The organism is Rhizobium sp. ERR 942, from assembly GCF_007828395.1.
GTDB classification, from domain to species: Bacteria; Pseudomonadota; Alphaproteobacteria; order Rhizobiales; family Rhizobiaceae; genus Rhizobium; species Rhizobium dioscoreae.
In genome coordinates, this window is sequence record NZ_VIUA01000001.1 from 1,289,716 (window position 1) to 1,401,649 (window position 111,934).

113 protein-coding genes, 2 tRNA genes, 1 pseudogene and 2 riboswitches (2 of these 118 running past the window's edge) are annotated in these 111,934 nt (G+C 59.4%); of the genes and pseudogenes, 66 read left to right on the forward strand and 50 right to left on the reverse strand.

Going from position 1 to position 111,934, the window contains the following annotated elements:
* The 3 genes from FBZ97_RS06400 to FBZ97_RS06410 form a co-directional block, all read right to left on the reverse strand.
* A protein-coding gene (locus tag FBZ97_RS06400; RefSeq protein WP_145317259.1) for a M23 family metallopeptidase crosses the window boundary here: on the reverse strand, positions 1–963 show its 5' portion. The gene continues 354 nt to the left of window position 1, outside the view; only the first 963 of its 1,317 coding nucleotides appear in the window; its start codon is at positions 961–963; its stop codon lies beyond the left edge, outside the window.
* 116 nt (positions 964–1,079) lie between these two features.
* Entirely contained in the window at positions 1,080–1,910 is an 831-nt protein-coding gene (locus FBZ97_RS06405; protein ID WP_145317262.1) for a ferritin-like domain-containing protein, read from the reverse strand.
* Between the two features lie 4 nt (positions 1,911–1,914).
* Complete coding sequence (locus FBZ97_RS06410) at positions 1,915–2,397, reverse strand: peroxiredoxin (RefSeq protein WP_145317266.1); 483 nt, start codon at positions 2,395–2,397, stop codon at positions 1,915–1,917.
* A gap of 128 nt (positions 2,398–2,525) precedes the next feature.
* Here FBZ97_RS06410 and FBZ97_RS06415 point away from each other — a divergent pair, with 128 nt between their 5' ends.
* Positions 2,526–5,945, forward strand: a complete 3,420-nt coding sequence (locus FBZ97_RS06415) for a DUF3971 domain-containing protein (protein WP_145317269.1) — start codon at positions 2,526–2,528, stop codon at positions 5,943–5,945.
* 50 nt (positions 5,946–5,995) lie between these two features.
* Here the strand turns inward: FBZ97_RS06415 and FBZ97_RS06420 are convergent, their stop codons facing one another.
* Together FBZ97_RS06420 and tyrS are read right to left on the reverse strand one after the other, a co-directional pair.
* Positions 5,996–6,322 (reverse strand): hypothetical protein, encoded by a 327-nt coding sequence (locus FBZ97_RS06420; protein WP_145317272.1) that lies wholly within the window; start codon positions 6,320–6,322, stop codon positions 5,996–5,998.
* Positions 6,323–6,496: 174 nt separating this feature from the next.
* A complete protein-coding gene (gene tyrS, locus FBZ97_RS06425) occupies positions 6,497–7,753 on the reverse strand; it encodes a tyrosine--tRNA ligase (protein ID WP_145317275.1) in 1,257 nt (418 codons plus the stop codon).
* 284 nt (positions 7,754–8,037) lie between these two features.
* On the opposite strand from tyrS, the gene FBZ97_RS06430 reads away from it, so the two are divergent.
* On the forward strand, positions 8,038–10,512 hold the full coding sequence (locus FBZ97_RS06430; RefSeq protein ID WP_145317278.1) for a caspase domain-containing protein: 2,475 nt from the start codon (positions 8,038–8,040) through the stop codon (positions 10,510–10,512).
* 179 nt (positions 10,513–10,691) lie between these two features.
* On the forward strand, positions 10,692–11,207 hold the full coding sequence (locus tag FBZ97_RS06435; RefSeq protein WP_145317282.1) for a GNAT family N-acetyltransferase: 516 nt from the start codon (positions 10,692–10,694) through the stop codon (positions 11,205–11,207).
* Between the two features lie 110 nt (positions 11,208–11,317).
* Here the strand turns inward: FBZ97_RS06435 and FBZ97_RS06440 are convergent, their stop codons facing one another.
* A complete protein-coding gene (locus tag FBZ97_RS06440; RefSeq protein WP_004108794.1) occupies positions 11,318–11,995 on the reverse strand; it encodes an alpha/beta hydrolase in 678 nt (225 codons plus the stop codon).
* A gap of 233 nt (positions 11,996–12,228) precedes the next feature.
* On the opposite strand from FBZ97_RS06440, the gene FBZ97_RS06445 reads away from it, so the two are divergent.
* From FBZ97_RS06445 to FBZ97_RS06480, 8 genes are all read left to right on the forward strand, one after another.
* Positions 12,229–13,395 carry a cysteine desulfurase family protein gene (locus FBZ97_RS06445; protein WP_145317285.1) on the forward strand — a complete coding sequence of 389 codons (1,167 nt, stop codon included), beginning with the start codon at positions 12,229–12,231 and terminating at the stop codon, positions 13,393–13,395.
* 146 nt (positions 13,396–13,541) lie between these two features.
* Complete coding sequence (gene sufB / locus FBZ97_RS06450; protein WP_069612982.1) at positions 13,542–15,011, forward strand: Fe-S cluster assembly protein SufB; 1,470 nt, start codon at positions 13,542–13,544, stop codon at positions 15,009–15,011.
* Between the two features lie 71 nt (positions 15,012–15,082).
* Positions 15,083–15,838, forward strand: coding sequence for a Fe-S cluster assembly ATPase SufC (gene sufC / locus FBZ97_RS06455; RefSeq protein ID WP_092716448.1), 756 nt, complete (start codon positions 15,083–15,085; stop codon positions 15,836–15,838).
* Between the two features lie 22 nt (positions 15,839–15,860).
* Positions 15,861–17,135: a Fe-S cluster assembly protein SufD gene (sufD, locus tag FBZ97_RS06460; protein WP_145317287.1), complete on the forward strand. Its 1,275-nt coding sequence runs from the start codon at positions 15,861–15,863 to the stop codon at positions 17,133–17,135.
* A 15-nt stretch (positions 17,136–17,150) separates the two neighbouring features.
* Positions 17,151–18,392, forward strand: a complete 1,242-nt coding sequence (locus FBZ97_RS06465; protein ID WP_145317290.1) for a cysteine desulfurase — start codon at positions 17,151–17,153, stop codon at positions 18,390–18,392.
* A gap of 11 nt (positions 18,393–18,403) precedes the next feature.
* Positions 18,404–18,784 carry an SUF system Fe-S cluster assembly protein gene (locus tag FBZ97_RS06470; protein WP_069612273.1) on the forward strand — a complete coding sequence of 127 codons (381 nt, stop codon included), beginning with the start codon at positions 18,404–18,406 and terminating at the stop codon, positions 18,782–18,784.
* 76 nt (positions 18,785–18,860) lie between these two features.
* The gene (gene sufA, locus FBZ97_RS06475; protein ID WP_113332554.1) at positions 18,861–19,250 is read left to right on the forward strand and encodes a Fe-S cluster assembly scaffold SufA; all 390 of its coding nucleotides are present in this window, start codon (positions 18,861–18,863) and stop codon (positions 19,248–19,250) included.
* A 129-nt stretch (positions 19,251–19,379) separates the two neighbouring features.
* Positions 19,380–20,072, forward strand: coding sequence for a transporter (locus FBZ97_RS06480; RefSeq protein WP_145317293.1), 693 nt, complete (start codon positions 19,380–19,382; stop codon positions 20,070–20,072).
* An 11-nt stretch (positions 20,073–20,083) separates the two neighbouring features.
* Here FBZ97_RS06480 and FBZ97_RS06485 read toward each other — a convergent pair whose 3' ends face one another.
* The 4 genes from FBZ97_RS06485 to gcvT form a co-directional block, all read right to left on the reverse strand.
* Complete coding sequence (locus tag FBZ97_RS06485; protein WP_145317296.1) at positions 20,084–20,359, reverse strand: addiction module antidote protein; 276 nt, start codon at positions 20,357–20,359, stop codon at positions 20,084–20,086.
* A 149-nt stretch (positions 20,360–20,508) separates the two neighbouring features.
* Entirely contained in the window at positions 20,509–23,373 is a 2,865-nt protein-coding gene (gene gcvP / locus FBZ97_RS06490; RefSeq protein WP_145317299.1) for an aminomethyl-transferring glycine dehydrogenase, read from the reverse strand.
* The gene (gcvH, locus tag FBZ97_RS06495; protein WP_112334775.1) at positions 23,373–23,735 is read right to left on the reverse strand and encodes a glycine cleavage system protein GcvH; all 363 of its coding nucleotides are present in this window, start codon (positions 23,733–23,735) and stop codon (positions 23,373–23,375) included. Before gcvH ends, gcvP begins: the two co-directional genes overlap by 1 nt.
* 25 nt (positions 23,736–23,760) lie before the next feature.
* Complete coding sequence (gcvT, locus tag FBZ97_RS06500; protein ID WP_145317302.1) at positions 23,761–24,897, reverse strand: glycine cleavage system aminomethyltransferase GcvT; 1,137 nt, start codon at positions 24,895–24,897, stop codon at positions 23,761–23,763.
* A gap of 71 nt (positions 24,898–24,968) precedes the next feature.
* Positions 24,969–25,046: riboswitch (glycine riboswitch) on the reverse strand.
* Between the two features lie 3 nt (positions 25,047–25,049).
* Positions 25,050–25,133: riboswitch (glycine riboswitch) on the reverse strand.
* A gap of 168 nt (positions 25,134–25,301) precedes the next feature.
* Between gcvT and FBZ97_RS06505 the strand changes: the two genes are divergently transcribed.
* The 8 genes from FBZ97_RS06505 (at position 25,302) to FBZ97_RS06540 (ending at position 31,638) form a co-directional block, all read left to right on the forward strand.
* On the forward strand, positions 25,302–25,835 hold the full coding sequence (locus FBZ97_RS06505) for a copper chaperone PCu(A)C (RefSeq protein WP_145317305.1): 534 nt from the start codon (positions 25,302–25,304) through the stop codon (positions 25,833–25,835).
* 183 nt (positions 25,836–26,018) lie between these two features.
* Positions 26,019–27,017 carry an RluA family pseudouridine synthase gene (locus tag FBZ97_RS06510; RefSeq protein WP_113332548.1) on the forward strand — a complete coding sequence of 333 codons (999 nt, stop codon included), beginning with the start codon at positions 26,019–26,021 and terminating at the stop codon, positions 27,015–27,017.
* Entirely contained in the window at positions 27,014–27,667 is a 654-nt protein-coding gene (locus FBZ97_RS06515; RefSeq protein ID WP_095434971.1) for an HAD-IA family hydrolase, read from the forward strand. The genes FBZ97_RS06510 and FBZ97_RS06515 overlap by 4 nt, the downstream gene beginning before the upstream one ends.
* 9 nt (positions 27,668–27,676) lie before the next feature.
* Positions 27,677–28,462, forward strand: a complete 786-nt coding sequence (locus FBZ97_RS06520; RefSeq protein ID WP_145650988.1) for an ATP12 family chaperone protein — start codon at positions 27,677–27,679, stop codon at positions 28,460–28,462.
* A gap of 69 nt (positions 28,463–28,531) precedes the next feature.
* Positions 28,532–29,002 (forward strand): hypothetical protein, encoded by a 471-nt coding sequence (locus FBZ97_RS06525; RefSeq protein ID WP_113332545.1) that lies wholly within the window; start codon positions 28,532–28,534, stop codon positions 29,000–29,002.
* Positions 29,003–29,066: 64 nt separating this feature from the next.
* Positions 29,067–30,599 carry an acyl-CoA carboxylase subunit beta gene (locus tag FBZ97_RS06530; RefSeq protein ID WP_145317312.1) on the forward strand — a complete coding sequence of 511 codons (1,533 nt, stop codon included), beginning with the start codon at positions 29,067–29,069 and terminating at the stop codon, positions 30,597–30,599.
* Positions 30,600–30,721: 122 nt separating this feature from the next.
* Entirely contained in the window at positions 30,722–31,114 is a 393-nt protein-coding gene (locus tag FBZ97_RS06535) for a DoxX family protein (RefSeq protein WP_069612260.1), read from the forward strand.
* Positions 31,115–31,251: 137 nt separating this feature from the next.
* The gene (locus FBZ97_RS06540) at positions 31,252–31,638 is read left to right on the forward strand and encodes a DoxX family protein (protein WP_145317315.1); all 387 of its coding nucleotides are present in this window, start codon (positions 31,252–31,254) and stop codon (positions 31,636–31,638) included.
* Between the two features lie 11 nt (positions 31,639–31,649).
* On the opposite strand, the gene sugE is transcribed toward FBZ97_RS06540, so the two are convergent.
* From sugE to FBZ97_RS06570, 6 genes are all read right to left on the reverse strand, one after another.
* Positions 31,650–31,964 carry a quaternary ammonium compound efflux SMR transporter SugE gene (gene sugE / locus FBZ97_RS06545; protein ID WP_113355592.1) on the reverse strand — a complete coding sequence of 105 codons (315 nt, stop codon included), beginning with the start codon at positions 31,962–31,964 and terminating at the stop codon, positions 31,650–31,652.
* 133 nt (positions 31,965–32,097) lie between these two features.
* A complete protein-coding gene (fghA, locus tag FBZ97_RS06550) occupies positions 32,098–32,934 on the reverse strand; it encodes an S-formylglutathione hydrolase (protein ID WP_145317318.1) in 837 nt (278 codons plus the stop codon).
* Positions 32,931–33,398 (reverse strand): YaiI/YqxD family protein, encoded by a 468-nt coding sequence (locus tag FBZ97_RS06555; RefSeq protein ID WP_145317321.1) that lies wholly within the window; start codon positions 33,396–33,398, stop codon positions 32,931–32,933. The genes fghA and FBZ97_RS06555 overlap by 4 nt, the downstream gene beginning before the upstream one ends.
* A 74-nt stretch (positions 33,399–33,472) precedes the next feature.
* Positions 33,473–34,600 carry an S-(hydroxymethyl)glutathione dehydrogenase/class III alcohol dehydrogenase gene (locus tag FBZ97_RS06560; RefSeq protein WP_145317324.1) on the reverse strand — a complete coding sequence of 376 codons (1,128 nt, stop codon included), beginning with the start codon at positions 34,598–34,600 and terminating at the stop codon, positions 33,473–33,475.
* A gap of 162 nt (positions 34,601–34,762) precedes the next feature.
* Positions 34,763–36,772, reverse strand: coding sequence for an acetyl/propionyl/methylcrotonyl-CoA carboxylase subunit alpha (locus tag FBZ97_RS06565; RefSeq protein ID WP_145317327.1), 2,010 nt, complete (start codon positions 36,770–36,772; stop codon positions 34,763–34,765).
* An 81-nt stretch (positions 36,773–36,853) separates the two neighbouring features.
* On the reverse strand, positions 36,854–37,789 hold the full coding sequence (locus FBZ97_RS06570) for a DMT family transporter (RefSeq protein ID WP_145317330.1): 936 nt from the start codon (positions 37,787–37,789) through the stop codon (positions 36,854–36,856).
* A gap of 218 nt (positions 37,790–38,007) precedes the next feature.
* On the opposite strand from FBZ97_RS06570, the gene FBZ97_RS06575 reads away from it, so the two are divergent.
* Entirely contained in the window at positions 38,008–38,430 is a 423-nt protein-coding gene (locus FBZ97_RS06575; RefSeq protein WP_113333832.1) for a helix-turn-helix transcriptional regulator, read from the forward strand.
* Between the two features lie 144 nt (positions 38,431–38,574).
* On the opposite strand, the gene FBZ97_RS06580 is transcribed toward FBZ97_RS06575, so the two are convergent.
* The 3 genes from FBZ97_RS06580 to FBZ97_RS06590 form a co-directional block, all read right to left on the reverse strand.
* Positions 38,575–38,769: a hypothetical protein gene (locus FBZ97_RS06580; RefSeq protein WP_145317332.1), complete on the reverse strand. Its 195-nt coding sequence runs from the start codon at positions 38,767–38,769 to the stop codon at positions 38,575–38,577.
* A gap of 76 nt (positions 38,770–38,845) precedes the next feature.
* Positions 38,846–39,061 carry a hypothetical protein gene (locus FBZ97_RS06585; RefSeq protein ID WP_015339986.1) on the reverse strand — a complete coding sequence of 72 codons (216 nt, stop codon included), beginning with the start codon at positions 39,059–39,061 and terminating at the stop codon, positions 38,846–38,848.
* 292 nt (positions 39,062–39,353) lie between these two features.
* Positions 39,354–39,438 (reverse strand) — tRNA-Leu (locus FBZ97_RS06590).
* Between the two features lie 239 nt (positions 39,439–39,677).
* Here FBZ97_RS06590 and lipB point away from each other — a divergent pair.
* Entirely contained in the window at positions 39,678–40,394 is a 717-nt protein-coding gene (gene lipB / locus FBZ97_RS06595) for a lipoyl(octanoyl) transferase LipB (protein WP_145317335.1), read from the forward strand.
* A 110-nt stretch (positions 40,395–40,504) separates the two neighbouring features.
* On the opposite strand, the gene FBZ97_RS34315 is transcribed toward lipB, so the two are convergent.
* Positions 40,505–40,666, reverse strand: a complete 162-nt coding sequence (locus FBZ97_RS34315) for a hypothetical protein (RefSeq protein ID WP_156090745.1) — start codon at positions 40,664–40,666, stop codon at positions 40,505–40,507.
* A 583-nt stretch (positions 40,667–41,249) separates the two neighbouring features.
* Between FBZ97_RS34315 and FBZ97_RS06600 the strand changes: the two genes are divergently transcribed.
* From FBZ97_RS06600 to FBZ97_RS06610, 3 genes are all read left to right on the forward strand, one after another.
* The gene (locus FBZ97_RS06600; protein ID WP_113333835.1) at positions 41,250–41,567 is read left to right on the forward strand and encodes a hypothetical protein; all 318 of its coding nucleotides are present in this window, start codon (positions 41,250–41,252) and stop codon (positions 41,565–41,567) included.
* 18 nt (positions 41,568–41,585) lie between these two features.
* Positions 41,586–41,891 carry a hypothetical protein gene (locus tag FBZ97_RS06605; protein WP_113333836.1) on the forward strand — a complete coding sequence of 102 codons (306 nt, stop codon included), beginning with the start codon at positions 41,586–41,588 and terminating at the stop codon, positions 41,889–41,891.
* Between the two features lie 262 nt (positions 41,892–42,153).
* Positions 42,154–42,690 (forward strand): hypothetical protein, encoded by a 537-nt coding sequence (locus FBZ97_RS06610; RefSeq protein ID WP_145317338.1) that lies wholly within the window; start codon positions 42,154–42,156, stop codon positions 42,688–42,690.
* Between the two features lie 60 nt (positions 42,691–42,750).
* Here FBZ97_RS06610 and FBZ97_RS06615 read toward each other — a convergent pair whose 3' ends face one another.
* Complete coding sequence (locus tag FBZ97_RS06615) at positions 42,751–43,245, reverse strand: peptide deformylase (protein WP_145317341.1); 495 nt, start codon at positions 43,243–43,245, stop codon at positions 42,751–42,753.
* A gap of 444 nt (positions 43,246–43,689) precedes the next feature.
* On the opposite strand from FBZ97_RS06615, the gene FBZ97_RS06620 reads away from it, so the two are divergent.
* Positions 43,690–44,079 (forward strand): MerR family DNA-binding transcriptional regulator, encoded by a 390-nt coding sequence (locus tag FBZ97_RS06620; RefSeq protein WP_069612249.1) that lies wholly within the window; start codon positions 43,690–43,692, stop codon positions 44,077–44,079.
* Between the two features lie 22 nt (positions 44,080–44,101).
* Here the strand turns inward: FBZ97_RS06620 and FBZ97_RS06625 are convergent, their stop codons facing one another.
* The 3 genes from FBZ97_RS06625 to FBZ97_RS06635 form a co-directional block, all read right to left on the reverse strand.
* Complete coding sequence (locus tag FBZ97_RS06625) at positions 44,102–44,575, reverse strand: isoprenylcysteine carboxylmethyltransferase family protein (protein WP_113333838.1); 474 nt, start codon at positions 44,573–44,575, stop codon at positions 44,102–44,104.
* Between the two features lie 12 nt (positions 44,576–44,587).
* A complete protein-coding gene (locus FBZ97_RS06630) occupies positions 44,588–45,577 on the reverse strand; it encodes a DUF1624 domain-containing protein (RefSeq protein WP_145317344.1) in 990 nt (329 codons plus the stop codon).
* A 61-nt stretch (positions 45,578–45,638) separates the two neighbouring features.
* Positions 45,639–46,331 carry a DUF599 family protein gene (locus FBZ97_RS06635; RefSeq protein ID WP_069612246.1) on the reverse strand — a complete coding sequence of 231 codons (693 nt, stop codon included), beginning with the start codon at positions 46,329–46,331 and terminating at the stop codon, positions 45,639–45,641.
* A 198-nt stretch (positions 46,332–46,529) separates the two neighbouring features.
* Here FBZ97_RS06635 and FBZ97_RS06640 point away from each other — a divergent pair, with 198 nt between their 5' ends.
* A complete protein-coding gene (locus tag FBZ97_RS06640) occupies positions 46,530–47,939 on the forward strand; it encodes an L-serine ammonia-lyase (RefSeq protein ID WP_069612245.1) in 1,410 nt (469 codons plus the stop codon).
* 36 nt (positions 47,940–47,975) lie between these two features.
* On the opposite strand, the gene FBZ97_RS06645 is transcribed toward FBZ97_RS06640, so the two are convergent.
* Positions 47,976–48,995: a serine hydrolase gene (locus FBZ97_RS06645; protein ID WP_145317347.1), complete on the reverse strand. Its 1,020-nt coding sequence runs from the start codon at positions 48,993–48,995 to the stop codon at positions 47,976–47,978.
* A 108-nt stretch (positions 48,996–49,103) separates the two neighbouring features.
* On the opposite strand from FBZ97_RS06645, the gene FBZ97_RS06650 reads away from it, so the two are divergent.
* Positions 49,104–49,538: a DUF1489 family protein gene (locus FBZ97_RS06650; RefSeq protein ID WP_092715857.1), complete on the forward strand. Its 435-nt coding sequence runs from the start codon at positions 49,104–49,106 to the stop codon at positions 49,536–49,538.
* On the opposite strand, the gene FBZ97_RS06655 is transcribed toward FBZ97_RS06650, so the two are convergent.
* The 7 genes from FBZ97_RS06655 to FBZ97_RS06685 form a co-directional block, all read right to left on the reverse strand.
* Positions 49,535–49,810 (reverse strand): hypothetical protein, encoded by a 276-nt coding sequence (locus tag FBZ97_RS06655; RefSeq protein ID WP_069612243.1) that lies wholly within the window; start codon positions 49,808–49,810, stop codon positions 49,535–49,537. The two genes, FBZ97_RS06650 and FBZ97_RS06655, sit on opposite strands and share 4 nt — an antisense overlap.
* A 126-nt stretch (positions 49,811–49,936) precedes the next feature.
* Positions 49,937–51,442, reverse strand: coding sequence for an SPOR domain-containing protein (locus tag FBZ97_RS06660; RefSeq protein ID WP_145317350.1), 1,506 nt, complete (start codon positions 51,440–51,442; stop codon positions 49,937–49,939).
* Between the two features lie 117 nt (positions 51,443–51,559).
* A complete protein-coding gene (locus FBZ97_RS06665; protein ID WP_145317353.1) occupies positions 51,560–52,330 on the reverse strand; it encodes a hypothetical protein in 771 nt (256 codons plus the stop codon).
* Positions 52,331–52,664: 334 nt separating this feature from the next.
* Positions 52,665–53,270 carry a transglutaminase-like cysteine peptidase gene (locus FBZ97_RS06670; RefSeq protein ID WP_145317356.1) on the reverse strand — a complete coding sequence of 202 codons (606 nt, stop codon included), beginning with the start codon at positions 53,268–53,270 and terminating at the stop codon, positions 52,665–52,667.
* A 391-nt stretch (positions 53,271–53,661) separates the two neighbouring features.
* Positions 53,662–54,624: a prolyl aminopeptidase gene (pip, locus tag FBZ97_RS06675; RefSeq protein WP_145317359.1), complete on the reverse strand. Its 963-nt coding sequence runs from the start codon at positions 54,622–54,624 to the stop codon at positions 53,662–53,664.
* Positions 54,625–54,695: 71 nt separating this feature from the next.
* Positions 54,696–55,325 carry a PilZ domain-containing protein gene (locus tag FBZ97_RS06680; protein WP_095434944.1) on the reverse strand — a complete coding sequence of 210 codons (630 nt, stop codon included), beginning with the start codon at positions 55,323–55,325 and terminating at the stop codon, positions 54,696–54,698.
* A gap of 82 nt (positions 55,326–55,407) precedes the next feature.
* Positions 55,408–56,070 (reverse strand): PAS domain-containing protein, encoded by a 663-nt coding sequence (locus tag FBZ97_RS06685; RefSeq protein ID WP_233788708.1) that lies wholly within the window; start codon positions 56,068–56,070, stop codon positions 55,408–55,410.
* Between the two features lie 317 nt (positions 56,071–56,387).
* On the opposite strand from FBZ97_RS06685, the gene FBZ97_RS06690 reads away from it, so the two are divergent.
* Entirely contained in the window at positions 56,388–57,158 is a 771-nt protein-coding gene (locus FBZ97_RS06690) for a rhomboid family intramembrane serine protease (RefSeq protein ID WP_145317363.1), read from the forward strand.
* A 165-nt stretch (positions 57,159–57,323) separates the two neighbouring features.
* The gene (locus tag FBZ97_RS06695; RefSeq protein WP_015339966.1) at positions 57,324–57,758 is read left to right on the forward strand and encodes a CBS domain-containing protein; all 435 of its coding nucleotides are present in this window, start codon (positions 57,324–57,326) and stop codon (positions 57,756–57,758) included.
* 99 nt (positions 57,759–57,857) lie between these two features.
* Here FBZ97_RS06695 and FBZ97_RS06700 read toward each other — a convergent pair whose 3' ends face one another.
* From FBZ97_RS06700 to folE, 3 genes are all read right to left on the reverse strand, one after another.
* Positions 57,858–58,817, reverse strand: a complete 960-nt coding sequence (locus FBZ97_RS06700; protein ID WP_145317366.1) for a patatin-like phospholipase family protein — start codon at positions 58,815–58,817, stop codon at positions 57,858–57,860.
* A gap of 108 nt (positions 58,818–58,925) precedes the next feature.
* Positions 58,926–59,375 (reverse strand): phosphoribosyl-AMP cyclohydrolase, encoded by a 450-nt coding sequence (hisI, locus tag FBZ97_RS06705; protein WP_112721279.1) that lies wholly within the window; start codon positions 59,373–59,375, stop codon positions 58,926–58,928.
* Between the two features lie 25 nt (positions 59,376–59,400).
* Entirely contained in the window at positions 59,401–60,012 is a 612-nt protein-coding gene (folE, locus tag FBZ97_RS06710) for a GTP cyclohydrolase I FolE (RefSeq protein ID WP_145317369.1), read from the reverse strand.
* A gap of 292 nt (positions 60,013–60,304) precedes the next feature.
* Here folE and FBZ97_RS06715 point away from each other — a divergent pair, with 292 nt between their 5' ends.
* The 6 genes from FBZ97_RS06715 to FBZ97_RS06740 all read left to right on the forward strand — a co-directional run bounded on the left by FBZ97_RS06715 (position 60,305) and on the right by FBZ97_RS06740 (position 65,591).
* Positions 60,305–60,766 (forward strand): iron-sulfur cluster assembly scaffold protein, encoded by a 462-nt coding sequence (locus FBZ97_RS06715; RefSeq protein WP_186449454.1) that lies wholly within the window; start codon positions 60,305–60,307, stop codon positions 60,764–60,766.
* Positions 60,767–60,781: 15 nt separating this feature from the next.
* On the forward strand, positions 60,782–61,204 hold the full coding sequence (gene yidD, locus FBZ97_RS06720) for a membrane protein insertion efficiency factor YidD (protein WP_145317375.1): 423 nt from the start codon (positions 60,782–60,784) through the stop codon (positions 61,202–61,204).
* 4 nt (positions 61,205–61,208) lie between these two features.
* The gene (locus tag FBZ97_RS06725) at positions 61,209–61,736 is read left to right on the forward strand and encodes a DUF1697 domain-containing protein (protein ID WP_145317378.1); all 528 of its coding nucleotides are present in this window, start codon (positions 61,209–61,211) and stop codon (positions 61,734–61,736) included.
* A 92-nt stretch (positions 61,737–61,828) separates the two neighbouring features.
* Positions 61,829–62,476, forward strand: coding sequence for a hypothetical protein (locus FBZ97_RS06730; RefSeq protein WP_145317381.1), 648 nt, complete (start codon positions 61,829–61,831; stop codon positions 62,474–62,476).
* A gap of 143 nt (positions 62,477–62,619) precedes the next feature.
* Complete coding sequence (gene thrS / locus FBZ97_RS06735) at positions 62,620–64,608, forward strand: threonine--tRNA ligase (RefSeq protein ID WP_145317384.1); 1,989 nt, start codon at positions 62,620–62,622, stop codon at positions 64,606–64,608.
* A 143-nt stretch (positions 64,609–64,751) separates the two neighbouring features.
* Entirely contained in the window at positions 64,752–65,591 is an 840-nt protein-coding gene (locus tag FBZ97_RS06740; RefSeq protein WP_069612228.1) for a lysophospholipid acyltransferase family protein, read from the forward strand.
* Between the two features lie 83 nt (positions 65,592–65,674).
* On the opposite strand, the gene FBZ97_RS06745 is transcribed toward FBZ97_RS06740, so the two are convergent.
* Positions 65,675–66,757 carry a hypothetical protein gene (locus FBZ97_RS06745; RefSeq protein ID WP_145317387.1) on the reverse strand — a complete coding sequence of 361 codons (1,083 nt, stop codon included), beginning with the start codon at positions 66,755–66,757 and terminating at the stop codon, positions 65,675–65,677.
* 153 nt (positions 66,758–66,910) lie between these two features.
* Here FBZ97_RS06745 and FBZ97_RS06750 point away from each other — a divergent pair, with 153 nt between their 5' ends.
* The 4 genes from FBZ97_RS06750 (at position 66,911) to FBZ97_RS06765 (ending at position 69,874) form a co-directional block, all read left to right on the forward strand.
* Positions 66,911–67,498: a nitroreductase gene (locus tag FBZ97_RS06750; RefSeq protein WP_145317390.1), complete on the forward strand. Its 588-nt coding sequence runs from the start codon at positions 66,911–66,913 to the stop codon at positions 67,496–67,498.
* A complete protein-coding gene (locus FBZ97_RS06755) occupies positions 67,498–68,103 on the forward strand; it encodes a flavin reductase family protein (protein ID WP_069612225.1) in 606 nt (201 codons plus the stop codon). Before FBZ97_RS06750 ends, FBZ97_RS06755 begins: the two co-directional genes overlap by 1 nt.
* A gap of 113 nt (positions 68,104–68,216) precedes the next feature.
* Positions 68,217–69,371: a DUF2336 domain-containing protein gene (locus tag FBZ97_RS06760; RefSeq protein ID WP_145317662.1), complete on the forward strand. Its 1,155-nt coding sequence runs from the start codon at positions 68,217–68,219 to the stop codon at positions 69,369–69,371.
* A gap of 35 nt (positions 69,372–69,406) precedes the next feature.
* Entirely contained in the window at positions 69,407–69,874 is a 468-nt protein-coding gene (locus FBZ97_RS06765; RefSeq protein ID WP_186449456.1) for a GNAT family N-acetyltransferase, read from the forward strand.
* A gap of 4 nt (positions 69,875–69,878) precedes the next feature.
* On the opposite strand, the gene FBZ97_RS06770 is transcribed toward FBZ97_RS06765, so the two are convergent.
* Complete coding sequence (locus tag FBZ97_RS06770) at positions 69,879–71,057, reverse strand: AI-2E family transporter (RefSeq protein WP_145317393.1); 1,179 nt, start codon at positions 71,055–71,057, stop codon at positions 69,879–69,881.
* A gap of 236 nt (positions 71,058–71,293) precedes the next feature.
* The gene (gene parE, locus FBZ97_RS06775) at positions 71,294–73,357 is read right to left on the reverse strand and encodes a DNA topoisomerase IV subunit B (RefSeq protein ID WP_145317396.1); all 2,064 of its coding nucleotides are present in this window, start codon (positions 73,355–73,357) and stop codon (positions 71,294–71,296) included.
* Positions 73,358–73,562: 205 nt separating this feature from the next.
* On the opposite strand from parE, the gene FBZ97_RS06780 reads away from it, so the two are divergent.
* The 4 genes from FBZ97_RS06780 (at position 73,563) to FBZ97_RS06795 (ending at position 77,770) form a co-directional block, all read left to right on the forward strand.
* Entirely contained in the window at positions 73,563–74,459 is an 897-nt protein-coding gene (locus FBZ97_RS06780; RefSeq protein ID WP_145317399.1) for an alpha/beta fold hydrolase, read from the forward strand.
* A gap of 136 nt (positions 74,460–74,595) precedes the next feature.
* The gene (gene tpiA, locus FBZ97_RS06785; protein ID WP_145317402.1) at positions 74,596–75,366 is read left to right on the forward strand and encodes a triose-phosphate isomerase; all 771 of its coding nucleotides are present in this window, start codon (positions 74,596–74,598) and stop codon (positions 75,364–75,366) included.
* A gap of 113 nt (positions 75,367–75,479) precedes the next feature.
* The gene (gene secG / locus FBZ97_RS06790) at positions 75,480–75,998 is read left to right on the forward strand and encodes a preprotein translocase subunit SecG (protein ID WP_113330663.1); all 519 of its coding nucleotides are present in this window, start codon (positions 75,480–75,482) and stop codon (positions 75,996–75,998) included.
* A gap of 143 nt (positions 75,999–76,141) precedes the next feature.
* Complete coding sequence (locus FBZ97_RS06795; RefSeq protein ID WP_069612218.1) at positions 76,142–77,770, forward strand: CTP synthase; 1,629 nt, start codon at positions 76,142–76,144, stop codon at positions 77,768–77,770.
* On the opposite strand, the pseudogene ftrA reads toward FBZ97_RS06795, so the two are convergent.
* Positions 77,733–78,771: pseudogene (ftrA, locus tag FBZ97_RS06800) on the reverse strand (transcriptional regulator FtrA). The gene FBZ97_RS06795 and the pseudogene ftrA sit on opposite strands and share 38 nt — an antisense overlap.
* A 65-nt stretch (positions 78,772–78,836) precedes the next feature.
* Between ftrA and FBZ97_RS06805 the strand changes: the two are divergent.
* The 4 genes from FBZ97_RS06805 (at position 78,837) to FBZ97_RS06820 (ending at position 82,909) form a co-directional block, all read left to right on the forward strand.
* A complete protein-coding gene (locus FBZ97_RS06805) occupies positions 78,837–79,229 on the forward strand; it encodes a rhodanese-like domain-containing protein (RefSeq protein ID WP_145317405.1) in 393 nt (130 codons plus the stop codon).
* Positions 79,230–79,368: 139 nt separating this feature from the next.
* Entirely contained in the window at positions 79,369–80,418 is a 1,050-nt protein-coding gene (locus FBZ97_RS06810; protein WP_145317408.1) for a HoxN/HupN/NixA family nickel/cobalt transporter, read from the forward strand.
* An 85-nt stretch (positions 80,419–80,503) separates the two neighbouring features.
* Entirely contained in the window at positions 80,504–81,037 is a 534-nt protein-coding gene (locus FBZ97_RS06815; protein ID WP_145317411.1) for a FecR domain-containing protein, read from the forward strand.
* Positions 81,038–81,049: 12 nt separating this feature from the next.
* The gene (locus FBZ97_RS06820; RefSeq protein ID WP_145317414.1) at positions 81,050–82,909 is read left to right on the forward strand and encodes an adenylate/guanylate cyclase domain-containing protein; all 1,860 of its coding nucleotides are present in this window, start codon (positions 81,050–81,052) and stop codon (positions 82,907–82,909) included.
* A 26-nt stretch (positions 82,910–82,935) separates the two neighbouring features.
* Here FBZ97_RS06820 and FBZ97_RS06825 read toward each other — a convergent pair whose 3' ends face one another.
* Positions 82,936–83,535: a LysE family translocator gene (locus FBZ97_RS06825; RefSeq protein WP_145317416.1), complete on the reverse strand. Its 600-nt coding sequence runs from the start codon at positions 83,533–83,535 to the stop codon at positions 82,936–82,938.
* 97 nt (positions 83,536–83,632) lie between these two features.
* Here FBZ97_RS06825 and FBZ97_RS06830 point away from each other — a divergent pair, with 97 nt between their 5' ends.
* Complete coding sequence (locus FBZ97_RS06830) at positions 83,633–84,508, forward strand: LysR family transcriptional regulator (RefSeq protein WP_186449457.1); 876 nt, start codon at positions 83,633–83,635, stop codon at positions 84,506–84,508.
* Positions 84,509–84,532: 24 nt separating this feature from the next.
* On the opposite strand, the gene FBZ97_RS06835 is transcribed toward FBZ97_RS06830, so the two are convergent.
* Positions 84,533–85,621 carry a citrate synthase/methylcitrate synthase gene (locus tag FBZ97_RS06835; protein ID WP_145317422.1) on the reverse strand — a complete coding sequence of 363 codons (1,089 nt, stop codon included), beginning with the start codon at positions 85,619–85,621 and terminating at the stop codon, positions 84,533–84,535.
* Positions 85,622–85,705: 84 nt separating this feature from the next.
* On the opposite strand from FBZ97_RS06835, the gene FBZ97_RS06840 reads away from it, so the two are divergent.
* Complete coding sequence (locus FBZ97_RS06840) at positions 85,706–86,839, forward strand: citrate synthase (protein ID WP_145317425.1); 1,134 nt, start codon at positions 85,706–85,708, stop codon at positions 86,837–86,839.
* Positions 86,840–86,872: 33 nt separating this feature from the next.
* Here FBZ97_RS06840 and FBZ97_RS06845 read toward each other — a convergent pair whose 3' ends face one another.
* Positions 86,873–87,244, reverse strand: coding sequence for a VOC family protein (locus tag FBZ97_RS06845; protein ID WP_113330673.1), 372 nt, complete (start codon positions 87,242–87,244; stop codon positions 86,873–86,875).
* Between the two features lie 30 nt (positions 87,245–87,274).
* A complete protein-coding gene (gene tehA / locus FBZ97_RS06850; RefSeq protein ID WP_145317428.1) occupies positions 87,275–88,276 on the reverse strand; it encodes a dicarboxylate transporter/tellurite-resistance protein TehA in 1,002 nt (333 codons plus the stop codon).
* A gap of 304 nt (positions 88,277–88,580) precedes the next feature.
* Between tehA and gnd the strand changes: the two genes are divergently transcribed.
* Positions 88,581–89,606, forward strand: a complete 1,026-nt coding sequence (gnd, locus tag FBZ97_RS06855; protein ID WP_069612206.1) for a phosphogluconate dehydrogenase (NAD(+)-dependent, decarboxylating) — start codon at positions 88,581–88,583, stop codon at positions 89,604–89,606.
* A 124-nt stretch (positions 89,607–89,730) separates the two neighbouring features.
* Here the strand turns inward: gnd and glp are convergent, their stop codons facing one another.
* The 5 genes from glp to FBZ97_RS06880 are packed head-to-tail and all read right to left on the reverse strand — an operon-like array spanning position 89,731 to position 95,219.
* On the reverse strand, positions 89,731–90,957 hold the full coding sequence (glp, locus tag FBZ97_RS06860) for a gephyrin-like molybdotransferase Glp (protein WP_145317431.1): 1,227 nt from the start codon (positions 90,955–90,957) through the stop codon (positions 89,731–89,733).
* Positions 90,958–90,960: 3 nt separating this feature from the next.
* Positions 90,961–91,455, reverse strand: a complete 495-nt coding sequence (gene moaC, locus FBZ97_RS06865) for a cyclic pyranopterin monophosphate synthase MoaC (protein WP_145317434.1) — start codon at positions 91,453–91,455, stop codon at positions 90,961–90,963.
* A 1-nt stretch (position 91,456) separates the two neighbouring features.
* Entirely contained in the window at positions 91,457–92,272 is an 816-nt protein-coding gene (trpC, locus tag FBZ97_RS06870) for an indole-3-glycerol phosphate synthase TrpC (RefSeq protein WP_145317437.1), read from the reverse strand.
* Positions 92,273–92,278: 6 nt separating this feature from the next.
* On the reverse strand, positions 92,279–93,301 hold the full coding sequence (gene trpD, locus FBZ97_RS06875; protein ID WP_145317440.1) for an anthranilate phosphoribosyltransferase: 1,023 nt from the start codon (positions 93,299–93,301) through the stop codon (positions 92,279–92,281).
* A gap of 25 nt (positions 93,302–93,326) precedes the next feature.
* On the reverse strand, positions 93,327–95,219 hold the full coding sequence (locus tag FBZ97_RS06880) for a peptidylprolyl isomerase (protein WP_145317443.1): 1,893 nt from the start codon (positions 95,217–95,219) through the stop codon (positions 93,327–93,329).
* A gap of 180 nt (positions 95,220–95,399) precedes the next feature.
* Between FBZ97_RS06880 and FBZ97_RS06885 the strand changes: the two genes are divergently transcribed.
* From FBZ97_RS06885 to FBZ97_RS06900, 4 genes are all read left to right on the forward strand, one after another.
* Entirely contained in the window at positions 95,400–95,681 is a 282-nt protein-coding gene (locus FBZ97_RS06885) for a hypothetical protein (RefSeq protein ID WP_069612302.1), read from the forward strand.
* A gap of 303 nt (positions 95,682–95,984) precedes the next feature.
* Positions 95,985–96,449, forward strand: a complete 465-nt coding sequence (locus FBZ97_RS06890; RefSeq protein WP_069612200.1) for a MarR family transcriptional regulator — start codon at positions 95,985–95,987, stop codon at positions 96,447–96,449.
* On the forward strand, positions 96,442–97,668 hold the full coding sequence (locus FBZ97_RS06895; RefSeq protein ID WP_145317446.1) for an HlyD family secretion protein: 1,227 nt from the start codon (positions 96,442–96,444) through the stop codon (positions 97,666–97,668). Before FBZ97_RS06890 ends, FBZ97_RS06895 begins: the two co-directional genes overlap by 8 nt.
* Positions 97,661–99,205 (forward strand): DHA2 family efflux MFS transporter permease subunit, encoded by a 1,545-nt coding sequence (locus FBZ97_RS06900; RefSeq protein WP_145317449.1) that lies wholly within the window; start codon positions 97,661–97,663, stop codon positions 99,203–99,205. The genes FBZ97_RS06895 and FBZ97_RS06900 overlap by 8 nt, the downstream gene beginning before the upstream one ends.
* Before the next feature lie 74 nt (positions 99,206–99,279).
* On the opposite strand, the gene FBZ97_RS06905 is transcribed toward FBZ97_RS06900, so the two are convergent.
* The gene (locus FBZ97_RS06905) at positions 99,280–99,876 is read right to left on the reverse strand and encodes a DNA-3-methyladenine glycosylase (protein WP_145317452.1); all 597 of its coding nucleotides are present in this window, start codon (positions 99,874–99,876) and stop codon (positions 99,280–99,282) included.
* A gap of 413 nt (positions 99,877–100,289) precedes the next feature.
* Here FBZ97_RS06905 and FBZ97_RS06910 point away from each other — a divergent pair.
* The 8 genes from FBZ97_RS06910 (at position 100,290) to FBZ97_RS06945 (ending at position 107,280) form a co-directional block, all read left to right on the forward strand.
* A tRNA-Ser gene (locus FBZ97_RS06910) sits at positions 100,290–100,379 on the forward strand.
* Between the two features lie 181 nt (positions 100,380–100,560).
* On the forward strand, positions 100,561–101,184 hold the full coding sequence (locus tag FBZ97_RS06915; RefSeq protein WP_145317455.1) for a flavodoxin family protein: 624 nt from the start codon (positions 100,561–100,563) through the stop codon (positions 101,182–101,184).
* Positions 101,177–102,049 carry a sigma-70 family RNA polymerase sigma factor gene (locus FBZ97_RS06920; protein ID WP_145317458.1) on the forward strand — a complete coding sequence of 291 codons (873 nt, stop codon included), beginning with the start codon at positions 101,177–101,179 and terminating at the stop codon, positions 102,047–102,049. The genes FBZ97_RS06915 and FBZ97_RS06920 overlap by 8 nt, the downstream gene beginning before the upstream one ends.
* 79 nt (positions 102,050–102,128) lie before the next feature.
* Positions 102,129–102,632: a GNAT family N-acetyltransferase gene (locus tag FBZ97_RS06925; RefSeq protein ID WP_145317461.1), complete on the forward strand. Its 504-nt coding sequence runs from the start codon at positions 102,129–102,131 to the stop codon at positions 102,630–102,632.
* Between the two features lie 370 nt (positions 102,633–103,002).
* A complete protein-coding gene (locus FBZ97_RS06930; RefSeq protein ID WP_246661699.1) occupies positions 103,003–104,139 on the forward strand; it encodes a septal ring lytic transglycosylase RlpA family protein in 1,137 nt (378 codons plus the stop codon).
* A 70-nt stretch (positions 104,140–104,209) separates the two neighbouring features.
* On the forward strand, positions 104,210–105,421 hold the full coding sequence (locus FBZ97_RS06935) for a D-alanyl-D-alanine carboxypeptidase family protein (RefSeq protein WP_145317466.1): 1,212 nt from the start codon (positions 104,210–104,212) through the stop codon (positions 105,419–105,421).
* 153 nt (positions 105,422–105,574) lie between these two features.
* Complete coding sequence (gene tmk, locus FBZ97_RS06940) at positions 105,575–106,252, forward strand: dTMP kinase (protein WP_145317469.1); 678 nt, start codon at positions 105,575–105,577, stop codon at positions 106,250–106,252.
* Complete coding sequence (locus tag FBZ97_RS06945) at positions 106,249–107,280, forward strand: DNA polymerase III subunit delta' (protein ID WP_145317472.1); 1,032 nt, start codon at positions 106,249–106,251, stop codon at positions 107,278–107,280. Before tmk ends, FBZ97_RS06945 begins: the two co-directional genes overlap by 4 nt.
* Positions 107,281–107,331: 51 nt before the next feature.
* Here the strand turns inward: FBZ97_RS06945 and FBZ97_RS06950 are convergent, their stop codons facing one another.
* The gene (locus FBZ97_RS06950) at positions 107,332–108,132 is read right to left on the reverse strand and encodes a sulfite exporter TauE/SafE family protein (RefSeq protein WP_145317475.1); all 801 of its coding nucleotides are present in this window, start codon (positions 108,130–108,132) and stop codon (positions 107,332–107,334) included.
* A 249-nt stretch (positions 108,133–108,381) separates the two neighbouring features.
* On the opposite strand from FBZ97_RS06950, the gene metG reads away from it, so the two are divergent.
* The 4 genes in view from metG to FBZ97_RS06970 are tightly spaced (at most 8 nt apart) and all read left to right on the forward strand, a layout consistent with a single transcriptional unit that may run on beyond the window.
* Positions 108,382–109,935 (forward strand): methionine--tRNA ligase, encoded by a 1,554-nt coding sequence (metG, locus tag FBZ97_RS06955; RefSeq protein WP_145317478.1) that lies wholly within the window; start codon positions 108,382–108,384, stop codon positions 109,933–109,935.
* An 8-nt stretch (positions 109,936–109,943) separates the two neighbouring features.
* Positions 109,944–110,726 carry a TatD family hydrolase gene (locus FBZ97_RS06960; RefSeq protein ID WP_145317480.1) on the forward strand — a complete coding sequence of 261 codons (783 nt, stop codon included), beginning with the start codon at positions 109,944–109,946 and terminating at the stop codon, positions 110,724–110,726.
* A gap of 4 nt (positions 110,727–110,730) precedes the next feature.
* Positions 110,731–111,558, forward strand: coding sequence for an MBL fold metallo-hydrolase (locus FBZ97_RS06965; protein ID WP_145317483.1), 828 nt, complete (start codon positions 110,731–110,733; stop codon positions 111,556–111,558).
* On the forward strand, positions 111,555–111,934 hold the 5' portion of the coding sequence (locus FBZ97_RS06970; protein ID WP_113330692.1) for a YbaK/EbsC family protein. It continues 112 nt past the right edge of the window; only the first 380 of its 492 coding nucleotides appear in the window; its start codon is at positions 111,555–111,557; its stop codon lies beyond the right edge, outside the window. Before FBZ97_RS06965 ends, FBZ97_RS06970 begins: the two co-directional genes overlap by 4 nt.

A 111,934-nucleotide genomic window follows, 5' to 3' on the forward strand; every position in this document is an offset into this window, starting at 1 on the left:
CGTACCGAAGAAGGGATCCTTGCGATTGCCAAACGGGCTGGTGACGAGCTTGCCCGGCGCCGGGTTGCGGAAGGGTAGGCTTTCGGCCGCCCCCCGAACGGTTTCCAGATGTGTCAGGGCGGTGTCGAGTTCCGCCATGGATCGTTCGAACTGGTCGACATTTTCCGGAGGTGCGTATGGACCGCCCACACCGTCATCCGCATCGTCACGCGCAATGCCGGCGACCTCGTTCGGCACTTTGATACCGACATTCTGCATGATCGATTGGATCGAAGTGGCAGTTTCCGACGCATCGGCGGTGAGATTGTGGATGCGGGACAACTGATCCTGCTCGATATGCTTCAGCGACAGCGTCACTTTGGAGAAGACCCGATCGGCACGGTCGGCAACGGTTTCGGGGGCAGGGACGTAGGCAAGCGTGGAGTTGTCGGGTGTCGCGTCAGCCGGCTTGCCGCTCACGAGAAGCTTTTCGATTGCCTTGGGTGACGTCAGCTGCGCATGTTCGTTCTTTGGCGCGGCAGCGTCGGCATCGGAATGCGCGCCCTTGCCGGTCAGGCCGGAGTTCTCTGCCCGGTCGAGCAGGGTGCTGAGCTTACCGTTGCGTGATGAGAGTTGCTGCTGCTGTTCGATCAGCTTGTCGACCTTTTCCTCCACCACCTGCTGGTCCAGGAGCTGGCGAGAGGTGACGCGATCGACCTGGGCGCGCAGGGCGGCGATACGGTCCTCATAATCATATTGCATGCGTGCCTGGCGGGCCATCGTCGCACCGATCAGATCATCGCGCAGGACCAGGTAAGACGTGGCAAGGAGATAGCCGATCGAAAAAATCCCGACCATGCAGACGGCAATAGCCGCCATCCATGGGCGCACGGTCATATGGCGCACCGTATCGCCGCTGGCGAGGATGATAGTGTGATGTCGCCTTTGCTTGCCGAAAACCCGGTTCTGAGGCTTTGCTGTCACCGAGACTCTCCCAATCGGTGCCCTTTGGCACCTGATGGAAGTACACGGCATTATGGTTAATGAATGCTTTCTATGGCAGTATTAAATACTGGAAAAAGCCATTTTACGTCAGTATATCAAGCATTGCTTGTAGATGTCAGTGAACGGTAGAAAGAGGGTGTCAGTCCGGCTTCCGCCCGGGCGATATCGTTGAACGGTGCCTTCAGCGAGCCCCGAAAATTAGCGCGCACCAGCTCCTGGAAGGTTCGGGCCGGATCGCGCTTTTCCCGCGCGCACAGGAAGCGAAACCATTTCGCACCGACGGCAACATGGCCCTTCTCGTCATTATAGATGACGTCGAGTATGGCGGCGCTTTCGAGATCGCCGGTTTCGCGCATCTTTGCCTGAAGGGCCGGCGTCACGTCCAAACCTCTCGCTTCGAGGATCAAGGGCACGACTGCCAGGCGCGCGGTCAGATCGGTGCGGGTAGCATGGGCAGCCTGCCAGAGGCCATCATGGGCGGGCAGATCGCCGTAATCTGCGCCGAGTTCCCGCAAACGCGCCCGCACCATGCGAAAATGCTTGGCCTCTTCGAAGGCGACCTGCATCCAGCCGTCGAAGAAGGAATTGGGAACCGGGCCGGTTGCAAAGCGCGCGACAATGTCCAATGCGAGATCGACGGCATTCAGCTCAATATGGGCGATGGCATGCAGGAGCGCGATGCGGCCTTTCAGCGTATGCAGCGAGCGCTTCTCCATGTTTTTCGGCGGCACAAGCTCCGGCTTTTCGGGCCGACCGGGCCGATCGGCGAGCGGCGGGTCGAGCGGCGAACGCAGCGACAGGGTGCGGGCAAACCAGCGTGTCGCCGATTCCTGGGCGAGCTCGGTCTTTATATCGAGATCGGCCGAACGGATGGCGGCGATGGCGCCGCCGCGCAGCGACGTGATGGTTTCGGGCCTGCCGGACATGCCTTCAAAGTTCCTTGGCCGCAGCGAGAACGGCTTCGGCGTGTCCGGCGACCTTGACCTTGTCCCATATTGCAGCGATGCGCCCATCGGCGTCGATCAGGAAGGTCGAGCGCACCACACCCATATAGGTGCGGCCATACATGCTTTTTTCCCGCCAGACGCCATAGGCCATCGCCATGGTCTTTTCCTCGTCGGAGGCGAGCGGAACGGAAAGCGCGTGCTTCTTGACGAATTTGTCATGGCTTTTCACAGAATCCGGAGAGACGCCGAGGAGGGCGACACCGAGCTTTGCGAAATCGGCTGACAGTGCCGTGAAGGTAATCGATTCCGTCGTGCAGGCGGTGGTGTCATCCTTGGGATAGAAATAGATCACCAACGGCTTGCCGGCAAAATCGGCAAGGTGAACGCGATCGCCGCCATCGCGCGGAAGATCGAAATCCGGCGCCTTGTCACCGATGTTCAGTTGAATCGGAAAAACTTCCGCCACGGGAAAACCTTTCTTTTGCCGGTTTTTTAGATGACACTTGAGGTAAGGCATATATACTGCTCGCGTGTGCCGTCCAATGGGACGCAGCGTCACCAACAAAATTGTATAAGTGAAAGGCACGCGCAGGAGTGATCCGAGGCGAAAAGGTAACATTCCGCAAAAAGGATCTCGTGTCGCTCGACCATCTGCCGTCCGCTCAGGTCGAAGATCCGTTGATCGTGCACGTGCCGGAGCGCCGTCGACGCAGGCGATCGCATGTTTGGCATGTCTGCCGCATAACGCTGGTTTTCTTTGCGTTTCTCGCCATCATTCTCGGTGCCGTCATCGCGACCATCGAAGGCGGTATCTTCGATGCGCCGCTGTCACAGAAAGCGCAGACGGCTCTCGATCAGGCCATCGGCCCGCGTTACAAAGCAGAGGTCGGCGCGACCGTGATCCGATTTACCTCCGACCTGCGCCTGGCACTGGAGGCACGCGACGTCAATGTCGTCGATCAGGAGAGCGGCAAGCATCTGTCGACGATGTCAGCCGTCAATATGGAGCTGGACCCCTTGGCCCTCATCGAGGGCAGGGTGGAAGTGGCAAGTGTAGCGGCAGAGGGGATCGCGCTCGATACCTCACTGCTGCCGCAAGGCGACCCGGTGGATTTGACCGCCTTGCGCGTCGATGCTTTACCCAAGGCCTTGAATGCGGCCTTCGACAATCTCGATTTTCTCGAACACTTCGTCCAGCGCGGCGGCACGAATTCCGTGCGCATTTCCGGCTTCTCGATGAAGCTGGCGCGACAGGAGGGGGATCCGATCTCCCTCGTCGTCGACAACCTCACATTTGAGCGGGCGGCACCGAATTCTTTGCATTTATATGGCCAAGTCGCGCTCAACGGGTCCGTGGCGCTTCTGGATGTGAGGGCGGATCAAAACGAGACCGGTCACAGCTCGTCGCTGACGGCGAGGATATCGAATCTCGATCTCAAGCCACTCACGATGACCTATGACCCGAACGGGACGCCGCGACAGGGTCTGATGACCTTCGGAGACATCACGCTTTCGGCGGTCAAGGGCGAGGCAGGCATCGATCCGAAGCTGAGCGCCACCATCAATGTCCAGCCCGGCGTCCTCTATATGGACCATGATATGCAGGAGTTGACGCAGGCCAATATCAACCTCGCCTACAACTTCGATCACCAGACTTTGGAGATTGCGCCGTCAAAAGCGCAGTTCCTCCGGACGATCGCGCCCTTTTCCGGCGCGGTCATCGATCTCGATCGTGTCGACGCCAGTGCAGGCAAGGGTTTCGGCATCGATTTCGTGATCAAGGACGGTGTTGCCGCTTCGTCCCTCTCGGGGGAAAAGCCTGTCAGCTTCGATGGCCGCGCCACAGGGCGGTTTTTTTCCGCAACGAAGGAATTCCAGTTCGACAATCTCGGCATATCGACGCCGCAAGGCGCCCTTTTCGGCTCTCTGCATATGAAACTCGGCGACAGCTCGCCGGAAATCAGTTTCGGCGGCCGGGCGGACAAACTCGACACAACTGTTGTCAAGCAGCTTTGGCCTTTCTGGATGGCTTCGAAACCCCGGGTCTGGGTCGAGGGCAATCTTTTCGGTGGCTCGGTGACCAATGCTGCCATATCGGTCTTCATTCCGGCCGGACGACTGCGAGAGGCATCGCAGACCGGCAAGCTGCAGCTTGGCAAAAACGAGCTGCATATCGCCTTCGACATAGATGGCGCACGGATGAACGTTCCCGGCGAAATTCCGCCGTTGCGCGATACCAAGGCCCATTTCGATCTGACCGGTCCGAATATGGTCGTCGATATCGCCACGGCCACCTCCTATTTTCCAACGGGGCGTACGATCACGCTGAGTGACAGCAGCTTCTCGATCCCGGCGACCTACGACAAGCCGCTGATGGCCGATCTTGATTTGACGATTTCAGGCTCCGGCGATGCGATCGGCGAACTTCTGACCTACAAACCTCTGGAGGTGCTGCAGCGGACCGAGTTCAAGCCGGAGGATTTCAACGGCAAGATCGTCGCCAAGGTCGATGCCAGGATAGGGCTCATCAAGGACCAGCAGCCGCCCCCGCCGGAGTGGCAGGCGAAGCTCAATCTCGACAATGTCGATCTGCTGAAGCCGATGAACAATCGCAAGATCGACAATCTGACCGGGGTGATCTCGGCCGATCCGCAATCCGTGCATCTGCAAGCCCAGGCCCAGATCGACAATATTCCGGCCCAGATCGACATGGTGGAGCCGACCGACAGCAAATCGCCGGTCAAGCGCGCCCGCGTGGTCACGGCAACGCTGACCGATGCGCAGCGCAACACCGTTCTACCCGGACTACGGGATATAGTTGATGGGCCTGTCAAAGTGGAGTTGACGCGCATCGACGACGACCGCCAGGGTGTCAAGGTCGATCTCGGCAAAGCGGCTCTGACCGTGCCGTGGATCGGCTGGTCGAAGGGCAGCGGCATTGCGGCGACCGCGCAGTTCGAGGCTTCCGGTCCGGACAGCCAGACGACGCTCAAGAATTTCACGCTCAAGGGCGATGGGTTCGGCGCCAGCGGCGATCTTCTGATCAGCAAGGGGAGCCTTACCTCGGCAAGCTTCGACAGCGTGAAGCTCTCGGCGCTCGATGATTTTGCACTCTCGCTGAAGCGGGGCAAGGGTGGCGGCTACGACGTGGCGATATCGGGCAGTTCCGCCGACATACGTCCGATCCTCGCGCGCCTGAAGGCGTCCACATCGGGCGGCCAGCAGAGTTCGGACGGAGACGCTTCGGCGAGCGCGACCGTTCGTGCCAATCTCGACAAGGTCATCGGCTTCAACGATGAGACCATCGGCAATGTCAAGGGCGTCTATTCGATCGCCGGCGGCAAGACGACGGCTGCGGACTTTTCCGGTGTGACCCGTAGCGGCGAAGCGCTCGTTACCCAGATGAGCAAAGGCGCCAACGGCGTCATCCGTATCACGAGCGGCGATGCCGGTGCCGTTGCGCGTTTCACCGATCTCTACAGGCATCTGCAAGGTGGATTGCTCAATCTATCGCTGCGCTCGATCGGGCAGGATGATTGGGACGGTTCGCTCGACATCCGCAACTTCTCCATCATCGACGACAAGAAACTCTCGACCATCGTATCGACGCCGAGCGGAAAGAACGGCAAGAGCCTGAATTCGGCCGTGAAGCAGAATATCGATACGCGTTCGCAGAATTTCGAGCGCGGCTTTGCGCGGCTGGTGATGCGCGATGGTGTGCTCTCCGTCGAAAATGGCGTGGTGCGCGGCGTACAGGTCGGAGCGACGTTCCAGGGCGTGCTGAAGGACGCCGATGGCAAGATGGACATGACGGGGACCTTCATGCCCGCCTATGGCCTGAACCGGCTGTTCGCGGAAGTTCCGATCGTCGGCTTCATCCTGGGCAATGGCAGCGATCGCGGCCTGATCGGCATTACCTTCAGATTGACTGGTACGATCGAGAAATCGAACCTGCAGATCAACCCTCTCTCGATCATCGCGCCAGGTGTTTTCAGGCAGATATTTGAGTACTGAAGCGGCGCGAAGCTGAGGCTGCCGCCTTTTGATAGCAGAGGCAGGGCAGATTATTTCTCTTCCGCCAGTCGCTCTCGTATGCGTTCCGGCCCGCCGTTCATGCGCCGTGCGAATGGTCGATCGGGGTCCACGATGCGCCAAAACGGAGCCGTGCCGTTTTGACTGATCTGCACCAAATGTCGCTGAACGGTGACAGGGCAGCAGGCATCGGCACCATATTGCCTGGCAAGCGCCTGTCTTACTCCCGCAATATCGGACAACCGACCCGGTGGCGCTGCCCAGAGGGCGCGGGCGAGCATCTCCTCGCTCGGAATCAACATGCTTTGCGTAAGGTTTCGGCCTTTGCGCCTCGTTTTGATCACCGGCACTTCATCCATAAGTCACCTCCGAGCGTGCGATCTGGACTGAGGACGAATAGGCGGGCCGTAATCCGACATCGGGATGAAAAAATCATCCGGCCAGCGGTGATAATGTTCTGCATCTGCACCGGCACAAATGATAAAGCCGGCGCGAGGGCGCCGGCTCTCTTTGTTCTCTTTCTATTCGGACGCTCAAGCGGCCGGACGGATCAGGATGTGCTTCTTCTTGCCCAGAGAGAGCTTGATGACACCATCGGCTGTGACTTCGCCGGTGCCAATCACCTTGCGCTCGTCGCTGATGGCCTGATCGTTGATGCGTACTGCGCCGCCCTGAACATGGCGGCGAGCTTCGCCATTCGAACTGGCAAGACCGGCGCGCACGATCAGAGCCAGCAGGCCGATGCCAGCTTCGAGTTCGGAGGAGGGAACATCGATCGACGGAAGGTTTTCGGACAGGCCGCCTTCCTCGAAGGTCTTGCGTGCCGTTTCGGCTGCCTGTTCGGCTGCCGCGCGGCCGTGAAGGATCGCCGTGACTTCGGTCGCGAGGATCTTCTTGACCTCGTTGAGTTCGGAGCCTGCGATGGCTGAAAGCCGTGCGATTTCATCCATCGGCAACGTCGTGAACAGCTTGAGGAACCGCGGAACATCGGCATCCTCGGTGTTGCGCCAATACTGCCAGAAATCGTAGACCGGCAGCAGGTCGGCATTCAGCCAGACAGCGCCGGAAGCCGATTTGCCCATCTTGGCACCCGAAGAAGTGGTCAGCAGCGGCGAGGTCAGAGCAAAAAGCTGCTTCGTCCCCATGCGGTGACCGAGATCGATGCCGTTGACGATATTGCCCCACTGATCCGAGCCACCCATCTGCAGGCGGCAATCATAACGCTTGGCCAGTTCGACGAAGTCGTAGGCCTGCAGGATCATGTAGTTGAATTCGAGGAACGACAGCGACTGTTCGCGGTCAAGTCTCGTCTTCACGCTGTCGAAGGACAGCATGCGGTTGACCGAGAAATGACGGCCGACATCGCGCAGGAATTCAAGATAGTTCAGCGAGCGCAGCCATTCGGCATTGTTGATCATCAAGGCTGCGTTACTCGGCTTGTTGTAGTCGAGGTAGTTCGAGAAGCAGCGCTTGATCGAAGCGATATTGTCTTCGATCATGTCGATGGTCATCAATTTGCGGGCTTCCTCCTTGAAGGAGGGATCACCGACCATGCCGGTGCCGCCGCCCATCAAGGAGATCGGCCGATGGCCGGTCGCCTGCAGCCAGTGCAGCATCATGATCTGGGTGAGGTGGCCGACATGCAGGCTCGATGCCGTCGGATCATAGCCGATATAGGCCGTCACGGTTTCCTTGGCGAAGAGGTCGTCGAGGCCGGCTTCATCGGAAATCTGATGAATGAAGCCGCGCTCTTGCAGGGTTCGCAGGAAATCGGATTTGAACTCAGCCATGATCTTGGTCTCTCGATGCCGCAACTCTGGAAGGCGCGGCGAAGTCGCTATTGTTTGATGTCGCGGGGCGCGTTTATCACCGATTTACCGGCGCGTCACCATTTTGGTGGGGAGGACGACAAGTTTCGGCGCCAGCGGGATGTGTAAACGAGCGTTTCTGAACGTCAATAGATCGTAACATCGCCGCGATGCCGCCGGGAATAAGTCGCGCATTCGCCCGAATCAAATCCTAATGATTTCCTGTTGATCCCGTACGCACCTCATGTTTCGTGAAAGAAACCGGTATGTCGCCTCTGCTTTCGAAGATGGGATTGTCATCCAAAAAGACGATCTGGGCTTTTTTTGCCATGATGTTGGTTTTGGCCGGTATCGCTGCTGCGAATCCGGCCGAAGCTCAAGGTTCCCCTGAAAAGAGAATAGCGCTTGTCGTGGGTAACGCCGCCTACACGGTGGGTGCGCTTCCGACGCCGGCCAACGATGCCGGCCTGATCGCGCAGACGCTGCAGGCTGCGGGCTTCGATGTGATCGGCGCGCGCGACCTCGACCAGAACGGGTTGCGCGACGCGATGCGCGACTTTCTGACGAAAGCCAACGCGTCAGGTCCTAATACCGTCGTCTTCGTCTATCTGGCGGGCTATGGTGTGCAATATCAGGGCGACAATTATTTCGTGCCTGTCGATGCACAGATCGCCAATGCCACGGATGTCCCCGTCCAGGCAGTCCGCGTGAGCGACTTCACCAAATCGCTGTCCGCCATTAACAATCGTGGCAGCATCGTCGTGCTGGATGCGGCGAGGGCCAATCCGTTCGTGCAGTCCAATCAGCCGCTGGCCGGCGGTCTGGCGCTGGTCGATCCCGACGTCAACCAGCTGATTGCCTTCAATGCGGCGCCTGGCACGGTCGCACCGCAGGAGGCCGGTCCGTATGGTTCCTATGCGCATGCGCTGGCGGAGATGATCCGTGTTGGCGGCCTTTCGCTTGATGACGTCTTCGATCGCACACGGTTGCGGGTCGGCGACTTGACCAAGGGCGCCGAGATTTCCTGGGACGCCTCCAAGTTCAAGAATGCCTTTACCTTCTTCGATCGTGGTCCGAATGCACCGGCTGCTGCGGTGTCGAGCACCGAGGATGTGGCAAACCGGACGAAGCCCATTCGCGATTTCGACGAGCGTGATGCCTATTTCGCCGCGCTCGATCGCGACACGCTGCAGGGCTATGAGGATTTTCTGGCCGCCTATCCGAACGACTCCATGGCAAGGCGTGTCCGCGCCATTGTCGCCGCCCGCCGCGAGGCTATCACCTGGCGCGAGACCTGGATTGCCGATACGCCTGAGGCCTATTGGTCTTATCTGAGGCGTTATCCGCGCGGTCCCCATGTGTGGGATGCCCGCCGCCGTCTCGAGCATTTCGAGGCAGCACTCGAGCCGCCGCCATCCTTCACCGTCATCGAGTATGATGTGCCGCCACCGCCACCGCCGGAAGTGGTCTATGTCGACCGTCCCGTGCTTTATTTTGATGATGCCGATTTCGGTTATGCCCCGCCGCCGCCCGTCGTTTTCCTTGCGCCACCGCCGCCGGATTTCGTCGTGCTGCCGCCGCCTCAGCCCGCAGTCGATCTCTACGTGTTGCCGGCGCCGGTCTTCGTTCCGGTCCCTCAATGGGTCGAGCAGCCACGCGATATCGCACCGCCGGAAAACAACATCATCTTCAACAACATCCACAATACGGTCGTGAACAATACGACCGTCATCAACAACAATACCACCGTTAACGAGAATGGTGCGGCACCTGCCACATCGGGGCTGACGACGGGACAGAAACTCGCCGGTGCGGCTGTCATCGCCGGAGCTGGGGCTGCAGCACTGCATGTTGCCCTGCCGCCATCGGTACAGAAGAAGGCGGCAGTTCTGCAAAAGCAGAATCCTGCCGCGGCTGCCAAGACGGTGCCTGGAGCCGCTCCGGCGGTCACGCCTTCAGCCCAGCCACAAGGCGGAAATGCTGCTGCCCATGTGCTTCCCGGCGCCAATGGCCAGCCGCTGCCGGCTGGTGGCAAGCTGCCTGTCAATCCGGGAGCCGCTCAGACGAAGCCGGGGCAATCGCCACAAGCTGCGCCGAATGCGGTGCATAATCCGGCTGTTGCGACTCAACCTGCCCAGCAAGGCACAAATGCCAATGCGCACACGCTTCCCGGCGCGAATGGTCAGCCTTTGCCAGCCACGGGCAAGCCAGCCAACCCTGGCGCGGCTCAGACGAAACAGGCTCAACAGCCTCAGGCTACGCCGAACGCCAAAGCCCATGCGCTTCCCGGAGCGAAGGGACAACCGCTGCCGGCGGTTGGCAATGCACCTGCCGTGAAGGGGCAAAACCAGATTGCCAAGACCCCGGCACCCCAAGCAGCGCCGAGCGGCAAACCAAATCCGGTTGCCGCTGCACCGAAGCCCAATGCGCATGCCCCGGCAGCGCCGGCCGTCGCCGCCAGAACGCCGGCGAAGCCCAAGGCGCTCCCCAGCAACCAAGCTCGGGTCAACAGTCAGCCTCATGTCGCTGCCGCCCCGCCCCGGCAGGCCAATCCGGCTCCTGCACAGCCCAAACCCGCGCCGCATGTGGTGGCACAGGCACCCAAGCCACAGGCTCAACCGAAGCCGCAACCGCAGCCGAAGGTCGTGCAGCAGCAGGTGAAGAGACCACCTCCGCCTCCGCCGCAGAAGCCTCCGGAAAAGAAGAAGTGCGGCGCACCCGGCCTGCCGGCATGTCACTGACCGATAATACCAAGCGGTAATCTGGAGGCCCGCTTCGGCAGGCCTTCGCATTCAATATCGCCGCTTGATCGGCTTGTTGAAATCAGACCGAGCGGTTAGCACTGAGCCGCCGGTTGTCAATCGGCGCTGGCATGCACGTTATGGCAGGCTGCAGATCCATCACGAAAACAGGCAGGCAGATGAGTGACACCATCATACTCGAAACCCCGCGCCTCGTTCTGACGATGTGGGACAAGGGTGATGCCGAAGTGATTCGGCAATTGCATTCGACCATCGAGACCACGCGCTATCTCTCGGGTGCCGCGCCTTGGACGCTGGAAAAGGCCGAGGAACGGCTGAAAAGCTGGTTCGATGAACAAGCGCGAGATGGCACGACCAAATACAAGATGCTGCGGCGTGAAGACGGCCGCTTTATTGGCCGCGCCGGCTTTTCGCGCTTCCAGGAGAGAGGGCGAGGCGAGTTCGAACTCGGCTATTCGCTTCGGCAGGACGCGTGGGGCAATGGCTATGCCACCGAAATGGCCGGCGCACTCGCGCAGTGGTTTTTCCGCCGCGGCTTTGCCGACCGCTTCATCGCATTCACACATCCTGAAAACGTTGCTTCGCAGCGAGTTCTCCAGAAAATCGGCATGCAGTACGAAGCGCCGATCGTTGTCAGCGGCACTCCAGGCCTTTGCTTCAGGATGTCACGCTAGGAGCAGTTCCGGCAAAATGCGCGGCGGATTTTCGACCGGAATGCGTAAAAGAGCGAAATTGAGCGTTTCCGTGTTTCAAAAAACCGCGGAAACGCTCTGAGAGGGGCTTCTTAGCGGATACGCTTGGCGGCCGGTTCCGGCACCAGTTCGCCGTTCAGGCGACGGTCGAGATAGTCCTCGCATTCGCCGAGCAGCGTTTCGACCTGGCCGTTGAAGAAGTGGTTGGCGCCCGGCACGACCTTGTGCGTGATCAGGATGCCCTTCTGTGTCTTCAGCTTCTCGACGAGGCCGTTGACGTCCTTTTCCGGGGCAACCTTGTCCGCATCGCCGTTGATGATCAGGCCGGACGACGGGCAGGGTGCGAGGAAGGAGAAATCGTAGATATTCGGCTGCGGCGCGATGGACATGAAGCCTTCGATTTCCGGACGGCGCATCAGCAACTGCATGCCGATCCACGCACCGAATGAGTAACCGGCAACCCAACAGCTCTTCGAATCGGGATGGAGGCTCTGCACCCAGTCGAGTGCAGAGGCTGCATCGGAAAGCTCACCGGCGCCGTGGTCGAATTCGCCCTGGCTGCGGCCGATGCCGCGGAAATTGAAGCGGAGCGTGGTGAAGCCGCGCTTCTGGAACATATAGAAGAGCTGGTAGACCACCTGATTGTTCATCGTGCCGCCGAACTGCGGATGGGGATGAAGGATAATCGCGATCGGGGCGCTCTTTTCCTTGGAGGGCTGATAGCGGCCTTCAAGGCGACCAGCGGGGCCGTTGAAAATTACTTCGGGCATCGATACTCCGGCTCTTCTTTTTCTGCGTTCAAACCTTACGGCACGCAGCAAGTTGACTTGACGAATGCGCTCATCTTTTCTAGAACGCAGTTTAGAACAATTCGAAACTTGATGCGGTGGTCCGCGCGTTGTTTGCGCAACGGTTTGTGGAACGTGTCATAAGGCATGCCCGGCTGAAATTTCAAGGAAAATGAACCGGGCGCAGCAAAGCAAAGTCGCGCAGGAAGAAGATTATGGCGGCAACACGCCTCTATCTCGACTGGAATGCTACCGCACCGCTCCATCCGGCGGCGCGCGATGCGATGTTGCGTGCGATGGATATTCAAGGCAACCCCAATTCCGTTCACGGTGAAGGTAGGGCAGCTCGTGCAGCTGTCGAGACTGCACGTCGCCAGGTTGCAAGATTGACGGGCGCCGAATTCACCCATGTCGTTTTTACGAGCGGCGCCACCGAGGCGGCCAATATGGTGCTGACTCCGGAATTCCGCATGGGGCGCACGCCGCTTCTCGTCAGCCATCTTTATATATCGGCCGTCGAGCATCCAGCCGTGCGCGAAGGCGGGCGATTTACCAGGGATAATGTCAGCGAAATACCGGTGACATCGGACGGTACGGTCGATCTTTTCGCGCTGGAGGCCATGCTCGCTGCCCACGACAAGGCCAGCGGCTTGCCGATGGTTGCCATCATGATCGCGAATAACGAGACCGGGATTCTCCAGCCTGTCGGCGAAGCGGCCAAGCTCGTTCAGGCCGCGGGCGGCCTCTTCGTGGTGGATGCTGTCCAGGCAGCCGGCCGGGTGCCGCTCGATATCAATGCGATCGGCGCGGATTTCCTGATCGTCTCCTCGCACAAGATCGGCGGCCCCAAGGGTGCCGGCGCGCTCGTCTCTCGCGGCGAGGTGCTGATGCCGAAGCCGTTGATCCATGGCGGCGGACAGGAAAAGGGCCATCGCTCGGGTACGGAAAACACGCTTGCCATCATCGGCTTCGGTGCCGCTGCCGAGGCTGCTGCTGCAGACTTCGAGGTTCGCAATGCCGCGATCGGTTCCTTGCGCAACCGGCTGGAAGCGGGCATGGAACTGGCGGCACCCGATGTCATCATTCATGGCAAAGGCGGTGCCCGCGTTCCGAACACCAGCTTCTTCACACTGCCGGGACTGAAATCCGAAACCGGCCAGATCGCCTTCGACCTCGAAGGTGTGGCGATTTCTGCCGGGTCCGCTTGTTCGTCCGGCAAGGTCGGAGAGAGCCATGTGCTCGTGGCGATGGGATGCGATCCCAAGCTCGGCGCGCTCCGTATTTCGCTGGGTCCGACCACGACCGAAGCGGATATCGATCGCGCTATCGCCGCGTTTGCCCGCATCGCGGGAAGGCGGAAGCTGGCGGGTGCGGCGGCCTAACGGCCACAATTTTGCGGAAACCGAAATTTCCGCTTGCCAAGCGGGGTGAAAAGTCCCTTTTGGCCGACTACATAGAGGGCAGACATAAGTCTGCCGCAACGTTGACAAGCTGCCGGACCTTGGATCCGGCGAGATTGGAGAACGAAATGCCTGCAGTCCAGGAAACGGTCGATCAGGTCCGCCAGATCGACGTGGACCAGTATAAGTATGGTTTCGAGACCACCATCGAAGTGGAAAAGGCTCCCAAGGGTCTTTCCGAAGATATCATCCGCTTCATCTCCGCCAAGAAGCAGGAGCCGGATTGGATGCTGGAATGGCGCCTCGAGGCCTATCGCCGCTGGTTGACGCTTGAAGAGCCCACATGGGCCCGCGTCGATTATCCGAAGATCGACTTCAACGACATTCATTATTATGCCGCCCCGAAGAAATTCGCCGGTCCGAAGTCGCTCGATGATGTCGACCCGGAACTGTTGAAGACCTATGAGAAGCTCGGCATTCCGCTGCGCGAGCAGGAGATTCTTGCCGGCGTCGAGAAGTCGAAGATTGCCGTTGACGCGGTGTTCGATTCCGTCTCGGTCGTCACCACCTTCAAGGAAGAGCTGAAGAAGGCCGGCGTGATCTTCATGTCGATTTCGGAAGCTATCCGAGAGCATCCGGATCTGGTGCGCAAGTACCTTGGCTCCGTCGTGCCGACCTCGGACAACTTCTATGCGACGCTGAATTCCGCGGTCTTTACTGACGGCTCGTTCGTCTTCGTGCCGAAGGGCGTTCGTTGCCCGATGGAACTGTCGACCTACTTCCGCATCAACGAGAAGAACACCGGCCAGTTCGAGCGCACGCTGATCATCGCCGAGGAGGGAGCCTATGTCTCCTATCTCGAAGGCTGCACGGCGCCGCAGCGCGACGAAAACCAGCTGCACGCCGCCGTCGTCGAACTGGTTGCGCTCGATGACGCTGAAATCAAATATTCGACGGTGCAGAACTGGTATCCGGGCGACAAGCACGGCAAGGGCGGCATCTACAACTTCGTCACCAAGCGTGGCGATTGCCGCGGCCACCGCTCCAAGATCTCCTGGACGCAGGTCGAGACCGGCTCTGCAATCACCTGGAAATATCCGTCCTGCATCCTGCGCGGCGACGACAGCCGTGGCGAGTTCTATTCGATCGCGGTTTCGAACGGCCATCAGCAGGTCGACAGCGGCACCAAGATGATCCATCTCGGCAAGAACACGTCGAGCCGCATCATCTCGAAGGGTATTGCCGCCGGCGTCTCGCAGAACACCTATCGCGGCCAGGTCTCGGCGCATCGCCGCGCGACCAATGCCCGCAACTTCACGCAGTGCGACTCGCTGCTGATCGGCGACAAGTGCGGCGCGCACACTGTGCCCTACATCGAGGCGAAGAACTCGTCCGCGCAGTTCGAGCATGAAGCCACAACCTCGAAGATTTCCGAAGATCAGCTGTTCTACTGCCTGCAGCGCGGCATTCCCGAGGAAGCGGCGATCGCACTGATCGTCAACGGCTTCGTCAAGGAAGTGCTGCAGGAACTGCCGATGGAATTTGCCGTCGAAGCGCAGAAGCTGATCGGCATTTCGCTTGAGGGCAGCGTCGGCTGATGTCTACGAACCAGAATTAGCTTTGGCGCGCTGCGCGCGCCGCACCTTCATTCCTGCGATAGGATACTCAAATGCTTGAAATCAAGAACCTGCACGCCCGTATCGCCGAAGACGGCACCGAGATCATCCGTGGCCTGAACCTGACCGTGAAGGCCGGTGAAGTTGCCGCCATCATGGGCCCGAACGGCTCCGGCAAGTCGACGCTCTCCTATATCCTCGCCGGTCGCGAGGACTATGAAGTCACCGAGGGTGACATCCTTTATAACGGCGAGAGCATTCTGGAACTCGACGCCGCCGAGCGTGCCGCCAAGGGCATCTTCCTGGCGTTTCAGTATCCGGTCGAAATCCCCGGCGTTGCCACCATGCAGTTCCTCAAGGTTGCCCTGAACGAACAGCGCAAGGCACGCGGCGAAGACGAGCTGACGACGCCGGATTTCCTGCGCCGCGTCAAGGATGCTGCCGCCAAGCTGCAGATCAACATGGACATGCTGAAGCGGCCGCTGAACGTCGGCTTTTCCGGGGGTGAAAAGAAGCGCGCCGAAATCCTGCAAATGGCGCTCTTGGAGCCGCAGCTTTGCGTGCTCGACGAAACCGATTCCGGCCTCGACATCGACGCACTGAAGATCGTCGCCGACGGCGTCAATGCACTGCGCTCTCCCGACCGCGCCGTGATCGTCATCACCCACTACCAGCGCCTGCTCGACTATATCGTTCCGGACACCGTTCACGTCCTCTACAAGGGCCAGGTGATCAAGTCCGGCGACAAGACGCTGGCGCATGAGCTGGAAGCCAACGGCTACGCCGACATCATCGGAGCTGCAGCCTGATCGAGGCGGAAAGGACACGTCGATGAACATTCAGACGACGAATCGCCTCACCGCCGCGGAGACGGCGCTGATCGAGGCGTATAACGACCAGATGGGCGATCTGCCTGGCGATGGCGAAGTTTTCGCCGTTCGCGATCGCCTTCTGGACGAGCTGAAGACCGCCGGTCTGCCGACGCGCCGGATCGAGGCATGGCACTATACCGATTTCAAGAACCTGCTGCGCCTGGTTCCGAGCGATATCGGCAAGGGCCTCGTCGAGGCGCTGCCGCCGACGGTCGAAGGATCGCCTGTCATTGCCGTCCTTCAGGGCAAGGCAAGCGAGAAGGCATCGGTCAAGAACCTGACCGTTGCGCGCTACGCCGATAGCCTGATCAACGGCACGGCTGCTGCCGGTCTCGAAGCGCTCGGCAGGGATGACGCCATCGGGCGTATCAATGCGAGCTTCGTGCGCGATGGCTATGTCATCGATTTCCCCGATGGCGCAGAACTCGATGCGCCGCTCGAAGTGCAGTTCATCCATGCTGGCGGCCAGATCCACAGCCGTCTGCCGGTTACTTTCGGTGCCGACGTCAAGGCGACCTTTATCGAGCGTCATCAGGCGGTCGAAGGCGCTGCCGCGCTGGTTTCTTCGGTCAGCGAAGTCAGGATCGGCAAGGGATCTGAGATCACCTGGATCATCCTGCAGGAGCAGGGTAGCGAAGACACCCATCTCGGCCAGCTTCGCATCGAGCTCGGAGAAGATGCCAAGCTGAAGCTGTTTGTCATCAACGCTGGCGGCAAGCTGGTGCGTCAGGAGCTGTATATCAAGGTCGTGGGCGAGGGCGCCGATCTGACGCTGCGCGGCATCAACCTGCTCGGCGGCGATACGCATACCGATGTGACGATGGTGCTTGGCCATGACGTTCCGAACACAGGTTCCACGGAAGTTATCCGTAATGTGGTGTTCGACCGCGCCCGCGGCGTCTTCCAGGGCATGATCCGGGTCGCACCGGATGCGCAGAAGACCGACGCCAAGATGGCCTGCAACACGCTGCTGATGTCCGACGATGCCGAGTTCTCGGTAAAGCCGGAGCTTGAAATCTTCGCCGATGACGTACAGTGCGGCCATGGTGCCACTGTCGCCGATATCGACGGCAACCATCTCTATTACCTGATGGCGCGCGGCATCCCGGAGAAGAAGGCACGGGCCATGCTGGTCAACGCCTTCGTGGCCGAGATCGTCGAGGAACTGGAAGACGAAGCCCTGGTCGAGGCGCTGGAAGGCGTCATCTCCGGCTGGCTGGAAAAGCACGCCTGATTGGAGGCAAAGCTCGTGGACAAGATCGTGCCGGCAACGGCCTATGACGTCGAAGCCATTCGCCGGGATTTTCCCATCCTGGCGAAGACGGTGCATGGCAAGCCGCTGGTCTATCTCGACAACGGCGCTTCCGCGCAGAAGCCGCAGGTCGTCATCGATGCCATCTCGCACGCCTATTCCAGCGAATATGCGAATGTGCATCGCGGCCTGCACTTCCTGTCCAATGCCGCCACGGAAGCCTATGAAGCGGCTCGCGAAAAGGTGCGCCGCTTCCTGAATGCGCCATCGGTCGACGACATCGTCTTCACCAAGAACTCGACGGAGGCGATCAACACGGTCGCTTACGGCTGGGGCATGCCCAAGATCGGTGAGGGCGACGAGATCGTCGTTTCCATCATGGAGCATCACTCCAATATTGTCCCCTGGCATTTCATTCGCGAGCGCCAGGGCGCCAAACTCGTTTGGGTGCCTGTCGATGACGAGGGCGCATTCCATATCGAGGATTTCGAAAAGAGCCTGACGGAGCGCACCAAGCTCGTGGCTATCACCCACATGTCGAATGCGCTTGGAACCGTCGTTCCGGTGAAGGAAGTGTGCCGCATCGCGCATGAGCGCGGTATTCCGGTCCTGATCGACGGCTCGCAGGGTGCCGTGCATATGCCTGTCGACGTGCAGGATATCGATTGCGACTGGTATGTCATGACCGGCCACAAGCTCTATGGCCCTTCGGGCATCGGCGTTCTCTACGGCAAGAAGGAACGGCTTGCCGAGATGCGGCCGTTCCAGGGCGGCGGCGAGATGATTTTCGATGTCACCGAGGAAAACGTCACCTACAACGATCCGCCGCATCGTTTCGAAGCGGGTACGCCGCCGATCGTTCAGGCGATCGGCCTTGGCTATGCGCTCGACTATATGGACAGCATCGGCCGGGAAGCGATTGCGCGCCACGAAGCCGATCTTGCCGCCTATGCGGCGGAAAGGCTGCGCGATATCAATTCGCTGCGTATCATCGGTACGGCGCCGGGCAAGGGCGGCATCTTCTCCTTCGAGCTGGCGGGTATCCATTCCCACGACGTCTCGATGGTGATCGACCGGCAGGGTGTTGCCGTTCGTGCCGGCACGCATTGCGCCCAGCCGCTCTTGAAACGCTTCGGCGTCACCTCCACATGCCGTGCATCGTTCGGCATGTACAATACCCGCGCCGAGGTGGACGCCTTGGCCGATGCACTGGAATATGCACGGAAATTCTTTGCCTGAGGAGGCAAGCGATGTCACTCGACGAAAGCGAACAGAAGATCGACGCGCGCGAAGGGATCGTGCATTCCAGCATCCCCGCAGATGAGCTGGCGCGCCTCAGCGACGATATTATTTCTGCGCTGAAAACGGTCTATGATCCGGAAATTCCCGCCGATATCTTCGAGCTGGGTCTGGTCTACAAGATCGACATCGAAGACGATCGCATGGTGAAGATCGTCATGACGCTGACAGCGCCAGGTTGCCCGGTTGCCGGTGAAATGCCGGGCTGGGTGGAAAATGCCGTCGGCGCCGTTGAGGGCGTTTCTGGCGTCGACGTCTCGATGACGTTCGATCCCCCTTGGACGCCGGATCGCATGTCCGAAGAAGCGCAGGTTGCCGTGGGCTGGTATTGAAGCTTTAAGCCGCCGGCTTTACATTAAAACTCGAAGCACCGGATCTTGACCCCGGATGTGGAAGGAGAATGAGCCCATGGGCTTTGCAGTCATGAGCATGACGGATGCGGCAGCAGCTCGCGTCAAGGCGATCGTCGAGAATTCCGGCCCTGATGCCAAGGGCGTTCGCGTCGGCATCAAAAAGGGCGGCTGCGCCGGCATGGAATATACCATCGACCTAGTAACCGAGCCGAACGCGAAGGACGATCTGATCGAGCGCGATGGCGCCAAGGTCTGGGTCGAGCCGTCGGCCGTGCTTTATCTGCTCGGTACGGAAATGGGCTTCGAGACGACAACATTGCGCTCAGGCTTCATTTTCACCAATCCGAACCAGACGTCGGCTTGCGGCTGCGGCGAGTCCGTCGAATTGAAGCCCGCCGATCTCGCTGCCCTTGCGGCGCAGCGACAGGCCGCGCAACCCGCTTAAAGCGCATCTCACCACATTTCGCCTCGCTGCGTTTCATGCTTTGATCGACGGAGGCCGAGGGTTTTTCCGTTGCCCCTTGGCTGACCGGCTGAGCCCGATAAAGTCGACATGGCGCGCGAGGGGGAACATATGGTGGCTGCGGCATGGGTTTACACATTGATCCCGGCAGGCGCTGCGATCGCGGGCGCCACGGTTGCCGTGAATACGCGGCCAGGCCCCAATCTTGTCAGCGCTATCCAGCACTTTGCCGCCGGCGTGGTGTTTGCGGCCGCCGCCGGCGAAATTCTGCCTGATGTCATGCATCGCGGCTATCCCTTTGCAACAGTCATTGGCGGCGCGATTGGTGTCGGCGTAATGCTGCTGGTCAAGCAGTTGGAAAACTGGGCCAAAGGACCGGTTGGCCTGCTGGCCGCCATCGGCATCGACATCCTGATCGATGGCCTCGTGCTTGGCATTGGGTTTGCCGCCGGCCCGAAAGTTGGCTTGCTGCTGACGATTGCCCTGACGATCGAGGTACTATTTCTTGGCTTGACGGTTGCGAACGAGCTTGGCGAGAGCGTCCGCTCCCGCGCGAGGATCGTCGCGGTCACGGCGGCGCTTGCACTCCTTCTGCCAATCGGCGCTTTGCTGGGGACGCCAATCGCTTTGTTGCCCAACCCAATCCTGACCGGATTCTTTGCGTTCGGTTTGATCGCACTTCTCTATCTCGTCACCGAAGAGCTTTTGGTCGAAGCTCACGAAACACCTGACCGTCCTTGGGTCACGGCCATGTTCTTTGCGGGCTTTCTGGTGCTGCTTCTGCTCGAAGAAGCGATCGGCTAGCGACGCTCGGCCTAGAATTGGCAATCTTTGGTAAGCGCCGGAACCGGCGTCAACTTGAGGCCGAGTGCCCTGACAACCTTCAGGATCGTCGCGAATTCCGGATTTCCGTCTCCGCTCAGCGCGCGGTAGAGGGCCGAGCGGTTCATGCCGACATCCTTGGCCAGCTTGCTCATGTTGCGCGTGCGGGCGACTTCGCCCAAAGCCTTGGCGATCGAAGCAGGATCGTCCGTGGCGAATGCGGCGGCGATGTAGTTGTCGGGATTGTCCACGTCGAATCGTTCCGGCATAAATCTGAATTCCAGGGCCCCACTGTGGCGTCATCAAAAACGCCGCGCATCCTTTCGGACACGCGGCGTTTTCATAGACAAGTTTCACGATAGATTTATGTCTGTTTCCAGCGAAGCGACTGAACTGCTTCGCTTTTTTGCAAAAAATCCTATTCTGCGGCCTCGGCGTAGGATTCCAGCGGCGGGCAGGTGCAGATCAGGTTGCGGTCGCCATAGACGTTGTCGATGCGATTGACCGGAGACCAGTATTTGTCCACGCGGAAGGCACCGGGCGGGAAGCAGGCCTGTTCGCGGGAATAGGGTCGATCCCATTCGCCGACGAGATCCTCCACCGTGTGCGGTGCGTTCTTCAACGGATTGTTGGTCTTGTCCATCCGGCCGTTTTCGATGGCGCGGGCTTCCTCGCGGATGGCCAACATCGCCTCGCAGAATCGGTCGAGCTCTGCCTTCGTTTCCGATTCGGTCGGCTCGATCATCAGCGTGCCGGCAACCGGCCAGCTCATGGTGGGCGCATGGAAGCCGCAATCGATCAGACGCTTGGCGACATCATCGACCGTCACGCCGGCGCTTGCGGCCAGCGGGCGGGTGTCGATGATGCATTCGTGTGCCACGCGTCCGGCCTTGGACTTGTAGAGCACGTCATAGGCACCCTTGAGGCGGGCAGCGATGTAGTTGGCGTTGAGGATCGCCACCTTGGTCGCCTGGGTCAGGCCTTCGCCGCCCATCATCAGGCAATAGCTCCAGGAGATCGGCAGGATCGAGGCCGAACCGAAGGCTGCTGCCGAAACCGCACCGCTGCGGCCATCTGTTTCCGGATGGCCGGGCAGGTGAGGCGCCAGATGCGCCTTTACGCCGATCGGGCCCATGCCGGGACCGCCGCCGCCATGCGGGATGCAGAAGGTTTTGTGCAGGTTCAAGTGGCTGACATCGGAGCCGATATCGCCGGGACGCGAGAGGCCGACCATGGCGTTCATATTGGCGCCATCGAGATAGACCTGACCGCCATGCTTGTGCACGAGATCGCAGATCTCCTTCACCGTCTCCTCGAACACGCCATGCGTCGAAGGGTAGGTGATCATGCAGCAGGAGAGATTGTCGGCATATTGCTCGGTCTTGGCGCGGAAATCGGCCATGTCGATATCGCCATCGTCGCTGACCTTGACAACCACGACCTTCATGCCCGCCATCTGCGCCGAGGCGGGGTTGGTGCCGTGGGCGGAGGTCGGGATGAGGCAGATGTCGCGATGACCCTGACCATTGGCAATGTGGTAGTTGCGGATGGTCAGTAGGCCGGCGTATTCGCCCTGCGCGCCGGAATTCGGCTGCATGGAGAAGGCGTCGTAGCCGGTGACGGCGCAGAGCTTGTCCGTCAGGTCGTCGATCATCTCGCGGTAGCCGAGTGCCTGATCGGCCGGGACGAACGGATGGATATCCGAAAATTCCGGCCAGGTGATCGGCAGCATTTCCGCAGTCGCGTTCAGCTTCATGGTGCAGGAGCCGAGCGGAATCATCGAACGGTCGAGCGCCAGGTCGCGGTCGGAGAGACGGCGGATGTAGCGCGTCATCTCGCTTTCGGCGCGGTTCATGTGGAAGATCGGATGCGTGAGATATTCGCTGGTGCGCAGCAGGCTCTTCGGCAGGCGATAGGACGGCTCGAAATCGGCGATGCGGAAATCACCGCCGAATGCGCGCCAGACGGCTTCGACCGTGGCCGGGCGCGTACGCTCGTCCAGGCTGATGCCAATCTTGGTTTCACCGACCTTGCGCAGGTTGACGCCCTCGGCGACGGCTGCGCGCAGGATGAGGCCTTGCATGTGGCCGACTTCGACAGTGATCGTATCGAAGAAGGTCTCCGGCTCGACTGAGTAGCCTAGCTTTTCCAGCCCCTTGGCCATCAGCACGGCCTTCTGGTGGACCTGTTGTGCAATCGCTTTCAGGCCCTGCGGACCGTGGAAGACCGCATACATGGAGGCCATGACGGCGAGCAGCACCTGCGCGGTGCAGATGTTCGACGTCGCTTTTTCGCGGCGAATGTGCTGTTCGCGGGTCTGCAGCGACAGGCGATAGGCGCGATTGCCGCGCGCATCGATGGAAACGCCGACGAGACGGCCCGGCATAGAGCGCTTGTAATCGTCCTTCACGGCCATAAATGCGGCGTGCGGCCCGCCATAGCCGACGGGAACGCCGAAGCGCTGCGAAGAGCCGATGGCGATATCTGCGCCCATTTCACCCGGGGATTTCAGCAGGGTCAATGCCAGAAGATCGGTCGCCATGATAGCGATAGCGCCGGTCTGATGCAGGCGAGCAATCAGGCCGGAGAAATCGTTGATGTGGCCGTGCGTGCCCGGATACTGGAAAATCGCGCCGAAAACATCGACCGGATCGAGGTCGGTGAAGGGATTGCCGACGATAACGGTCCAGCCGAGTGGCTCGGCGCGCGTCCTGATCAGCGCCATGGTCTGGGGATGGCATTCGGCATCGACGAAGAAGGCTTTTGCCTTCGATTTTGCGACGCGTTCCGCCATCGCCATGCCTTCGGCCGCGGCCGTCGCTTCATCGAGCAGCGAGGCGTTGGCGACATCAAGACCGGTGAGATCGCTGATCATCGTCTGGTAGTTCAGCAGCGCCTCAAGGCGGCCCTGGCTAATCTCGGGCTGATAGGGCGTGTAGGCCGTGTACCATGCAGGGTTTTCCAGAATGTTGCGCTGGATGACCGGTGGCGTGATCGTGCCGTAATAGCCCTGACCGATAAGCGAGACGAGAACCTTGTTCTTGTTGGCGGTCTCGCGCAGCCTGTCGAGCGCCTCGCGCTCCGTCATGGCCGCACCCCAGGCGAGCGGCGCCTTCTGGCGGATGGTCGGTGGCAGCGTCGCGTCGATCAGGCCGTCGAGGCTCTTATAGCCGATCACCTTGAGCATATCGGCCATCTCAGAGGGAGACGGGCCGATATGGCGGCGATTGGCGAAATCGTATGGCTGGTAATCGGTGAAGGTGAACTCAGTCGGCGTCGTCATTATCCGATCAGCTCCTTGTAACCGGATTCATCAAGAAGACCATCGAGATCGCCGACGTTCTTCAGCTTCAGCTTGAAGAACCAGCCAGCGCCCATCGGGTCGGAATTGACGAGGGCCGGATCGGCGGTGATGGCTTCGTTGATTTCGGTGATTTCTCCGTCGAGCGGACAATAGACTTCGGAAGCCGCCTTGACGGATTCGACGGTTGCCGCGTCCGCGCCCTTGGAGAAGCTGGCGCCTACCTCGGGCAACTCAACGAAAACGAGATCGCCGAGCTGCTCGGCGGCATGGGCCGTAATGCCCACGATTGCGACATCGCCCTCGACCTTCAGCCACTCATGTTCTTCGGTGAATTTCAGCATGGATAATCCTCTCTGGAAAAGACGTTCAACGTTTGTAGGTAGGTTTGATGAAAGGCAGCGTGCTGACGGCAACAGGCAGATATTTGCCGCGAACCTCAGCATAGACGGTGGTGCCGGGGCCGGTGAATTCGGTCGGCACATAACCCATGGCAACCGGGGATTCGACACTCGGACCAAAACCACCCGAGGTGACTTCGCCGATCTCCGTCTTGCCTTCGGCGTCGGCGTAGAGCTTGGCGTGACCACGCACCGGCGCCTTGCCCTCCGGCTTCAGGCCGACGCGGCGGCGCGAGGTGCCGTGATCGAGTTCACCGAGAATGCGGGATGCTCCCGGAAAGCCGCCGGTGCGGGCGCCGCCGGTCTTGCGGGCCTTCTGGATAGCCCATTCGAGTGCGCCTTCAACCGGCGTTGTCGTCTGGTCGATATCGTTGCCGTAGAGGCAGAGGCCCGCCTCGAGACGCAGGGAGTCACGCGCGCCGAGGCCGATCGGCTGGACGTCCGGATGCTCCAGCAGCCGCTTGGCGATATCCTCGGCCTTGTCGACCGGGACCGAAATTTCGAAACCGTCTTCGCCGCTATAGCCGGAGCGCGATACGAGGCAGGAGACATCGTGGAGGCGACAATGGCGCACATCCATGAATTTCATATGGGCGATGTCGGCCCAGAGCTCGGCAAGCACGTCGACCGCGCGCGGTCCCTGCAGAGCAATGAGGGCGCGATCGAGTAATGTAACTTCGCAGCTATCGCCGATATGATCTTGAAGATGCTTGAAATCTTGCTCTTTGCAGGCAGCGTTGACGACGACGAAAAGATAGTCGTCCATATGGGTGATCATCAGATCATCGAGGATGCCGCCCTTGTCGTCGGTGAAGAAACCATAGCGCTGGCGATTTTCAGCAAGGCCGAGAATATCGACCGGCACCAGGCTTTCCAATGCCAATGCCGCATCCTCATATTTGCCGGAACGGGCGCGGATCGTCACCTGACCCATATGCGACACATCGAACAGGCCAGCGGAGGATCGAGTCCAAAGATGTTCCTTCAGCACGCCGGGCGCATATTGTACGGGCATATCGTAGCCTGCAAATGGCACCATGCGGGCACCGAGGGACACATGCAGGGCATGAAGTGGGGTGGTCTTGAGGGCAGCGGTCTCGTCCAAATGACGCCTCCGGGTTTTGCGCTCGTTTAGAAGCGCAGAGCTCACACTTTCGGCGCGGTAGCGCCTGACGATGAGCCCCCTCTGTCTGTTTGCCTGAGATTGTTATCCCTTCGGCGAACGCTTGCGCGCTTCTCTCCAGAGTTCCGTCTGCCCCTTGCTGGTCCTTTGGCCTGAGAGTTTCCGGGGCGGTTGCTCCTTCGGCACCGGCTTGCGCCGGATTCTCCCAACAGGGTTGAAAGCCATTATCCGGTCCCGGACAGAGATGGCAAGGGGCAAATGTCGCCGCTGAACAAATTTTTGTCGCGCCGATCAATCCTGCGTTTCGCAATGATTACGGGCCTTTGCAACAGGGATGGGAGAGGCTATCCCTTTTTATCGATTGAGGAGCCGGGCAGGAGACAGAGATGAATCGCAACCACGCCGCCGCATTGCTGATTTCGATTGGCACATTTTCGCTTCCCCTCGGTGGAGCGATGGCCGAGGATAGCGGCGCGATGAAATCCATGGCCGGGATGCACATGGATGCAGGTGCAGCGCCTTCCGGCTCGGCGACTGCCAAGCTTGGCGATCTCGATATCAGTGGCGGTTATGTTCGCGCCATGCTTCCCGGCCAGCCGGTCGGTGGCGGCTATATTACCATCCACAATACCGGCAAGACCGACGACAAGCTCACCTCCGTGACCTCTTCATCCGCCGGCAAGGTGGAGCTTCACGAGATGAAGATGGAAGGCGAGATCATGAAGATGCGCGAGGTGAAAGGCGGCATCGCCATTCCCGCCGGCGCGACCGTGACGCTCGCGCCGAATACGATGCACATGATGTTCAAGCAGGTGAAGACGCCTTTCAAGCAGGGTGGCACGGTGCCTGTGATGCTAATGTTCGACAAAGCAGGCATGGTCGACATCAATCTGCCGGTCGTCTCGGCCAAGGGAAGCTGAGCCAGAAAATTATCCTGCCATATAATTCCGGTTTCCACTTTTCCTCGAAATGCTCTAAAGCCACGTCAAAAGGCCGGAAATCTCCGGCTGCGGGGCAGATCGTCCCGTTGTTTGAATTTGCATGATCCCGCCGAACGCGGTTTGGCAATGTCCGGAACATGCTGCGTATTTGAAAGAAGAAGAATGGCCGGGATTGAGCATATTAAGGTCGAGCCTGACGAGGCCGGCATGCGCCTCGACCGCTGGTTCAAGGTGCATTTTCCAGGGCTCGGATTCGGGCAATTGCAGAAACTGATGCGCTCGGGCCAGGTGCGTGTCGATGGCGGTCGCGTCAAGACCGATGCCCGCGTGCAGCCGGGGCAAATGGTGCGGGTGCCGCCACTCGACGTCGACGCCAAGGCCACCAAGAGCGGACCGATCGCCGGCAAGGAATTGAAGCATTCCGGCGACGCCGAGCTTTTGGCGCGTATGCTGCTGCATGAAGACGACAAGGTCTATGTGCTGAACAAGCCGGCGGGCCTGGCCGTGCAGGGCGGCTCCGGCGTCAGCCGCCACATCGACAAGATGCTGGAGGCGTGGACGAACCAGAAGGGCGAAAAACCGCGCCTGGTGCACCGCCTCGATCGCGATACCTCAGGCGTTCTCGTCATCGCCCGCACGCGCGGCGCGGCGCAGAAGCTGACGGCAGCCTTCCGCGAACGCGATACCAAGAAGACCTATTGGTCGCTGGTCAAGGGTGTGCCGCGCAAGCATGAGGACAAGATCTCCACCTGGCTGGTGAAGGAAGCGACGCCGGATGGCGATCGCATGCGCATCGCCAAGCACGGAGAGGAAGGCGCCGATCACGCCGTGTCCTACTATCGCGTCGTCGAAACGGCGGCCCAGCGGCTCGCTTGGCTTGAAATGGAACCCTACACCGGGCGTACTCACCAGCTGCGCGTCCATGCGCTGCATATCGGCCATCCGATCATCGGCGATCCGAAATATTTCGAGGACGATCCGAACTGGGATTTTCCGGGCGGTGTCCAGAAGCGCCTGCATCTGCACGCGCGCCACATCGATATCCCGCATCCGAGCGGTGGACGCCTGCGCATCACCGCTCCTCTGCCGCCGCATATGGTGCAGACATGGAATCTCCTCGGTTTCGACGAGGCATCGGCAGGGGAGCCGGACGACGAATGAAGCTGGTACTTTTCGATTGCGACGGCACGCTGGTCGACAGCGCGCGGCTGATCCATGAGGTCATGGCGCGCACCTTCGTGGCCTTCGGCTATAAGCGGCCCGATGTTTCCGCGACGAAATCGATCATCGGCCTGACGCTCGATATCGCCATTGCCCGCCTGCAGGGCAAGCCCCATGTCGACGACGAAGCGATTGCCATGACGGCGCATTATAAGTCGATCTTTCCGGAGGTGCGAGACGAGGCGGACATGCAGACACCGCTTTTCGACGGCATTAAGCCGCTCATTGAGACGCTTGCCGCCCGCGACGAACTGCTGATCGGCGCGGTGACGGGTAAATCCCGCCGCGGTTTGACCCATATTCTTGAGGTCAACGAGTTCACGCCCTATTTTATTGTCTCGCGCACTGCTGATGATTGCCCGTCGAAGCCGCATCCGGCGATGGTGACGGAGTGCTGCGATGAGACTGGCATGGATCCCCACGACACAATCGTGATCGGCGATGCCATCTACGACATGCAGATGGCGAAGGCGGCAGGTGCGACCGCCATCGGCGTTGCATGGGGCTACGCCTCCGTCGAGGAATTGCTGGCGGCTGGGGCAGATGCCATAGCCCACCATCCGAACGACTTGTTGAGCCATATTCTCTGAGGTGACGCCATGCGCGACCTGTTGAACGATCTTTCCGAAGGTCTCAGCCATCCCGATCCGATCCGCCGTGCGCAGCTCCAGATGAAGAAGCCGTTGCCAAAACGCTTCTACAAGGATGTGACAATCAGCAAGGATGAGAGCGGACACGCCATCGCCCTCGATGGCAAGGTGGTGAAGACGCCGGCGCGGCACTCCCTGGCCCTGCCGACGGAAGCGCTTGCCAGACTGGTGGCTGCCGAATGGGCACGCCAAGTCGACGTGATCGATCCCGCCACCATGCCGGTAACGCGTCTCGTCAACACGGCCATCGACGGCGTTGCGACGGAAAGCCAGGCTGTATTCGACGAAATTGTCCGTTTCTCGGGCAGCGATCTGCTCTGCTATCGCGCCGAGGGGCCGGAACGGCTCGTCGAGCGCCAGTCGGAACGCTGGAACCCGGTGATCGAATGGGCAGCGCGCGATCTAGGCGCCCGCTTTATCCTAGCCGAAGGAGTCATGCATCAGGAACAGCCCGAAGAAGCTATCGCGGCCTTTTCCGCCGCACTCCGCAAGTATGACACGCCGATGGAACTTGCGAGCCTGCACACGATCACGACGCTAACCGGTTCGGCGATCCTGGCGCTGGCCTTTGCGGAAGGTTTCCTGCCGCTGGCCGACGTCTGGTCGCTCGCACATCTCGACGAGGATTGGACGATCGAGCATTGGGGCAGTGACGAAGAGGCCGAACAGCGTCGTGCACAACGTTTTGAAGAGTTTCAGGCCGCAACTGACGTTTTTTCTGCGCTGCGCAGTTGAATATTGTTGATTTCCAGTCCTTTATATCGATCTGCATATCTTGCAAATTCGAAGGTCGGGGCAGGGATCATGTTGTTGTTGAGGACGAGAGCCGTACCGGCGCTCGTGGGATGTCTGGCACTGGCCGCATGTTCGAGCTGGTCCGTCGATCCTCCGCCTCCAACCTATGCCGTGCGCAGCGCAACCGTTATAGCCGATCAAGCTTTGCCACCGGTGTCGCCAGCGCTGGTTGCAGCCGTCAATGATCGCGTCAACGCCGCGATCGCTGCAACAAGCTTCAGCCCGCAATTGCCACAGGTTGCCATCACCGTCCGACTGAGCGACGTCCGCAAAGCGCGCGGCTTCAATCGGGACCGCAGCAGCGCCAAGATCAATATCGATGCCGCGGCGGCCGATGGTGGCTCTGTGGTTGCCATGGCATCGTTCGAGATCAGAACAGTCGCACCTGATCCTGCCACCGCAGATGAGCTGATGGCGGAAGATATCGCCGCGCGGGTTCGTTCCATCTTTTCGCTGAACACGCCACGGCTCGCAAACTGAGCCAACCAGCTTCAAACAAGGCTCGCGCCATGCTAAGCCCGAGCGATGAGGGAGAGAGGGCCGCATGAAGGAAATCCTGCAGGAGCTGGAACGCCGTCGTGAGATCGCGAGGCTTGGCGGTGGGCAGGTGCGCATCGACGCGCAGCATGCCCGCGGCAAGCTGACGGCGCGTGAGCGTATCGATATCTTCCTTGACGAGGGCTCCTTCGAAGAGTTCGACATGTTCGTCGAGCATCGCTCGACCGATTTCGGCATGGACAAGAGCAAGATTGCCGGCGATGGCGTGGTGACCGGCTGGGGCACGGTCAACGGCCGCACCGTCTTCATTTTTGCCAAGGATTTCACAGTCTTCGGTGGGTCTCTTTCAGAAGCACATGCAGAAAAGATCACCAAGGTACAGGATATGGCGCTGAAGAACCGGGCGCCGATCATCGGGATCTATGACGCCGGCGGCGCCCGCATTCAGGAAGGCGTGGCCGCGCTTGGCGGTTATGCCGAGGTATTCCAGCGCAATGTGCTGGCCTCCGGCGTCATCCCGCAAATCTCGATTATCATGGGGCCTTGTGCCGGCGGCGATGTCTATTCTCCGGCCATGACCGATTTCATCTTCATGGTGCGGGACACCTCCTACATGTTCGTCACCGGGCCGGATGTGGTGAAGACCGTCACCAACGAGACGGTGACCTCGGAACAGCTCGGCGGCGCTTCGGTGCACACGACGAAATCCTCGATCGCCGACGCAGCCTACGACAATGATGTCGATACGCTCTTGCAGGTGCGCCGTCTCATCGATTTCCTGCCGCAGTCTAATACCGCTGACGTGCCCGAGATCGAGTGCTATCAGTCGGTAACCGAGCCGGATAACTCGCTCGATACGCTGATTCCGGCCAACGCCAACAAGCCCTACGACATCAAGGAGCTGATCCTGAAGGTAGCGGACGAGGGCGACTTCTTCGAAATCCAGGAGAGCTTCGCCAAGAACATCGTCTGCGGTTTCGGCCGCATTGAGGGTGCCACCGTCGGCTTCGTCGCCAATCAGCCGATGGTGCTTGCCGGCGTTCTCGACAGCGACGCCTCACGCAAGGCGGCGCGCTTCGTGCGCTTCTGCGATTGCTTCAATATCCCGATCGTCACCTTCGTCGACGTGCCGGGCTTTCTGCCGGGTACAGCCCAAGAATATGGCGGGCTGATCAAGCACGGCGCCAAGCTGCTCTTTGCTTATGCCGAAGCGACTGTGCCGAAACTGACGGTCATCACCCGCAAGGCTTTCGGCGGCGCCTATGACGTCATGGCCTCGAAACATCTGCGCGGCGATCTCAACTATGCCTGGCCGACGGCGCAAATCGCCGTCATGGGCGCCAAGGGCGCTGTCGAGATCATCTTCCGCAAGGATATCGCCGATCCTGAGAAGATCGCGGCTCACACCAAGATGTATGAGGACCGCTTTCTGTCGCCCTTCGTTGCCGCAGAGCGCGGCTACATCGACGAAGTGATCATGCCGCGCTCGACGCGGCGCCGGCTGGCGCAGGGGCTTAGAATGTTGCGCAACAAGGACCTGACCAATCCCTGGAAGAAGCACGACAACATCCCGTTGTGAGCATGTGACAACAAGTCACGGATTTGACACGGAAAATTGATTGAGCGTCAGAATCCGTGTTTTCACGTTCGCGCCCGTGCGCTCTATTGCTTCCTCGTGGGGGATTAAAACTGGAGTTTAACATGGCGCTTTCCGATCGGCTGAATCAATATCAGCCCTATGCTCTTACCGTGCTGCGTATCGTCACCGGTGTGTTGTTCATCGAACATGGTCTGCAGAAGCTTGTTGGCTTTCCGGCCGGCGGTCAATTTCCAAGCCCGCTGCCGACCCTGCTTCTGGTTCAGGGCATCATCGAAATCGTTGGCGGATTGGCGACGATCGTCGGCTTCTTTACCCGTCCGGTCGCGTTCATTCTGTGCGGCAACATGGCTGTCGCCTATTTCATGGCGCATTATCCGAAGAATTTCTTCCCGGCCAACAACGGCGGTGACGCAGCGATTCTCTATTGCTTCATCTTCCTGTTCCTGATCTTCGCAGGTCCGGGCCTGCTGGCCATCGACAACAGCAAGAAGTAACCAGCCTTTTCGTCGGGCTCGGCTGATCGTCGGGTCCGGCGAATAAATTCGTCTCTCGCGTGTTCATTCCGTTGTCAGCGAAGCGAGAGCACTTTTGACGGGATCTCCTTCGCATCCCCTATCGAACGGAGATCCTCATGTCATTTTCCGAGCGCTTGTTGCGCTATCAGCCTGCTGCCCTTGCTATTTTGCGAATCGTGACCGCGTTGCTGTTCATCGAGCACGGCACGCAAAAGGTCTTCGGCTTTCCGCCGGCGCCTTACGAGATCACGACGCTGTTCTTCGTGGCTGGGATCATAGAGCTCATAGGCAGTGTCTTGATCCTGCTCGGGCTTTTCACCCGACCGATCGCCTTTCTCCTGAGCGGCGAAATGGCAATCGCCTATTTCATGGTCCACATGCCGATCGATTTCTTTCCGGCCAATAATCAGGGAGACGGAGCGATCCTGTTCTGCTTCATCTTCCTGTTTCTGGTGTTTGCCGGACCGGGAAGCTGGGCGCTGGACAATCGCCAGCGCCGATGACCGCCGCCGTCTCAAGCAGCAAGCTTCAGTCCGGCGATGCCTGCCACGATCAAGCCGATGCAGAATAGCCGAATCAAGGTCGCGGGATCACCGAGCAGCCATATGCCGAGCAGAACCGTGCCGACGGTGCCGATGCCGGTCCAGACCGCATAGGCCGTACCCATCGGCAAGGTTTTTACGGCCAAGCCAAGCAGCACGACGCTGATGACCATGGAGATGACGGTGAGAACTGTCGGCATCGGCCGCGTGAACCCATCGGTATATTTCAGCCCGACGGCCCAGCCAATTTCGAACAAGCCTGCGAGGAAAAGCAGGAACCAAGCCATGTTACGCTCCTTTGTTAAGAGCGAGGCCGTCCCCGGGATGTCTACGACCGGTTTGGTTGCCGGCCGCCGCAGTCGTCTGCGCATTTCCTATATGCATTTGTTGATTGCCTATTTCAAGGTGATGGTACTACCTTTAATTTTCCAATCGTTCTGCATGCCACTTTAGGTGATCGTCCATGAAGGTTGAGATGAAGTAGTAGGAGTGATCGTAACGCTCGTGCAGGCGCAGCGTCAGGCCGATACCGGTTCCCTTGATCGCATCTTCGAACAGCCAGGGGCGCAGTCCGTTTTCGAGGAAGCTGTCGGCCTTGCCTTGATCAATCAGGAATTCGGGGAAGCGGGCGCCGTCTTCGACGAGCGCGCAGGCGTCATAGCGGCGCCATGCAGCCTTGTCCCTTCCCAAATATTTCTCCAACGCGGGTGCGGACCAATCGGCCGTCGACGGCTGCACGATCGGCGCGAAGGCGGAGCAGCTCTTGAAGCGCTCCGGATTCTTCAATGCGATCGTCATGGCGCCGTGGCCGCCCATGGAATGGCCGAAGATGCCCTGGCGGCTCATATCGGCGCGGAATTGCTTCGATATGATCGCAGGCAGTTCCTCGGTGATGTAGCTGTACATCTGATAGTTTTCGGCCCAGGGCGTCTCGGTGGCATCGAGATAGAAGCCGGCGCCTTTGCCCATCTGCCAATTGGTCAATTCGTCCGGCACGTCGTTGCCGCGCGGGCTGGTGTCCGGGCAGACGATGATCAGGCCGAGCTCGGCGGCCATGCGTCGATATTCACCCTTGTCCATGACGTTGGCATGGGTACAGGTGAGACCGGAAAGATACCAGAGGACCGGGCAGGGCTCCTTGATCGCCTGCGGCGGCACGAAAACGGCAAAGGTCATGTCGCATTTGCAGGCGTCCGACTCGTGCGAAAAGACACCCTGCATGCCGCCGAAGGCCGTATTCTGGGAAATGATGTTCAAGACTGGTCTCCAGGCGATGATTGATGTGCTTTGGCACGCCGGCAAAGCCGGTCGAAGGTTTCGAGGAAGGCGGAGCGGTCGCGCGGCGAGAAGGCGGCATTATAGCCCTTGCTTTCGCCGGTTTCGCGAAGATGTGCGCCGAGATCGCGCATGGCCGTTGCCATGCCGATATTGGTCTTGTCGAAGATACGGCCGGTTGGTCCCGTCACGAGTGCTCCGGTCGCAACGCAGCGGCCGGCAAGCGGTACATCCGCAGTGACGACGATATCGCCGGCGCCAGCATGCTCAGCGATCCAATTGTCGGCAGCGTCAAAGGCGTTGGAGACGATGACATTGTGCACCATCGGGTCCCGCGACGGCCGCAATCCCGAATTGGCGACAAAGGTCACCTCCATGCCGTGGCGTTCGGCAACCTTCAGGATCTCCGGCTTGACCGGGCAGGCGTCGGCATCGACATAGATCATGATATCAAATCTTTTCAGCTATATGCGGCGCATTTCTCATGCGCCGCATACGTTCAGTCGAGTGGCTTTCTGCCTCAGTAGAGCACGACGCTGCGGATGCTTTCACCCGAATGCATGAGCTCAAAACCCTTGTTGATGTCGTCGAGCGGCATGGTGTGGGTGATCATCGGATCAATCTGGATCTTGCCCTCCATGTACCAGTCGACGATTTTCGGCACATCGGTGCGGCCACGCGCGCCGCCGAAGGCCGTGCCCATCCAGGTGCGGCCCGTCACCAGCTGGAACGGACGCGTCGAGATCTCCTGGCCGGCGCCGGCAACGCCGATGACAACCGATTTGCCCCAGCCGCGATGGGAAGCTTCCAGCGCCTGGCGCATGACCTTCGTGTTGCCGGTGCAGTCGAAGGTATAGTCGGCGCCGCCGATCTGGTCGGCCCCGCGCTTCGTCATGTTGACGAGGTAGGGCACGATGTCGTCGCCGACCTCCTTCGGATTGACGAAATGCGTCATGCCGAAGCGCTCGCCCCAGGCCTTCTTGTCATTGTTGAGATCGACGCCGATGATCATGTCGGCACCGGCAAGCCGCAAGCCCTGGATGACATTGAGGCCGATGCCGCCGAGACCGAAGACGATTGCCGTTGCACCCATCTCCACCTTGGCGGTGTTGATGACCGCACCGATGCCGGTCGTCACACCGCAGCCGATGTAGCAGATCTTGTCGAAGGGAGCGTCGGGATTGACCTTGGCGACGGCAATCTCCGGCAGCACGGTATAATTGGCGAAGGTCGAGCAGCCCATATAGTGATGGATCTTGTCCTTGCCGATCGAGAAGCGCGAGGTGCCGTCCGGCATCAGGCCCTGGCCCTGGGTCGAGCGGATCGCGGTGCAAAGATTGGTCTTGCGCGAGAGACACGAGGGGCATTCGCGGCATTCGGGCGTATAGAGCGGAATGACGTGATCGCCCTTCTTCACCGAAGTCACCCCCGGACCGACATCGACGACGATGCCGGCACCCTCATGGCCGAGGATTGCCGGGAAGAGGCCTTCCGGATCGGCACCGGACAGGGTGAAATCATCGGTATGGCAGATGCCAGTCGCCTTGACCTCGATCAGCACTTCGCCGGCCTTCGGCCCTTCCAGCTGAACCGTCATCACCTCAAGCGGCTTGCCAGCCGCAACCGCGACCGCTGCTCTTACGTCCATGATCTCATCCCTTCCTGCTATGATTTGGTCCGCGCGACATTGGCATGGGCGCACGGGGCGGCTCAAGCCAAAATCAGACACTTAGCGTCGCAATTATCATGTTTTGGCCGAGCAATCGCCACGCAAGCTTTTCCATATGGCCGCGATGGCGAAGCTTCTCGATCAGGCGAATTCCATGATCACGGCGTCGACGGCGAGGCTTTCGCCCGGCTTGGCGTTGATCTTGCCGATGACCAGATCGCGTTCAGCGCGCAGGACATTTTCCATCTTCATTGCTTCGACGATGGCCAGCGTTTCGCCCGCCTTGACTTCCTGTCCCTCGGCAACGGCAATCGCCACGACCAGGCCCGGCATGGGGCAGAGCAGCAGCTTCGACGTATCCGGGGGCAATTTGACGGGCATCAGCTTGTCGAGCTCGGCCTGGCGCGGTGTGAACACCCTGGCCCGGACGGAAATGCCTTGCCAATCGATGCGCAGAGCATTGAGCACGGTGCGGATCTGGGCCGTCAGCTTGCGGCCGTCGATGGTGCCGACCCATACCGAGTCGCCGGGACGCCAGTCGGTTGCGACAGTTACGGTTTGGGCGCCGATCTGCATGTCCATCTCGAAGGGAATGGTCACCACGCCTTCAAGCAATGTCACAGGCAGATAGTCGGCACCGAGCTTGACGACCCAGCTCTCCCGCAGCGGCGCGGCGGTCGGACGCAGCCGGTCGCCATAGCGTTCACGGCGGTTGGATTCGATGAGGCTGCAGGAAAGGGCGATTGCCGACAGCAAAGCGGTTTGGTCCTCGTCCGGCGTCGCCGGCGCGAAGCCATCGGGATATTCCTCGGCAATGAAGCCCGTGGAGAGGCGGCCTTCGCGCCAACGCGGATGTTTCATCAATGCGGATAGGAACGGCATATTGTGCTCGATGCCATCGACGACAAACCCATCCAGGGCTTCACCCATCGCTTCGATCGCCTCTAGCCGCGTCGGAGCCCAGGTGCAGAGCTTGGCGATCATCGGATCGTAATACATGGAGATTTCGGCGCCTTCGAAGACGCCGGTATCGTTGCGCACGACCGATTTCTCCGTCTTACCCTCGCGCGGCGGACGATAGCGCGTCAGACGGCCAATCGAGGGCAGGAAGTTGCGATAAGGATCTTCCGCATACAAGCGGCTTTCGATCGCCCATCCATCGAGCTTGATATCCGATTGCTTGAACGGCAATTTTTCGCCGGCCGCAACGCGGATCATCTGCTCGACGAGATCGATGCCGGTCACCAGCTCCGTCACCGGATGTTCGACTTGCAGGCGGGTATTCATTTCGAGGAAATAGAAGTTCCTATCGCGATCGACGATGAATTCGACCGTGCCGGCGCTCTGATAATCGACGGCCTTGGCAAGCGCCACGGACTGCTCGCCCATGGCCTTGCGCGTCGCTTCATCCAGGAAAGGTGAGGGCGCTTCTTCGACGACCTTCTGGTTCCGGCGCTGGATGGAGCATTCGCGCTCGCCAAGATAAACGACGTTGCCATGGGCATCGGCCAGCACCTGGATCTCGATGTGCCTGGGATCGACGACGAATTTCTCGATGAAGACGCGGTCGTCGCCGAACGAGCTTTTCGCCTCCGAACGGGCGCGCTCGAAACCATCGCGCACCTCGTCCTTGCTCCAGGCGATGCGCATGCCCTTACCGCCGCCGCCGGCGGACGCCTTGATCATCACGGGATAGCCGATCTCGGCAGCGATCCTTTCTGCGTGATCGGCATCATCAATGATGCCGAGATAGCCCGGAACCGTGGAGACCTTGGCGGCATTGGCGAATTTCTTCGATTCGATCTTGTCGCCCATGGCTTCGATCGCCTTTGGCTTCGGGCCGATGAAGACGATGCCTTCCTTCTCCAGCGCCGCGCAGAAGGAGGCGCGCTCGGAGAGAAAACCGTAGCCTGGATGAACCGCCTCGGCGCCTGTCTGCTTGCAGGCAGCAATGATCTTCTCAGCGACGAGATAGCTTTCGGCTGCGGGAGCTGGGCCGATATGCACGGATTCATCGGCCATTTCGACATGCAGAGCATCCCGATCGGCATCGGAATAGACGGCGACCGTGAGGATGCCCATTCGTCGCGCGGTCTTGATGACGCGGCAGGCGATCTCGCCACGATTGGCGATCAGGATTTTCTTGAACATGCAATCTCCGCCCAAATACCCTATTCAGTCAGTGTTTTAGCCATAAATTGCGCGCCCGGTCCATGCGCAACATGTTTGCGCTTACGTCGTTTTTTCCAATCTCGATTGCATACGCTCCCGCCAGATGATGAAGAGGCCGGAGCCGACGATAATCGCAATGCCGATCCATTTGGAAAGATTGGGGAAATCGCCGAAGATCGCGTAGCCGAGGACGGTGGCGGAGATGATCTCGAAATATTGAAATGGAGCGAGTAGGGACAAGGGCGCCAGCCGGAAGGCTCTGACGACAAGCATATGCGCGTAGCCCGATATCGACCCGAGAATCAGCAGGAGCGCCAGTCCAAGCGTCGAGCCGGGCAGGGACGGCTCAAAATCTGCAATACCGGCTGAGGAGCCGGCAAGCAGAGCCAGGGCCATGAAGACGGTGCCGCCGAGACCCGCCATGATCTGCATCGTCAGCGGCGAATCCGCCTCACCGACGGCGCGGTTCATGAAAAGATACAGCGCATAGAGAAATGCACAGGCGACCGGCAGCAGCGCCTTAAATCCGAAGATCGCAAAACTCGGCTGAATCACGATCATTGCGCCGCCGAAGCCGATAATGATCGCCAGCCATCGCCGCCAGCCGACCTTATCGCCCAGAAACAGGGCAGAAAGCGCCGTCAGCATGAACGGCTCGACGAAATAGATCGCGAAGACATCGGCAAGCGGCATGTATTTGACCGCGGCGAAGAAGAGCAGGCTCGCAGCGCCATGAAGCGCGCCGCGCAGCAGATTCATCCAGGGGCGTTTTGCCGAAAAGGCTGACCGTCCGGTTGCGGTCGCGAGCAGCGGCAGCATGCACACAAGCTGAAAGAAGAAGCGATAGAAGGTCACCTGGCCCGGCGACATGCCTTCGAAGCTCGCCATGTATTTGGCGATCGCATCCATCGTCGGCAACAGGATCATGGCGCTTGCCATGATCGCCATGCCTCTAAGCGGATTTTGCTGTGTGGAAACGGCGGGAGAGATGGACATGCACGAACATCAAACACAGGAAAAGCATGCAATCAAGGCGCGATCAGGAGCGAGCTGCAAGTCTCGCCGACAGCCAGCGAAAAGTGTCAGACTTTTCCAATTGGGACAGATCGCCATGGCGAGATGACGCCCTTAGACCTATCTGGAGCTTTGGAAACAGCTAAAACATGAATGCGCGGCACAAAACTGCCGGCGCAACCAGGAAAGGGATCGCACCGATGTTCAAACCAGAACAAGAGACGACCGTTTTTTCGGATGAAGGCGGTGATACGCTTGGAGGGCGCTTGTCCATGGCGCGCGATGCAGCGGGAATCAGTCTCAAGACGCTCGCTGGGCAGCTTGGCGTCAGCGAGGAGACGATGCTCGCCTGGGAATCCGATCGGGCTGAACCCAATCCCTCCGCTCTGGCGAAAATGTCGGCGCTTTTCGATGTTTCTCCGGCATGGTTGATGACGGGATCTGGTGATGGGCCGGGAGAAGACAGCGACGAGCGCGCGCTGGAAGCTGTCAGGAACGAGCTTTCGCGGCTTCGGACGGCCTATCAGGAGATCGGCCGGCTGATCGAGGCGACGACAAACCAGCTTGAACGCCTCGACCATCAGATCAGGCTACGCAATCTCAGCAAGGATGTGGCGCATTGAGCGTGGCGACCTTTAACATTCATGGCGCTGCGCTGAATTTCTCTTGAGAGGCTCAGCTTTTCATGGAATCCCCGAACCGCTCTATCTTTTTGTTTTCTTTCAATTCGGGACGGAAAAACGCTACGCACTTTTCCTGGAATTGCTCTAACTGAGACGGGCAATCGTATCGTCGAGATTATCGATCGCGAGCTGTTCGCGGGCGATCATGCCGTCGAGATCGATATCCTGGCCAGCCCCTTTGGTATTTGCACCCTGCATCTTCATCGCCAGTAGTTCGTTGCGATGGGCGATCTTTTCGCCTCTGATTTTAATAAGCCTCAAGCGAAAATCATCATTCATCTCCAATCCCTCCGTTGGAATGAGTTATCCGCTGTTTCGAGCTGTCATTCGTTCTCCGGGCTCGTATCCCTCAATCTCAGTCGTGTCCGCGGCCGCGATAAGTGGTTGGAACGCCGGCTTTCTCATGGCATTGCGCTAGAGTTTCCAGCCATTCCGCCAACCCTTCCGGGACTTTGGCATTTCCAGCTTCCAGCGCCTCCACCCATGACAGGTCGCATTGCAGAGCGCTCGCCAGATTGATGGGCGTCCAGCGTATATGCAAAAGGCATTCTGAAAAGCGTTCCGGCGTCATTCATCTTCCCCATATCTGAAGAAGTTCACGGTGCCAGAGAGGAGCGCGAAGTCAAGTGACCATGGAAATACGACGGCTGTTCCGGCCCATCAGGGTAGGTGAATTACCTCTTGGCATAAATTTCGTGAGCAACTTGTTTGGATAACGGGGCGGCACCGCAATATTCCCGACGCTTTGATCGGTTCGCGTGTCGTCCGCGGGCGGACGATGGCATGTCAGATAATGTCACGCTGAAACAAGAGCTGGCTAGGTATTGTTTCAAAAACAAAAAACCCGGCCAAAGCCGGGTTCTTGGTGCGGTCGAGAAGACTCGAACTTCCACGGGTTGCCCCACAGCGACCTCAACGCTGCGCGTCTACCAATTCCGCCACGACCGCATCGTGGTAGGCCAGATTGCTCCGGCGCGGCTGCATGTAGCAAAAGCATTCGGGGGGCACAAGAGCGATATGTCAGTTTTTTTAAATTCCTTCACAGCTCGCCCGATCGAGCTGGTCCGGATGCGGCGGAAACGCCTTACATGTTTGAATTCCCGCCCGAATAGCGCCATATGTGGACAACCCGTCGGCACGCAAGTTTTCCACATATGCGGCCGGCGCGGCGCGCAAAGGACTGCCATATGCTTCGCACCGAACTTTCTCACCAAATGTTTCCCGTTCAAGGCACGCCACCCGTCCGCTGGCGGATCAGCGACGGCCTCGTGCCATATGAGGAGGCCGTAGCCACGATGGAGGCGGAAGTGGCCGCGATTGCTGAGGGGCGGGCGCCGGAACTCGTCTGGCTGGTCGAGCATCCGCCACTCTATACGGCAGGCACCAGCGCCAATGCCGCCGATCTGATCGAGCCGGATCGATTCCCGGTCTTTGCGACCGGACGCGGCGGCGAATATACCTATCACGGGCCAGGTCAGCGCGTGGCCTATGTCATGCTGGACCTGAAGTGTCGGCGACAGGATATCCGCGCCTTCGTCGGCGCGCTCGAGGAGGTCATCATTCGCACGCTTGATTCGATGAATGTACGTGGCGAGCGGCGAGAAGATCGGGTCGGCGTATGGGTCAGGCGCCCGGAGAAGCCGATTCTTGCAGACGGTACCGTGGCGGAGGACAAAATTGCAGCCCTCGGCATCCGTGTGCGCAAATGGGTGACATTTCACGGCCTTTCGCTGAACGTCGACCCCGATCTCGGGCACTTCACCGGCATCATTCCTTGCGGAATCTCGGCTTATGGCGTCACCAGCCTCGTCGATCTTGGCCTGCCGGTCATGATGGCGGATGTCGATATCCGTCTCCGCGAGGCGTTCGAACAAGTCTTCGGCGAAACGATCAATGACGCTTGAAGCCAATCGGTGATCGCCGGAAGGCGATCCAGGATGCTGCGCGGAATTCCAGCGCTAAGCAGGACAGGTCAAACGACCTGTCCGATCTACTGCGAAAAAGCCGCCATCCCTCACAGGGAAAACTGTTCGGCATCTTCTGGCACGGGCACTTCCCATTCATCCAAAGCGCGCCGTTTCGATTTTTCCAAAAGATCTATTTTGTCTTCTGCCCTGAGAAGATCATGCAGTTTCTGATCGCTCAAGATATTGTCGTGATTATCATGCGAGGTCATGCGGGTAACTCCTTGACCTCTGCAGGCGAGAGCGCGTCGTCTCTCTCAGCCGATGGCGCCTACGGGTTCGGTAGCCAACGGTGAGGACAGCTTACGCCCATTTGGGAGCCGTTGCGAATCATTTGGTGCGATGGTCCGTTTTCACCGCATGCCCGGCTCGACAAGAAAAGTGCCACAAAAGAAAAATGCCCTGGAAGGGAGAGCATCCAGGGCACAGAGAGGGGAACTGCACTAATGAAATTAGGGCGATGCGTCTGCACTTCAAGGTCCAAGTTTCAGGATAGGTTGTATCCCTCCCACAATCGCTCCTATTCCTCGCGAAACCGTGATCGCCGTCGGCCTTTGATAGGGTCCTAACGACTTTTTCCCTCCGCGCGGTGGTGATATCGTCGGCAAGGGGGTTGGACGTAAGCCACAGGGGTTTTCCCAACCATTGTGCCGAGACGCGGCACCGGCGACGTTCCGTTCATCTCATGGCTGAAAATTGCGGACAGGAAAGGTTTAGCAACAGACGGAGAAACGGAAGAAACATTCCGAAATTAGAGTTCATTCCCAAGCAAAACTGCAGAATGGAGTAAGGACAATGAGAGCCGTTTTTGGCGTGACCCGTTATTGGAAGACAGGCTTCAAGGCGCTACTCCTCCTTACCGTGTCCGTCTTGCCGGTCATGGCTCAGACCGCCGGCGGCAACCAGAATGCCCAGAATTCGGCTTCAAGCTTCAGCTATCGGCGCGCGGATCTTGGCAGCGGCTATTCCACCTCGAGCATTCTGAAGATGCCGAACAATTCATCCTATTTCGTAACGTGCAATTGCGACGACCGGACATTGCAGGACATGACGTGCCCGACCCAATCTTACGCATGCACCTGCGTTCCGCACGCTTATCTGATGTGCCAGTAGGAAAGGTGGGCGCGAGATATGGCCAAATCGTCTTCCAGGCTATTGCTTGCCATCTTCGGTGTGCTCTGTCTTCCATTGATGGCGTGGGGTCAGCAGGATAACTCGCCGCCGCAAAGCGCAACTTCGACCTATTCCTTCAGCGTCGGGTCTCGTCCGGCCGATATCGGCACCGGCTTTTCGATCTACAGCGCGACATCCGCAACGGCAGATCAACAGTTTCACGTCCAATGCAATTGCCAGGATTTCAGCCTCGCGACCGCAACCTGCCCGGCTCCTCGTTATGAGTGCTATTGCAGCCCAAGCGCATCGCTGACCTGCGAATAGCAGAATCATGCCGATCAATATGCCAGATCGGGGTTGCGGTCTCTTTCTACCTCCGGCTGCACTCGGCGCGCCGGCGAACCGCCATCAAGGATTGTCAGCCCAGCCAAGCCACTCTTTTTGATGGCTATTTTTGTACAGTTTGCGTTCATGTTCGTCCGCATATGGTGTCTTCCGTCGCCCCCAGATCGCGCGTCGATTGACAATCGATATGGACGATACGATTAATAGTTTCGACATTCGTCATAGAGCGGAGGATATGCCAATGACAAGTCGTGCCATCCTGTTGATGTCTCTTGCGTCTCTCACAGTTGTAGGCTCGATGGGCCTCGCTTCTTCGGCTTCTGCGCTAACCATGAAAGAGTGCAGCGCCAAATACCAGGCGGCCAAGACCGCTGGTACCTTGAATGGCCAGAAGTGGAATGACTTCCGCGCAACGCAGTGCAGTGCGGACGCCAGCACCACTACGACTACCGCTCCCGCAGCCACCGTACCAGCGGCTACGACGCCTGCCAAGCCGGCGAAGACCACTGCGGCTGCCAAGGTCGATGCCAGCGAGCCCGACGCGACGAAGCCGCCAGCAGCCGAACCGGCAAAGCCGACGACGGCTGCGCCGGCTGGCGTAACCTTCCCGGCAAAGGTCGACCCCAAATATGCTACCGAGACGCCCGGCAAAGCCCGCTTCCACACCTGCGTCGATGCATACAACGCCGCCAAGACCAGCAATTCGCTCGGCGGTCTGAAGTGGATTCAGAAGGGCGGCGGCTACTACAGCCTCTGCAATTCCAAGCTCAAGGGCTGATTGAGAAGCCAAGCGATTACGGAGCGGGCGCCTTTGGGCGCCCGTTTCCTTTTATGGAGATCAAGCCCGCATCTTTTCCCATTTTTTGACAAGCCGGTCGCGCTTGAGCTTGGAAAGCTGCTGCAGCCAGAAAATGCCGTCCAGCTGGTCGATCTCGTGCTGGAGGCAGATGGCCAGAAAGTCATGCGCCTCCGCTTCATGGGCCTCGCCAGCGACATCCCGATAGCGAAAGCGGATCGATTTCGGTCTGACGATCTCTTCCGTCACTCCGGGCATGGAAACGCTGCCCTCCGTATGCCGCATGGTTTCCGGCGACGACCATAGGATTTCCGGATTGATATAGGTGCGCACGCCATCCTCGCGGCTGAGTTCAATCACGACGACTCGCTTGAGGACGCCGATATGCGGGCCGGTGATGCCAACGCCGGGCGCAGCCCGCATCGTATCCAGCAGGTCGGTGACGAGCGCTTGCAGATCGTCGTCGAAGGCGGTGACAGCAGCGCAGGCGGTTCGTAGTAGCGGATCGGGAAAGCGGATGATGGGGCGAACCGGCATGGGACCCTCTATGGATGGAAGACATAGGTAGGAGGCTGCCAGAATAAGGGGAAGGTGGTTGCAATGCCACCGTCCCGATGGCTGCGCTTTCCCTATGAGCCTTTTCCATCATCCACTTGTTTTACATCGATTTCAATCGAGCCCCATAAGGGACGTCGGGCGAGCCGGAGGCCTTCTAGCCGAATGACGTCTGCCATTGCTGAAGATGCAATCACCGCATTCCGCCATTCGAACCTCCATCGCATGATTCGTGCATCGAATGGCTGAGGCGTCCTCTGCTTTTATGACCGTTCCCATCGAATTTACGAGGAATTTTGCCCTCTCGGGGCTTGCGAGCCTGTGATTTTGGGCGGCACTGGTGGGTCGGGAGCTGACTGCAACCCGCGAAAATTGACTATTACGTAAAAGTCAATATTATCATGGACAGCAGATAGGGGCGGATTCTTGGTCGACGGATACTATAGCATAACGGAGCTTACTCGGGAATTCGGGGTTTCGACTCGGACCTTGAGGTTCTATGAGGACGAGGGTCTCATCCACCCTGAGCGCAGGGGCCGTACGCGCCTGTTCCGTCCGGCTGACCGGCGTCTGATCATGGAAATCCTGCGCGGCCGCCGCATCGGCTTCACCATTGCCGAGATTCGCGAGATCATTCAGGTCTATAAAGAGCCTCCGGGCGAAATCGGTCAGCTCAAGCTGCTGATGAAGCGCGTCGATGAGAAGCGCGATGAGCTGCGCCAGAAGCGCAAGGATATCGACGATACGCTGAGCGAACTCGACAATGTCGAAGAGGCTTGCCTTGGACGTCTCGCCGAAATTGGCGTCGGGACGTGATCGCGACCAGGCCTTCAGCTTGTCAGAGCCAGCGGCGCGTCCGCTTGCAATAGAATTCGAATTCACAGCCGAATCGCGAGAGGAGATGCATCTCTTCGCAACGGATGACGAGCAATGTCGTCAAGGCAGCCGCCACGGCTGCCATCGCCAGGAACCAGAGATTGCCGATCAGCAGGCCGAGGCCCGCGGTAAGCAAGGTATAGCCGAGATAGGTCGGGTTGCGGGTGAAGCGAAAGGGGCCAGTCGTAACCAGATGCGCCGTACAGCGCTGTGTCAGAACGGTCGTGCGGCGCTCTAGGAGCGTCTTGACGGCCCAGACGTTCAGCGTCACGGCGAAGGCGGTCAGAAGCGCGCCAAACACCCAAGAAACAAGCGCCCAGACAAAGGGCAACGGCAAGGGATACACCCGCTGCAGATACAGCGCCGCCATGACGGCGAGGCTATAGAGCAGCGGCGGCCACGGAAAACTCAGCGACTTCGAACGATAGGCATTCATAGAATAACCCTGTCATTGCGCTTCATCCGTACATTGTATCGCGATTCGGCTTACACGTTCATCGCTATCTGCTTTGATCGCCCCGGATTCCAATGATTTGAAAAGATTCTGGGCTTGTAATTTATCGAGTGTGCATTGGCAGAAGCTGCGGCACATGGATTCGCTGCCCGACCGGATGCAGGAGGCCACGCATTGCCTGATATAGCCGACGGTCGCGTCCTGAGGCGGAGCCGGTGCGACCAGTGACAAAAGGTAGACGAGGCCGAACAGCACCGGCTGGTGCAGCAGATAGAAGATCAGACTGTGCCGACCGGCCCGGGCAATGAGATTGCGGCCGGGGCCGAATTTTGCCAACCATTTAAGCCAGCCAAGAGATGTCGCCAATTGCGCCACGCCGAGGCCGAACAGGAATGGCGTCAGCCATGGGAAAAGCGGCACATAGTCATTCGAGCGCTGGATGTTTTCCGAAAGCCCCACCCACCAGAGCCAGGGCACGTCGAAAAATGTCGAATGCAGCGATAGAGGCGCAATGACATTGTCGACGACAATGCCGACGGCAAGCACGATTGCGACGAGAAGCGTGGCAAGTGCCGGCAGACGCAAGAATAGGAGCCCAATGAGACTTGCCGCCGCGATGCTGTGCAGGATGCCGAAGAATATCCACTCCTCGCGCATGCCGATGAAGGTGACGAGAGAGATCGCAGCGGCCGCCGCGACAATCATGCCCAGCCGCCGCCAATAAGACCGCCAGCGAATCTCCGGCGTATTGGCAAGCACGAGGCTGGATCCTGCCAGAAACAGGAAGGTGCTGGCGATCGCGCGGGCGTAAAGCTTCAGCCAGCCTGTTTCCGCCGTGCCGGAATCGAGATAGCCGAAGAACTCGAAATCCCAGGTGCAGTGATAGCTTGCCATGGCCAGGAGTGCGACGCCGCGCGCCGTGTCCAGAATGCCGATGCGGGGCGTCTTTTGCGGTGCATCGGCACTCTCGGCGATAGCGACCATTGGCGGGTCCTTCCAGGCATGAACTCAGATCACGAGCGCCGCTTGAGACGGCGCGAGCATGTCATGGCACATCGCTATCCATAATGGCCAGACGGGCATCGGAAAAAAACTGCCGGCGGACCAGCACGATGATGATGAACATGGTCGTGACCATGAAAACGTAAGGGCTCAGAAACCAGCCGAGATAGCCAATCGACAGGAAAATGGCTCGCAGGCCCGAGTTGAAATTCCGGGCCGCGATGATGTTCATGCGGATGACCCGCTCTGCGGCGCGTTCGGCACGCACGGGATCACGAATGGCATCTTCCAGCATCGGCAGGGAGCCGAAGAGAATGGTGCAGTAATTGAATAGGCGATAGGCCCAACCGAACTTGAAAAAGGCATAGCCAAAGAGACAGGCAAGCCCGGCCACCTTGATTTCGAAAGCTGTCCGGCCGCCGTTGAAGATGAAGGGCATGTCGGAGAAGAAGGCATTGATCTTGTCGGTGGCGCCGAGCAACGCAAAGCAGCTGCCGATGGCGAAGATCGAGGTGGAGGCGAAGAAGCCGGTGCCGTTCTGCAGGCCTGAGAGGATCTGTGTGTCGATCATCTTCAGGTCGCGGCGAAGGGAGTTGTAGATCCATTCGCGGCGACGCTCGTTCATTGCCAGCGTCAGGCTTGTACGATTGAAGAAGCTGGCGCTGCTGACGATCCAGTTCAGCGCGACCCAGAGAAGGATGAAGAGGGCGAGGGCGACATAGTCGGCAGTCGTCATAAAGGGAGATTCTCCAGATCAATCCGATGTGGACTGTAGCGCAGCGCGGGCCGCGTGCAATGGCCTTCTGTTTGCTTCCCCGAATGCCTATATGTAATGTCGCTGCCATGAAATCCGATGTCGGCCAATCGCCGTGCAAGCTTGCCCCGATAGCGTAGCCTTGCCGGAAATCGATTTGCCTGGAGGCACCAAAGGTCCATGTTTCTCTCAGTTTTCGATGTGTTCAAGATCGGTGTGGGACCGTCCAGCTCGCACACGATGGGGCCGATGTCGGCCGCGAATCGCTTCCTCGACCTCGTTCTTTCGAACGAATGGCCGCGTCCGTCTTCGAATGTGCATGTCGAGTCGATCAAGGTCAGCCTGCATGGCTCGCTCGCCCACACGGGCATTGGCCACGGCACGGGCAGGGCGGTTATTCTCGGCCTGATGGGCGAGAAGCCTGATAGTGTCGATCCCGATCATATGGATGCCATTATCGACGAAGTGGAGCGCAGCGGGCGCATCACGCCGCCAGGCCATCCGGCCTATCGATTCCAGCCCAAGACAGATCTCATCTTCGACAAGAAGGTGCCGCTGCCCGGTCATGCCAACGGCATGAGCTTCTCCGCCTTCGACAAGGACGAGCGCCTACTGGTCAAGCGCATTTATTATTCCGTCGGCGGCGGCTTCGTCGTCACCGATACAGAATTGGAGCAGATGAAGGCCGACCGGAAAAAGCCTGCCCCAGCCGGCGAGCGTGTTCCGTTCCCCTTCGCCAGTGCCAAGCAGATGCTCGAAATGTCCGAGCGTTCCGGCCTTTCGATTGCGCAGATGAAGCGCGCCAATGAAGAGACGCATATGAGCGCCGAAGAGCTGGATGCCGGCCTCGACCGCATCTGGGCGGCCATGAGCAGCTGCATCGATCGTGGCCTCAAGGTCGATGGCATCATGCCTGGTGGCCTGAAGGTGCGCCGGCGTGCGCGTGCCATCCATGATAAATTGCAGGAAGAATGGCGCAGCAACCGCATCAATCCGCTGCTCGCCAATGACTGGCTCAGCGTCTACGCCATGGCCGTCAATGAAGAGAATGCGGCCGGCGGCCGCGTGGTCACCGCGCCGACCAATGGAGCGGCAGGCGTCATTCCGGCAACGATCCGCTATTATCAGCATTTCCACGAGGATTGGGATCAGGACGGCATTCGCAACTATCTTCTGACCGCCGCCGCCGTCGGCGGCATCATCAAGCACAACGCCTCGATCTCAGGCGCCGAAGTCGGCTGTCAGGGCGAGGTGGGCTCGGCGGCCGCGATGGCGGCTGCGGGACTTGCCGCTGTCATGGGGGCGACGCCGGAGCAGATCGAGAATGCCGCGGAAATCGCGCTTGAACACCATCTCGGCATGACCTGCGACCCAATCGCCGGCCTGGTGCAGGTGCCTTGCATCGAGCGTAACGCACTTGGTGCAGTCAAGGCGGTCACTGCCGCTTCGCTTGCGATCAAGGGCGACGGCCAGCATTTCGTACCACTCGACGCCTGCATCGAAACCATGCGCCAGACGGGTCACGACATGAGCGAGAAATACAAGGAAACCTCGACTGGCGGCCTCGCCGTCAATGTCGTGGAATGCTGATGTGGCCCAAGGTCGAAACGCGATCTTGGGAGCAGATCATTTGCTTATAGGCGTGGTGAGGGGGATGCCGGCCACGCGGCTGCCCAAAAGCATGGCTTGCAATTGCTCGATTTGAGCGCTGCTCGGCCCATTATTGGTGTCGTTTACTCTGTGAACCAGGACCGTCGCTAAGTCCGGAAACACCATGAGATATTGGTTTCCCATGCCGGATGCCCAGTAGAATGGCTTGTCTTTGACAACTTCGCCGTCGAATGCGGTTAGCGGCTGCAATGTGTATCGCCCGATCCACCAGCTATAGCCGAAACCTGCACCTCGCCCGAGATCCGTATAAGGCGCGATGCTTCTGCTGATCCATTCCGCCGGAATGATTTGCGCATCGCGCCATCGGCCGTCATTCGCCAGAAGCACGCCCAGGCGTGCCAGGTCACGCGCGGACATTCTGATCTTATAGGCAGGATGTATCGATTGAGGAATCGTCTTGAAATAGAAGTGTTCCGGCCGGAAATCCTGCATCTGAAGCGGGATTGCAATGCGACGGAAAAAATCCTCGGCAATTGGAACGCCGCTCAGTTGCTGGAGGATGCCGCCCAGGACATTGAAGCTCCAATTGTTGTAAAACCATTGCTCTCCGGCAGCATGGATACCTCGTGGAGGCAAAAGGGCCGGGTCCTGGTCGGCGGCGGCATGATAAACACCCGACCTCGACATCAGAAGATCAGCGATCGTCGCCTGCTTCTCTTTCGGTGTCAGCGCTGGTTCGCAATCATCGATATCCAGTTCGGCCAGAGTCATTGCCAAATCGATCGTGCCCTCGATCTCATGCGTGCCAATCAATGCGCTCAACAGGCTTTTGCGCATGGAGGCGATGCCGGTCACGTCGGCAATCTTACCCCATGAGCTCATAATCAAGCCATCTTGCACGATCATGATCGCGGACGATCCGATCGACTGCGCATAACGGTAGGCGTTCGCGAGAGCAGTGCTGGACCAGCCGAACCGGCCGGGATCATCCACTGTTGTCCACTCATTGGCCGGGTAATCCGATGCACCGCTCATAATCGCCTCCGAGAATCACCTCTTGCGCTTTCAGGTGATGTTACCCACTCTGTGGATGTCCGCAGTGAAAAGCTTGACGCTGCCGGTCAAAAGGACTTCAACGGCATTATGGCTTTGCATCTCATTAAATTGTGCGTGGGCGCGGATTCGCTGGATGATCTGCGCGAATGGGTTTCCGAGCGGGCAATGAACGCCATTGCTGCTGGGCTCGAGCCGCATACAACCCACACGACGCGCATGGTGCCGAAACGGGTAGACGAGCTGTTGGACGGCGGTTCGCTTTATTGGGTGATCAAAGGGCAGGTGCAGGCGCGGCAGAAATTGCTTGGCATCGAAACCTTCACCGACGCGGACGGCATTCAGCGCTGCCGGCTTATTCTCGACCCGAGCGTTGTCGAGACGACAGGGCAGCCGAAGCGGCCATTTCAGGGCTGGCGGTACCTGCCGCAGGACGACGTGCCGCGCGATCTCGACAGTCTCGGCGCGGCAGCCGAATTGCCCGCCGATCTGCGGCGGGAACTTTCCGAACTCGGATTGCTTTAACGCAGTCGCATCATGATCGGCGCACGGCCGGTCGGGGCGGTGATGTGCAGATGAATATGTGCTTCCGGCTGCGAATAACGCCAGGCGCGTGCGCCATGGCAAAGCAGGATGCCGATCAGGTCTTTCGTCTTGTTGCGCGAACGCGAACGGCTGAGACCTAGGTCCGCTAGCCGCATCGCCGCCTCATGCAGCGGATGAAGAGCAAAGCCCTTCGGTTTCATCTTGCCCCCGCCGTCGAGCGAGAAACCGGGAAAGTTCTCGTTCATTGCCATTTCAAAACCCCGTACACGTTACAAACTCAGGGCCGGCCCGTTTGACATTCGGAACCGGAGGATCGGGCGCAACAGAAGGCCCGACCAATCTTCAGATCATGCGGCGCGAAAACACCGGCCACATTGCTATTCCGTGCTCGCCCAGCACTTGACGCCAGCTCGCTTGAGCGCCTTGCAGGCATTCACCGCTTCGCTCTGATCTTCGAAACCACCAAAACGGGCGCGGTAACCGCCATCGAAGGCGACTGTATAGGGCTTTGCCGAACGCAGCGCCTTGCCACCCTTGGTCTTAGCCGTATCAAGCAGGTCGGTTGCGCCATCCTTACTGGAGGAAATGCCGATCTGCACGACCCAGCCAGTCGGCCCGCGCTCGCCTTTGGCTGCTTTTGCAACCTTCTCTGTCTTTTCGGTCCGCTGCAGCTTCGCGAGATTCGTATCGCTCTTGGAGGTTGATGCAGTCGTTACGGTATCGATCTCATCCTCATCGGCATCGTCCGACGATCCGGCGGAGGCCGTTTCGTCATAGGCTGGCCGCTTCACGGACTCCGGTTTCGCCGAAAGCAGTGGATTGGAGGAGGAAGACTGCGGCGTTACCGCTGCGAAGGCCGCCGCACTGGAAGGGTTGGAATCGGCGACTTCGGTCGTTCCGCCATTCTTGATCTTTGCGCGGCTGATATCCGCCATGCGTGCGCTGGCTGCCTGCACATTGGGCGTTGCGGCCGGGACCTGTGCGATCACATTGGAATCAATATGCTTTGTCGATGCTTTAGGCAGATAGTCAGCGATCAGCTTGCGCATCTGGTTGTCACGAGCCGGCGTCGAAGCGCCGCCAAGGACGACACCAACGATGGAGCGACCATCGACTTTCACGGAGGTTGCGAGATTATAGCCGGCGGCACGCGTGTAACCAGTCTTGATGCCGTCGACGCCGCGCACGGAGCCAACCAGGCGATTGTGACCGAGGATCGTGCGATTGCCCAGCCGGAAGCTCGTTTCGGAGAAGAAACCGTAATATTCCGGGAAATGCTCGCGCAAGGCGATGCCAAGGCGGGCCTGATCGCGCGCTGTCGTCATCTGCGCCGTGTTCGGCAGGCCGTTCGGGTTGCGATAGGTCGTGCGCGTCATGCCGAGCGCTCGCGCCTTATCGTTCATCATCCGGGCAAAGCCTTCCTCCGAACCGCCAAGCATTTCGCCAAGCGCCATTGCGGCATCATTGGCAGATTTGGTGACGATGCCGAGAATCGCCTCACGAACAGTCACGGAGCGGCCGGCTCCAATACCGAGCTTGGTCGGCGCCTGTGCTGCAGCGTTCTTCGAAAACACGACGGGGGTGTCGAGGGTGATGCGGCCGGCTTCGAGCGCTTCGAAGGTTAGATAGACCGTCATCATCTTGGTCAGCGAGGCCGGATAGTGCAGCGTGTCGGCGTTTTCACTGTAGAGAACGTTGCCGGTATTGGCATCGATGACGATACCGGCATATTTCGGACCGGCCGCGCTCGCGTCAATGACAGTCACCGTGACTGTCGCCGTTGCGATCGAAAAACCAACAAGCGCTCTCGCCAGAATCTTACCGGTTTGAGACGACGAAACGGAAAGAATGGATCTGGACACTAAATCACTCTCTGCTTGCATTTACATTCTCGATTATCCGGCCGCCGCCTCCATGAACGGCCATTCCGTTCGACAGTAGAGGCTTAGCGTTACCAATCGGTTTATGATGAACAGTTGGTTTCAGGTTTCTGCGCCATTTTAGCGGCCGCCCACAGCTGTCGTCGCAGGTACGGCATTATCCACAAGACGCGTTTTGACGAAGTTCTGGACCGCGGCATCCATGGCGCGCCAGTCACCCAGCTGATTGCTGGAAAAGCGGTAGAGAACGCTCAAATCCTTACCGACCTTGATGTCCCTCTGGCAATCGCCGCTGGTTGCCAGCGTGGGCGAGGAGGGCAGGAGACAGCGCACGACATAATCGGTCTCGTCAGGCCGCGGCGCCGTCAGAAGGATTTCGTCGTTGTAGCCGGCATCCGCACGAAGCCGATGTGCGGTCAGGCCGAAGGGGCCGGCATAGGCCGCCCCATCCATTAGTTGCGAATAGATCGGACCGAGCCGGCCGGACATGTCATGGGACATTGTGCTCTGGCTGATTTGCAGGAAGATCAGTGAGGACGATTGCGAGATATCGTCGAAACGCATGCGATCGGCTTCGCTATAGCCCTGCATCTGCGGCCAGGTCAGATAGAGATCGACACGTTCGGCCATACCGTCCGAACGTTCGCTCGGAAAGCGAATGGTGTTTGCAGCCAGACGCATTGTGTCGTCGCCGATCGTGACAGAGATGGGCTTGCTATCCGTCGTATGCCCTGCCAGCGAAATTTTCTCACCAAGCCAGTGTCCACCAACGGATATGGCTACGGTCAAGGCTGCCAGAACGGCGACACCGGCCGTGAACCGATAGACAAAGCCGCTCGATATCAGCGGTCTTTCTTCGATCATTGCGGCGGATGACAGAGGAGGAGCCATACTCTTGCCTTCATTTCCTTCCGCTCAGGTCGCCATCATCGACGGCAAAGCCTCGCGGCGCCTGACTTTTTTGAGTCTCGTTGGAAATGATGATTGGCGCCACGATGGTTAACCGACGGTTAAATATGTGTCGCAAGCCATGCTAATGGCGCACTTAAATTCTTCGGGTATTTTCAGCCTTAGCTTTAGGCCCACTCATTAAACGAAAAAGAGCCGTTCCCTGGGACAGTGGGAACGGCTCAGAGGCACCGGCCTGGACAGAAATCAGGGGACGAGACCGGGCCTCTGACTTTGACCATCGACGCTAGGTCGCCGATGATCCTGTGAAGAACGCTTATTTCAAGCTGCCGACTGCGACGGCGCGGCCATCCTGGATCTTGACCCAGCGAGCCGGGTGGTCGGCGGACTGGCGCTTGAGGAAGGTATACTCGGTTTCGGACCAGAGCTTCACCTTGTTGCGCATGTTATCGAGAATGAAATCGCCGCGATCCGTGCGGACGGTTAAAACGGCATGGCCTTCACCGTTCGGCTGCAGCACGACGGTCATGAGCAGATCGGAAGGCGAGAAGCCGGCATCGATGAGCTGCTTGCGCTTCAGGAGCGCGAAATCCTCGCAGTCACCGGCGGTGGTCGGGATCGCCCACTTTTCCTCAACGCCGTAAAGCTCCATATCGGTCATCGGCTTGATGGTGGTATTGACCGTGTAATTGACCTTCAGGATAGTCTTCCAGCTATCCTCATTGAGGATCATCGGCCCTGCATCGCCACCGGAATAGGTGCATTCCCGCGGATTTTCCTTGCAGAATTCGTAATGGCCGATCGGAGGAGCAGCGTCGCCTGTTATCGTCATGTTGGCGGGTGCCGCCTGGGCCGCACCGAAGAAGCCAAGAGCGGAAAGCGCCAGAGCGGCAAGGCCGCGAAGTGCGATTTGAAAGTTCATGTCCCTGTCCCTGTTTTATTGGGATCAGAATGACACGCGTGATTTTATCTGACGCAAAATTGCGCAGTTAAATTAATGGCTTAGTTGAATCAAATCTGGAGAAAATTCTCATAAAACACGCAGAAAACTTGATTCAAGTTTGCGGCAAATTCGATTAAAATTTGAGGAATTTTGGTATGAAGTGCAGCAAAGCGAGAGTTTGATATCCGGCTGTTTCGGAACGGTTTTCAACAATGAGGATCGTTAACGTCCGGGTGCAGATTTGGGCAGCAACCGTGTTGTATTGATACAGAGCCCACCTCGCGATAGGCCTGCCGAGTGCCGGAAATGACCGCAAGAACCTCGATCTGTCCCATTTTGGGAAAGCCGGCTCAAAAAATATTTTTGATTTTTATTGTCGGCCGTTGGGGCGAAGCCCGTCGGTTGTGCGAATGATCGCGGCAGCCATCTCCGCGACGGCCGGCGAGTGGGCCGCGTTCGCAACGATCACCAGTTCCGCCTCTGGCCATGCTTGCGACAATTCCCAGGCGGTTACCAGCGGCGCCTCGAGATCCATACGGCCCTGAATCATCGTGCAGGGGATACCGGCGAGCCGATGGATGTCGCGCAGGATCTGCCGTTCCTCGAGCCAGCCCAGATGGTGGAAGTAGTGGGTGATGATCCGGGCACGGGCCGTCAGATAGCGAGCATCGGACCACCGAGATGGGAGGGTCTCGCGCGGATCGATCAGGATCGAGGCGCCCTCCCATTCGTGCCAGTCTCTTGCAGCTCTCACGTGGATTGCGGGATCTGGGTTAAGCAGGAGGCGATAATAGGCAGCGACGAGATCATCGTCGCGATCCTCTTCGGGCACGGCAGCGCGAAAGCGTGCCCATTGCTCCGGAAAGAACCGGCCAAGACCTTGATAGAGCCAATCGATTTCCGATTGTCTCGTCATGGTAATGCCGACGAGGAGCAAGCTTTCCACCCGTTGCGCATGGGTTTCGGCATAGACGAGCGCAAGCGTGCAGCCCCAGGAATTGCCGAATAGGATCCAGCTTTCAACGCGGAGACGCAACCGCAATTGCTCGATATCGGCAATCGTATGCCATGTCGTGTTGGCCGAGAGATCGATCGCCGGTTCCGACGCATGCGGAAGGCTGTCACCGCAGCCGCGCTGGTCGAACTGAATGATTCGATAGTAATGCGGGTCAAAATAACGTCGCGTTCCGGCCGAACTTCCTGAACCCGGACCGCCGTGCAGGATAAGGACAGGCCTTCCTTGCCGGTTGCCTGATTGCGTCCAATGAATCCGCTGGCCGTCACCGACCTCAAGCAGGCCTTCGTCAAAAGGAATTGTATCCGGGTAAAGCATTTGCCGTCACGCGTTGAGAAGAAGACAGGCATCGCTGTTTCGCGACGCCGCGTGACAGGAGGATGACAATATCAGAGAAATTCGCGCAAGGTCTCGCGCGACTGCAGCGAAAGGAATTCGATCGCCACGCCCTCCATGAAATGGCGAACGACGCGGCCACGCATATTGCCGAGGCGCACCGGCGTCCCGATCGTGGGGCGTATCTCGACATCGACCGCGGCACCCGAGAGCGAGAGGTCCATGATGCGGCAGACATATTGCGTACCGTCGTCGAGCGTAAGCTCGCAGCGGGTGTTGCGCGGCGTCAGGCGATCATGGCGGCGATCTTCCGGCAGGCCAAGTTCGTGCTTGTTGGCAAGCCAGGTCAATTGGGCGGCAAGCTTTTCGCGTTTCCGCTCGGTCGCATTGATCGACATGGTGAAACCGCGGCCATCGACGGCAACGACATTGCCTTCAACGCGGCCAAGGTGATCGATATAGGCGACAACGCGCTCGTCGGCGCGCGGACGTCCCAGGCAGGTGACATGAAGGTCGCCCGGCGACATCTCGGTGACCAGGCACTCGAACTCCTCGTAATTAGCCAGCATCAGGCGACCCTGCATATTGATCGGAACCCGTTGAAAGGTCCGCTGATCATTGCGAACAGCATTGCCTGTCATTTGGTTGGGCCGCGTCGCATGGGCCGGTTGGAATGAGTGCATGAAGCGTCTTGAACCCTATTGCGTCTCTTCCAACTATTAGCCGCAACTCCTTAAAGTAAGGTTGTCTTTCCCAAGGCATGGCTTAGAGATGATCGTCGATTTTGTTCCGAGCTGGGTCAATTCCAGCTCTCTCGCGCCCATTTTTTGCTTGAATTAACTTTCGGCGCATCCATTCGCCCAGGCTGGTGCTTCGCTGATGCGGCAGAAGATCTGTCGGATCGGGATGCGGCGGCGCATTCACGAGCCGGACGGGGCGGTCGCGAAGCAGGCGGCTGCGGTCCAGCGCCAGAAATTCCAGGCGCTCATTGCCGAGCCATGTCGTGTAAACGGTGGGCGTGAGGCAGCCGAGCAGTCTGTCGCAAGTGTCGCTCGATGTTCGAACCGGCAGCAATATCAGCTCGAAGGTCATGCTGCGGCCACTGATGCAATATCCCGTTGCATGGATCGATGCGGGAACCACGTGCCTCATCACGCCGGCGGCGATGTGCACCGGATCGTCCTGCTGGCTGCCAGCCCAGAGCGCCGCGAAATTCTCGCCGCGAATCTCGCGCCCCATGAGGTTGCAGATCGCCGTACCGGCCAGACGGAAGCGGGGATTGTCGTCGGCGGTGTTTTCCAGGATGAACAGCTCGGGAAGAATATGTCCGATCGCCGATGGCTGTATCAAATTGCGCAAGGGGGCATCAGCGTTGCCGCGTATATGCTCCCAATAGGTAAATATATCGATGCTCGTCTTCTGGCGCATAATGCGTCCGTGTCCCATTTCATTTCAAATACAAAGGCATTCATTGCCCTCGACTCCACCGTTGCGAATTCCATGCCAGAACCGGGCCATTAGGGTTAACAAGGGGTTTCGCTTGCTCCGCCCGATGGTCGGTGTAAGGCTTTGTTCATCACTTCACCAAGTGACCTTCAGCACGAATTTCCCGGGCGCCGGACGGACCAGCGTGGTCCAATCCGGAGAGGAGCATCCCGGCGCGCCGCCCCATACTGCGGGCGGCTTTTTTTTTGATTTTTGCTGCGGTATGTGTCGAAGACCTCTATTGATAAGCTGAGCAAGACATGGACGATGAACAGCTGCCGCGCCCAGAGCCGGAAAATCCGCGGCCGCAGCAGCATGTGCCCGCCTTCAATCTGCCTCCCGCGATTCTGGCGAGTCTTGCTGTTCTGATCGTCATCTTCGCGGTCATGAACCTGCCCTCGTGGTCGGACGATACGTTGAACTGGATTTATTTCACCTTCAGCTTCATCCCGGCCCGTTATGCCTTCCCCTTGTCGCAGCAGGGGCTGGAATGGCTTTGGACGCCGGTCACCTATTCGCTGCTGCATGGCGGGATCGAGCATATCGTCTTCAACAGTCTCTGGCTGATGGTCTTTGCTGCGCCCGTGGCGCGACGCATCGGCGCGCTGCGCTATGTGAATTTCTGGATTTTTTCCTCCGCCGCTTCCGCCTTCCTGCATGCAGCGCTTTATTGGGGAGACCAGACGCTTTTGATCGGTGCATCCGGAGTCGTCTCGGCGCTGATGGGGGCAGCTTGCCGCTTTGCGTTTCCGGCCATGGACGGTCGCAGAGTTTCCATGCGGCAGGCGCATCTCAATCCGCGCCTCAGCATCTTGGAGTCGCTTCGAAGCCGTACCGTCGTCGCCTATATCGTCATGTGGGTCGCCGGTAATGCACTCGTCGCCTTCGGCATCAATCTTGCGGGCGACAGCTCGCAGCCGGTGGCCTGGGATGCTCATATTGGCGGATTCCTGTTCGGATTCCTGCTTTTTGCACCCTTCGACCGGCAGCCGCCCGTGGAAGCTCAGGAAGCTTTACCACTCGATGAATGAGCTGTTGCTTTCTTACTGACACAGGCGCACCATTGCTATCCGTCGGTCGTGGGATGAGGAGATCGACCGACCGACGGGCGAGGCGCCGGTTTGAGCTCCGGGGGTAATTTCGGAACATATCGGACGCTTCAGGTGTTCATCATGCTTTCGAGATGGGAGGATCGAATGTCAGTTTCCGTAAAGGCCATACTTGAAGCCAAGGGCCGCGACGTCGTGACGACGGGCGGTAATACGACCGTTGCCGAGGCCGCGAAGATTCTCAATGAGAATCGCATCGGCGCCATCGTGGTCGTCGGACCGGGCGGCAAGATTTCCGGCATCTTCACCGAGCGGGATGTGGTCAATGCCGTTGCCAAGCAGGGGCAGGAATGCCTCGACAAGCCGATCGCATCGATGATGACGGCCAAGGTGCATCGCTGTAAGGAAGATACGACGACCGACGAATTGATGGAACTGATGACGATGCGCCGCTTCCGTCACGTTCCCGTTGAGGAGAAAGGCAAGCTTTCCGGCATCATCTCCATCGGCGACGTCGTCAAATGGCGCATCCGTGAGATCGAACTCGAGGCCGAGCAGATCAAGGCCTATATCGCCGGGTAAGAAGCGGTTCGGCGTGACCGAAGCAATCGGCGCGGTGGATCGCCTGCGGTAAGCAACGGCCTGAATTCCCAGCAAAGCGCCGATTGCGTTTTTCAAGGCTTAACGCGCGTAGGCTTCTTGCATGCGCCGGATCTCGGTCAATCTTGCCGATGCTTCCTCATAGCCGCGTTCTATTGCTTCGCCAGCACGATGAAATTCCGAAAGGCCGATATCGCTGAGGCGCGGATGCAACGCCAGATCGGGCGGGTCGCCGGCAAGGCGCGCACGCGCAATTCTGTCCTGTATTATGTTGAAAGCCTGCACCATGACACCCGTCATGCCAAGTTTCATGGCGGGCGCATCCTCGCGGCGCAGCAGATCGCCGTTGGGCGAGCCGACATTGTGCTTGACCACCGCGGACCGGCCATAGAGATCGTAGTGCAGGTTTACCGCAACCACCAACGTCTGTTCATAAGTTCGGCAGACCGAAACCGGCACCGGATTGACCAGGGCGCCATCGACCAGCGTACGGCCGTTGGAGCGCACCGGCTCGAAGATGCCAGGCAGGGCATATGATGCCCTGAGCGCAGTGATGAGAGAGCCGTTGGCAATCCAGACTTCATGGCCTGTGTTCAACTCCGACGCGACGGCGACGAAGGGACGGTCGAGATCTTCGATGGAAAATCCTTCCAGATGTTCCTGCATGCGCTTGGTGAGCCGCATGCCACCGAACAATCCGCTTCCGCCGATGGTGAGGTCGAGCAGGCTGGCGATGCGCCGCATGGTCAGCGAACGCGCGAAGGCCTCAAGTTCGTCAAGCTTGCCCGCAAGATAACAGCCACCGACGAGGGCGCCGATCGATGTGCCGGCAATCATGCCGACTGCAATGCCGGCTTCGTCGAGTGCACGCAAAACACCGATATGCGCCCAGCCACGCGCAGCACCACCGCCAAGCGCCAAGGCAATCTTTACTTTTTTTGGAGGGGCGGGAGGGAGAAGCGGGGTAGACGTATCCTGCGTAAGGCCTGAACCGGTCGAGCTCTGTCCGCCGATGTGACGATTCAACCCCCAATTCAGCATTTTTACGCCTCCTCCGAGGCTCCGTTTGCCTCGGCTAAAATACTGTCCCTTTTTCGTTTCCAAATCGTATACTGGTTGTGGCTTGTTGAAACACCATCACCGATAGGTCTACTGCTTGTAGACTTCTTCCGGATTGAAATGCAGGTGATCGTCGACCACGCTCAGCACCGGCTTCCCATCTTCGAGCTCAACTGTTCGGTAGAAGCAGGAACGGCGGCCAGTATGGCACGTCGCATCATGTCCGGCGACCTCCACTTTCAGCCAGATTGCATCCTGATCGCAATCCGTTCGGATTTCCTTCACCGTCTGAAGGTTTCCGGAGGTTTCACCTTTTTTCCAGATCTTACCGCGCGAGCGGCTGAAATAATGCGCCGTGCCGGTCTTGATCGTCAGCGCGAGCGCCTCGGCATTCATGTGCGCGACCATCAGCAATTCGCCATCATGCGCATCCGTCACGATCGCGGTGATCAGGCCGCGATCGTCGAAACGGGGCGTGAAATCGCCTGCATCCTCCAACTCGGATTTATCTTCGGAAGGAGCATTGAAAATCAGGTTCATTTCCGGCTCTTTCGTTGAAGCCCGGTCAGCGACCCCGGACCAAGGACATGAAACGAGCCTGCTCGGCCGGATCGGCCTTGAAGGCACCCGTGAAGGTCATCGTCAGCGTCGAGGAACCCTGCTTCTTTATGCCGCGCATGGACATGCACATATGTTCGGCGTCGATCATCACGGCGACGCCGCGCGGACGCAGGGACTCGTCGATCGCATTGGCGATCTGGGCCGTCATGGCTTCCTGCGTCTGCAGGCGACGCGCAAAAATATCGACGACACGGGCGATTTTCGACAGGCCGAGGACACGACCGCTCGGCAGATAGGCGACGTGCGCCTTGCCGATGATCGGCACCATATGATGTTCGCAATGCGAATAGAACGGGATGTCCCGCTCAAGAACGATATCGTCGTAGCCCGAGACTTCTTCAAAAGTGCGGCCGAGCACATCCTCGGGATTCAGCTCGTAGCCGCCGAACAGCTCGCGATAGGCCTTGGCAACGCGCGCAGGCGTATCGAGCAGGCCTTCGCGACGCGGATCATCACCGGCCCAGCGAAGGAGAACGCGGATTGCGTCTTCAGCTTCCTGCTGCGACGGGCGTTCGGAATCAGTGACTTGCGGAAAATTCTTTACAATGGCGTCCATTACCTGTGGTTCTCCTGATCCGCTGTGCGGATATCATCTTGTCGGACTCGCCACTGGCATTCCCCGAGGTACGGAGATTTTGTACCTTTGGCGGGCTCCGGGGCGTTCTGGCTGGCGGACAAGCCTGCCGTCCTGCACGGTTTCCCATCAAACTTACAGAAGACCATTGCATTTCGATGGTCTTCGAACGACATACATATAGTATGGCATTGTCCCTGTGAAAGTGTCCTAAACGGACACGCTGTGTTTTTTGTTACGAAACACGAACAGGTGCATCGGAGCAAAATCTGTGATGGACGACATCTACAACAGCAAAATCCTAGAGTTTGCCGGCAATATCGGCCGCATCGGCAGTCTTCCTGACGCCGATGCCAGCGCCCAGGCCCATTCCAGACTGTGCGGTTCTCGCGTAAAAATCTGGCTGAAAATGGACGGCGATGTGGTGACCGATTTTGCCCATGACGTCAAGGCCTGTGCGCTCGGCCAGGCGTCATCTTCGATCATGGCGCGCCATGTGGTCGGCGCTACTGCAGACGAAGTACGCAAGGCCCGCGAGGATATGCTCGCCATGCTCAAGGCCGACGGCGAGGGGCCTGAGGGGCGTTTCGAAGACATGCGCTATCTAAAGCCGGTCAGGGATTACAAGGCCCGTCACGCTTCGACCATGCTGACATTCGATGCCGTCGTGGATGCGATCGGCCAGATCGAAGCGGCGCGGGCGGGCGGTATCGCCAAGGCTGCAGAAGCTGTTTGATAGGGGCTTCGTGCGATGTGCCAATTCTGTCTCATGCAGGATGACGATGAAGATGAGGGCGGTGCCGCTCCTTCGAGGTCTGCGCGACCTCACGTATCACCGTCCGGCGACAAGCCGGTCAAGTCGCGCAACTATTCCAGCCCGTTCCGGAAGACGCCGGACCGGCTGTTGGGCATGGGTTTTATTCGCCTCTACCAGCTGACACTTTCCGGCTTTATCGGCAATTCCTGCCGCCACATTCCGACCTGTTCGGAATATGGCTATGAGGCGGTTGCCCGCCACGGGCTCTGGGCGGGCGGCTGGATGGCCCTATTTCGCGTCGCGCGTTGCGGGCCTGGCGGAACGAGCGGGCTCGACCCGGTGCCGACCGAGCTCAATAGTCGCTATCACTGGTGGACTCCCTGGCGCTATTTCCGCCTCGGACAGAAGGTCGCCTGACCGCATGAGCGTTTACGTGGCGTTGCTATACAGCATCGGGCTCGGCGCCCGTCGCCGGATCGTGATGAACGATCTGAAGGCGATGGCGGAAGGGCTTGGCTTTCGCAATCCCCGCACGCTCGTTGCGACCGGCAATCTTGTTTTCGAAGCGGAGTCTCAGCCGATCGCTGCGATCGAGTCGAAACTCGAAGCCGGCTTCGCCGCAGCCTTCGGCAAGCATGTCGACATCATTGTGCGAGATGCCGAGACATGGCTGAGGCTCGCCGAGAGCAATCCGTTCCTCGATGGCATCGGCAGCGAGGTCATCATTCGTGTGATGCGTCAACCGCTCGACCCCGAAATTCTCGATATGCTAGCGAAGTACCGACAGGGCGAACGTATGGCCATTGTCCATGGTGATCTCTGGATCGATTTTGGGCTCAAGGCCAGCGAGACGAAGATGTTGCCGGCTCTGACGACTAAGCGGCTTGGCGTTGGAACGATGCGAAACTGGAACACGGTACGTGGTCTGGCGGAGATGATCGGACGCTAAGGAAGAGCCAATATTTAGAAGCCCTAGAGGTATGATTTTGCTATCGTACCGATCTTGTGATCTGGTGTTCAAACATAGTCACGGCGACAGATATGGATGGGAACGCGTTGGGTGAGGATATCTCAAAAGATCCCAAAGAGGAGTTGCAGGCAAAAATCGCCGCTGCGAACAAACGCGGCCAAGTGCTTATGTCTGTGTGGGGTGTCTCGCTTCTTGTGACGATCGTGGCTTGGGCACTGTTCCGCTACCAGCTGCAATCCGCTGCTTGCTATTTCCGCGACAATCCATTTTTACGTGATCTCTGGCCGCCAAACGTTACCGTTCTCTCGGAAATGCCGAGCTTATTCTATACCGAGCGGGATCAATGTATTTTCTTCGGAGTGAGATCGATAGCGAGCCTGACATTATTTTTAGGTCTTGCCGCTCTTTTAATTTGGTCAGCCAAAGGTTTGCGAAATTACAAACTCAAGAAAGTATCCCTAACACTTCCGGTTTTGCTTGTAGGTTTCGCCGTATTTTTTATGTGGCTAGACAAGTTCGACAATTACAACGGCCGGTTCGCTTGGATTGGCTTTCACCCGAATGATTCTGTCAGCGCCGCAATCATCAAAAGCCTCTTTAGAATACATTTTTACTATTTTTTGCTTTTCTTTTGGGTTCTCAGCCTCATTATCTATTTTTTACAGAAGCCTGCTCCGAGTTCCCCTCATCCAACGGACAAAGGGCCGCTCGATTTGTAGGGCTCCCAAACTCTCTGTCCTTTGACTAACAGGTGAAAAGCCTTTATCAGGCACGCGGTCATTTGTCCGCAACGATGCGGATACGTGATCGTTTCCACTAAACCACCCGCATTCGTTGGCGGGACTGGACAAGGAGAATATCGATGTCCCAATCCGTTTCCCTGACATTTCCCGATGGTTCCGTGCGCAGCTTTGCTGCCGGCACGACCGGTCGCGATGTCGCCGAATCCATTTCCAAGTCGCTGGCCAAGAAGGCTGTCGCCATTGCGCTCGACGGCACGGTCCGCGACCTTTCCGATCCGGTGACCGACGGCAGGATCGAGATCATTACCCGCTCGGACGACCGCGCGCTGGAACTGATCCGCCATGACACTGCTCACGTTCTCGCCGAAGCCGTTCAGGAGCTCTGGCCGGGAACGCAGGTGACGATCGGTCCGGTCATCGAAAACGGCTTTTACTACGATTTCGCCAAGAACGAGCCTTTCACACCCGATGACCTCCCGGTCATCGAGAAGCGGATGCGCGAGATCATCCAGCGCAACAAGCCGTTCACCAAGGAAATATGGTCGCGCGAGAAGGCGAGGGAAGTCTTTGCCGCCAAGGGCGAGCGCTACAAGGTGGAACTGGTCGATGCCATCCCCGAAGGTCAGGATCTGAAGATCTATTACCAGGGTGATTGGTTCGATCTTTGCCGCGGTCCGCACATGGCCTCGACCGGCCAGATCGGCAATGCCTTCAAGCTGATGAAGGTTGCCGGCGCCTATTGGCGTGGCGACAGCAACAATCCGATGCTGACCCGCATTTACGGCACGGCGTTTGCCGAGCAGGCGGATCTTGACAACTATCTGCACATTCTTGCCGAAGCCGAAAAGCGCGACCATCGCCGTCTCGGCCGCGAAATGGACCTGTTCCATTTCCAGGAAGAAGGCCCTGGGGTCGTCTTCTGGCACGGCAAGGGCTGGCGCATGTTCCAGACGCTGGTGTCCTATATGCGCCGGCGGCTGCAGGGCGATTATCAGGAAGTCAACGCGCCGCAGGTGCTCGACAAGTCGCTTTGGGAGACCTCGGGTCACTGGGGCTGGTACCGTGACAACATGTTCAAGGTCACCGTCGCCGGCGACGATACCGATGACGATCGCGTCTTTGCGTTGAAGCCGATGAACTGCCCCGGCCATATCCAGATCTTCAAGCATGGCTTGAAGTCTTATCGCGAACTGCCGATCCGCCTTGCGGAATTCGGTGCGGTCCATCGCTACGAACCCTCGGGTGCGCTGCATGGTTTGATGCGCGTGCGCGGCTTCACGCAGGACGATGCGCATATCTTCTGCACTGACGAGCAGATGGCGGCCGAGTGCCTGAAGATCAACGATCTCATCCTGTCGGTCTATGAGGACTTCGGCTTCAAGGAGATCGTCGTCAAGCTTTCGACTCGCCCCGACAAGCGCGTCGGTTCGGACGAGCTCTGGGATCGCGCCGAAAGCGTGATGATGGACGTGCTGAAGACGATCGAGGCGCAGTCCGAAGGCCGCATCAAGACCGGCATTCTGCCGGGCGAGGGCGCTTTCTACGGCCCGAAGTTCGAATATACGCTCAAGGATGCCATCGGCCGTGAATGGCAATGCGGCACGACGCAGGTCGACTTCAACCTGCCGGAGCGTTTCGGTGCCTTTTACATCGACCAGCACTCCGAAAAGACGCAGCCGGTCATGATCCATCGTGCCATCTGCGGCTCGATGGAGCGCTTCCTGGGCATCTTGATCGAGAACTTTGCCGGCCATATGCCGCTGTGGGTTTCGCCGCTGCAGGTCGTCGTGGCGACGATTACCTCGGAAGCCGATGCCTACGGCGAAGAAGTAGCGGAAGCGTTGCGCGACGCCGGCCTCGATGTCGAGACCGACTTCCGCAACGAGAAGATCAACTACAAGATCCGCGAGCATTCGGTGACGAAGGTTCCGGTGATCATCGTCTGCGGCAAGAAGGAAGCCGAGGAACGTTCGGTCAACATCCGCCGCCTCGGCAGCCAATCGCAGACCTCGATGTCACTGGACGAAGCGATCGCGTCGCTTGCTCTCGAAGCAACGCCGCCGGACATTCTGCGCAAGCGCGAAGCACGGCGCGTCAAGGCGGCTTGACGCTTCTGTATCTGGCGGCACCTTCAGGGTGCCGTCAGAGAACTGACATACGACTTTCATATAATTGATGAATCAACGCGTTGCTGTGGCTGCAGCATGTGACGCAACTGAGACCATAGGAGCGGGGCAGCCCCGTCGCGCACTTGGAATTCAAAGAATTATCCTACGCCAACGAACGGGACACGCGGATCAAGCGCTGGTTCATCCGCTCCATCGAAGGCCTTTCCGGCCGAGACCGTTATGCCCGGCTCTATGATATCTGGCGCACCGATATCGTCGGCAAGAGCGAGCGGGTTTTCGGCAAGATGCTCGATCTCATCGATGTGCGCCTGCTCATCAAAGGCGAATGGCCGCCGAACCAGATCCCCGAGGCGCCGATCGTCATCGTCGCCAATCACCCCTACGGCATCGGCGACGGCATTGCGGTGCTGGCGCTTGCCGAGCAATTGGGGCGCCCCTTCAAGGTCCTGATCAATAACGAATTGTTGAAAGTGCCTGAGATGCACGACTATTCGCTGCCGGTCTCCTTCGAGGAAACCAAGGAAGCGATGGCGATCAACATGAAGACGCGGCACGAGGCCGTTCGCCTGCTCAAGGAAGGCACGACGATCATCGTCTTTCCGGCCGGCGGCGTCGCAACCGCCAAGAAAGGTTTCGGCCGGGCAGAGGATCTGCCTTGGAAGATATTCCCGGCAAAACTCATCCAGGCCGCGCGTGCGAGCGTCATTCCCATTTATTTCGAAGGGCAGAACGGCCGGCTGTTCCATCTGGCGAGCCGCATCTCGATGACTTTGCGCATCTCGCTGCTGATCCGTGAATTCCGGCGTCTCTCCGGCAGCACCATAACAGCGCATATCGGTGCTCCCAGGAGCTGGGAGGCCCTCAGCGAGGGCAGTGACCGCAAGGACCTGCTGACGAAGCTCTATGGAGCGGTCTTCTCCATGGCACCCCCTAGAAAGATGCTGCGGCGTAAGGCCGGGTGAGCGGAAAGGGTTTCGAGCTTTTCATCACCGAACGGTGACTGCACTGATAGCGCTAGCCGGCGACCAAACGCGGGGCTTCGCTGTCAATCCATGCTATCGCCGTCGTCGCCACCAGCGGCAGGCGCCAATTGTTCATAGGTGGGCAGCGGTTGCTGGTTGGTCGTGGCCGGCGGCGTCTGGCTCTGGCGCATCGGCGGCATCTGGATCGGCAGCTGGATCGGCAGCTGTCGGGCCGACTGTTCGGTATCGGCATCCTGCGGCTGCTGCTGCTTCATCAGCACTTCCACATCCGTATTCATGCCGGCGGCGACCGTGAAATCGCGCTGATAGATCTTGTCCTTGTTGCGGGCGACTGCGGTATAGCGGCCTTCCGCAAGCACCATGGTCGGAAACGCACTGACACTTTCGCCAACGATATCGCCCGCAGATGTGAGGATCGACCAGGCCGTATCGGCGATCGCCTCGCCGCCGGCATCCGAAACCAGCTTGAACGTGAGCTTTGCCGCCCTGTGTTGAATGGTCGCCTCGGTCACCTTGCCGGCTTCCACCTGGATGTCGGCACGGATGACGGCATTGACCTCGCCATATTCGGAAACGACGTGATAGGTGCCGGCACTGAGGCCGACCAGCGTATTCGGCTTGACGTCGTCCATGACAAGACCGCGTTCGCCGTCTTCCTTGGTCTCGCTCGAATAGATCGAGAAACTCAGCTCGTTTGGAGGGATACGGACATCGGGGCCGGATACGGCATTCAAGACCATGCCGCCGGCGTCGAGAACCATCGTCTGCTTCTGGGTCTCGCCGCTTTCAGGCACGCTCAACCGCTTGGTGACACCGGCGCGGCCGAAAGAGACATTGACGAAGTAATCGCCCGGCAAAAGGTGAAAGGAGGCCGAGCCTCCGCGCGAGCTGGCAACCAGCGGCAGTTTGCCGTCTGCTCCCGCTATCGGGCTGAAGACGTACCAGGCAAGGCCCTGCTGCTGCGGGCCGCTCTGGGGCGTGAGTTTGGCTTCGAGGGAAACGTCGCGCAATGTGCGCGCAGACGAATTCTCGCCATTCGGGGCCACGAAAGCATTGAGCTTCGGCATCTTGACGCTGCCGTCGAGCTGCTTGAATTCCTTGAAGGCATCCTGTGCCGAGGCGGCGGTACTCATGCTCGCAAGCATTGCGAAAGCCGCGCTCAATCGGCGAGCGGATGAAATGCCTGACATGGATACCAACCGATTGACTTCCGATAAAACACACGCCACTTCAAAACCAATGCGGTGGCAAATTCAAGACCTCATCATACCACAAGCCAAAATGAAGGCAGTTCCTCAATGAAAACCGATATCAAGCTGGTCGACTATCTCGCGGTGCGCCGATCCATCCCTGCGTTCCAGATGTCGGAGCCGGGACCGGACAAGGCTGAGATCGAGGAGATTCTCCGGTTGGCCTCGCGTGTGCCGGATCACGGCAAGCTCGCGCCCTGGCGCTTTATCGTCTATCGCGGCGAGGAACGCGCTCGCATCGGTGAAGAGCTATTGAAGCTTGCACTGGAAGCTAAGCCTGACCTGTCTGAGGAAATGATTCAGGTCGAACGCACTCGTTTCACCCGTGCCCCGGTGGTCATCGCCGTCGTCAGCAAGGCGGCGCCGCATTTCAAGATCCCGGAATGGGAACAGCTGATGTCGGCCGGCGCGCTTTGCATGAACCTGCTGATTGCGGCCAATGCCCATGGTTGGGTCTCCAATTGGCTGACCGAATGGTTTGCCTTCGACCAGCGCGCCTATCCGTTGCTCGGCGTCCAGCCTGGCGAAAAGGTCGCCGGCTTCATCCATATCGGCTCGACAAGCTTTCCTCCGGTCGAACGCCCACGCCCGGAACTTGCCGAAACGGTAACATGGGTCGGCGGCGAGGACGCGTGATGTTCTATACGACGGATACCAATCGTCATGGGCTGGCGCATGATCCGTTCAAGGCGATCGTGGCGCCGCGGCCGATCGGCTGGATCGGCAGCAAGGGCAGGGATGGTTCGCTGAACCTCTCGCCCTATTCCTTCTTCAACGCCGTCAGCGATCGGCCGAAGTTGGTGATGTTCTCCTCTGCCGGCAGAAAGGACAGCGTGCGCAATGTCGAGGAAACCGGCGTCTTTACGGCCAACCTCGTCAGTCGCCATATCGTTGAGAAGATGAACCATTCTTCCGTTGCCGTTCCCTATGGCGTCAATGAATTCGAACTTGCCGGACTAACCGCAAAACCTGGCGAGCTGATCGATGCGCCCTATGTTGCCGAGGCCTTTGCCGTGCTCGAATGCCGGGTAACTGAAATCCTGCAGCCCAAGGGTCTCAATGGCGAGGTATCGGAAAATATCATGGTCATCGGCCAGGTGGTCGGCATCCATATCGACGAGACGATCATTCGCGACGGCAGGCTGGACATGGCGCTGGCACGTCCCGTCGCGCGCATGGGCTACATGGATTATAGCGAGGGCAGTGACGTCTTCGAGATGATCAGGCCAAAGGCGCCCTGATGGGCGCCACTCGTGCCGGTAGGCGAAAGGTTAATAAGCAAGGTAAACGTCCCGTAAACCTTTGCCCGATAACGTGAAGCATATGAATTTGCGGGGCAAGAATCGCCTCGTTGATATCGGGGCGTTACGTGATCATAGAAGCATTCCTTCGCTGGGCTGAGACCGCCAAGGCAGAAAGCAGGACCCGGGCGGCCAATGCACTAGGCAGGGCCTATCTGCAGTCGGAGATGCCGAAGGACGAGCGCGCGGCTGCCGAGATGGCGATGACCTATCTGCTCGACGACCCGTCTCCCCGCGTGCGGCTGGCGCTTGCTGAGGCGGTCGCGCATTCGGCCACCGCCCCGCGGAACGTCATCCTGTCTTTAGCCGAGGATCAGCCTGAAATCGCCGGGCAGATCATCCTATTTTCGCCCGTGTTCACCGATGCCGACCTCGTCGATCTCGCATTGCGGGGTAGCGATGTGACGCGGGTGTTGATCGCGTCTCGCGGCGAGGTGCCACGTGCGGTCTGCGCTGCACTTGCCGAGATCGGGGGCGAGGCTGAAATTCTGTGTCTGCTCGAGAACGATGGTGCCTTGCTTTCGCAGGCCTCGCTCAAACGCATCGCCGAGCGAATGGGTGACTGCGCCGACATACGCGGACTGCTTCTTTCACGAGACATCTTGTCCTCAGATATCAGGCACCTGCTGATGCGCCAGGTCAGCGACGCGCTTTCGGAATCGGCGCTCGTCCAGAGCTTCGTCGGCAGCTCCAGGCTGCAACAGGTAACGCGTGAAGCGACCGAATCCGCAACTGTCACGATCGCGGGAACGGCACAGCACGAGCAATTGCCCGATTTGGTCGAGCATCTCAGGCAGAGCGGCTGGCTGACGCCGGCGTTCCTGATGCATGCGCTATGTTCCGGCAAGGTCGATTTCTTTGCCTGCGCGATCACCAATCTTTCCGGATGCGATGAACGGCGCGTGCGCTCGATCGTTTCCAGGGGGCGCGCTCACGCCTTGCGGGCGCTTTACGAAAGCGCCGGACTGCCTCGGGATATCAGCACGATCTTCGTCGAGGCGACGATGATATGGCGCGAATCCTCCCGCAAGAACGGCAGTGCGATGCTGGAAGATGTGTCTTCGCGATTGATGCGCAAGTTCCGCCTTGCGAAGCCAGTCCCCGCCGCGGCAACGCAGTTGCTCGACATCGTCGAGAAGCTTGCCAATGTCGAGAAGCGGCAGACCGCGCGGAGCTTTGCCGCACTGGCGACGCTCGCCGCCGCGTGATATCCAGCGGGCATTCTATCCCTCAGAGGTTCATCTTGTCACTGACGATTGCTATCGAATCCCCGCGTCAGGAGGGGGTTATCCGCCTTCTCGACATGTCGATCGCCTATGCGGAATCGCTCTATCCGGCGGAGAGCAACCACATGCTCGATCTCTCTTCCCTGGAGAAGGCCGAGGTGACCTTCTGGGTTGCCAGGGTAGAGGGCGCGATCGTCGGATGTTGCGCCTTGGTGGAAGCCGGCGACGGTACAGCGGAGATCAAGCGCATGTTCGTCGATCCGATCGCCAGAGGCCGCAGTGTCGCGCGCAAGCTCATGGAGACGCTCGAAGCGGCAGCGCTCGAAAAAGGCCTTTCCGCGGTGCGGCTTGAAACCGGCATATATCAGCCGGAAGCGATCGGCCTATACCGGAAATTCGGATATCTCGAAATTCCCGCATTCGGCAGCTATCAGCCCGACCCGCTCAGCCTGTTCATGGAGAAGCGGCTGGAACAAACCAGCTGAGCAATCAGCCTTCGGCAGCGTCCCGAACATGCAATTGCAGTTCGGGTTCCTGCGCGTGCTGTTCCTCGGTCAATTCAGCCTCACGAATCCATTCGCGCCAGATGGCAACGATGATGGCCATTAGGACCGGGCCGATGAACAGCCCGAGGAAACCCATGGTCTTCACCCCGCCCACCAGACCGAAGAAGGTGGGGAGGAACGGCAGCTTGATCGGACCGCCGACAAGCTTGGGACGGAGCGTTTTATCGACAATGAAAAGCTCGATCGTGCCCCAGAGAAAGAGGGCGATACCCGCCCAAAGCGAGCCGCTGGCGACGAGATAGATCGACACAAGCGACATGGAAAGCGGTGCGCCGCCCGGCACGAGAGCCATCACGCCCGTCAGTACGCCGAGCGTGATTGCGGACGGAGCGCCGGCGATCCAGTAGGCCACGCCGAGGACGATGCCTTCGCCGATGGCGATCAGTGTCATGCCCATGACCGTCGAACTGATGGTCGCGGGTACGACCCGAGAAATCCGTTCCCAGCGATTTGGGAGAATCTTCTCGCCAAGCAAGTCGACCTGACGAACGAAGGTCGCGCCGTCGCGATAGATGAAGAACAGCGCAATCAGCATGAAGAGCAAGGTCAGCACGACGTGGAATGCGCCACCACCGGCTGCAAGAACCGCTCTGTAGATATTGCCGATATGGGCACCGCTCACCAACTGCGCCAGCTCACCGAGCGAGCCCGGGCTTCCGACATATTGCGTCCACTGCTCGCCGAGCCAGGAGCCGACGACCGGCAAAGCGAGAATCCATTGCGGTGGCGGCGCACCCTCGCGATTCACATGGATCGCCCAGCTGAACCACTCGCGCACCTCACCAGCCATATAGATGGCGGATAGGACGATGGGCAGGACAAGGAAGGTGACGATGAATGCGATGGCGATAGTGGCGGCAACTGTCGTATTCCCGCCCGTTCGCCGCACGATATCGCTATAGAGCGGCCAAGTGGCGAAGCCGATCACCGCTGCGGCCAGAACCGGAACGAGAAAGCCATAAAAGAAATAAATGCCGGCAATGGCAATCAGAATCAGCAACCAGCGTGCCGCGGAAATGGATGGGATCAAAGGCATGCGCGCATGCGCGCTCGGCCCCAGCCACCGGTGTTCCTTTGGCTTATGACGTTCAAATACACCCACCGGTCTTACTTCGCCCCTATTTACTAGATCATCCGGTTATGGGGTATGATCTAGGCCGTTTCAAGAGCAACGGCTTCAAGCTTCTTATTCAGCCGTCATGACAATAGCACGACTGTTCTACACGCCGTAAGTAAGGCCACGGAGCATCTTGAACGCAAAACACCGAGTTTTCTGCGTCGAATTGAAACCGTTATCGGTGGGCAGATCAACAAATCCGCTCTGCGGTTGGTTCACCGTCAGATATCGAGATCCTCGGCGAAGGCGGCCCGCTCCTGAATGAAGCGGAAGCGAGCATCGGCCTTGGTTCCCATCAGATTGTCGACGGCGTCGCGCGTTCCCTCGAAATCGACTTCATCGATCTCGACGCGCAGCAGCGTGCGCTTAGCCGGATCCATCGTGGTCTCCTTGAGTTGGGCCGGCAACATTTCGCCCAGACCTTTGAAGCGGCTGATCTCAACCTTGCCTTTGCCCTTGAACTCCGTCGCCATCAGCTCCTGCCGGTGGGCGTCGTCGCGGGCATAGATGGATTTCGAGCCCTGCGTGATCTTGTAGAGCGGCGGGACGGCCAGGAAGAGGTGGCCCTGACGGATCAGCTCCGGCATCTCCTGATAGAAGAAGGTGATCAGCAGCGAAGCGATGTGGGCGCCGTCGACGTCGGCATCGGTCATCACGACGATGCGCTGATAGCGAAGGTCTTCCTCACGGTATTTCGTGCGCGTGCCGCAACCGAGCGCCTGCACGAGGTCGGTAATCTGCTGATTGGCAGAAAGCTTCTCCCGGCCGGCGCTGGCGACGTTCAGAATCTTGCCGCGTAGCGGCAGGATTGCCTGGTTGGTGCGGTTTCGTGCCTGCTTGGCCGAGCCGCCTGCCGAATCGCCCTCCACGAGGAAAAGTTCGGCACCTTCCGCCGCGCTCTGCGAGCAATCCGCCAGCTTGCCCGGAAGGCGCAGCTTGCGCACGGCCGTCTTGCGGTTGACTTCCTTTTCCTTGCGCCGCCGCAGGCGCTCCTCGGAGCGCTCGATCACCCATTCCAGCAGCTTCTCGGCTTCGGCCGGATTGTCGGCAAGATAGTGATCGAAAGGGTCGCGCAGTGCGTTTTCGACGATGCGCTGGGCTTCGACCGTCGCGAGCTTGTCCTTCGTCTGGCCGACGAATTCCGGCTCGCGGATGAAGATCGACAGCATGCCGACGCCGGAAATCATCACGTCATCCGTCGTGATATTGGCCGCACGCTTGTTTTGGGTGAGATCGGCGTAGCTCTTCAGGCCCTTGGTCAAGGCAATGCGGAGGCCCGCCTCGTGCGTGCCGCCTTCAGGGGTCGGAATCGTATTGCAATAGGAATGGATCTGCGGGTCGCCGCCATACCATGTGATCGCCCATTCAAGCGAGCCGTGGCCGCTTTCCTTTTCCGACTTGCCGGCAAAGATCTCGCGGGTGACAGTGAACTCGTTGCCCATCGTCGCCTTAAGATAATCCTTAAGGCCGCCCGGGAAATGGAAGACCGCCTTTTCCGGAACATCGGCGCCTTCCGGCGCCAGCTCGGGATCGCAGCCCCAGCGGATTTCGACGCCGCCGAACAGATAGGCCTTGGAACGGGCCATGCGGAAAACGCGGGCCGGATCGAAACGGGCGTGATCGCCGAAGATCTGCGGATCGGGATGGAAGCGGACGCGCGTGCCGCGGCGATTATGCACGTCACCCAGTTCTTCCAAACCGCCAATCGGCAGGCCGCGCGAGAAGCGCTGGCGATAGAGCTTGCGGTTGCGGGCGACTTCGACTTCCAGATCATCCGACAGCGCATTGACGACGGACACGCCGACGCCATGCAGACCGCCCGAGGTCTCATAGGCCTTGCCGTCGAATTTGCCGCCGGCATGCAGCTTGGTCATGATGACTTCGAGCGTCGACTTGCCAGGCACCTGCGGATGGTTTTCCACGGGGATACCACGCCCGTTATCCGTGACGGTCAGATAACCTTCCCGATCGAGATAGACCTCGATGAAATTGGCGTGGCCGGCCACCGCCTCGTCCATGGAATTGTCGATGACTTCGGCGAAAAGGTGGTGCAATGCCTTCTCGTCCGTGCCGCCGATATACATGCCGGGACGCATGCGGACGGGCTCGAGCCCCTCGAGAACACGGATTGAGCTTGCGCCATATTCCTCTGACGACGAAGTCGTCGGAGCCGGGCGCTGTGCTGGCGCGGCGGCTGACTTTTCCGGCTTTGCGGCCGGCTTTTCCGCTGCTTCCGGTTTCGGCGAGCGGGGGAGGCCGGAGAAGAGATCGTTGCTGTTATCCATAGAACTTCGAGCTACTAGATTTGTCCTGGAGGGGCCAAACCCCTTTAATATCGCATTTGTCGCCGCTATTCGCGAATCATCGTGATTCTGCCAGAAACGGCGCACAAGAGCGATGGCGCCCCGTGACGGGGAAGATTCATGAATGAGATTTGCGTTGCCGAGTGACGAATGGCAACCCCGATGGCTGATTTGAGGAAGTATCCGCATGCGAATGTCCACAGCTCATTTGCCTATCCTGCCCGCAATCTCGGCCATTTTGCTTCTGGCGACGGGGCAGACCGCCTCTGCAGATATGTTGAAGCCGTTCAAGGACGAGCTGTTTTCCAATCAGACGGTCATCGAAAGCCACGACAACGGCGCGTTCCAGACGATCGATTACCAGGAAATGCGAGATATCAACGGCCGCGACCAAATTCCGGAAAAGCGCGTCAAGCCGGCCTATGTCGATACCGGCGTGCGCTGGAAAGCCCAGGAAGACGAAACGCTTGCGATCGGCGGCCGCAAGGTTGATGTCACCCGCATAGGTCCCGCATCGCAACAGGCATTTACCGTGATCTTTATCCATGGCCGCGGCGGCGACCGCCGGCTCGGCTCCAACGACTATACGTTCGGCGGCAATTTCAACCGGCTGAAGAACCTGGCCTATCGCAACGGCGGCACGTATTACGCACCGAGCGTCAGAGGTTTCGACAGCAACGGAGTTGCCGATATCGCCGAGCTCATCCGCTATTCCTACGAGCAATCCGCCGGCAAGCCCGTCATCCTCACCTGCGCTTCCATGGGCAGCTTCATTTGCTGGGGCATTACGCGCGATTCCGAAAGCGTCAAGCGCCTGAGGGGCATGGCGATCCTGAGCGGCGTCACCGATCCTGATTTTACCAAGAGCGCCTTCTACAAGGCAAAGCTGCCGCTCTGGTTTACGCATGGCAGCAAGGATCCGGTCTATGCGGCTGCGGACCAGCAGGCCCTGTTTGAGAAGCTTTTCAAAGCGCATTATCCGACACGTTTCACGCTTTTCGAGACCGGCAATCACGGGACGCCCGTCCGCATGACCGATTGGCGCAAAGTTCTCAATTGGATCGTTGATCCGAAAGCGTCATAAACGCTCGCGCAATCCGACTTATTTTCCGGATAAGCATTTTTCAAACGATTTGAGCTGGTTCCGGCGGCATTCGATAACTTTCCTTTCCCTTTCCTTTTTGTTAGTCCGAAGCTGGATCAAGGGGGAGAATATCGGAATGACGAAGACCATACGGCCGCTCCTGGCCGGAAACTGGAAGATGAACGGCACACGCGCGAGCCTGGATCAGATCAAGGCGATCGCGGACGGCGTCAAGGCGCCGCTGTCGGAGAAGATCGATACGCTGCTCTGCCCCCCGACCACCTTGCTCTATGTCGCGACCGCGCTTTGCGACGACAGCCCGCTCGCCATCGGCGCTCAGGATTGCCATCAGCAGGTCAGTGGCGCCCATACGGGCGATATTTCGGCCGAAATGATCGCCGACTGCTTCGGGACCCACGTCATCGTCGGCCATTCAGAGCGCCGCAGGAATCATGCCGAAAGCGACATGCTGGTGCGCGCAAAGGCGCAGGCAGCGCATGATGCCGGGCTGATCGCCATCATCTGCATCGGCGAAACGGCTTACGAGCGCAATAGTGGCCAAACGCTCGAGGTGCTGAAGCGGGAGCTCGTGGGCTCCATTCCGGATGGCTCCACGGCACAGACGACCGTGATCGCTTACGAGCCAGTCTGGGCGATCGGCACCGGCGTGGTTCCAACCCAGGAAAACGTCGAGGAGGCACATGCCTTCATCCGCGCCGAACTCATCGAGCGCTTCGGCAAGGAGGGGGCGAATATGCGAATCCTCTATGGCGGATCGGTCAGCGGCGCCAATGCGCGCGACCTTCTGGATGTTCCGCATGTCAACGGTGTGCTGGTCGGCGGACAGAGCTTGAAAGCGGTCGACTTCCTCGCCATTTATGCCGCATTCGAACGGCAGTTCGCCTGAAGCAACCACTTGCCCGGAATTCCAGCCTTAAAAGGGCTTGGAATAGGCGAGAGCCTCATGTAAAGAGCCGCGAGCTTTTATTTTTGATGCCCGCACCGGGCAGGACTGGATCTATGCAAACCGTACTGCTTGTCATCTATCTCATGGTTGTCGTCGCCCTTATCGGCGTGGTGCTGATTCAGCGCTCCGAAGGTGGCGGCCTTGGCATCGGGGGCGGCTCGGGCTTCATGTCTGCGCGCGGTACGGCCAATGCGCTGACGCGCACAACGGCCATTCTGGCAACGCTGTTCTTCGCGCTTGCCCTCGGCATGAATGTGCTGTCCCGCTTCGAGGCTCGCCCGACCGACATTCTCAACCGCATTCCGAGCACGGCGGGTCAGGGCAACGGCATTCTCGATTCGCTTGGCGGTCAGAAGGGTGCTGCTCCGGCAAACACCCAGCCGAAGCCCGCCGATAATAGCGGCGTTCCGAATAGCGGTGCCGTCGCTCCGCAGTCGCAGGCAACACCGCCTGCCACGACGAATCAGGCAGCTCCTGCCCAGCAGGCTCCGGCCGCGACCGGTCAACAGACCGCGCCGGCAACGACCACTCCCGCGCCAGCCGACAACGGCGGCGTCCCGACCGGTAAGTAATTCCGGTCGTCGAAGATCATCCCCGGCAGGTCCTCGGATCTGCCGGTTTTGTTTTGTCCATATTCCGCGTTCTGTAGCCAAAATTCCGGAAACGAATTTTAGGGCTAGCGGAATCATTTGTGAAAAGGTATCCGGTGACTCCCATGGCGCGATATGTATTCATCACTGGCGGCGTGGTTTCTTCCCTCGGAAAAGGAATTGCGGCTGCGGCTCTAGGAGCGTTGTTGCAGGCTCGTGGTTATCGAGTCCGCCTGCGCAAACTCGACCCCTATCTGAACGTGGATCCGGGCACTATGAGCCCGACCCAGCACGGCGAGGTCTTCGTCACCGACGACGGTGCGGAAACCGACCTCGATCTCGGCCACTACGAGCGCTTCACCGGCCGCTCGGCCACCAAGACCGACAACATCACCACCGGTCGCATCTACAAGAACATCATCGACAAGGAACGCCGCGGCGACTATCTCGGCGCGACTGTTCAGGTCATTCCGCACGTTACCAACGAGATCAAGGATTTCGTCACCGAAGGCAATGACGACTATGATTTCGTCATTTGCGAGATCGGCGGCACGGTCGGCGATATCGAAGCCATGCCTTTCATGGAAGCGATCCGCCAGCTCGGCAACGATCTGCCGCGCGGTACGGCTGTTTACGTCCATCTGACGCTGATGCCCTATATCCCGGCTGCCGGCGAGCTGAAGACCAAGCCGACGCAGCATTCGGTCAAGGAATTGCAGGCACTCGGCATTCATCCTGACATTCTGCTTGTACGCGCCGATCGGGAAATCCCCGAAGCCGAGCGTCGGAAGCTTTCGCTGTTCTGCAACGTGCGGGAATCTGCCGTCATTCAGGCGCTCGATGTCGCCAACATCTATGACGTGCCGATGGCCTACCACAAGGAAGGCCTCGACAACGAAGTTCTGGCTGCTTTCGGCATCGAGCCGGCCCCGAAGCCGCGCCTGGAGCAGTGGGAAGAGGTCTGCAATCGCATCCGCACGCCGGAAGGCGAGGTGACGATTGCCATCGTCGGCAAATATACGGGGCTCAAGGATGCGTATAAGTCGCTGATCGAAGCACTGCATCACGGCGGCATCGCCAATCGGGTCAAGGTCAAGCTCGAATGGATCGAATCCGAGGTCTTCGAAAAGGAAGATCCGGCGCCGTATCTTGAGAAAGTTCACGGCATTCTCGTCCCCGGCGGCTTTGGCGAGCGCGGTTCGGAGGGCAAGATCCTGGCAGCGCGCTTCGCACGCGAACGCAAGGTGCCGTATTTCGGCATCTGCTTCGGCATGCAGATGGCCGTCATCGAAGCGGCCCGCAATCTGGCCGGTGTCGAACATGCCTCGTCGACCGAGTTCGGCCCGACCAAGGAACCTGTCGTTGGCCTGATGACCGAATGGCTGAAGGGCAATGAGCTGCAGAAGCGCACGGCATCCGGCGATCTCGGCGGCACGATGCGCCTCGGCGCCTACAAGGCGGCCCTGAAGAAGGGCACGAAGATTTCCGAGATCTACGGCTCCACAGATATTTCGGAGCGTCATCGCCATCGCTATGAGGTCAATGTCGACTACAAGGACAGGCTGGAAGATTGCGGCTTGACCTTCTCCGGCATGTCACCGGACGGCGTTCTGCCTGAAACGATCGAATATGCGGATCATCCGTGGTTCATCGGCGTCCAGTATCACCCGGAACTGAAGTCCCGTCCGCTGGAGCCGCATCCGCTGTTCTCGAGCTTTATCGAAGCGGCGACGGAACAGAGCCGGCTGGTTTAAGATTTGCAAATCGCTTGCGGTAGTCGCTCGGGCTCACCGCAAGCCTCTCCCGAAAATGATGGCGCATGGTGGCGAGCGATCCAAACCCGCTCGCCGCGGCTACATCGTCCAATGAAATGGCCGTTTGCTTTTCAAGCAGATCGCGGGCGCGCCGCAGCCGCTCGCTGAGCAGCCATTCCCCCGGCGTCATGCCGGTGGTCGCCTCGAAACGGCGCTGGAAGGTCCGCACACTCATGCCGGCCCGCGCTGCAAGTGCCGCAATGGGCTGATCTTCCTGCAAACGCTCGCGCATCCATTCAAGCAGCGGGCCTAAACGAGCTCCCTCACGCTGTCTCAAAACCGGCGTTTCGGATATATTGCGCCTGGCCGCCCTCGCGATGGGGTGGAACCACAAGACGGCGGGCGACGCTGTTGGCAATATCCGGTCCGTAATCGCGGCGCACGACATGCAGACAGAGATCGATGGCGGCGGCACTGCCGGCGGCGGTCAGCACCTTGTCTTCATCGACATAGAGAACATCGGCATCGACTAATATATCCGGATAGCGCGTAGCAATGGAATCGACGTAGCGCCAATGTGTGGTCGCCTTGCGGCCGGCGAGTAGACCGGCCGCGGCAAGGACTGCGACGCCAGAGCAGAGGGACATGATGCGGACACCGCGGCGGCTGGCCGCTTGGAGTTCGGCAATCAGCAGGGCAGGGACCGGCGTTCCGATACCGCGCCAGCCGGGCACGATGATGAGGTCGGCATCGGCAAGGACTTCAAGACCGTGGTCGACCTGTATCGTCAGCCCGCCTGCGGCGCGCAGAGGGCCATGCTCGATAGCGCAGGCGGAAAAGCGATACCAGTCCTCGCCCATTTCCGGACGCGACAGGCCAAAGATCTCATAGGCGACCCCGAATTCGAAGGTGCACAGCCCGTCATAGACAAGGGTGACGACATGGGGGCCGCGGAGATTGGGGTGATCTGAGTTTGGCATGATTTTGACGTTATATGGCATTTCGGCCAATTTCAATCATGGGATCGCTCAGGCATGAATGCACCGAACCAAATAAGGAGCGTTCCATGTCCCTCGTCAGTGAAATCCCCGTTGCAGACCCTAGTCTCGTCGCTGAGCACTATGCCAAGAGGCTTGGCTTCGAAACCGATTGCTCCGACGTCTACCAATCCATGACATCGGGCAATGTCGATTTCGTCCTGTTCGATGTCCGCGGCCCGGCCATGTTCCAGGAGAAGCATATCCCGGGTGCGATCAACCTGCCGCATGGCAAGATGACCGCGAGGAAGATGGCGGAATGGCCAGACGATACACTCTTCGTCGTCTATTGCGCCGGACCGCATTGCAACGGCACCGACAAGGCGGCCTGGCGTCTGGGCACACTCGGTAAGCGCGTGAAGGTCATGATCGGCGGCATGACCGGCTGGGCCGATGAGGGGTATCCGTTCGAGAAGGACTGAGCGCCAGGGGCAGAACCGGCATAGACGGGTCTGCCCATTTTTACGACACTGCGAAAAACTTCGGCATCTACGTCATTTGACTGTCGCGCTGCTTTCGTTTCCGTGACATTGTGCGAGTAAGCATAACGGGAACAAAAGTATGATTCTCAATCCATTTGATGATCGCACGGAAAGACCGCGGGCGAAGATCGCCTTCACCTTCGCGCTGCTGATCGTTTTCAATATTGCCGCCTGGATCTGGGCTTGGGTCGCTTTTGCAGACCGTCCGTCTTTGCTTGGTATTGCGCTTCTTGCCTATATGTTCGGCCTGCGCCACGCCTTCGATGCCGATCACATCGCCGCGATCGACAACGTCGTGCGCAAGCTCATTCAGGAAAAGAAACAGCCTTATGCCGTCGGCTTCTTCTTTTCGCTCGGTCATTCCTCGATCGTCGTGATCGCCTCGATCCTGATTGCCGCGACCGCGGCTGCCATGCAGAGCCAGCTCGATTCCTTCCACGATATCGGCGGCGTCATAGGTACGACGGTTTCGGCGGTCTTTCTGCTGCTGATCGGCGTCGCCAATCTCTTCGTCCTTAAAGGCGTCTGGTCCGCTTTCAGAAGGGCGCAGAGGGGTGAGCGGATCGCAGAGGAAGACCTCGACACGCTGCTTGCCGGCGGCGGTTTTCTGGCACGCATCTTCCGTCCGATGTTCAAGGTCGTCACCCGCTCCTGGCACATGTATCCGATCGGCTTCCTTTTCGGCCTCGGCTTCGATACCGCAACGGAGATCGGGCTTCTCGGCATTTCGGCCGCTCAAGCCGCACAGGGCATGTCCTTCTGGACCATCCTCGTCTTCCCGGCGCTGTTCACCGCCGGCATGTCGCTGATGGATACGCTGGACAGTACGCTGATGACGGGAGCCTATGGCTGGGCCTTCGTCAAGCCGGTGCGCAAGCTCTGGTACAATCTGACCATCACTGCGGCTTCAGTTGTCGTCGCCGTCTTCATCGGTGGTATCGAGGCTTTGGGGCTCATCGCCGACAAACTCGGCCTCGAAGGCAGCTTCTGGAGCTTCGTCGGCGAACTCAACGACAACCTTGCCAATTTCGGCTTCGCCGTCGTCGGCATCTTCTTGCTGAGCTGGCTGGTTTCGACCGTGCTCTACAAAGCCAGAGGCTACGACAACTTGCAGATCAATCGCTCATGACGCATCATCGCCCCAGGGATCGGGCATACCGTGACTGGAAATCGCCGTCCGCGGCTCCAGTCGCATGCGATGAGGGGCCACAATCATGATCCACGCAAGCAATGTTCGCAGCCTAGTGCTGGCAGCAGGCAGTCTATGCATCGTCAGCGCCGGCACGGCTTCTGCACAAGCCGTCGCAAATTGCCCATTGCAGCCTGCCGTCAGCACGACGCGCCAGGTCTTGAATTGCGAAGCTGGGCTTAGCGTCACCGTCGAGCGTGGCGCTCACTACCGGTTTGCAGACCGAAACCATGATGGTCGGGCGGATGCTCTCGTACTCGACAGCAAGGCAGCACTGGTTGATGTCGATCGCAACCGTGTTAAGGGCGGATTCGAAGTGGTGACGCCGCAGGCGATCGCCGCCGTGCGCGGCACGCGCTGGGCCGTCGACGTGAAACGGGGCAATACCTCCGTGCTTGTCCTGCGCGGCCGGGTCGCGGTCAATAAGGTATCGACCGGGCAGGGGGTTACGCTAGGCCAAGGACAAGGCGTCGACGCCGACCGGGGGCGCGCCGCATTGCGTGTCACCCAATGGGGACAGCCGCGCATAAATGCTTTGATGGCGCGCCTCGGCCAGTGAGATTCCGACATCATGCGCAGACCGCCGCTGCAGACGCTGATTGCGCTTTTCTTGACTGCCGTCTGGGGGATGGGCCTGGGCGTCGCGCATCTGCGCGGTGACATTCCCTTTGTCGACGGCGCCGAAGCGACGCTCACGAACCTCCGCAATACGCTCGGCGGCAGCTTCCAGCCACCCGATCTCGTCACGATCATTGCCATAGACGATGAGACGTCGCGTATGGCGGGACACTATCCTTTGCCGCGCGCCACGCTCGCCAAAGTGATCGATGCCATCGCCGCATTGGGGCCGAAAGCCGTCGCGCTCGATCTGCTTCTGGTCGATGCCGGCGACGAGGCCAACGATGCAGCATTGGAACAATCGCTCAAACGGACCAAGGTTGTGCTGGCCGCAGCCGGCATCTTTCCCGAAAGCCGCCAGCGCGTCACAGAAGATAGCAAGGAACCTCTCGCTCGCGTGCCCAGTGCGCTGCAATTCCTCGAACCGCAGCAGCGGTTCGCCGACGTCGCAAGCTATGGCATCGTCAATGTGCAGACCGACAAGGCGGGCACGCCGCGTTTCGTGCCTTTGCTGTTTCGCAGCGGCGAGCGGATCGAACCATCCTTTTCGCTGCGTGTCGTTTCCACCGCAACCAACGAGCAGACAACCGTCATCTCCGATCATATCAAGATCGGTGACAGGTCTATCCAGACCGATACCGGCTATCTCATGCCGCTCTCGTTCTACGGTCCGCGCGGAACAATCCGCACCGTCAGCGCCAGTGCTGCGCTCAATGGGCACTTGCCGGAGGCTGCGATAAGGGATCATATCGTCGTTATCGGCGCGACCGTTACCGGCGGCGGCGATGTCTTTCCAACACCCTTCGATCCCGTTCTGCCTGGGGTCGAGGTTATCGCGACCTCGATCACGCATCTGATTGCCGGAGACGGGCTGGTACGCGACCGCAACGTCCGTTTTATCGACCTTTATTTCGCCGTCGGCCTGCCGCTGCTCGTCATTGCCCTTCTCTCCTGGCGGCGCAGTGCCATCGGCCCGATAACAGTACTCGGCGTCATGCTTGTCTGGTTCGCAGTCAACGTCAGCGCATTCAAGCATGGAATATGGCTGAGCGCAGCACTGCCGATTGCTGCGACCGTACCACCGATGCTGCTATATGGCGCCACGCAACTTTGGCTCGACCGCAGGCGAGCGACGCGATTTGCCGAGCAAAGCGAGCTCCTGCAGCGCATCGAGGCGCCCGGTCTTGCCGAGCATCTTGCACGCGATCCCGATTTTCTCGCAAGCCCCGTGCAACAGGAAGCAGCCGTCGTCTTCATCGACATCAACGGCTTCACAGGTCTTAGCGAGGCCATTGGCCCAGCAGCGGTTCGGGAACTGCTGAACGGCTTCTACAATCTCGTCGATGAAGAGGTAACCGCATCCGGCGGCGCCATCACCAGCTTCATGGGTGACGGAGCTATGATCCTTTTCGGCCTGCCGCAGCCGAAGCCGAGCGATCCCGCCAATGCGGCGCGCTGCTGCATTCGTCTCGCCGCGCGGATGAAGGGCTGGCTCTCAGCACTGCCGGAGACGGTCGCTTCCCGCATCGGCTTCAAGATCGGTGCGCATTGCGGCACCATCGTCGCCTCCCGGCTGGGTGGTGGAGGACGACAGCAGATCACCGCAACCGGCGACACCGTTAACGTCGCAAGCCGGCTGATGGAGGTCGCCGCCAGCAATCGCGCCGAAATCGCCATCAGCCATGAGCTATTGCTTTCCGCCGGTCGGGACAGCGCGCCTTTCAATGAGGGGAGCCTCGATGGCCCGATCGAAACAGGCTTGCGTGGTCGCGCCGGGACCTTGACCATATGGCTTTGGCACAGCCGGCCGTGATCAAACCAGCCTCCATCTGCCTGGTTTCATTCTCCCCACATCGGAATGATTGAAATCACCAGGAGGCACGCAAGAGAGATATTGACCGCGCGCCACTGCCATGCCGCTTTCAGCAGACGTCCGAGCATCTGCCCGAGAAGGCACCATACGGCGAGCGAGAAGGCTGCGATAAGGCAGAAAGTCACACCGAGCAATATACCAAGTCTGACGGGACTTTCTGCCAACGCAGCGAAAGAAGCAGCAGCCCCCATCGTCATGGCCCAGCCCTTGGGATTGTGCCAGAGCATCCATACGCCGGCAAGGAAGCCCGTCGGCCTCGCCATCTGCCCCACCTCGTGCGGCTGGCCGCTTCTGCCGATCCGAACGGCGAGCCAGAGCAAATAGAGGGAGCCCAGCGTCTTCATGGCAATCTGCAGCATCGGCAGGGCCATCAAAACGCTGCCCAGCCCGGCAGCCGCCGCGCAGGCCATGAAGCCCAAGCCGAAGGCAAAACCGCCCATGACGGGTATGGAGCGACGGAAGCCGAAATGCGCGCCGGACGCAGTTGCGAGCGTGGTCGCACCGCCCGGCGTTATGGTGGAAACCAATGCGAAGAGTATTAGCGGCAACAGAGATTCGATTGTCATATCCAGCCCTTCTCTAATCGAAAAAGGCATAGGCGCAGCTCCCGCATTATGAAATCGAATATTGAAGGATCAAGGCATTAGCAATTATAATGCCCAGATGATCCGAAACTTCGATATTACCCTCATCAGAACCTTCGCCACCGTTGCCGACCAAGGCAGCATGACGATATCAGCCAATATGCTGCATATGACCCAAGGCGCCGTCAGCCAACAGATTAAGCGATTGGAGGATATGCTCGGCTGCGCTCTGTTCGAAAGGGACAGGCGCAGATTGCGGCTGACGGAGGCCGGTGAACGCCTGCGCGGCAATGCTCGCCGCCTATTGGCGTTGAATGACGAGATCTGGGACGATATGACGGAAAGCACCGTTCGCGGCGGCGTCCGGCTCGGCGTTCCCTATGATCTTGTGGGCGCGACGCTAGCGCCCGTGCTGAAATCCTATGCCGAACGCCATCCGCAGGTGGAGATTTCGCTGGTCTGCGCATCGTCGCCGGAACTGCTGGAAGAGTTGGGGAAGGGAACCGTCGACCTCTGTGTGGTGGAGGAACCATACGGCACGTCGCAGGGCGAATGCCTTGCTGTGGAGCGGCTCGTCTGGGTCGGAGCGAAGGGCGGCAATGCCTATCGCAAGGTGCCGCTGCCGATTTCGATGGTTGCCGATACCTGTGCCTTCCGATCGTCGGTCTTTGCTGCACTCAGCAAGGATGGGTTGCGCTGGCGGACGGTCTTTGAGAACGGCAATATCGAAGCGACCACGGCGACGGTGCGCACGGATCTGGCTATCACCGCCTGGCTCGCTTCGACCGTTCCCACCGATCTCGATATCCTCACCGGCGAACAGGGTCTGCCCGAGCTGCCGGTCTTCTCAATCAACCTGCATTTGCCGAAGGGCGGCGCAACACCGCAGGCGCTGGAGCTTGCCCGCCATATCCGCGAGGGCATGATGCGGCCGCGCCAATCCGCGGCCGCCTAAATTCCATCTCCTTGATAAAACCGCCTATGCCGCCTTCGGCAGCGGACCGACATAGCGCGACTGCGGACGGATCAGACGCCCATCGAACGTCTGCTCGCGGGCATGGGCGATCCAGCCGACCGTGCGGCCGATCGCGAAGACGCCAGTGAACGAACTGCGAGGAAAGCCGAGGGCGTCGAGCAGCAAGGCGGTGTAATATTCGACGTTGACGTCCAAGGGCCGATCCGGTTTGCGCTCCTTCAGCAACGCCAGCGCCGCCGCCTCAATGGCTTCCGCCAGCGCGATACGTCCAGCATCTGCCTGGCCGCTCGCAAAGATCGGCTTTAATGCAGTCTTCAGCGCATCGGCGCGCGGATCGCGGACGCGATAGATGCGGTGACCGAAACCCATCAGCCGCTCGCCACGATCGAGCGCGTCAGACAACCATGCCCGGGCATTTTCCGGTTTGCCGACGCCGTCAAACATGTCGAGGACAGGGCCGGGGGCGCCGCCATGCAACGGACCTTTAAGGGCGCTGATTGCGGCGAGCACCGAGGAGGTCAGACCGGCATGAGTCGAGGCGATGACACGGGAGGCGAATGTGGACGCATTCAAGCCGTGATCGGAAATCGTCACCAGATAGGCATCGAGGCCTGCGGTCTGCTCTGCGGTCGGGCTTCGACCCGTCAGCATGCGCAGGATATCACCGGATTGGGACAAGGATGCATCCGGCTTTATCGGTGCTTCGCCTTTCTGCAATCGCAAGATGGCCGGCAGGAAAACGGCCGGTGCCGCCATCAGGCGGATCGCGGTGGCGAAATCCTCACCGTCGGCCACGCGCGCCAGCAAGGCCCGCACGGCATCCACGGGTGGTAGCGCGAGCAGAGCGGCATCGGCGGCCTTCACATGCGGGAAAAGCGCAACACGAGCCGCGCCGAGTTGAGTTCGGATGGAAGCTGCGTCGATATCTTCGTCAAACAGGCCATCCAGCAGCAGCGCCGCAACATCCTCGAAGCGGCTGGTTGCCACCAGATCATCGAGCGACACGCCGCGGATGATCAGGCGACCGGCAGCGCCGTCGACATCGGACAGCTTGGTTTCTGCGGCAATGACATCTTCAAGACCACTTTTCATTACGGTTCTCCTTTGACTATCCGATTAGATCGGATCTATTCCTATTGACGTCAATCTTGACGCAATTGATCAATATGAGGACCGATGAGCTGGCTGACGGCAGAGCAGGCGCTGAACCTGCTGGGAACGAAATCACAGACGCTCTACGCCAATGTCAGCCGCGGGCGCATTCGTGCGAAAGCCGATCCCGCGGATACGCGGCGCAGCCTCTATTTTGCCGATGACGTCAAGCGATTGGCCACCCGCCACGCCGGACGGCGCAAGACCGAGACGGTGGCCGCCGAGGCCATTCAATGGGGCGATCCGGTATTGCCATCGGCACTGTCGACGGTTTCGAACGGAAGGCTTTTCTATCGCGGCAAGGACGTGGCGATGCTTGCCGAAAGCGCAAGCCTCGAAGATATCGCGCGGCTGCTTTGGGACATGAAGCGGCCGTTGCGATTCGATCCAAGCGAGGCGTGGCGGAAGCCGCCTTCCTTGGATAGTGCTTTCTCCGCGCTTGCCGAGCGCATAACAAGCGATCTGCCATCACTCGGGCGTTCGCTTCCGGCACTGCAAAATGAAGCCGAAAGCGTGTTTGGTACGGTGGCTGAGGCCCTGGCCCCGGGCGCGTGGGATCAACCACTGCATCGCCGTCTCGCGACTGCCTGGGACCGCCCTGATGCCGCCGATATGATCCGCCGCAGTTTCGTCTTGCTTGCCGATCACGAGCTGAACGCTTCGACCTTCACCGCAAGGATCACGGCATCCGCAGGCGCCACGCTATCCGCCGCCACTCTATCCGGCCTCTCCACACTGACAGGTCCGCTGCATGGCGGTGCATGGCAGAGCGTGTGTACGCTGATCGCGCGGGCAGCCACGACGGGGGTGGATGAGGCGGTCCGCAGCTATCTCGCGGAAGGACGGCCATTGCCGGCTTTTGGCCATCAGCTTTATCCTGATGCCGATATCCGGGGAGAGGCGTTGCTTGGCTGCTTCACGCTGCCGCCGCTCTTCGCCAGAGTTCGCGATGTCGGCGAGCAACTGGTCGGAGAACGCGTCAATGTTGACTTCGCCCTGACAGCGATGACCCACGCCTATCATCTCCCGGAGAATGCGCCGCTAATCATCTTCGCGCTGGCACGGACGGTCGGATGGCTTGCGCATGCCATGGAGCAGGCGACCAGCGGTAGGCTCATTCGGCCGCGCGCGCGTTATGTCGGTCTGCCGGTACCATGATCTCATCCTTACCGGACGTAGGGCGCTTTTTGCTCAACTCACCGGCAGGTGACAAACAGCTTCGATATTGTGGCCATCAGGATCGAGAATGAAAGCGCCATAGTAGTTCGGATGATAATGAGGGCGCAGACCTGGGGCACCGTTATCGGTGCCGCCGGCGATGATCCCGACCCGATGGAAGTCATCAACGAGCTCCCTGTTTCGGGCGGCAAAGGCGATATGGGTGCCTGTTTGCAAAGCATCGCGCTGACCGATCCAGAAGAAAGCCTTCTGGCCAATACCGTAACCCGCAAATCTTTCGCCTTCGGCATAAAGGCGTTCTATGCCTATGGAGCGCAGTAGTGTGTCGTAGAAGATCTTCGATCGCTCGATATCGCGAACCCCGATCGTCACATGATCCAGCACATCACCCTCCAAAAGTGAGATTGAACTCTATTAACGCTGACCAACGGCGCCAGCGTCGCGGTCGGCAAGCTCGACCCAACCAATGACAAGTTTGCGGTTGGCAATCAGCCAGATAGTTGCCAGCGCGACCAAACCGACGACGATATTGGCAGCGACGAAGAGAATGGGAGCAAGTTGCGTGACCGGTCCGGCATCGCCACGTTCGACAAGGCGCATGGGGGCGGTTGCCAGTGCGGTCGCGCCGAAGGTGAAGGCCCAATAAGCGGGGCTGAAGCCTTCTTTCATGATCCAGGGCAGGAGGCGCAACATGATCAGGGCCTGCAGCAAGCCGTAGCCGATCATTGCGTGGACGAGCATGTCGGGAGGGCTTTGTGTGGCGCTGATATAGGCTAACGCACCGACAGCCGGCGGAGCCAGTTGAATTCCGAGGGTTGGTCGCAGCGGCGCGGCCAACGCCGGCCCCGTCAGCAGGCGATGCAGCAGGGCGGATTCGATAGCAAGCCAGGCGAAGAAGCCGGCGCCGAAGAAAAGCTGCGCCCATTGCGGAAAGCCGAGTGCGGCGCCGACAATAGCAGTCACGAAACTGCCGGCGACGCTTGGCAGATAGAGCACGGCTGTCGTCGTGGCAATATCGCGTTCGCCCTGCCAGAGCCCTCCGGTTCGCCAGACGGAGAACGCCAGGGTATAGACGGCGCCGATCAGGAATATTGTTTCGGCGCCGATACGCGAATAGGGCAGCAGGCCACCGGCCACCAGCATGGTTGCGACACCGACAAGGCCGATAAAGCAGCATTGGACAGGGTGCGCCACTTCCTTGAATGCCTCCTCGCGCGCCACCATCCACTTCAAAGCGTAGAGCACGATCAGCACCAGCCAGACGGCCAGCGTAATAAAGGTCAGAAATTCACCGATCAGTACTGGCAGATGCCAGATGCGGGCACCCACGCGCCAGGCATTGGCGAGACCGGAAAGCCCAAGAACCATGCCGAAAAACGAAGCTGGAACCAGCGGTAGTTTCAAAGACGCAGCCATATGCCCCCTTTGACGCTCTATGTGAGCGCCACCCTAAAGAGAATGATGCAAAGAACCCGAGATCGATGCTAAATCCATCAACATGAATGAAGCGCAAAATACAGCTTTCCTCGAAACCGGCAAAGCGCGATCATGGCGAAAAGCGGGAGGTCAGACCAGGCGACATCACAGATGCGTGAACGGGCGAATTTTCCTTCGCTGACCGGCTTATGCATAGCTCGCCCGTCATTTGTTCATTGGAAAATGCTGCGAAATGTCTCTATTGAACATTCAAACGATTAAAACCGTCCTAGGAGACTGACATATGCAAATCGGAATGATTGGCCTTGGCCGTATGGGCAACAACATGGTGCAGCGCCTGATGAGAGGCGGTCACAGTGCGGTTGTTTTCGATGCGCGTCCGGAAAGCATCGCCGGGCTTGAGCAGCTCGGCGCCACCGGCAGCAAGTCTCTCGCGGATTTCGTATCGAAGCTCGCTAAGCCGCGCGTTGTCTGGCTGATGTTGCCGGCGGCAATCGTCGATCAGGAATTGGCGGCGATCGTCCCGCTGCTGGAAGAGGGCGACATCGTCATCGATGGCGGCAATTCCTATTATCACGACGATATCCGCCGTGCCGAAGAGCTGAAGCCGAAGGGCATCCATTACGTCGACGTCGGCACCAGCGGTGGCGTTTTCGGTCTGGAGCGCGGCTATTGCCTGATGATCGGCGGCGAAAAGGAAACCGTCCAGCATCTATCGCCGATCTTCGCGACACTTGCCCCCGGTGTCGGTGACGTCGCTCCGTCGGCAATGCGCTCGGAAGAGGCTGCCAAGAACAGCACGGCAGAGCAGGGCTATCTGCATTGCGGCCCATCCGGCGCCGGCCATTTCGTCAAGATGGTCCATAACGGCATCGAATATGGCCTGATGGCTGCTTATGCCGAAGGCTTCAACGTTCTGCGCCATGCCAATATCGGCAAGCAGGACGCGGAGAAGGACGCCGAAACCGCGCCGCTCTCCCATCCGCAGTATTACCAGTATGATCTCGACATCGCCGAAATCTCGGAAGTTTGGCGCCGCGGCAGCGTGATCACCTCCTGGCTGCTCGACCTCACGGCCGACGCGCTGCATGGCGATGCAGCCCTTTCGCAATATGCCGGCCGCGTTTCCGACTCCGGCGAAGGCCGCTGGACGATCTCGGCCGCGATCGACGAAGGCGTTCCGACGCCGGTACTGAGCGCTGCGCTTTACGGCCGTTTCGCTTCGCGCGGCAATGACGATTACGCCAACAAAGTTCTCTCTGCCATGCGCGCCGGTTTCGGCGGCCACCATGAGAAGCCGGCGAAATAATTGGTTGGTCTATCGATCTGATGATAGCGAGCCGGGTGGGTCAAACCTCCCGGCTTTTTCTTGCCCGCTTTTATTATCCCGATACGTCGAGCCGGAAACCGCCATGCACTTTTCCTGGGGACCTTCAGCCCAGCAGATCGGGCCGCAGGAATATGACTGGAGTCGGTGAACCGATTTCCAGCTGCGGTGCATGTGGCGGGCGGACGACCAGGCAGTCGGCGCGCGAAAAGACCTTCATCATCGACGAATCCTGCTTCGAGAAGGGCTCGGCGAGCCAGCCGCCGTCGGCAGCTTTCGTCAGCGTTGCGCGGACGTAATCCTGTCGCTGATCGTTCACTGCAAAGGACACGGCGGCGCGTGCAAAGCCTTCGCGCTTTATCGGCGGCAGGGATGCGAGCTTTCTTATCAATGGCTCGAGAAAGAGCAGGCCGCAGACAAGGCTGGAGACGGGATTGCCGGGGAGGCCGAGGACATGCATCTCGCCGAGGCTGCCGACCATCAGCGGCTTGCCGGGGCGCATGGCAATGCGCCAGAAATCCAGCTTCATTCCTGCAGCCACCATTGTCGCCTGCACCAGATCGTGATCACCGACAGAAGCGCCGCCGAGCGTGACGATGATGTCGGCCTTGGCCACCTGCGCACGGCCGATGGCGGCGGTGATGTCGTCGCTGTCGTCGGCGACGATGCCGAGATCAAGCACATGCGCGCCTGCATTGCGGGCCAGTGCAGCGATGCCGAACGTGTTGGACGCGATGATCTGCGAGGGACCCGGTTCATTGCCGGGAGCCACGAGTTCATCGCCGGTCGCGAGAATCGCCACCAGCGGCCTCCGGTAGACATCCAAGGCCGGATGGTTCATGGCCGCGGCGACGGTAAGCCTCGAAAAGTCCATCACCGTGCCGGCGGGAAGCACGGCTTCGCCTTCCAGGAAATCCTGTCCGCGCGGGCGAATATGCTGCCCCTTGCGCAAGGGATAGGTCGTGCGGATGCGATCGCCCTCCAAGCGCTCCGCGTCCTCCTGCAAAAGCACCGAATCGGCACCGGCCGGAACGGGCGCGCCGGTGAAAATGCGAACCGCTTCGCCCTTGCTGACGGTTCCTTCGAAAGCATGGCCGGCAGCCGAGGCGCCGATGACCTGCAGCTCAGAACCCGGCAGTGCCGCATCATCGAAGCGCAGCGCGTAACCGTCCATCGCCGAGACATCGAAAGGCGGTTGGGTCAGGCGGGCGGCAAGATCCTTGGCCAGAACCCTGCCTTCGGCCATATCGAGCGGAACGCCTTCAACACGGTGGATCGGCGCGGCACTATCCAACAAGCGCGCTTGCGCTTCGACAACGGGTAGCAGGCTCATATATCAGGCCCTCGGATGGCGGAAATCCCCCGATTTGCCGCCGGATTTCTCCAATAGAGTGATTCCGCCGATTTCCATGCCGCGATCGGCGGCCTTGGCCATGTCGTAGATCGTCAGGCAGGCGACGGAAACCGCCGTCAGCGCTTCCATCTCGACGCCGGTGCGGCCGGTCAGCTTTGTCGTCGCGGTGACCCGGAGACCGGGTAGGGCGGCATCTTCTGCGATATCGACGGAAACCTTCGTCAACATGAGGGGATGGCAGAGCGGGATGAGATTGCTGGTCTGCTTGGCAGCCATGATGCCGGCAAGCCGCGCCGTGCCGATCACATCGCCCTTCTTAGCGTTGCCGTCGCGAATCAGCGCCAAAGTCTCGGGTTTCATCTTGACGTAACCGGCCGCGGTGGCGCTGCGCGCCGTCTCGGCCTTATCGCCGACGTCGACCATATGGGCTTCGCCCGAAGCGTCGATATGCGTAAGACCGGCCTTCTCGCTGCTCATCTCACTCGGCCGCCAGAATACCGGTTTCGCCGTTCAGCAGCAGTTTGGTTGCCGCCGTCACATCATCCTTGCGCATGAGGCTTTCGCCGACGAGGAAGGTGCTGATACCGACGGCCTCGAGACGCTTGCAGTCGGCGTGTGTGAAGACGCCGCTTTCGCCGACCAGCAGCCGATCCTTCGGTACCATGGGCGCCAGATTCTCGCTGACCGTCAAGCTTACTTCGAACGTGCGCAGATTGCGGTTGTTGATGCCGACCAGCGGCGAGGACAGTTTTAGTGCACGATCCATCTCTTCGGCGTCGTGGACCTCCACCAGCACATCCATGCCGAGGCCGAAGGCCTCGTCCTGAAGACGCTCGGCGTCATCGTCCGAAAGCGATGCCATGATCAGCAAGATGCAGTCTGCACCCCAGGCACGGGCTTCCTGGACCTGGTACGTGTCGAACATGAAATCCTTGCGCAGTGCCGGCAGCGAGCAGGCCGCGCGGGCAGCCGTCAGGAATTCCGGAGCACCCTGGAAACTCGGTGTATCCGTCAGCACCGAAAGGCAAGCCGCACCGCCGGCCTCGTAGGCCTTGGCGAGGGCAGGCGGGTCGAAATCGGGGCGTATCAGGCCCTTGGACGGGCTTGCCTTCTTGATTTCGGCAATCAGGCCGAAAACACTGGATTCCTGCCTGGCAAGCAGCGCCTTGTGAAAGCCGCGCGGCGCGGACTGGTCAGCCTGCATGGCCTTGAGATCGGCAAGGGAAAGCTTGGCCTTGGCAGCGGCGATTTCCTCGCGCTTGTAGGCCTCGATCTTTCTAAGGATATCGCTCATGATGTCCTAGTCCTGTCCTTCTTCATTGGAAACGGCAATGAGCTTTTCCAGTGCAACGGCGGTGGCGCCGCTATCGAGCGAATGAGCCGCGAGCTTCATGCCATCATGCAGCGTTTCAGCCTTGCCGGCAATGACCAGCGAGGCCGCCGCATTGGCAAGAGCGATATCGCGATAGGCGTTCTTTTCGCCGGCGAGCACTGCGCGAAGGGCTGCGGCATTGGCAACGCCGTCACCACCCTTGAGATCGGCAAGGTCGGCATGTTGCAGGCCGAAATCGGCCGGTGTCAGTTCGAAGCTACGAATCCTGCCGTTTTCCAGGGCCGCGACGGAGGTCTTGCCGGTCGTGGTGATCTCGTCCAGGCCGTCGCCGTGCACGACCCAGACGCTCTCTGCGTTGAGATCCTTCAGCACCTCGGCCAGCGGCAATACCCATTGTGGCGCGAAGACGCCCAGCAGCTGGCGACGAGCGCCGGCAGGATTGGACAGCGGACCAAGGAGATTGAAAATCGTGCGCGTGCCGAGTTCGACACGCGAGGGGCCGACATGGCGCATGGAAGAATGATGCAGCTGCGCGAACATGAAGCCGATGCCGGCTTCCCGAATGCAGCGGGCAATCGTCTCTGGTCCGATATCGAGCTTGATACCCAATACGGATTGCGTGTCGGCGGTGCCGGCCTTGGAGCTTTGGGCACGATTGCCGTGCTTGGCGACGGGCACACCCGCGCCGGCGACGATGAATGCCGCCAGCGTCGAGATATTGTATGTGCCAAAGCCATCGCCGCCGGTGCCGACGATATCGATCGCATCGGCAGGCGCTTCCACCGGCAGCATCTTGGCGCGCATGGTCGTCACGGCGCCGACGATTTCATCCACCGTCTCGCCGCGAACGCGCAGCGCCATGAGAAATGCACCGATCTGCGACGGCGTGGCCTCGCCCGACATCAGGATTTCGAATGCCTGTCGGGCTTCGTCCCGCGTCAGCGCCTCACGATTGGCCACCTTGGCGAGGAAAGGCTTCAATTCTGTCATTGATGATCCATCCTCCCGTATGGGTCTAGCGGGACATCGCCTGTTCGGCGAGGCTCTGGTTGACCGTTACGGCGTATTTGGACTGCAGCTGGCCGACTATCTGGTCGAGGATGTCGTCGCCGGCAGCATTGGCGATCTGGGCCACTTGCTGATCGTCATTGCTCAGCGCATCGGTCGTCGGATTGTCGTTGACATCGGTAACCTTGAGCAGGATCTGCGTCGTGTCATCGGCGCCGATGGCGTTGGCGGCCGTATCGACCGGACCGGAGAAGGCGGCAGCGATACCGCCGCGACCCAGAACCGGATCATCCGTCGAGCGCGTGATGCCGGTCTTGCTTTCAACAGCGATGCCAAGCGGAGCGGCGATATCGGCGAGCGACTTGCCTTTCTGCGCCTCCTGCTTCAGCTCGGCGGCCTTGGCGGCAAGCGCGACCTTCTGCTGCTCGGCGGTCCAGTCGGCAACTGCCTTTTCACGGACTTCGGAAAGCGGGCGATCATGATCGGGCGTGACGTTCATGACATCATACCAGATGTAGCCATCATTGCCGACCGTCAGGGGAGCAGGGTTGCCACCCTGATCGGCCTTGAAGACCTCCGAGATCAGCTGCTGGCGGGCCGGCAGATCCTTGATCTCATTGCCGTTCTGATCGAGGCCGGTCTGATCGATCGCATCGATGGTAACGAGCTTCAGCTTGAGTTGCGATGCCGCATCCTGCAGCGATGCGCCGGAGCCGCGCAGGTCTTCGAACTTGTCGTGGACGCTGGTGATTTCATTGGCGGCATTGCTGAGCGCAATCTGCTTGCGGATATCTTCCTTGACCTCGTCGAAATTCTTGGCCGTTTCGTTCTTCACATTGGTCACACGCAGGATGACCGGACCGAATGAACCGTCCACGACGGGCGTAGTGCCGCCTTCCTTGGAGACGGCGAAGGCCGCTTCGGCAACGGTCTTGTCCGGAACCTGATCCTTGGTGAAGGTGCCGAGCAGCACGTCGGACGGCTTCTTGCCCTGATCGGAGACGAGCTGATCGAAGGTGGTTCCCGTCTTCAGCGCATCGGCTGCGGCATTGGCGAGATCCTTGTTGGCGAAGGTCAGCTGCTCGATGGTGCGCGTTGCCGGCGTGGTGAAGCTGTCCTTGCGCTTGTCGAACTGCGCCCGCACTTCGTCATCCGTGACACTTGCCACATCGGCAATATCCTCGGCCTGCAACTTCACATAGGCGAACTTGCGGTATTCAGGCGCACGATATTTCGACTTCACGCCATCGAACCATTTCTGCAACACGTCGTCGGCCGGCGCCTTGACGGGATCGATATTGGCATTGGTCAGCAACAGATAATCGATGCTGCGGGTCTCGTCGTGATACTGCTTGACCGCATCGGCAAGAACCGCCGGTGCGACAAAGCCGTTGGACACAGCTTCGACGATTTGGCTGCGGATCGCGACTTTGCTGCGCTCCTTGATATAATCATCGGGCGATATGTTGCTGTTGCGCAGAAGCATATCGAACTTTTGGCGGTCAAAGGCACCGTTCGCAGCCTTGAAGGCCGGATCGTCGCCGATGAGCTTGGCAAGGCGGTCTTGCGAGAGGCCGAGGTTCATGTCAGCGGCGAGCTGATCGAGCGAAGCGCCGGCGACGAGCTGCGCCACCGTCTGTTGCCCGATGCCGAAGGCGCGAGCCTGCTCCGGTGTGATCTGCATGCGCAGCTGCTGGCTGATCGCCTGGATCTGGCGGCGATAGGCAAGGCGGAACTCGTTGGTGTCGATGTGCTGATCGCCGACTGTGACAACTGTATTGCTGCCGCCGCCCGTGATAAGGGACCGCTCGACGCCCCACACGCCGAAGGCCGCCGCAAGAAGAAGCAACAAACCTTTGGCAACCCAGGTCTGGGCGATTTTTCTCAGCACGTCGAACATCGGAAAGCAAACCTCGTCATCATCAAGTCTTCGCCCGCAGGCGAAACAATCGGAGTTCCTTAGAACAATCCGAACCGGAATTGAAGAGCCAGTGGGGAAATCGCCTGATGAGGTGCAGCCATGCCGGAACCTTTGAGAAGCGACAGCGTTCTAGCAATGCGGAAACATAAGGAGCACACGATGGCAGAGACCAAATCAGCCTCTACTCAGTCGTCTTCGGCGCGAGCACAAACGGAAACGGCAATGGAGGATCTTGCCGCCCAGGTCGCAGCCTTACGCGAAGATCTGGCAAAGCTGTCACAAAGCGTGGCGGCTGTGGGGCAGGGAGCGAAATCTGTCGTCGCGGAGGAAGCCCAGGAGATCACGGAGCAGTTGCGCGAGAGAGTTCGAGAAGAGCCGATTTTCATGGTCGCTGCTGCAGCAGGCATCGGTTATCTGATCGGCCTTCTGAGCCGACGCTAGTCAGGACGAGCTCTCGACGGGTGGACGAGCCACTCCGAGCGACCGCAGCTGCGAAACCGCCGAAAAAGGCGCGGACGATTCGTCCGCGCCTTTTCAATTGGCAACCGCAAACGCCCGTATGCAAGAATTGCAGAATATATGCATTGCACCACAACCGAAGCCTGCTGCGACATCTTTGTGACACTCCCTGCGGCATGTTGACCATCGCCATTTGTTGAACGCGCACCCTCTTGTATCACGTGGGCGCTTACTATACGTAACAACAATTATAAGGTTGCTTATGAATAGCAGGCTCCCCATACAATGATTTCGACCCCCACCGTTGGTTTTCTCCTCCATGATGTTGCGCGACTGCTTCGGAAGAGATTCGAGCAGCGCGCGAAGGATTTGGGCCTGACGCGCTCGCAGTGGCAAACCCTTGCCTACCTTGCAAACAATGAAGGTATCCATCAGGCCGGACTGGCCGAAATTCTCGAAATCGAGCCGATCACGCTGGTGCGTATTCTGGACAAGCTCAGCGAACGGGGGCTGGTGGAGCGCCGGCAGCATCCGAATGATCGGCGCAGCTGGCTCCTCTATATGCGCGAAGAGGCCCGGCCGTTGATGGACGCCATGCGCAGCATTGGCGAACAATCGCGCAAGGAAGCGCTCGAAGGCGCCTCTCAGGAAGATCAAGAGCGCCTCTATGAATTGCTTACCCTTATGAAATCGAACCTGGTTAGCGCCTGCCGTTCAAAAGCAGTCGATAAAGAGTTACAACATGGCTGAAGCATCCTCCCCACTTCGCGTACCCGCGAACGCAAACTCCTCCGAACAAAATCAAGCTCCCGTCGCCGAGGCTCCATCCTCCAACCCGGCGCCCCAGCCTTCCACGACCGCGCCGGCCGCACCGGCAGCGCCCCCGGAGGCGCCGCGCAAACGCCGTGGCATGACGCGACCAGTCCTGTTTGCGCTGCTTCCGGTCGCGCTTGTCATCGGTGGCTACTACTACGTCACCGGCGGGCAGATCATGTCCACGGACAATGCCTACATTCAGGCCGATATGGTCGGTGTTTCCACCGACGTTTCCGGCACGGTAATCTCTGTCGACGTGCATGAAAACGAGGTGGTGAAGAAAGGGCAGGTGCTCTTCCGCTTGAAGCCCGATTCGTTCCGGATCGCACTCGACGGCGCGAAAGCGCAGCTCGGCAATGCCAGGAACCAGATCCTGAACCTGCAGGCGAGCTACAAACAGTCGCTAGCGGAAATTGCCCAGGCACAGGCCGACATCCCGTACTATCAGACGGAATTGGACCGCCAGCAGAACCTGATCACCAATTCGGTCGCTTCCAAGGCGGCTCTCGACCAGGCCAGACACAATCTCGAAGCCGCGCAGCAGAAGGTATTGGTCGCAAAGGCCACAGCCGCCGCGACTCTCGCCCAGTTGGGCGGCGAAGGCACTGCCGATCTGCCTCCGGAGCAGAACCCGCTCTATCTGCAGGCGAAGGCTGCGGTTGACAATGCGCAACGCGAACTTGACGACACCGTCGTCAAAGCCCCCTTCGACGGCGTGACCGCAAACGTACCCTCGCTGCAGGTCGGCGCCTATCTGACGGCTTCCCAGCCAGGATTCTCGCTGGTTTCCACCACGCATCTATGGATCAACGCCAGCCCGAAGGAAACCGAGCTCACCTATGTCCGGCCCGGCCAGAAGGTCGATATTTCGGTCGACGCCTATCCGGGTGTGACCTGGAAAGGCACCGTCGCAAGCATAGCGCCGGCATCCGGTTCCAGCTTCTCGCTTCTGCCGGCGCAGAACACGACCGGCAACTGGGTGAAGGTCGTCCAACGCATACCGATGATCATCAATATCGACGACACGGCGGGCAAGCCTCCGCTGCGCGTCGGAATGAGCGTCGTTGCCGATGTCGACACCGGCCATGCCCGCGGCCTGCCTGATTTCATTACCAACCTGCTGGGTCATTCCCGCGGTCAGGATCATGAGTAATACCGCCACCGCTTCTCCCGCGGCGCCCGTTGCCAATCGTGGCGCGATCACCGCCTGCGTCATCCTTTCCGTCATCATGCAGGCGCTGGATACCACCATCGCCAATGTCGCCCTGCCGCATATCCAGGGCGACGTTTCCGCCAGCGCCGACCAGATCAACTGGGTCCTGACGTCCTATATCGTCGCCGCGGCGATCATGACGCCGCCCTCCGGCTTCCTCTCGGCAAAATTCGGCCGCAAGCGGGTCTTGCTGGTGGCAATCGCCGGCTTTGTCGTTGCCTCGGTGCTGTGCGGCCTGTCGGAATCGTTGATACAGATTGTCGGCTTCCGCCTGCTGCAGGGCCTGTTCGGCGCTTCGCTCGTACCGCTGTCACAGGGCATCCTGCTCGATATCTACAATGTCGAGGAGCGCGGCCGTGCCATGGCGCTGTTCGGGGTCTCGGTCATGGTCGGGCCGGTTCTGGGTCCCGTCATCGGCGGCTGGCTGACCGACAATATCAGCTGGCGCTGGGTGTTCTATATCAACGTGCCGATCGGTGCGCTCGCCTTCTTCGGCATCGTCGTCTACGTGACGGAAACGAAGCTCGATGCGCTTGCCAAGCTCGACTGGTTCGGCTTCGGCATGCTTTCGATCGCGATCGCCGGCTTGCAGCTGTTCCTCGATCGCGGCGAGCAGCTCGACTGGTTCTATTCGAGCGAGATCATCGTCGAGGCGCTCGTCTGCGTCAGCGCCTTCTATCTCTTCCTGGTGCACGTGTTCACGGCCGAGCGAAGCTTCGTCAATCCGCGGCTCTTCATGGACCAGAACTTTGCCGTCAGCATCCTGTTCATCTTCATCGTCGGCGTAACCTATCTGGCTTCGCTGGCGCTGATGACGCCTTATCTGCAGACGCTGATGGGCTATCCGGTCGTCACAGCCGGTATCGTCATGGGGCCGCGCGGCCTCGGCACCATGTTCTGCATGTTTCTGGTTGGGCGGCTGATCGGCAAGGTCGACACGCGCTGGCTATTGTTCATCGGCCTCGCGCTGACGGCCTGGGCCATGTACGACATGACAGGCTGGACGCCGGATGTTTCGCAATGGACGCTGATTTCGGTCGGCTTCGTCCAGGGTGCTGGCCTCGGCTTCCTCTTCGTGCCGCTGACAACCATTGCCTTCGCGACGCTGCCGGCGCAGATGCGCGGCGAAGGGACCGGCCTCTACAACCTCTCGCGTAATATCGGCTCCAGTGTCGGCATTTCGGTCGTCTCGATGCTGATTACCGAGAATACGCAGGTCAACCATGCCAATATCGCCGCCTATGTCACGCCATTCAATCGGTATTTCGACCTCACGGCCGCGCAAGGGGTGAGCCCGATGACGGTAGTCGGTCGTGCGACGCTCGATGGGATGATCACGACGCAGGCGACCATCATCGCCTATATGGACGATTTCAAGCTGCTGATGCTGATGTCGATCTTCGCCATGCCGCTGCTGGTGCTCTTGCGCAAGCCGAAGGCACCGCCGGCGGTCGATCACAGCGTCGCGATGGAATAGCTACGCAGCCTTTCCAGTTTCACTGCGTGGCTCAACGGCTGCCGGGCACCACCCCGGCGGCCGTTTTTGTTCGATCATGGAAAACGGCGGCTGACAAAGCGTGAGCCGGCAGCACCGAAACGCCAAAGGGGATCGATGTTCTTCGTGATGCCGATGCGCTTGCCGGAAACGACCGGCACCGGTTCGGCAAGCGAAAGCGAAAACGGCGCCGCATCCAATGAACGGCCATTGAGATGGATATCGACGGCCAGGGCTTGCGAGAGCTTACCCGGCCCGTTGCAAAGCGAGACGATGTCGGCCAGCCCCCGCCGCTGGATCATGTGCGCGATGCCGTTTTCCGGCTCGATCGCCCGGATGAGCACGGCGCTCCCCTTGGTGCAAACGAAATTCAGACACCAGTGAATGCCGTAGGAGCGGTAGACATAAACATGGCCGGCCGGTCCGAACATGGCCGCATTGCGCTGTGTCGGACCGTTATAGGCGTGAGATGCCGCATCATCCGGTCGATAGGCCTCCGTTTCGACGATTCGGCCGCCCACCTCCGCAACAGTGAAGCGCATCCCGATCAGATCGGACGCGACCACGACGGCGTCCCGACTAAAAAAAGCGGTAAGGGCAGGGCCGGCGAGGGGGCTGATACCAAGAGACAGGGAATGATCGTCAGAAGCCATGGAAGGAAATTATCCCGGATAGCCGAAGCCATCAACACGGCGCCGACCATCAAGTGCTTGGTCCGGCGTACTGATAATTGACAAAAACTAAGTATCTCTTATTAATAGCTTGCTTCAGTCAGATTTGACCCCTGACCTGGCGAAGGTGGCCCGGCCATTTCAGCGGCCGGGCCACCTTATTTTTAGCGCGCTGACGACATGAAGTTCCCGCAGCGCCACCCGGCTCGATGAATATTCCTCAATCGCCGTTCCAGCCGACATCGAGAATGCGAAGGAGCTAGGCGGAACAAGTTGACGCGGCGACCAAAGCTGCTAAAAAGCCAGCCGTCGAGTGATTGGGCAGAAAACCGGTAGCCACACCCGGTTTCGAAAAATCAGCACTATGTGGATTTTTCAGGCCTTTTCAGTTGCTTGGAAGAGTGTCCGAGTGGTTTAAGGAACCGGTCTTGAAAACCGGCGTGCGGGAAACCGTACCGTGGGTTCGAATCCCACCTCTTCCGCCATATTTATATGAAATCATTAGATTTTATGGCCGGCGGCCCTCTTCATTCTATACACACTATATTAGCTATGCTTGATATTCTTGGTCACGCAGATTGCCATCGAAAATGAAGCGCGACGTGTCACATTAAGAATCCCTGCCTTGTCATGCCCTTCACAACACCAATTTCGAAGGAGATGACAATGATCCGGCAGAGCATCGCAATCGTGTATCATAGCGGCTACGGACATACCGGCCGACAAGCCGAGGCCGTCAGAGCGGGGGTCGAAGAGGTTGATGGCGCGGAGCCTATGCTGTTGACCGTAGATGCGGTGGAGCGCCACTGGAGTGATCTCAATGCGGCGCATGCGATCATCTTCGGCTCGCCGACTTACATGGGCGCAGTTTCTGCACCATTCAAAACATTCCAGGAGGCGACGTCGAAGACAGTTCTTGCGAAGGGCTATTTGTGGAGGGACAAGATTGCAGCCGGTTTCACCACCTCCGAGTCACGATCCGGTGACAAGCTTTCGACGCTGATGCAGATGGTGATCTTCGCAGCCCAGCACGGAATGCATTGGGTCGGTCTCGATCTGCCGCCGGCCAACTGCTCATCGACGGGCTCGGAAGAGGATATGAACCGCCTCGGCTTCTGGCTTGGCGCGGCGGCGCAAGCCAATACGGACGAAGGCCCGGAGACGGCGCCACCGCCATCCGATCTCGCCACCGCCCGTCATCTTGGCCGGCGGGTAGCGCTGACGGCGCTGCAGTTCGCTCGTGGCCGCGAGGTCAATCCATTTGCGCGCGAGTTCGCAGCCAATGAATGAGGCGCCGTCCGATCCGATCTTCGCTGAGCTGCGTCCGCGCCTTGTCAGGCTCGCCTACAGAATGCTCGGATCGGTCACGGATGCCGAGGATATCGTGCAGGATAGCTGGCTGCGCTGGCTGGCGACCGATCGCGCTTCCATTCGCGAACCGGCGGCATTCCTGCGGACAGTCGTCACCCGGCTTTGTCTGAACGAGCTGAAATCGGCCCGTCGTCGCCGGGAGTCCTATGTGGGTTCCTGGCTGCCCGAGCCGATTTTCGATCCGGAAGACGGCGATGCCGCTGACAATATAACCATGCCGCTGATGCTGGCCTTGGAGCGTCTTTCGCCGCTGGAGCGAGCCGCCTTTCTTCTGCACGACGTGTTCGGCATGAGTTTCGATGAGATCTCGTCGGCAATTGGTCGTGAGGCGGCCGCCTGTCGCAAGCTTGCCAGCCGGGCGAGGGCACATGTCACCGAGGCCCGGCCGCGTTTTGCGGTCGGGAAGGAAGAAGGGCTCAAGCTTGCCGAGGCTTTCTTCACGGCGTCGAGAACGGGAGACATGGCCTCCCTTCAGGCTCTGCTTTCAGAGGATGTCGTTGTCTATGCCGACGGCGGCGGCAAGGTGACGACATCGCAGCGACCACACATCGGGCTTTCTGCCACCATGCGGCTTCATGAGCGACTGGCGCGAATTTTCCGCGCGCATCCCTCGCAACTGATCCACTATGCCGTCATCGATGGCTTGCCGGGCTTCGTGACAATAGAAGGCGACAGTGTCGTGCAGACGACCGCGTTGCAGGTCGAACGGGAAAAAATTGTCGCCATCTATTGCACCCGCAACCCGGACAAACTGCAGCACATTATCGGCGCCTTACCGCATTGATGGTTGACGGCACGAAGAGCCAGATGCGAAACCCTCATCTTCTTCGCGTCGCTATGGCGCTTCGGCAAAGAGGATGGGCATGCAGCGCTTCAGCATACGCCGTCTATATCGTGATGACGCTTCGATATTCAGGGAAATCCGCCTGGAAGGACTGGCACGCCACCCAGAAGCATTTGGCGCATCCCACGAAGAAGAACTGATCTATTCGCTGACGCAGATTGGCGACAGGATTGAAAACAATGCCGTATTTGGCGGCTTTGCGGATGACGGAACGCTGGTTGGCGTCGCCGCGGTCGCACGATCAAAGAGCGCGAAAATGCGCCATATCGCCACGATCTGGGGGGTGTATGTACGCCCGCAAGGGCGAGGCACCGGCCTATCGCGTTCCCTGATGATCGCAGCGATCGACGAGGCGAGACAAACATGCCGATCGATCCGGCTCAACGTCGCATCTTCCAACGCGGCAGCCATTCACCTCTATGAATCCCTTGGCTTCAAGGCCTGGGCGGTCGATACGGATGCGCTAAAAGTCGGCGATATCTATCATGATGAAATACTGATGCGTCTTGATACAGCAGCCTGAGAAAACTGCGCCAAATCTCTCCTTCGCAATCCCAGCGCAATGACAAACCGAGTGCATCTGTTGCAGTCCGGCACGACTGATGGCGCTCAGAAAGCAGACCGTTACCGTCGCGGGATGGATGTGATCGACACGACTTGCGGCCGGTAACGCTTTACTGAGCGTTAACCATGATCTTCGGAAATTCTTCGGTGCGCTCAATTTGCATCGCAAAATGGACAAAGTGCAATCATGATTAAAGCACCGTTAGGTGATTGGAGCGTAGCAGGATACCGGAGCGAGGGATTACCGGTAGCAGACCTCCGTCAAAGTAATGAGTAGCGGCTTGGGACAGATGACATTCGAAAATCGGGCGGTGACATACACAACGGCCATGCGTTGGTTTGCTCTCTCACTGATGTGCGCAACCATTACGGCCTGCGGGACGTCTCAGAAGGTTGCTTCGACACGCAAGCACGGCAAGGAATATTTCTCCGAGAAGGAATATGGCGTGAAGGCGAGCCCTCGCGTCGTCAATAACGGACCGGTGCCGAAGGGCGGCGGCCGCTTCATGGTCGGCAATCCCTATCAGGTGAAGGGCAAGTGGTATTACCCCAAGGAAGATTTCGGCTATAACAAGGTCGGCATCGCTTCATGGTACGGCTCGGCTTTTCACGGTCGTCTCACCGCCAACGGTGAAGTCTACGACCAGCAGTCGCTGACTGCCGCCCACCCGACCTTCCCGCTGCCGAGCTATGCCCGCGTCACCAACGTCGAGACCGGATCCTCCATCATCGTTCGCGTCAACGATCGCGGCCCATACCATCCCGGCCGCATCATCGACCTTTCGAACAAGACGGCACAGCTGCTCGACCTTCAGCATAGCGGCACGGGCAATGTGCGCGTGCAATATGTCGGCCGCGCCCGGATGGACGGTCACGACGAACCCTATCTGATGGCCTCTTACATCCCGAAGGGTTCGCGTGTGCCCAGCATCAACCCAGGTGGCCAGATCGCAACCGGCGTGATGGTGGCCTCTGCCGGCCGGATGACTGCTGATCAACTGCCGGATTCGTATACACCAACACCGACGCGCGCCAGCCGCCAGGTGCGCAGCTTTGATGCCGCGCCGGCGATCGCACCCGTCCCGCGCCAGTCGCCCTATTCAGCAACGGCCTTCGCCGACTCTACCCCGGATGGCGATTACAACGCCACCAAGCGCAACGACCCGCCACCGATGATGTGGAATGGCGGAGCGATGCCTGCGGCGGAAGCGGCGGACCCGACCATGATCGTGCTTCCGCGGATCGGCCCGATCCCCCGCGAGCGGCCGGATTTCTCTCCGCGTCTGGCAAGCCAGAAGGACCAGTCCCTTGGCTCCATGGTTGCCGGCTATCAGGAAGCGCCGGTCAAAACAGTTTATGTCGACCTCGCTTTCGATGCCGTCATGGTTCGCAACGACGGTCTCACGCAGGAATCGATTCTCTCGTCCTATCGCCGCCAACATCAGGGTACGACGCAGGTCGATTGATCGGCGTCATTGCCTGAATCTTAACCCGTCACTAAAATAATCGTGCCGGTGGTCGGATGAAGGGGACAATATGCCAAAGCGCTTGATTCTTTTGTTCCTTTTTCTCCTCGGGTTCGCGAATGTCACGGCCGTCGCGCAGCCGGCCGCACCGGGCGCTTTCGACACGAAAGCCGCGCAGGCGTTCATGATTGAAGCCTCGACCGGCACTATTCTGCTTGCCAAGAACGAGGATCAGCTGATTTCGCCGGCGTCGCTTGCGAAACTGATGACGCTGGATGTCGTTTTCGACGCGATCGGGCGAGGGGAGATCAACCTCGACACGGAATATCCCGTCTCGGAAAATGCCTGGCGCACCGGCGGCGCTCCCTCGCGTGCATCGACAATGTTCGCAGCCCTGAAATCGCGTATCCGCGTCGGCGATCTGATCCAGGGTATAGCCGTACAGCAGGCGAACGACGCCTGCATCGTTCTGGCCGAGGGTATGTCGATTAACGAACGCGAATTCGCGCGGCGCATGACGGCGCGTGCCCGCGAGATCGGCATGTCGCGGTCGACCTTTACCAATTCGACCGGACTGCCCGATGCCAACGACCCCAATGGCGGCGGCAGGGTTTCCGCGCGGGAGATGGTCATGCTGGCGCAGGACCTGCAGGAGAAGCACCCGGATCTTTACAAATATTTCGGGCAGGCCGACTTCACCTGGAACAAGATCTACCAGCGCAACAAGAACCCGATGCTTCTGCTCAATATCGGTGTAGATGGCCTGGGGCTCGGCTTTGCCGAAGGCGAAGGCTTTTCAATCGTCGCCTCCATTCAGCGGGATGGACGCCGCTTGTTTCTGGCGCTTGGCGGGCTGAAGAGCGACAAGGAACGCATCGAGGAGACGCGACGCGTCCTCGAATGGGGGCTCAGCAATTTCAAGAGCCAACGCATCTTTGCCGATGGCGAAGTGATCGGCGATGCCAGCGTCTATGGCGGTGCCGCATCGACCGTCGGCCTGCGAACTAAGATACCGGTCGATGTCTACGTCCCTGTGGACACGCCGGATCGATTATCCGCCCGCATCGTCTATCGCTGGCCGCTGACGGCGCCGGTTGCTGCGGATTACGAAGCGGGAACTCTCCGCGTCTTCCTCGGTGCGCGTCTGCTACGAGAGCTGCCGCTTTATACGAAAGAATCGGTCGGGCAGGGCACATTGGGTCGCCGCGCCTTCGATGCCCTCATGGAACTGACGGAATCGCTGTTGTTCTCCTGGCTGTGGGACAAGCCTTTGCCGACCTGAGTGGGCCGCAAAGCTCGCGAAATCTCTGTTCACACCCCATATAGAGTGGCGGAGACCGGGACATGCACGGTTCCACCTGGACATGTCTTGGGTTAAACAGGATGCGTATCGCACGCCGCACGAATGGCATGCGAAAAGTGCAGGACATGATCATTGGCTGATGCAAACGGATTATTCGTAAGCTTCGAAGGCGGCGAGGGGGCCGGCAAGTCCACCCAGATTCGCCGCCTGGCTGAACGGTTGCGCGAGCGTGGCCATGAAGTTCTGGTAACGCGCGAACCCGGGGGCTCGCCCGGCGCGGAAGCGGTGCGGCATGTCCTGCTTTCAGGTGCTGCGGAAATGTTCGGCACGCGCATGGAGGCGATTCTCTTCGCTGCTGCCCGCAACGATCATGTCGAGGACGTCATTCGCCCGGCGCTTTCGCGCGGCACCATCGTCCTTTGCGATAGGTTCATGGATTCCTCGCGCGTCTATCAGGGCGTAACGGGCAATCTCGAGCCTGACTATATCGAGGCTCTGCAGAGGGTTGCCGTCAACGGCGTCATTCCGCATTGCACGCTGATTCTCGACATTCCCGCCGAAGTCGGTCTGGCGCGCGCGCGCAAGCGCGCCTCCGCCGTAACCGCACCCGATCGCTTCGAGAAGGAAGAGATGCAGACCCACGAGAAGCGCCGCGAGGCGTTCCTCGATATCGCCGCCCTCGAGCCCGAGCGTTGTCACGTCATCGATGCCCAGAAGTCGGAAGATGAGATCGCCGCTGAAATCGCCGAGATCGTCGACAAGCGGCTCGGTGCAGCGAATATCGCCGCGGGATCGGAAGCGGCGCAATGAGCGATGAACGTCCGGGCGTCCTCGACGGCGCTATTCCTCCGCAAGACAATGCGAAGCTCTTCGGCCATGAAGAGGCGGAAACTTTCCTCGCGCAATCCTATCGCTCCGGCAAGGGCCACCACGCAATGCTGATCGAAGGGCCTGAGGGCATCGGCAAGGCGACGCTGGCCTTCCGTTTCGCCAATCATGTCCTCTCCCATCCCGATCCGGCGTCAGCGCCGGAGACGATCGGCGATCCCGATCCGGCATCGGTCGTCAGCCGGCAGATTTCCGGCGGAGCATCGCACAATCTGCTGCATTTGAGCCGGCCGGTCGACGACAAGACCGGCAAGATGAAATCCGCGATCACCGTCGACGAAGTGCGCCGCGCCGGAAAATTCTTTTCGCAAACCTCTGGCACCGGCAACTGGCGCATCGTCATCATCGATCCCGCCGACGATCTTAACCGCAGTGCGGCCAATGCCATCCTGAAGATCCTCGAGGAACCGCCGAAGCGCGCTTTGTTCCTCGTGCTTTCGCATGCACCGGGCCGGCTTCTGCCGACGATCCGCTCACGCTGCCTGCCTTTGAAACTTGTGCCGCTCGGCAATGATGCCTTGCGCAAGGCACTCGAAAATCTTGGCGTGCCGGCCGGGCAGGGGAGTGAATTGCTCTCCGCTGCCAAGGGTAGCGTCAGCGAAGCGCTCAAGCTCCTGAACTACGGCGGCGGCGAGATCATCGAGGCCTATCGGCAGGTGCTTTCGGCTGATGGGCCGGCGGCTCGCAAGGCGATGCACCGCCTCGCCGATGCGCTTTCCGGCAAGGACAGCGACACGATCTTTGGCTTCTTCCTCTCGCATATCGGCGATGACATCATCGATCGGGCTCGCGCTGCCGCGCTTGGCGGCTCCATTTCCACGGCCGAGAGGCTGGCTCGGCTGCACTCCGAGACCACTGAGCGATTGAACGTGTCCCAAGCCTACAATCTTGACCGCAAGCAGACGCTTATCACCATTCTCGGCGAACTCAAGCAGCAGCTTTCGGCATAGACAGATCGTAATTCCCTGCGAAAGCCACCGCGAAGTTTCCTGTGAATCGTGTCAGGGAAAGATCAGCTTCCAGGCGACAACCGCCAGCGTGACGGCAAGGATGATGCGCACGGACCGCTCATGCAGGCGCGGCGCCAGCAGACTGCCTGCGACGATGCCCGGGATCGACCCCACCAGAAGGGCGAACAGCATCGTCCAGTTGATCTCGCCGATAAGCCAATAGCCCATGCCGCCGATCAGGGTCAGCGGCACTGCGTGGACGATATCGGAGCCGACGATTTCGCGCACGTCCGTCTGGGGATAGAGCACCAGCAGGACTGTGACACCGAGCGCACCCGCGCCGACCGAGGTCATGGTGACGAGAATGCCAAGTATAAGGCCGAGTATGACGGTCAACAGAGCGATATTGCGTGGTGATATCGTTCCGCGTTCGCCGCGCCATTTGCGGATGGCCTCAATGATCTGGCCACGAAAAATCAGCATCAGAGCCGTCAAAAGCAGCAGGCAGCCCAAGGACAGCGTGATGGTATGAGCAACGGCGGGGCTCTCGCGGTTGACGCCGGCCATGATCCAGAGCATGGCGAGCGCCGCCGGCACGCTGCCTGACGCCAGAAGGCTCACGACCTTCCAATTGACCCGCCCATGCATGCCGTGCACGGCCGTTCCCGCGGTCTTGGTGATTGCGGCATAGAGCAGATCCGTGCCAACGGCCGTTGCCGGATGGACGCCGAAGAGAAGCACGAGCAGGGGGGTCATCAGCGAACCGCCGCCGACCCCTGTAATGCCTACAAGCATGCCGACGAAAAAGCCGGAAAAGGAATAGAGCGGCTGAAAGGAATCAATCAAACTCAAATTCACGGCCTCTTGAAGCCGTTAGGCAGACCAATACATAAAATGATGAAATCCACGGCCACTTCTGTCCTGCGCTCCACTCTTCGGAAGGGGTAAAGGCGAGGCGGAGCCGAGTCAAGCAAGGCGCCATCCCGAAGTTCCGAATGCTGCGGGCGCGAAACTTGGTGTTTCGCTCATGACAAACATGCGCTAAAGCGAGCGGAGCAAGAATAACAGCGACGTAACAGTAAAAGCGGGCCATTGCCTCACATGACCGAAAAAACTCCGTTCTACATCACCACCGCGATCGCCTATCCCAACGGCAAGCCACATATCGGCCATGCCTATGAGCTGATCGCCACCGACGCGCTGGCGCGATTCCAGCGCCTCGATGGCCGCGACGTCTTCTTCCTGACGGGTACGGACGAACATGGCCAGAAGATGCAGCAGACGGCGCGGGCCGAAGGCATGGACCCGCAGCAGCTCGCCAACCGCAATTCCGATGAATTCCAGGCGATGGGGAAGCTGCTGAACGCGTCGAATGACGACTTCATTCGCACGACGCAGCCGCGCCACCATGAGACCTCGCAGAACATCTGGAACCTGATAGCCGAGGCCGGCGACATCTACAAGGATTCCTATGCCGGCTGGTATTCGGTGCGCGACGAAGCCTATTACCAGGAAAACGAAACGGAGCTGCGCGCCGACGGCGTGCGCTACGGGCCTCAGGGCACGCCGGTCGAGTGGGTGGAGGAGGCAAGCTACTTCTTCAAGCTCTCCGAATACCAGGACCGGCTGCTGAAGCACTATGAGGAAAATCCGGATTTCATCGGCCCGGCCGAGCGCCGCAACGAGGTCATTTCCTTCGTCAAATCCGGCCTCAAGGATCTGTCGATCTCGCGCACGACCTTCGACTGGGGCATCAAGGTGCCGAACGACCCGTCGCATGTCATGTATGTCTGGGTCGACGCTCTGACGAACTACATCACGGCGACCGGCTATATCGAAGATCGGAACAATCCGCGGGCGAAATACTGGCCGGCCGACCTGCATGTCATCGGCAAGGACATCATTCGCTTCCACGCGGTCTACTGGCCGGCCTTCCTGATGTCGGCGAAGCTGCCCCTGCCGAAGCGCGTCTATGCCCACGGCTTCCTGCTCAACAAGGGCGAGAAGATGTCGAAGTCGCTCGGTAACGTCGTCGATCCGGTTAATCTCGTGAACCATTTCGGCCTCGACCAGGTTCGCTATTTCTTCCTCCGCGAAGTCTCCTTCGGCCAGGACGGCAGCTACAGCGAAGAGGCGATCGGCACCCGCATCAATTCGGACCTTGCCAACGGCATCGGCAACCTTGCCAGCCGTTCTTTGTCGATGATCGTCAAGAACTGCGACGGCAAGATCCCGGAATGCGGACCGCTGACGGACGAGGACAAGGCGCTGCTCGCACAGGCCGACGCCTTGCTCGCTTCGACCCGCGAGGACATGGGCAAGCAGCTCATTCATCGTGCTCTTGCGTCCATCATCGCTCTCGTTTCCGAGACGGACCGCTATTTCGCGAGCCAGGAGCCCTGGGCGCTGAAGAAGACCGATCCTGCCCGCATGGCGACCGTGCTCTACGTCACGGCCGACGTCGTGCGCCAGATCAGCATTCTGCTGCAACCCTTCATGCCGGAATCCTCGGGCAAGCTCCTGGATCTCATTGCCATCCCATCTGACAAGCGTGATTTCGCGGCGCTCGGCGAGGCGGGCCGCCTCGTTGCCGGAACGCCGCTGGAAGCCCCGAAACCGGTCTTCCCGCGCTATGTCGCGCCGACCGCCGAATAAGGTTCTCCATGCTGATCGATACGCATTGCCATCTGGATTTTGCCGATTTCGAAGAGGAGCGCGACGCGATCGTTGCCCGCGCTCACGAGGTTGGCGTCAAGCAGATGGTCACCATTTCGACGAAGGTCAGGAAGCTCGACGGATTGCTTGCGCTCACCGAGCGTTATCCGTCGGTTTTTTGCTCCGTCGGCACCCATCCGAACAGCGCCGACCAGGAGTTGGACATCCAGACGGAAGACCTCGTGCGGCTAGCAAATCAGCACGAGAAGATCGTGGCGATCGGTGAGGCGGGTCTCGATTACTTCTACGATACCGTCAAGCCGGAAGACCAGAAGACCGGCTTCCTGCGCCATATCGCTGCCGCTCGCGAAACACAGCTGCCGCTCGTCATTCACAGCCGCAGCGCCGATGAGGACATGGCCAAGATCCTGACGGAGGAAACAGGGAAGGGGGCTTTCCCCTTTATCCTCCACTGCTTCTCCGCCGGCCCTGCCCTTGCCCAGACCGGCGTGGAGCTTGGCGGCTATATCTCCTTCTCCGGCATCCTGACCTTCCCGAAATCGGAAGAGTTGCGCGAGATTGCCAAAACGATCCCGCACGACCGGCTGCTGGTCGAAACCGATGCGCCGTATCTGGCGCCAAAGCGCTGGCGCGGCAAGCGCAATGAGCCATCCTATGTCGTCAACACAGCGGAAGTGCTGGCTGATACGATCGGCGTCAGCATGGATGAAATCGCCGAGATCACCACGGCGAACGCCTTCCGCTGCTTCTCCAAAATGACGAGGGTCTGACGTCGTGACATACCGGCGGCGCTTCACCATTTTGGGCTGTTCATCGTCGCCGGGCGTTCCGCGTATTACCGGCGACTGGGGTGCCTGCGATCCGAAAAATGCAAAGAATCGACGGACACGTGCCGCCTTTCTCATCGAGCAGATCGCGGCGGATGGCGGCATCACCACGGTCGTCATCGATACCGGTCCGGATTTCCGCGAGCAGATGATCCATGCCGGCGTCAGCTTCATCGACGCCGTACTTTATACCCACGCCCATGCCGACCATATTCACGGCATCGACGATCTGCGCGGCTACTTCCATATTTCAAACGAGCGCATCCCGATCTATGCCGATCCGCCGACCATGGATCGCATTCGCGAAGGCTTTCGCTACTGCCTGGAAACACCACCCGGCAGCAGCTATCCGCCGATCGTGCGGCCGGTGCTGATCGAAAATCTCGAGAAAAGTTTCGTGATCGATGGGGCAGGCGGTCCGATCCGCTTCTGGCCGCACAAGCAGATACATGGTGATATCCATTCGCTGGGCTTCCGTATCGGTAAACTCGCTTATTGCAGCGATATCAGTGATTTCCCGCCGGAATCGATAGAAAAGGTTCAAAACCTAGACATCCTGATCATCGACGCGTTGCAGTATCGGCCTCATCCAAGTCATCTGTCGTTGGAACAGTCGCTCGAATGGATCGAACGCCTGGCGCCGAAACATGCCATCTTGACCCACATGCATACGCCGCTCGATTATGAAACCGTGCTGGCTGAAACGCCCGATCATGTCGAGCCGGCCTACGATCAAATGCAGATCGAACTCGACGTGGAGGATGACGAGCTATGAGCGAAGATATCAAGAAGCTTTCCAGCCTGGAGCGCGTCGAACTTGCGGCGCGCGCACTGGGGCTCGACATCTCGATCAAGCGCATGGAGCAATCGACACGAACCGCCGAAGAGGCTGCCAAGGCTGCAGGATGCGCCGTTGGCCAGATCGTCAAATCGCTGGTCTTCGTAAATGCCGATACGCACGCGCTGACGCTGCTTCTGGTTTCAGGCGCCCATAACGCCGATACGGCATATATTGCAACAGCTTATGGAATTCGATTGAAGCGTGCCGATATCGATCGCGTTCGCGATGAGACCGGTTTCGCCATCGGCGGCGTCGCGCCGATCGGCCATCTGGTCGATCTGCCTGTTTTCATCGACGAAAGCCTTTTGGC

What these genes read in the sequence shown, in the direction of transcription:
- tyrS (WP_145317275.1), bottom strand. Translation starts at nt 7,753, where the DNA reads ATGGCTGAGTTCAAATCCGATTTCCTGCGAACCCTGCAAGAGCGCGGC.
- sufD (WP_145317287.1), top strand. Translation starts at nt 15,861, where the DNA reads ATGAACATTCAGACGACGAATCGCCTCACCGCCGCGGAGACGGCGCTG.
- FBZ97_RS06440 (WP_004108794.1), bottom strand. Translation starts at nt 11,995, where the DNA reads ATGCCCGAAGTAATTTTCAACGGCCCCGCTGGTCGCCTTGAAGGCCGC.
- FBZ97_RS06615 (WP_145317341.1), bottom strand. Translation starts at nt 43,245, where the DNA reads ATGCCGGTTCGCCCCATCATCCGCTTTCCCGATCCGCTACTACGAACC.
- FBZ97_RS06525 (WP_113332545.1), top strand. Translation starts at nt 28,532, where the DNA reads ATGTTGTTGTTGAGGACGAGAGCCGTACCGGCGCTCGTGGGATGTCTG.
- metG (WP_145317478.1), top strand. Translation starts at nt 108,382, where the DNA reads ATGACCGAAAAAACTCCGTTCTACATCACCACCGCGATCGCCTATCCC.
- FBZ97_RS06635 (WP_069612246.1), bottom strand. Translation starts at nt 46,331, where the DNA reads ATGACGACTGCCGACTATGTCGCCCTCGCCCTCTTCATCCTTCTCTGG.
- FBZ97_RS06925 (WP_145317461.1), top strand. Translation starts at nt 102,129, where the DNA reads ATGCAGCGCTTCAGCATACGCCGTCTATATCGTGATGACGCTTCGATA.
- FBZ97_RS06645 (WP_145317347.1), bottom strand. Translation starts at nt 48,995, where the DNA reads ATGAGCGGTGCATCGGATTACCCGGCCAATGAGTGGACAACAGTGGAT.
- FBZ97_RS06535 (WP_069612260.1), top strand. Translation starts at nt 30,722, where the DNA reads ATGGCGCTTTCCGATCGGCTGAATCAATATCAGCCCTATGCTCTTACC.
- FBZ97_RS06920 (WP_145317458.1), top strand. Translation starts at nt 101,177, where the DNA reads ATGAATGAGGCGCCGTCCGATCCGATCTTCGCTGAGCTGCGTCCGCGC.
- sufC (WP_092716448.1), top strand. Translation starts at nt 15,083, where the DNA reads ATGCTTGAAATCAAGAACCTGCACGCCCGTATCGCCGAAGACGGCACC.
- gnd (WP_069612206.1), top strand. Translation starts at nt 88,581, where the DNA reads ATGCAAATCGGAATGATTGGCCTTGGCCGTATGGGCAACAACATGGTG.
- FBZ97_RS06680 (WP_095434944.1), bottom strand. Translation starts at nt 55,325, where the DNA reads ATGCACTCATTCCAACCGGCCCATGCGACGCGGCCCAACCAAATGACA.
- FBZ97_RS06435 (WP_145317282.1), top strand. Translation starts at nt 10,692, where the DNA reads ATGAGTGACACCATCATACTCGAAACCCCGCGCCTCGTTCTGACGATG.
- yidD (WP_145317375.1), top strand. Translation starts at nt 60,782, where the DNA reads ATGTGCCAATTCTGTCTCATGCAGGATGACGATGAAGATGAGGGCGGT.
- FBZ97_RS06905 (WP_145317452.1), bottom strand. Translation starts at nt 99,876, where the DNA reads ATGGCTTCTGACGATCATTCCCTGTCTCTTGGTATCAGCCCCCTCGCC.
- FBZ97_RS06565 (WP_145317327.1), bottom strand. Translation starts at nt 36,772, where the DNA reads ATGTTCAAGAAAATCCTGATCGCCAATCGTGGCGAGATCGCCTGCCGC.
- FBZ97_RS06485 (WP_145317296.1), bottom strand. Translation starts at nt 20,359, where the DNA reads ATGCCGGAACGATTCGACGTGGACAATCCCGACAACTACATCGCCGCC.
- FBZ97_RS06420 (WP_145317272.1), bottom strand. Translation starts at nt 6,322, where the DNA reads ATGGATGAAGTGCCGGTGATCAAAACGAGGCGCAAAGGCCGAAACCTT.
- tehA (WP_145317428.1), bottom strand. Translation starts at nt 88,276, where the DNA reads ATGGCTGCGTCTTTGAAACTACCGCTGGTTCCAGCTTCGTTTTTCGGC.
- FBZ97_RS06600 (WP_113333835.1), top strand. Translation starts at nt 41,250, where the DNA reads ATGAGAGCCGTTTTTGGCGTGACCCGTTATTGGAAGACAGGCTTCAAG.
- FBZ97_RS06810 (WP_145317408.1), top strand. Translation starts at nt 79,369, where the DNA reads ATGATTCTCAATCCATTTGATGATCGCACGGAAAGACCGCGGGCGAAG.
- gcvH (WP_112334775.1), bottom strand. Translation starts at nt 23,735, where the DNA reads ATGCTGAAATTCACCGAAGAACATGAGTGGCTGAAGGTCGAGGGCGAT.
- sufB (WP_069612982.1), top strand. Translation starts at nt 13,542, where the DNA reads ATGCCTGCAGTCCAGGAAACGGTCGATCAGGTCCGCCAGATCGACGTG.
- folE (WP_145317369.1), bottom strand. Translation starts at nt 60,012, where the DNA reads ATGGACGCCATTGTAAAGAATTTTCCGCAAGTCACTGATTCCGAACGC.
- FBZ97_RS06880 (WP_145317443.1), bottom strand. Translation starts at nt 95,219, where the DNA reads ATGTTCGACGTGCTGAGAAAAATCGCCCAGACCTGGGTTGCCAAAGGT.
- FBZ97_RS06605 (WP_113333836.1), top strand. Translation starts at nt 41,586, where the DNA reads ATGGCCAAATCGTCTTCCAGGCTATTGCTTGCCATCTTCGGTGTGCTC.
- FBZ97_RS06745 (WP_145317387.1), bottom strand. Translation starts at nt 66,757, where the DNA reads ATGCTTGCGAGCATGAGTACCGCCGCCTCGGCACAGGATGCCTTCAAG.
- FBZ97_RS06780 (WP_145317399.1), top strand. Translation starts at nt 73,563, where the DNA reads ATGCGAATGTCCACAGCTCATTTGCCTATCCTGCCCGCAATCTCGGCC.
- FBZ97_RS06730 (WP_145317381.1), top strand. Translation starts at nt 61,829, where the DNA reads ATGGATGGGAACGCGTTGGGTGAGGATATCTCAAAAGATCCCAAAGAG.
- FBZ97_RS06690 (WP_145317363.1), top strand. Translation starts at nt 56,388, where the DNA reads ATGGACGATGAACAGCTGCCGCGCCCAGAGCCGGAAAATCCGCGGCCG.
- secG (WP_113330663.1), top strand. Translation starts at nt 75,480, where the DNA reads ATGCAAACCGTACTGCTTGTCATCTATCTCATGGTTGTCGTCGCCCTT.
- FBZ97_RS06890 (WP_069612200.1), top strand. Translation starts at nt 95,985, where the DNA reads ATGATTTCGACCCCCACCGTTGGTTTTCTCCTCCATGATGTTGCGCGA.
- FBZ97_RS06430 (WP_145317278.1), top strand. Translation starts at nt 8,038, where the DNA reads ATGTCGCCTCTGCTTTCGAAGATGGGATTGTCATCCAAAAAGACGATC.
- thrS (WP_145317384.1), top strand. Translation starts at nt 62,620, where the DNA reads ATGTCCCAATCCGTTTCCCTGACATTTCCCGATGGTTCCGTGCGCAGC.
- FBZ97_RS06930 (WP_246661699.1), top strand. Translation starts at nt 103,003, where the DNA reads ATGCGTTGGTTTGCTCTCTCACTGATGTGCGCAACCATTACGGCCTGC.
- FBZ97_RS06935 (WP_145317466.1), top strand. Translation starts at nt 104,210, where the DNA reads ATGCCAAAGCGCTTGATTCTTTTGTTCCTTTTTCTCCTCGGGTTCGCG.
- FBZ97_RS06650 (WP_092715857.1), top strand. Translation starts at nt 49,104, where the DNA reads ATGGCTTTGCATCTCATTAAATTGTGCGTGGGCGCGGATTCGCTGGAT.
- FBZ97_RS06900 (WP_145317449.1), top strand. Translation starts at nt 97,661, where the DNA reads ATGAGTAATACCGCCACCGCTTCTCCCGCGGCGCCCGTTGCCAATCGT.
- FBZ97_RS06750 (WP_145317390.1), top strand. Translation starts at nt 66,911, where the DNA reads ATGAAAACCGATATCAAGCTGGTCGACTATCTCGCGGTGCGCCGATCC.
- FBZ97_RS06540 (WP_145317315.1), top strand. Translation starts at nt 31,252, where the DNA reads ATGTCATTTTCCGAGCGCTTGTTGCGCTATCAGCCTGCTGCCCTTGCT.
- FBZ97_RS06840 (WP_145317425.1), top strand. Translation starts at nt 85,706, where the DNA reads ATGAGCTGGCTGACGGCAGAGCAGGCGCTGAACCTGCTGGGAACGAAA.
- FBZ97_RS06795 (WP_069612218.1), top strand. Translation starts at nt 76,142, where the DNA reads ATGGCGCGATATGTATTCATCACTGGCGGCGTGGTTTCTTCCCTCGGA.
- sufA (WP_113332554.1), top strand. Translation starts at nt 18,861, where the DNA reads ATGGGCTTTGCAGTCATGAGCATGACGGATGCGGCAGCAGCTCGCGTC.
- FBZ97_RS34315 (WP_156090745.1), bottom strand. Translation starts at nt 40,666, where the DNA reads ATGACCTCGCATGATAATCACGACAATATCTTGAGCGATCAGAAACTG.
- parE (WP_145317396.1), bottom strand. Translation starts at nt 73,357, where the DNA reads ATGGATAACAGCAACGATCTCTTCTCCGGCCTCCCCCGCTCGCCGAAA.
- FBZ97_RS06755 (WP_069612225.1), top strand. Translation starts at nt 67,498, where the DNA reads ATGTTCTATACGACGGATACCAATCGTCATGGGCTGGCGCATGATCCG.
- FBZ97_RS06510 (WP_113332548.1), top strand. Translation starts at nt 26,019, where the DNA reads ATGGCCGGGATTGAGCATATTAAGGTCGAGCCTGACGAGGCCGGCATG.
- trpC (WP_145317437.1), bottom strand. Translation starts at nt 92,272, where the DNA reads ATGAGCGATATCCTTAGAAAGATCGAGGCCTACAAGCGCGAGGAAATC.
- FBZ97_RS06585 (WP_015339986.1), bottom strand. Translation starts at nt 39,061, where the DNA reads ATGACGCCGGAACGCTTTTCAGAATGCCTTTTGCATATACGCTGGACG.
- FBZ97_RS06695 (WP_015339966.1), top strand. Translation starts at nt 57,324, where the DNA reads ATGTCAGTTTCCGTAAAGGCCATACTTGAAGCCAAGGGCCGCGACGTC.
- FBZ97_RS06530 (WP_145317312.1), top strand. Translation starts at nt 29,067, where the DNA reads ATGAAGGAAATCCTGCAGGAGCTGGAACGCCGTCGTGAGATCGCGAGG.
- FBZ97_RS06660 (WP_145317350.1), bottom strand. Translation starts at nt 51,442, where the DNA reads ATGCAAGCAGAGAGTGATTTAGTGTCCAGATCCATTCTTTCCGTTTCG.
- FBZ97_RS06575 (WP_113333832.1), top strand. Translation starts at nt 38,008, where the DNA reads ATGTTCAAACCAGAACAAGAGACGACCGTTTTTTCGGATGAAGGCGGT.
- FBZ97_RS06580 (WP_145317332.1), bottom strand. Translation starts at nt 38,769, where the DNA reads ATGAATGATGATTTTCGCTTGAGGCTTATTAAAATCAGAGGCGAAAAG.
- FBZ97_RS06445 (WP_145317285.1), top strand. Translation starts at nt 12,229, where the DNA reads ATGGCGGCAACACGCCTCTATCTCGACTGGAATGCTACCGCACCGCTC.
- FBZ97_RS06480 (WP_145317293.1), top strand. Translation starts at nt 19,380, where the DNA reads ATGGTGGCTGCGGCATGGGTTTACACATTGATCCCGGCAGGCGCTGCG.
- FBZ97_RS06665 (WP_145317353.1), bottom strand. Translation starts at nt 52,330, where the DNA reads ATGGCTCCTCCTCTGTCATCCGCCGCAATGATCGAAGAAAGACCGCTG.
- FBZ97_RS06945 (WP_145317472.1), top strand. Translation starts at nt 106,249, where the DNA reads ATGAGCGATGAACGTCCGGGCGTCCTCGACGGCGCTATTCCTCCGCAA.
- FBZ97_RS06655 (WP_069612243.1), bottom strand. Translation starts at nt 49,810, where the DNA reads ATGGCAATGAACGAGAACTTTCCCGGTTTCTCGCTCGACGGCGGGGGC.
- FBZ97_RS06640 (WP_069612245.1), top strand. Translation starts at nt 46,530, where the DNA reads ATGTTTCTCTCAGTTTTCGATGTGTTCAAGATCGGTGTGGGACCGTCC.
- FBZ97_RS06685 (WP_233788708.1), bottom strand. Translation starts at nt 56,070, where the DNA reads ATGCGCCAGAAGACGAGCATCGATATATTTACCTATTGGGAGCATATA.
- FBZ97_RS06625 (WP_113333838.1), bottom strand. Translation starts at nt 44,575, where the DNA reads ATGAATGCCTATCGTTCGAAGTCGCTGAGTTTTCCGTGGCCGCCGCTG.
- hisI (WP_112721279.1), bottom strand. Translation starts at nt 59,375, where the DNA reads ATGAACCTGATTTTCAATGCTCCTTCCGAAGATAAATCCGAGTTGGAG.
- trpD (WP_145317440.1), bottom strand. Translation starts at nt 93,301, where the DNA reads ATGACAGAATTGAAGCCTTTCCTCGCCAAGGTGGCCAATCGTGAGGCG.
- pip (WP_145317359.1), bottom strand. Translation starts at nt 54,624, where the DNA reads ATGCTTTACCCGGATACAATTCCTTTTGACGAAGGCCTGCTTGAGGTC.
- FBZ97_RS06830 (WP_186449457.1), top strand. Translation starts at nt 83,633, where the DNA reads ATGATCCGAAACTTCGATATTACCCTCATCAGAACCTTCGCCACCGTT.
- FBZ97_RS06815 (WP_145317411.1), top strand. Translation starts at nt 80,504, where the DNA reads ATGATCCACGCAAGCAATGTTCGCAGCCTAGTGCTGGCAGCAGGCAGT.
- FBZ97_RS06470 (WP_069612273.1), top strand. Translation starts at nt 18,404, where the DNA reads ATGTCACTCGACGAAAGCGAACAGAAGATCGACGCGCGCGAAGGGATC.
- FBZ97_RS06570 (WP_145317330.1), bottom strand. Translation starts at nt 37,789, where the DNA reads ATGTCCATCTCTCCCGCCGTTTCCACACAGCAAAATCCGCTTAGAGGC.
- FBZ97_RS06405 (WP_145317262.1), bottom strand. Translation starts at nt 1,910, where the DNA reads ATGTCCGGCAGGCCCGAAACCATCACGTCGCTGCGCGGCGGCGCCATC.
- FBZ97_RS06825 (WP_145317416.1), bottom strand. Translation starts at nt 83,535, where the DNA reads ATGACAATCGAATCTCTGTTGCCGCTAATACTCTTCGCATTGGTTTCC.
- glp (WP_145317431.1), bottom strand. Translation starts at nt 90,957, where the DNA reads ATGAGCCTGCTACCCGTTGTCGAAGCGCAAGCGCGCTTGTTGGATAGT.
- FBZ97_RS06915 (WP_145317455.1), top strand. Translation starts at nt 100,561, where the DNA reads ATGATCCGGCAGAGCATCGCAATCGTGTATCATAGCGGCTACGGACAT.
- FBZ97_RS06715 (WP_186449454.1), top strand. Translation starts at nt 60,305, where the DNA reads ATGGACGACATCTACAACAGCAAAATCCTAGAGTTTGCCGGCAATATC.
- FBZ97_RS06630 (WP_145317344.1), bottom strand. Translation starts at nt 45,577, where the DNA reads ATGGTCGCTATCGCCGAGAGTGCCGATGCACCGCAAAAGACGCCCCGC.
- FBZ97_RS06670 (WP_145317356.1), bottom strand. Translation starts at nt 53,270, where the DNA reads ATGAACTTTCAAATCGCACTTCGCGGCCTTGCCGCTCTGGCGCTTTCC.
- FBZ97_RS06555 (WP_145317321.1), bottom strand. Translation starts at nt 33,398, where the DNA reads ATGATCTATGTCGATGCCGACGCCTGCCCGGTCAAGCCGGAGATCCTG.
- FBZ97_RS06700 (WP_145317366.1), bottom strand. Translation starts at nt 58,817, where the DNA reads ATGCTGAATTGGGGGTTGAATCGTCACATCGGCGGACAGAGCTCGACC.
- gcvP (WP_145317299.1), bottom strand. Translation starts at nt 23,373, where the DNA reads ATGACGACGCCGACTGAGTTCACCTTCACCGATTACCAGCCATACGAT.
- FBZ97_RS06895 (WP_145317446.1), top strand. Translation starts at nt 96,442, where the DNA reads ATGGCTGAAGCATCCTCCCCACTTCGCGTACCCGCGAACGCAAACTCC.
- FBZ97_RS06560 (WP_145317324.1), bottom strand. Translation starts at nt 34,600, where the DNA reads ATGGACGTAAGAGCAGCGGTCGCGGTTGCGGCTGGCAAGCCGCTTGAG.
- FBZ97_RS06520 (WP_145650988.1), top strand. Translation starts at nt 27,677, where the DNA reads ATGCGCGACCTGTTGAACGATCTTTCCGAAGGTCTCAGCCATCCCGAT.
- FBZ97_RS06805 (WP_145317405.1), top strand. Translation starts at nt 78,837, where the DNA reads ATGTCCCTCGTCAGTGAAATCCCCGTTGCAGACCCTAGTCTCGTCGCT.
- moaC (WP_145317434.1), bottom strand. Translation starts at nt 91,455, where the DNA reads ATGAGCAGCGAGAAGGCCGGTCTTACGCATATCGACGCTTCGGGCGAA.
- FBZ97_RS06820 (WP_145317414.1), top strand. Translation starts at nt 81,050, where the DNA reads ATGCGCAGACCGCCGCTGCAGACGCTGATTGCGCTTTTCTTGACTGCC.
- FBZ97_RS06610 (WP_145317338.1), top strand. Translation starts at nt 42,154, where the DNA reads ATGACAAGTCGTGCCATCCTGTTGATGTCTCTTGCGTCTCTCACAGTT.
- FBZ97_RS06505 (WP_145317305.1), top strand. Translation starts at nt 25,302, where the DNA reads ATGAATCGCAACCACGCCGCCGCATTGCTGATTTCGATTGGCACATTT.
- tpiA (WP_145317402.1), top strand. Translation starts at nt 74,596, where the DNA reads ATGACGAAGACCATACGGCCGCTCCTGGCCGGAAACTGGAAGATGAAC.
- FBZ97_RS06835 (WP_145317422.1), bottom strand. Translation starts at nt 85,621, where the DNA reads ATGAAAAGTGGTCTTGAAGATGTCATTGCCGCAGAAACCAAGCTGTCC.
- FBZ97_RS06960 (WP_145317480.1), top strand. Translation starts at nt 109,944, where the DNA reads ATGCTGATCGATACGCATTGCCATCTGGATTTTGCCGATTTCGAAGAG.
- FBZ97_RS06515 (WP_095434971.1), top strand. Translation starts at nt 27,014, where the DNA reads ATGAAGCTGGTACTTTTCGATTGCGACGGCACGCTGGTCGACAGCGCG.
- sugE (WP_113355592.1), bottom strand. Translation starts at nt 31,964, where the DNA reads ATGGCTTGGTTCCTGCTTTTCCTCGCAGGCTTGTTCGAAATTGGCTGG.
- FBZ97_RS06885 (WP_069612302.1), top strand. Translation starts at nt 95,400, where the DNA reads ATGGCAGAGACCAAATCAGCCTCTACTCAGTCGTCTTCGGCGCGAGCA.
- lipB (WP_145317335.1), top strand. Translation starts at nt 39,678, where the DNA reads ATGCTTCGCACCGAACTTTCTCACCAAATGTTTCCCGTTCAAGGCACG.
- FBZ97_RS06725 (WP_145317378.1), top strand. Translation starts at nt 61,209, where the DNA reads ATGAGCGTTTACGTGGCGTTGCTATACAGCATCGGGCTCGGCGCCCGT.